At 69.2% G+C, this 110,487-nt stretch carries 115 protein-coding genes (2 of these 115 cut by a window edge); 72 read left to right on the top strand and 43 right to left on the bottom strand.

Annotated elements, in window-relative coordinates; genetic code table 11:
* Window positions 1–8, bottom strand: partial view of a MarR family winged helix-turn-helix transcriptional regulator gene (locus tag ACFVDO_RS11770; protein ID WP_378855581.1) — the beginning only. It extends 421 nt beyond the left edge of the window; the window shows 8 of its 429 coding nt (coding positions 1–8); its start codon is at window positions 6–8; the stop codon falls past the left edge of the window.
* A 284-nt stretch (window positions 9–292) separates the two neighbouring features.
* Between ACFVDO_RS11770 and ACFVDO_RS11775 the strand changes: the two genes are divergently transcribed.
* The 5 genes from ACFVDO_RS11775 to ACFVDO_RS11795 all read left to right on the top strand — a co-directional run bounded on the left by ACFVDO_RS11775 (window position 293) and on the right by ACFVDO_RS11795 (window position 4,236).
* Window positions 293–493 carry a hypothetical protein gene (locus tag ACFVDO_RS11775; RefSeq protein ID WP_378855583.1) on the top strand — a complete coding sequence of 67 codons (201 nt, stop codon included), beginning with the start codon at window positions 293–295 and terminating at the stop codon, window positions 491–493.
* On the top strand, window positions 490–1,752 hold the full coding sequence (locus tag ACFVDO_RS11780; RefSeq protein WP_378855585.1) for an RNA polymerase sigma factor: 1,263 nt from the start codon (window positions 490–492) through the stop codon (window positions 1,750–1,752). The genes ACFVDO_RS11775 and ACFVDO_RS11780 overlap by 4 nt, the downstream gene beginning before the upstream one ends.
* Window positions 1,749–2,105 (top strand): YciI family protein, encoded by a 357-nt coding sequence (locus ACFVDO_RS11785; protein WP_378855587.1) that lies wholly within the window; start codon window positions 1,749–1,751, stop codon window positions 2,103–2,105. The genes ACFVDO_RS11780 and ACFVDO_RS11785 overlap by 4 nt, the downstream gene beginning before the upstream one ends.
* A gap of 44 nt (window positions 2,106–2,149) precedes the next feature.
* The gene (locus ACFVDO_RS11790; RefSeq protein ID WP_378855589.1) at window positions 2,150–3,187 is read left to right on the top strand and encodes a tocopherol cyclase family protein; all 1,038 of its coding nucleotides are present in this window, start codon (window positions 2,150–2,152) and stop codon (window positions 3,185–3,187) included.
* A gap of 68 nt (window positions 3,188–3,255) precedes the next feature.
* The gene (locus ACFVDO_RS11795) at window positions 3,256–4,236 is read left to right on the top strand and encodes an NAD-dependent epimerase/dehydratase family protein (RefSeq protein WP_378855591.1); all 981 of its coding nucleotides are present in this window, start codon (window positions 3,256–3,258) and stop codon (window positions 4,234–4,236) included.
* A 21-nt stretch (window positions 4,237–4,257) separates the two neighbouring features.
* On the opposite strand, the gene ACFVDO_RS11800 is transcribed toward ACFVDO_RS11795, so the two are convergent.
* Both ACFVDO_RS11800 and ACFVDO_RS11805 read right to left on the bottom strand, forming a co-directional pair.
* A complete protein-coding gene (locus ACFVDO_RS11800) occupies window positions 4,258–4,929 on the bottom strand; it encodes an NADPH-dependent F420 reductase (protein WP_378855593.1) in 672 nt (223 codons plus the stop codon).
* The gene (locus ACFVDO_RS11805) at window positions 4,922–6,034 is read right to left on the bottom strand and encodes an LLM class flavin-dependent oxidoreductase (protein ID WP_378855595.1); all 1,113 of its coding nucleotides are present in this window, start codon (window positions 6,032–6,034) and stop codon (window positions 4,922–4,924) included. The genes ACFVDO_RS11800 and ACFVDO_RS11805 overlap by 8 nt, the downstream gene beginning before the upstream one ends.
* 98 nt (window positions 6,035–6,132) lie before the next feature.
* Between ACFVDO_RS11805 and ACFVDO_RS11810 the strand changes: the two genes are divergently transcribed.
* Genes ACFVDO_RS11810 through ACFVDO_RS11825 form a run of 4 tightly spaced genes read left to right on the top strand, consistent with a single transcriptional unit; the run spans window position 6,133 to window position 8,245 of the window.
* A complete protein-coding gene (locus ACFVDO_RS11810) occupies window positions 6,133–6,525 on the top strand; it encodes a DUF1304 domain-containing protein (RefSeq protein ID WP_378855597.1) in 393 nt (130 codons plus the stop codon).
* Between the two features lie 37 nt (window positions 6,526–6,562).
* Entirely contained in the window at window positions 6,563–7,024 is a 462-nt protein-coding gene (locus ACFVDO_RS11815) for a MarR family winged helix-turn-helix transcriptional regulator (RefSeq protein ID WP_378855599.1), read from the top strand.
* Window positions 7,025–7,045: 21 nt separating this feature from the next.
* Window positions 7,046–7,405, top strand: a complete 360-nt coding sequence (locus ACFVDO_RS11820; protein WP_378855601.1) for an MmcQ/YjbR family DNA-binding protein — start codon at window positions 7,046–7,048, stop codon at window positions 7,403–7,405.
* 30 nt (window positions 7,406–7,435) lie between these two features.
* Complete coding sequence (locus ACFVDO_RS11825; protein WP_378855603.1) at window positions 7,436–8,245, top strand: inositol monophosphatase family protein; 810 nt, start codon at window positions 7,436–7,438, stop codon at window positions 8,243–8,245.
* Here ACFVDO_RS11825 and ACFVDO_RS11830 read toward each other — a convergent pair.
* From ACFVDO_RS11830 to ACFVDO_RS11840, 3 genes are all read right to left on the bottom strand, one after another.
* Complete coding sequence (locus ACFVDO_RS11830) at window positions 8,199–8,633, bottom strand: UBP-type zinc finger domain-containing protein (protein ID WP_378855605.1); 435 nt, start codon at window positions 8,631–8,633, stop codon at window positions 8,199–8,201. The genes ACFVDO_RS11825 and ACFVDO_RS11830 overlap by 47 nt on opposite strands.
* A gap of 75 nt (window positions 8,634–8,708) precedes the next feature.
* Window positions 8,709–9,353: an ATP-binding protein gene (locus tag ACFVDO_RS11835; protein ID WP_378855607.1), complete on the bottom strand. Its 645-nt coding sequence runs from the start codon at window positions 9,351–9,353 to the stop codon at window positions 8,709–8,711.
* Between the two features lie 33 nt (window positions 9,354–9,386).
* Window positions 9,387–10,043, bottom strand: coding sequence for a hypothetical protein (locus ACFVDO_RS11840; protein ID WP_378855609.1), 657 nt, complete (start codon window positions 10,041–10,043; stop codon window positions 9,387–9,389).
* A 142-nt stretch (window positions 10,044–10,185) separates the two neighbouring features.
* On the opposite strand from ACFVDO_RS11840, the gene ACFVDO_RS11845 reads away from it, so the two are divergent.
* On the top strand, window positions 10,186–10,827 hold the full coding sequence (locus ACFVDO_RS11845) for a TetR/AcrR family transcriptional regulator (protein WP_378855611.1): 642 nt from the start codon (window positions 10,186–10,188) through the stop codon (window positions 10,825–10,827).
* A 36-nt stretch (window positions 10,828–10,863) separates the two neighbouring features.
* The gene (locus ACFVDO_RS11850) at window positions 10,864–11,538 is read left to right on the top strand and encodes a DUF998 domain-containing protein (RefSeq protein ID WP_378855613.1); all 675 of its coding nucleotides are present in this window, start codon (window positions 10,864–10,866) and stop codon (window positions 11,536–11,538) included.
* Window positions 11,539–11,559: 21 nt separating this feature from the next.
* On the opposite strand, the gene ACFVDO_RS11855 is transcribed toward ACFVDO_RS11850, so the two are convergent.
* The 3 genes from ACFVDO_RS11855 to ACFVDO_RS11865 all read right to left on the bottom strand — a co-directional run bounded on the left by ACFVDO_RS11855 (window position 11,560) and on the right by ACFVDO_RS11865 (window position 13,816).
* Window positions 11,560–12,294 carry a hypothetical protein gene (locus ACFVDO_RS11855; RefSeq protein ID WP_378855615.1) on the bottom strand — a complete coding sequence of 245 codons (735 nt, stop codon included), beginning with the start codon at window positions 12,292–12,294 and terminating at the stop codon, window positions 11,560–11,562.
* Window positions 12,295–12,340: 46 nt separating this feature from the next.
* Complete coding sequence (locus ACFVDO_RS11860) at window positions 12,341–13,087, bottom strand: GIN domain-containing protein (protein ID WP_378855617.1); 747 nt, start codon at window positions 13,085–13,087, stop codon at window positions 12,341–12,343.
* 66 nt (window positions 13,088–13,153) lie between these two features.
* Window positions 13,154–13,816 carry a TetR/AcrR family transcriptional regulator gene (locus tag ACFVDO_RS11865; protein ID WP_378855619.1) on the bottom strand — a complete coding sequence of 221 codons (663 nt, stop codon included), beginning with the start codon at window positions 13,814–13,816 and terminating at the stop codon, window positions 13,154–13,156.
* A 64-nt stretch (window positions 13,817–13,880) separates the two neighbouring features.
* Between ACFVDO_RS11865 and ACFVDO_RS11870 the strand changes: the two genes are divergently transcribed.
* Window positions 13,881–14,813, top strand: a complete 933-nt coding sequence (locus ACFVDO_RS11870; RefSeq protein WP_378855621.1) for an alpha/beta hydrolase — start codon at window positions 13,881–13,883, stop codon at window positions 14,811–14,813.
* On the opposite strand, the gene ACFVDO_RS11875 is transcribed toward ACFVDO_RS11870, so the two are convergent.
* Complete coding sequence (locus tag ACFVDO_RS11875) at window positions 14,797–17,001, bottom strand: LLM class flavin-dependent oxidoreductase (RefSeq protein WP_378855623.1); 2,205 nt, start codon at window positions 16,999–17,001, stop codon at window positions 14,797–14,799. The genes ACFVDO_RS11870 and ACFVDO_RS11875 overlap by 17 nt on opposite strands.
* A gap of 94 nt (window positions 17,002–17,095) precedes the next feature.
* Here ACFVDO_RS11875 and ACFVDO_RS11880 point away from each other — a divergent pair, with 94 nt between their 5' ends.
* From ACFVDO_RS11880 to ACFVDO_RS11895, 4 genes are read left to right on the top strand one after another with little or no spacing between them, the layout of a single operon-like run.
* Complete coding sequence (locus ACFVDO_RS11880; protein ID WP_378855625.1) at window positions 17,096–17,461, top strand: ArsR/SmtB family transcription factor; 366 nt, start codon at window positions 17,096–17,098, stop codon at window positions 17,459–17,461.
* Window positions 17,458–18,495 (top strand): cation diffusion facilitator family transporter, encoded by a 1,038-nt coding sequence (locus tag ACFVDO_RS11885; RefSeq protein ID WP_378855627.1) that lies wholly within the window; start codon window positions 17,458–17,460, stop codon window positions 18,493–18,495. The genes ACFVDO_RS11880 and ACFVDO_RS11885 overlap by 4 nt, the downstream gene beginning before the upstream one ends.
* 46 nt (window positions 18,496–18,541) lie before the next feature.
* On the top strand, window positions 18,542–19,291 hold the full coding sequence (locus ACFVDO_RS11890) for an AAA family ATPase (protein WP_378855629.1): 750 nt from the start codon (window positions 18,542–18,544) through the stop codon (window positions 19,289–19,291).
* Between the two features lie 37 nt (window positions 19,292–19,328).
* Complete coding sequence (locus ACFVDO_RS11895; protein ID WP_378855631.1) at window positions 19,329–19,814, top strand: methylated-DNA--[protein]-cysteine S-methyltransferase; 486 nt, start codon at window positions 19,329–19,331, stop codon at window positions 19,812–19,814.
* 3 nt (window positions 19,815–19,817) lie between these two features.
* Here the strand turns inward: ACFVDO_RS11895 and ACFVDO_RS11900 are convergent, their stop codons facing one another.
* Together ACFVDO_RS11900 and ACFVDO_RS11905 are read right to left on the bottom strand one after the other, a co-directional pair.
* Entirely contained in the window at window positions 19,818–20,270 is a 453-nt protein-coding gene (locus ACFVDO_RS11900; RefSeq protein ID WP_378855633.1) for a DUF1801 domain-containing protein, read from the bottom strand.
* Between the two features lie 65 nt (window positions 20,271–20,335).
* Window positions 20,336–21,085 carry an SDR family oxidoreductase gene (locus tag ACFVDO_RS11905; RefSeq protein WP_378855635.1) on the bottom strand — a complete coding sequence of 250 codons (750 nt, stop codon included), beginning with the start codon at window positions 21,083–21,085 and terminating at the stop codon, window positions 20,336–20,338.
* Window positions 21,086–21,179: 94 nt separating this feature from the next.
* On the opposite strand from ACFVDO_RS11905, the gene ACFVDO_RS11910 reads away from it, so the two are divergent.
* A complete protein-coding gene (locus ACFVDO_RS11910; protein ID WP_378855637.1) occupies window positions 21,180–21,974 on the top strand; it encodes a hypothetical protein in 795 nt (264 codons plus the stop codon).
* Between the two features lie 3 nt (window positions 21,975–21,977).
* On the opposite strand, the gene ACFVDO_RS11915 is transcribed toward ACFVDO_RS11910, so the two are convergent.
* A complete protein-coding gene (locus ACFVDO_RS11915; protein ID WP_378855639.1) occupies window positions 21,978–22,874 on the bottom strand; it encodes a sigma-70 family RNA polymerase sigma factor in 897 nt (298 codons plus the stop codon).
* Window positions 22,875–22,896: 22 nt separating this feature from the next.
* Window positions 22,897–23,355 (bottom strand): carboxymuconolactone decarboxylase family protein, encoded by a 459-nt coding sequence (locus ACFVDO_RS11920; protein ID WP_378855641.1) that lies wholly within the window; start codon window positions 23,353–23,355, stop codon window positions 22,897–22,899.
* 116 nt (window positions 23,356–23,471) lie between these two features.
* Here ACFVDO_RS11920 and ACFVDO_RS11925 point away from each other — a divergent pair, with 116 nt between their 5' ends.
* The 3 genes from ACFVDO_RS11925 to ACFVDO_RS11935 are packed head-to-tail and all read left to right on the top strand — an operon-like array spanning window position 23,472 to window position 26,857.
* Window positions 23,472–24,494: a permease gene (locus tag ACFVDO_RS11925; RefSeq protein WP_378855643.1), complete on the top strand. Its 1,023-nt coding sequence runs from the start codon at window positions 23,472–23,474 to the stop codon at window positions 24,492–24,494.
* Entirely contained in the window at window positions 24,487–25,272 is a 786-nt protein-coding gene (locus tag ACFVDO_RS11930; protein ID WP_378855645.1) for a TIGR03943 family putative permease subunit, read from the top strand. Before ACFVDO_RS11925 ends, ACFVDO_RS11930 begins: the two co-directional genes overlap by 8 nt.
* A complete protein-coding gene (locus ACFVDO_RS11935) occupies window positions 25,262–26,857 on the top strand; it encodes an Ig-like domain-containing protein (RefSeq protein ID WP_378855647.1) in 1,596 nt (531 codons plus the stop codon). The genes ACFVDO_RS11930 and ACFVDO_RS11935 overlap by 11 nt, the downstream gene beginning before the upstream one ends.
* 31 nt (window positions 26,858–26,888) lie before the next feature.
* Here ACFVDO_RS11935 and ACFVDO_RS11940 read toward each other — a convergent pair whose 3' ends face one another.
* On the bottom strand, window positions 26,889–29,003 hold the full coding sequence (locus tag ACFVDO_RS11940) for an MMPL family transporter (RefSeq protein WP_378855649.1): 2,115 nt from the start codon (window positions 29,001–29,003) through the stop codon (window positions 26,889–26,891).
* A gap of 153 nt (window positions 29,004–29,156) precedes the next feature.
* Here ACFVDO_RS11940 and folE point away from each other — a divergent pair, with 153 nt between their 5' ends.
* The 9 genes from folE (at window position 29,157) to ACFVDO_RS11985 (ending at window position 39,626) form a co-directional block, all read left to right on the top strand.
* The gene (gene folE, locus ACFVDO_RS11945; RefSeq protein ID WP_378855651.1) at window positions 29,157–29,807 is read left to right on the top strand and encodes a GTP cyclohydrolase I FolE; all 651 of its coding nucleotides are present in this window, start codon (window positions 29,157–29,159) and stop codon (window positions 29,805–29,807) included.
* Window positions 29,807–30,928, top strand: a complete 1,122-nt coding sequence (locus ACFVDO_RS11950; protein ID WP_378855653.1) for an NAD(P)/FAD-dependent oxidoreductase — start codon at window positions 29,807–29,809, stop codon at window positions 30,926–30,928. The genes folE and ACFVDO_RS11950 overlap by 1 nt, the downstream gene beginning before the upstream one ends.
* 86 nt (window positions 30,929–31,014) lie before the next feature.
* On the top strand, window positions 31,015–31,839 hold the full coding sequence (folP, locus tag ACFVDO_RS11955; protein ID WP_378855790.1) for a dihydropteroate synthase: 825 nt from the start codon (window positions 31,015–31,017) through the stop codon (window positions 31,837–31,839).
* Window positions 31,840–31,877: 38 nt separating this feature from the next.
* Window positions 31,878–32,618: a pyrimidine reductase family protein gene (locus ACFVDO_RS11960; protein WP_378855655.1), complete on the top strand. Its 741-nt coding sequence runs from the start codon at window positions 31,878–31,880 to the stop codon at window positions 32,616–32,618.
* Window positions 32,619–32,742: 124 nt separating this feature from the next.
* The gene (gene thrC / locus ACFVDO_RS11965) at window positions 32,743–34,146 is read left to right on the top strand and encodes a threonine synthase (protein ID WP_378855657.1); all 1,404 of its coding nucleotides are present in this window, start codon (window positions 32,743–32,745) and stop codon (window positions 34,144–34,146) included.
* Between the two features lie 515 nt (window positions 34,147–34,661).
* Window positions 34,662–36,335: an FAD-dependent oxidoreductase gene (locus tag ACFVDO_RS11970; RefSeq protein WP_378855659.1), complete on the top strand. Its 1,674-nt coding sequence runs from the start codon at window positions 34,662–34,664 to the stop codon at window positions 36,333–36,335.
* Complete coding sequence (locus ACFVDO_RS11975; RefSeq protein WP_378855661.1) at window positions 36,332–36,610, top strand: metal-sensitive transcriptional regulator; 279 nt, start codon at window positions 36,332–36,334, stop codon at window positions 36,608–36,610. Before ACFVDO_RS11970 ends, ACFVDO_RS11975 begins: the two co-directional genes overlap by 4 nt.
* A gap of 176 nt (window positions 36,611–36,786) precedes the next feature.
* Complete coding sequence (locus tag ACFVDO_RS11980; RefSeq protein ID WP_378855663.1) at window positions 36,787–38,127, top strand: M20/M25/M40 family metallo-hydrolase; 1,341 nt, start codon at window positions 36,787–36,789, stop codon at window positions 38,125–38,127.
* A gap of 41 nt (window positions 38,128–38,168) precedes the next feature.
* Window positions 38,169–39,626: an MFS transporter gene (locus ACFVDO_RS11985; protein WP_378855665.1), complete on the top strand. Its 1,458-nt coding sequence runs from the start codon at window positions 38,169–38,171 to the stop codon at window positions 39,624–39,626.
* 16 nt (window positions 39,627–39,642) lie between these two features.
* Here ACFVDO_RS11985 and ACFVDO_RS11990 read toward each other — a convergent pair whose 3' ends face one another.
* The 3 genes from ACFVDO_RS11990 to ACFVDO_RS12000 form a co-directional block, all read right to left on the bottom strand.
* Window positions 39,643–40,812, bottom strand: coding sequence for an RtcB family protein (locus ACFVDO_RS11990; RefSeq protein WP_378855667.1), 1,170 nt, complete (start codon window positions 40,810–40,812; stop codon window positions 39,643–39,645).
* Between the two features lie 265 nt (window positions 40,813–41,077).
* Entirely contained in the window at window positions 41,078–41,485 is a 408-nt protein-coding gene (locus tag ACFVDO_RS11995) for a VOC family protein (RefSeq protein WP_378855669.1), read from the bottom strand.
* A gap of 25 nt (window positions 41,486–41,510) precedes the next feature.
* Window positions 41,511–41,918, bottom strand: a complete 408-nt coding sequence (locus tag ACFVDO_RS12000) for a VOC family protein (RefSeq protein ID WP_378855671.1) — start codon at window positions 41,916–41,918, stop codon at window positions 41,511–41,513.
* 50 nt (window positions 41,919–41,968) lie between these two features.
* Between ACFVDO_RS12000 and ACFVDO_RS12005 the strand changes: the two genes are divergently transcribed.
* Both ACFVDO_RS12005 and ACFVDO_RS12010 read left to right on the top strand, forming a co-directional pair.
* Window positions 41,969–42,382, top strand: a complete 414-nt coding sequence (locus ACFVDO_RS12005) for a RidA family protein (protein ID WP_378855792.1) — start codon at window positions 41,969–41,971, stop codon at window positions 42,380–42,382.
* A 3-nt stretch (window positions 42,383–42,385) separates the two neighbouring features.
* A complete protein-coding gene (locus ACFVDO_RS12010) occupies window positions 42,386–43,063 on the top strand; it encodes an HAD family hydrolase (RefSeq protein WP_378855673.1) in 678 nt (225 codons plus the stop codon).
* Window positions 43,064–43,081: 18 nt separating this feature from the next.
* Here ACFVDO_RS12010 and ACFVDO_RS12015 read toward each other — a convergent pair whose 3' ends face one another.
* Together ACFVDO_RS12015 and ACFVDO_RS12020 are read right to left on the bottom strand one after the other, a co-directional pair.
* On the bottom strand, window positions 43,082–44,113 hold the full coding sequence (locus ACFVDO_RS12015) for an ABC transporter ATP-binding protein (RefSeq protein ID WP_378855675.1): 1,032 nt from the start codon (window positions 44,111–44,113) through the stop codon (window positions 43,082–43,084).
* Window positions 44,100–45,122: an ABC transporter ATP-binding protein gene (locus ACFVDO_RS12020; protein ID WP_378855794.1), complete on the bottom strand. Its 1,023-nt coding sequence runs from the start codon at window positions 45,120–45,122 to the stop codon at window positions 44,100–44,102. Before ACFVDO_RS12020 ends, ACFVDO_RS12015 begins: the two co-directional genes overlap by 14 nt.
* 154 nt (window positions 45,123–45,276) lie before the next feature.
* On the opposite strand from ACFVDO_RS12020, the gene ACFVDO_RS12025 reads away from it, so the two are divergent.
* The 7 genes from ACFVDO_RS12025 to ACFVDO_RS12055 are packed head-to-tail and all read left to right on the top strand — an operon-like array spanning window position 45,277 to window position 53,137.
* Window positions 45,277–46,485 (top strand): dipeptidase, encoded by a 1,209-nt coding sequence (locus tag ACFVDO_RS12025; RefSeq protein WP_378855677.1) that lies wholly within the window; start codon window positions 45,277–45,279, stop codon window positions 46,483–46,485.
* A complete protein-coding gene (locus ACFVDO_RS12030; RefSeq protein ID WP_378855679.1) occupies window positions 46,485–48,095 on the top strand; it encodes an ABC transporter substrate-binding protein in 1,611 nt (536 codons plus the stop codon). Before ACFVDO_RS12025 ends, ACFVDO_RS12030 begins: the two co-directional genes overlap by 1 nt.
* Before the next feature lie 27 nt (window positions 48,096–48,122).
* Entirely contained in the window at window positions 48,123–49,085 is a 963-nt protein-coding gene (locus tag ACFVDO_RS12035; protein ID WP_378855681.1) for an ABC transporter permease, read from the top strand.
* Entirely contained in the window at window positions 49,082–49,975 is an 894-nt protein-coding gene (locus ACFVDO_RS12040) for an ABC transporter permease (RefSeq protein WP_378855683.1), read from the top strand. The genes ACFVDO_RS12035 and ACFVDO_RS12040 overlap by 4 nt, the downstream gene beginning before the upstream one ends.
* Before the next feature lie 22 nt (window positions 49,976–49,997).
* Window positions 49,998–51,179 carry a M24 family metallopeptidase gene (locus ACFVDO_RS12045; protein WP_378855685.1) on the top strand — a complete coding sequence of 394 codons (1,182 nt, stop codon included), beginning with the start codon at window positions 49,998–50,000 and terminating at the stop codon, window positions 51,177–51,179.
* A gap of 42 nt (window positions 51,180–51,221) precedes the next feature.
* On the top strand, window positions 51,222–52,121 hold the full coding sequence (locus tag ACFVDO_RS12050; protein WP_378855687.1) for an alpha/beta fold hydrolase: 900 nt from the start codon (window positions 51,222–51,224) through the stop codon (window positions 52,119–52,121).
* Window positions 52,118–53,137 carry an Lrp/AsnC family transcriptional regulator gene (locus ACFVDO_RS12055; RefSeq protein WP_378855689.1) on the top strand — a complete coding sequence of 340 codons (1,020 nt, stop codon included), beginning with the start codon at window positions 52,118–52,120 and terminating at the stop codon, window positions 53,135–53,137. The genes ACFVDO_RS12050 and ACFVDO_RS12055 overlap by 4 nt, the downstream gene beginning before the upstream one ends.
* 10 nt (window positions 53,138–53,147) lie before the next feature.
* Here ACFVDO_RS12055 and ACFVDO_RS12060 read toward each other — a convergent pair whose 3' ends face one another.
* The 4 genes from ACFVDO_RS12060 to ACFVDO_RS12075 form a co-directional block, all read right to left on the bottom strand.
* Window positions 53,148–53,561 (bottom strand): VOC family protein, encoded by a 414-nt coding sequence (locus tag ACFVDO_RS12060; RefSeq protein WP_378855691.1) that lies wholly within the window; start codon window positions 53,559–53,561, stop codon window positions 53,148–53,150.
* Between the two features lie 83 nt (window positions 53,562–53,644).
* Window positions 53,645–54,391 (bottom strand): 23S ribosomal RNA methyltransferase Erm, encoded by a 747-nt coding sequence (gene erm / locus ACFVDO_RS12065; RefSeq protein WP_378855693.1) that lies wholly within the window; start codon window positions 54,389–54,391, stop codon window positions 53,645–53,647.
* Between the two features lie 214 nt (window positions 54,392–54,605).
* Window positions 54,606–55,415: an alpha/beta fold hydrolase gene (locus tag ACFVDO_RS12070; RefSeq protein ID WP_378855695.1), complete on the bottom strand. Its 810-nt coding sequence runs from the start codon at window positions 55,413–55,415 to the stop codon at window positions 54,606–54,608.
* A 24-nt stretch (window positions 55,416–55,439) separates the two neighbouring features.
* A complete protein-coding gene (locus tag ACFVDO_RS12075; RefSeq protein WP_378855697.1) occupies window positions 55,440–56,216 on the bottom strand; it encodes a siderophore-interacting protein in 777 nt (258 codons plus the stop codon).
* A gap of 111 nt (window positions 56,217–56,327) precedes the next feature.
* Here ACFVDO_RS12075 and ACFVDO_RS12080 point away from each other — a divergent pair, with 111 nt between their 5' ends.
* The 4 genes from ACFVDO_RS12080 (at window position 56,328) to ACFVDO_RS12095 (ending at window position 60,216) form a co-directional block, all read left to right on the top strand.
* Window positions 56,328–57,320 carry a siderophore ABC transporter substrate-binding protein gene (locus ACFVDO_RS12080; RefSeq protein WP_378855699.1) on the top strand — a complete coding sequence of 331 codons (993 nt, stop codon included), beginning with the start codon at window positions 56,328–56,330 and terminating at the stop codon, window positions 57,318–57,320.
* A 100-nt stretch (window positions 57,321–57,420) separates the two neighbouring features.
* Window positions 57,421–58,407 carry an ABC transporter permease gene (locus ACFVDO_RS12085; protein WP_378855701.1) on the top strand — a complete coding sequence of 329 codons (987 nt, stop codon included), beginning with the start codon at window positions 57,421–57,423 and terminating at the stop codon, window positions 58,405–58,407.
* Window positions 58,408–58,447: 40 nt separating this feature from the next.
* Window positions 58,448–59,458 carry an iron chelate uptake ABC transporter family permease subunit gene (locus tag ACFVDO_RS12090; protein WP_378855796.1) on the top strand — a complete coding sequence of 337 codons (1,011 nt, stop codon included), beginning with the start codon at window positions 58,448–58,450 and terminating at the stop codon, window positions 59,456–59,458.
* The gene (locus ACFVDO_RS12095; RefSeq protein WP_378855703.1) at window positions 59,455–60,216 is read left to right on the top strand and encodes an ABC transporter ATP-binding protein; all 762 of its coding nucleotides are present in this window, start codon (window positions 59,455–59,457) and stop codon (window positions 60,214–60,216) included. The genes ACFVDO_RS12090 and ACFVDO_RS12095 overlap by 4 nt, the downstream gene beginning before the upstream one ends.
* 49 nt (window positions 60,217–60,265) lie before the next feature.
* Here ACFVDO_RS12095 and ACFVDO_RS12100 read toward each other — a convergent pair whose 3' ends face one another.
* The 4 genes from ACFVDO_RS12100 to ACFVDO_RS12115 form a co-directional block, all read right to left on the bottom strand.
* Window positions 60,266–60,643, bottom strand: a complete 378-nt coding sequence (locus ACFVDO_RS12100) for a YciI family protein (RefSeq protein ID WP_378855705.1) — start codon at window positions 60,641–60,643, stop codon at window positions 60,266–60,268.
* A 96-nt stretch (window positions 60,644–60,739) separates the two neighbouring features.
* On the bottom strand, window positions 60,740–60,949 hold the full coding sequence (locus ACFVDO_RS12105; protein ID WP_378855707.1) for a hypothetical protein: 210 nt from the start codon (window positions 60,947–60,949) through the stop codon (window positions 60,740–60,742).
* 283 nt (window positions 60,950–61,232) lie between these two features.
* Window positions 61,233–62,177: a DNA-3-methyladenine glycosylase family protein gene (locus tag ACFVDO_RS12110; protein ID WP_378855709.1), complete on the bottom strand. Its 945-nt coding sequence runs from the start codon at window positions 62,175–62,177 to the stop codon at window positions 61,233–61,235.
* Window positions 62,178–62,224: 47 nt separating this feature from the next.
* Entirely contained in the window at window positions 62,225–62,914 is a 690-nt protein-coding gene (locus ACFVDO_RS12115; RefSeq protein WP_378855711.1) for a winged helix-turn-helix domain-containing protein, read from the bottom strand.
* A 419-nt stretch (window positions 62,915–63,333) separates the two neighbouring features.
* On the opposite strand from ACFVDO_RS12115, the gene ACFVDO_RS12120 reads away from it, so the two are divergent.
* The 9 genes from ACFVDO_RS12120 to ACFVDO_RS12160 all read left to right on the top strand — a co-directional run bounded on the left by ACFVDO_RS12120 (window position 63,334) and on the right by ACFVDO_RS12160 (window position 74,395).
* Window positions 63,334–65,049, top strand: coding sequence for an ABC transporter substrate-binding protein (locus ACFVDO_RS12120; RefSeq protein ID WP_378855713.1), 1,716 nt, complete (start codon window positions 63,334–63,336; stop codon window positions 65,047–65,049).
* 82 nt (window positions 65,050–65,131) lie between these two features.
* Window positions 65,132–66,106, top strand: coding sequence for an ABC transporter permease (locus tag ACFVDO_RS12125; protein ID WP_378855715.1), 975 nt, complete (start codon window positions 65,132–65,134; stop codon window positions 66,104–66,106).
* Window positions 66,103–67,074, top strand: coding sequence for an ABC transporter permease (locus ACFVDO_RS12130; protein WP_378855717.1), 972 nt, complete (start codon window positions 66,103–66,105; stop codon window positions 67,072–67,074). Before ACFVDO_RS12125 ends, ACFVDO_RS12130 begins: the two co-directional genes overlap by 4 nt.
* Window positions 67,075–67,079: 5 nt before the next feature.
* Window positions 67,080–67,946: an ABC transporter ATP-binding protein gene (locus ACFVDO_RS12135; protein ID WP_378855798.1), complete on the top strand. Its 867-nt coding sequence runs from the start codon at window positions 67,080–67,082 to the stop codon at window positions 67,944–67,946.
* An 8-nt stretch (window positions 67,947–67,954) separates the two neighbouring features.
* Entirely contained in the window at window positions 67,955–68,881 is a 927-nt protein-coding gene (locus ACFVDO_RS12140; protein ID WP_378855719.1) for an ABC transporter ATP-binding protein, read from the top strand.
* A 154-nt stretch (window positions 68,882–69,035) separates the two neighbouring features.
* Complete coding sequence (locus tag ACFVDO_RS12145) at window positions 69,036–69,275, top strand: GNAT family N-acetyltransferase (protein WP_378855800.1); 240 nt, start codon at window positions 69,036–69,038, stop codon at window positions 69,273–69,275.
* Between the two features lie 39 nt (window positions 69,276–69,314).
* Window positions 69,315–69,779 (top strand): DIP1984 family protein, encoded by a 465-nt coding sequence (locus ACFVDO_RS12150; RefSeq protein ID WP_378855721.1) that lies wholly within the window; start codon window positions 69,315–69,317, stop codon window positions 69,777–69,779.
* A gap of 249 nt (window positions 69,780–70,028) precedes the next feature.
* Entirely contained in the window at window positions 70,029–71,183 is a 1,155-nt protein-coding gene (locus ACFVDO_RS12155) for an exonuclease SbcCD subunit D (protein WP_378855723.1), read from the top strand.
* Window positions 71,180–74,395 carry an AAA family ATPase gene (locus ACFVDO_RS12160; RefSeq protein WP_378855725.1) on the top strand — a complete coding sequence of 1,072 codons (3,216 nt, stop codon included), beginning with the start codon at window positions 71,180–71,182 and terminating at the stop codon, window positions 74,393–74,395. The genes ACFVDO_RS12155 and ACFVDO_RS12160 overlap by 4 nt, the downstream gene beginning before the upstream one ends.
* On the opposite strand, the gene ACFVDO_RS12165 is transcribed toward ACFVDO_RS12160, so the two are convergent.
* Window positions 74,392–74,949 carry a nucleoside phosphorylase gene (locus ACFVDO_RS12165; protein ID WP_378855727.1) on the bottom strand — a complete coding sequence of 186 codons (558 nt, stop codon included), beginning with the start codon at window positions 74,947–74,949 and terminating at the stop codon, window positions 74,392–74,394. The genes ACFVDO_RS12160 and ACFVDO_RS12165 overlap by 4 nt on opposite strands.
* Window positions 74,950–75,007: 58 nt before the next feature.
* Between ACFVDO_RS12165 and nadE the strand changes: the two genes are divergently transcribed.
* Window positions 75,008–75,820 carry an ammonia-dependent NAD(+) synthetase gene (gene nadE, locus ACFVDO_RS12170; RefSeq protein WP_378855802.1) on the top strand — a complete coding sequence of 271 codons (813 nt, stop codon included), beginning with the start codon at window positions 75,008–75,010 and terminating at the stop codon, window positions 75,818–75,820.
* Window positions 75,821–75,845: 25 nt separating this feature from the next.
* Here nadE and ACFVDO_RS12175 read toward each other — a convergent pair whose 3' ends face one another.
* A complete protein-coding gene (locus tag ACFVDO_RS12175) occupies window positions 75,846–76,844 on the bottom strand; it encodes a hypothetical protein (protein ID WP_378855729.1) in 999 nt (332 codons plus the stop codon).
* A gap of 131 nt (window positions 76,845–76,975) precedes the next feature.
* Between ACFVDO_RS12175 and ACFVDO_RS12180 the strand changes: the two genes are divergently transcribed.
* The 3 genes from ACFVDO_RS12180 (at window position 76,976) to ACFVDO_RS12190 (ending at window position 86,853) form a co-directional block, all read left to right on the top strand.
* Window positions 76,976–81,451, top strand: coding sequence for a S8 family serine peptidase (locus ACFVDO_RS12180; protein WP_378855731.1), 4,476 nt, complete (start codon window positions 76,976–76,978; stop codon window positions 81,449–81,451).
* Between the two features lie 53 nt (window positions 81,452–81,504).
* Window positions 81,505–83,217, top strand: coding sequence for a Kelch repeat-containing protein (locus tag ACFVDO_RS12185; RefSeq protein ID WP_378855733.1), 1,713 nt, complete (start codon window positions 81,505–81,507; stop codon window positions 83,215–83,217).
* 117 nt (window positions 83,218–83,334) lie between these two features.
* Window positions 83,335–86,853, top strand: a complete 3,519-nt coding sequence (locus ACFVDO_RS12190; protein WP_378855735.1) for a TM0106 family RecB-like putative nuclease — start codon at window positions 83,335–83,337, stop codon at window positions 86,851–86,853.
* 6 nt (window positions 86,854–86,859) lie between these two features.
* On the opposite strand, the gene ACFVDO_RS12195 is transcribed toward ACFVDO_RS12190, so the two are convergent.
* Window positions 86,860–87,297: an AAA family ATPase gene (locus ACFVDO_RS12195; protein ID WP_378855737.1), complete on the bottom strand. Its 438-nt coding sequence runs from the start codon at window positions 87,295–87,297 to the stop codon at window positions 86,860–86,862.
* 18 nt (window positions 87,298–87,315) lie between these two features.
* On the opposite strand from ACFVDO_RS12195, the gene ACFVDO_RS12200 reads away from it, so the two are divergent.
* Entirely contained in the window at window positions 87,316–88,083 is a 768-nt protein-coding gene (locus tag ACFVDO_RS12200) for a GNAT family N-acetyltransferase (RefSeq protein ID WP_378855739.1), read from the top strand.
* Window positions 88,084–88,274: 191 nt separating this feature from the next.
* Here ACFVDO_RS12200 and ACFVDO_RS12205 read toward each other — a convergent pair whose 3' ends face one another.
* The 3 genes from ACFVDO_RS12205 to ACFVDO_RS12215 all read right to left on the bottom strand — a co-directional run bounded on the left by ACFVDO_RS12205 (window position 88,275) and on the right by ACFVDO_RS12215 (window position 89,900).
* On the bottom strand, window positions 88,275–88,796 hold the full coding sequence (locus ACFVDO_RS12205) for an NUDIX domain-containing protein (protein WP_378855741.1): 522 nt from the start codon (window positions 88,794–88,796) through the stop codon (window positions 88,275–88,277).
* A 315-nt stretch (window positions 88,797–89,111) separates the two neighbouring features.
* On the bottom strand, window positions 89,112–89,744 hold the full coding sequence (upp, locus tag ACFVDO_RS12210) for a uracil phosphoribosyltransferase (RefSeq protein WP_378855743.1): 633 nt from the start codon (window positions 89,742–89,744) through the stop codon (window positions 89,112–89,114).
* A gap of 9 nt (window positions 89,745–89,753) precedes the next feature.
* Window positions 89,754–89,900, bottom strand: a complete 147-nt coding sequence (locus tag ACFVDO_RS12215) for a hypothetical protein (RefSeq protein WP_378855745.1) — start codon at window positions 89,898–89,900, stop codon at window positions 89,754–89,756.
* 123 nt (window positions 89,901–90,023) lie between these two features.
* Between ACFVDO_RS12215 and tadA the strand changes: the two genes are divergently transcribed.
* The gene (gene tadA, locus ACFVDO_RS12220) at window positions 90,024–90,455 is read left to right on the top strand and encodes a tRNA adenosine(34) deaminase TadA (protein WP_378855804.1); all 432 of its coding nucleotides are present in this window, start codon (window positions 90,024–90,026) and stop codon (window positions 90,453–90,455) included.
* A gap of 14 nt (window positions 90,456–90,469) precedes the next feature.
* On the opposite strand, the gene ACFVDO_RS12225 is transcribed toward tadA, so the two are convergent.
* Both ACFVDO_RS12225 and ACFVDO_RS12230 read right to left on the bottom strand, forming a co-directional pair.
* Complete coding sequence (locus ACFVDO_RS12225) at window positions 90,470–91,591, bottom strand: alpha/beta hydrolase (RefSeq protein WP_378855747.1); 1,122 nt, start codon at window positions 91,589–91,591, stop codon at window positions 90,470–90,472.
* 4 nt (window positions 91,592–91,595) lie between these two features.
* Window positions 91,596–92,567, bottom strand: a complete 972-nt coding sequence (locus ACFVDO_RS12230; RefSeq protein ID WP_378855749.1) for a cation diffusion facilitator family transporter — start codon at window positions 92,565–92,567, stop codon at window positions 91,596–91,598.
* A gap of 40 nt (window positions 92,568–92,607) precedes the next feature.
* Between ACFVDO_RS12230 and proC the strand changes: the two genes are divergently transcribed.
* Window positions 92,608–93,444: a pyrroline-5-carboxylate reductase gene (gene proC / locus ACFVDO_RS12235; protein ID WP_378855751.1), complete on the top strand. Its 837-nt coding sequence runs from the start codon at window positions 92,608–92,610 to the stop codon at window positions 93,442–93,444.
* Window positions 93,445–93,627: 183 nt separating this feature from the next.
* Here the strand turns inward: proC and ACFVDO_RS12240 are convergent, their stop codons facing one another.
* Together ACFVDO_RS12240 and ACFVDO_RS12245 are read right to left on the bottom strand one after the other, a co-directional pair.
* Window positions 93,628–94,290, bottom strand: coding sequence for a potassium channel family protein (locus ACFVDO_RS12240; RefSeq protein WP_378855806.1), 663 nt, complete (start codon window positions 94,288–94,290; stop codon window positions 93,628–93,630).
* 1 nt (window position 94,291) lies between these two features.
* On the bottom strand, window positions 94,292–95,722 hold the full coding sequence (locus tag ACFVDO_RS12245) for a TrkH family potassium uptake protein (protein WP_378855753.1): 1,431 nt from the start codon (window positions 95,720–95,722) through the stop codon (window positions 94,292–94,294).
* Window positions 95,723–95,845: 123 nt separating this feature from the next.
* On the opposite strand from ACFVDO_RS12245, the gene ACFVDO_RS12250 reads away from it, so the two are divergent.
* Window positions 95,846–96,256: an ArsR/SmtB family transcription factor gene (locus ACFVDO_RS12250; RefSeq protein WP_378855755.1), complete on the top strand. Its 411-nt coding sequence runs from the start codon at window positions 95,846–95,848 to the stop codon at window positions 96,254–96,256.
* Window positions 96,257–96,259: 3 nt separating this feature from the next.
* Here ACFVDO_RS12250 and ACFVDO_RS12255 read toward each other — a convergent pair whose 3' ends face one another.
* Window positions 96,260–97,063 (bottom strand): ABC transporter permease, encoded by an 804-nt coding sequence (locus ACFVDO_RS12255; RefSeq protein WP_378855757.1) that lies wholly within the window; start codon window positions 97,061–97,063, stop codon window positions 96,260–96,262.
* Complete coding sequence (locus tag ACFVDO_RS12260) at window positions 97,060–97,956, bottom strand: ATP-binding cassette domain-containing protein (protein WP_378855759.1); 897 nt, start codon at window positions 97,954–97,956, stop codon at window positions 97,060–97,062. The genes ACFVDO_RS12255 and ACFVDO_RS12260 overlap by 4 nt, the downstream gene beginning before the upstream one ends.
* An 84-nt stretch (window positions 97,957–98,040) precedes the next feature.
* Between ACFVDO_RS12260 and ACFVDO_RS12265 the strand changes: the two genes are divergently transcribed.
* From ACFVDO_RS12265 to ACFVDO_RS12325, 13 genes are all read left to right on the top strand, one after another.
* Complete coding sequence (locus tag ACFVDO_RS12265) at window positions 98,041–98,970, top strand: TetR/AcrR family transcriptional regulator (RefSeq protein WP_378855761.1); 930 nt, start codon at window positions 98,041–98,043, stop codon at window positions 98,968–98,970.
* Window positions 98,971–99,256: 286 nt separating this feature from the next.
* The gene (locus ACFVDO_RS12270; protein WP_378855763.1) at window positions 99,257–99,448 is read left to right on the top strand and encodes a helix-turn-helix domain-containing protein; all 192 of its coding nucleotides are present in this window, start codon (window positions 99,257–99,259) and stop codon (window positions 99,446–99,448) included.
* A gap of 113 nt (window positions 99,449–99,561) precedes the next feature.
* Complete coding sequence (locus ACFVDO_RS12275; RefSeq protein ID WP_003792170.1) at window positions 99,562–99,660, top strand: 30S ribosomal protein bS22; 99 nt, start codon at window positions 99,562–99,564, stop codon at window positions 99,658–99,660.
* 72 nt (window positions 99,661–99,732) lie between these two features.
* Window positions 99,733–100,029, top strand: coding sequence for a rhodanese-like domain-containing protein (locus ACFVDO_RS12280; protein ID WP_378855765.1), 297 nt, complete (start codon window positions 99,733–99,735; stop codon window positions 100,027–100,029).
* Window positions 100,026–100,292 (top strand): glutaredoxin family protein, encoded by a 267-nt coding sequence (locus ACFVDO_RS12285; RefSeq protein ID WP_378855767.1) that lies wholly within the window; start codon window positions 100,026–100,028, stop codon window positions 100,290–100,292. Before ACFVDO_RS12280 ends, ACFVDO_RS12285 begins: the two co-directional genes overlap by 4 nt.
* 25 nt (window positions 100,293–100,317) lie before the next feature.
* Window positions 100,318–100,617: a Dabb family protein gene (locus ACFVDO_RS12290; RefSeq protein WP_378855769.1), complete on the top strand. Its 300-nt coding sequence runs from the start codon at window positions 100,318–100,320 to the stop codon at window positions 100,615–100,617.
* A gap of 112 nt (window positions 100,618–100,729) precedes the next feature.
* Entirely contained in the window at window positions 100,730–101,545 is an 816-nt protein-coding gene (locus tag ACFVDO_RS12295; RefSeq protein ID WP_378855771.1) for a basic amino acid ABC transporter substrate-binding protein, read from the top strand.
* 20 nt (window positions 101,546–101,565) lie between these two features.
* Window positions 101,566–102,360 (top strand): amino acid ABC transporter permease, encoded by a 795-nt coding sequence (locus tag ACFVDO_RS12300; protein WP_378855774.1) that lies wholly within the window; start codon window positions 101,566–101,568, stop codon window positions 102,358–102,360.
* Window positions 102,357–103,112 (top strand): amino acid ABC transporter ATP-binding protein, encoded by a 756-nt coding sequence (locus tag ACFVDO_RS12305; RefSeq protein WP_378855776.1) that lies wholly within the window; start codon window positions 102,357–102,359, stop codon window positions 103,110–103,112. The genes ACFVDO_RS12300 and ACFVDO_RS12305 overlap by 4 nt, the downstream gene beginning before the upstream one ends.
* Before the next feature lie 74 nt (window positions 103,113–103,186).
* Complete coding sequence (locus ACFVDO_RS12310; RefSeq protein WP_378855778.1) at window positions 103,187–104,512, top strand: alpha/beta hydrolase; 1,326 nt, start codon at window positions 103,187–103,189, stop codon at window positions 104,510–104,512.
* On the top strand, window positions 104,509–106,911 hold the full coding sequence (locus ACFVDO_RS12315; protein WP_378855780.1) for a bifunctional lysylphosphatidylglycerol flippase/synthetase MprF: 2,403 nt from the start codon (window positions 104,509–104,511) through the stop codon (window positions 106,909–106,911). Before ACFVDO_RS12310 ends, ACFVDO_RS12315 begins: the two co-directional genes overlap by 4 nt.
* 148 nt (window positions 106,912–107,059) lie before the next feature.
* The gene (locus ACFVDO_RS12320) at window positions 107,060–107,707 is read left to right on the top strand and encodes a sigma factor-like helix-turn-helix DNA-binding protein (RefSeq protein WP_378855782.1); all 648 of its coding nucleotides are present in this window, start codon (window positions 107,060–107,062) and stop codon (window positions 107,705–107,707) included.
* Between the two features lie 238 nt (window positions 107,708–107,945).
* Complete coding sequence (locus ACFVDO_RS12325; RefSeq protein ID WP_378855784.1) at window positions 107,946–108,395, top strand: hypothetical protein; 450 nt, start codon at window positions 107,946–107,948, stop codon at window positions 108,393–108,395.
* A gap of 69 nt (window positions 108,396–108,464) precedes the next feature.
* On the opposite strand, the gene ACFVDO_RS12330 is transcribed toward ACFVDO_RS12325, so the two are convergent.
* The 3 genes from ACFVDO_RS12330 to aspS all read right to left on the bottom strand — a co-directional run.
* Complete coding sequence (locus ACFVDO_RS12330; protein ID WP_378886860.1) at window positions 108,465–108,647, bottom strand: YegP family protein; 183 nt, start codon at window positions 108,645–108,647, stop codon at window positions 108,465–108,467.
* Window positions 108,648–108,738: 91 nt separating this feature from the next.
* Window positions 108,739–109,251: a GNAT family N-acetyltransferase gene (locus ACFVDO_RS12335; RefSeq protein ID WP_378886861.1), complete on the bottom strand. Its 513-nt coding sequence runs from the start codon at window positions 109,249–109,251 to the stop codon at window positions 108,739–108,741.
* A 71-nt stretch (window positions 109,252–109,322) separates the two neighbouring features.
* Window positions 109,323–110,487, bottom strand: the 3' portion of a protein-coding gene (aspS, locus tag ACFVDO_RS12340; protein ID WP_378859290.1) for an aspartate--tRNA ligase. The gene runs 635 nt beyond the window's last position; 1,165 of the gene's 1,800 nt are visible here — the last part of the coding sequence; its start codon lies off the right edge, out of view — the gene reads right to left on this strand; it ends in the stop codon at window positions 109,323–109,325.

A 110,487-nucleotide genomic window follows, 5' to 3' on the forward strand; every position in this document is an offset into this window, starting at 1 on the left:
TCGGTCATCATCACAGATTAGCGCGGACAAGATTGAGGGCCGGTCGGAGAGGCTCCCGACCGGCCCTTGTCCCTTGCACCAAGAGGTCCTGCAATCACATGCGGTGGATGCCACAGCAAACATTCACCGTGCGATCACTCTATAACGGCGAGGTAACGAAAAGCAACGGTTTGATCACGGAAATGTCGGGCTCGGTCCGATCCGGCGGTTCGGTGTCGAAACGGCCCCAGGTCGTTCGTGGTCTTGATGACCGGATGAGACGCGTCCGGTCAGATCGGGAAGGACCTGTCACATGTACATCGACCCGATGGGGGCGATCCTCATTCACCGTCTCGAGACGGAGCAGAACCTGGTCAGGGCTGAGCGACGCCGTCTGATCGCCGAGCGCGACGCCGAGCGGCGTAGTACAGATGAAGAGATGCAGCACGAGGCCGCATCCGTCGAAGGAGACAAGCGCATGACGAAGTTCCGACTCTTCCACCTCGCGTCATGACCCTGTCCCAGGGCAGTGAGTCCGATGTCGCGGCGGCGATCACGCGCGTGCACCGGGACGAGTGGGCGCGGATCGTCGCGGGACTCACGCGGCGATTCGGCGACCTCGATCTGGCGGAGGAGATGGCCGCGGATGCGTTCGCGGCGGCGGTCGAGAACTGGCCGGATCACGGCATCCCGCCCAACCCGGCCGGGTGGGTGACCACCACCGCGAACCGCAGGACGATCGACCGGCTGCGGCGCGAGGCGCACCGGGAGGACAAGCATCGGGAGGCGATCATGCTGCACGACCCGGACCTTGCACCTCCGGTCGGCATCATCGAGGATGATCGCCTGCGGCTGCTGTTCATCTGCTGTCACCCGGAGCTGTCCCTGGAGGCGCGTGTGGCGCTGACGCTGAGGATCCTCGGCGGGCTCACCGTCGCCGAGATCGCCCACGCGTTCCTCGTCCAGGACACGACCATGGGGCAGCGGATCAGCCGGGCGAAGGCGAGGATCAAGTCCGCCGGCATCCCGTTCACGATCCCCGCGGCGGAGGATCTCCCGGCCCGTGTCGACGGAGTCCTCACCGTGCTGTACCTGATCTTCAACGAGGGGTACCTCGCCACCGGACCCGATACGCCGCCGATCCGGCGGGAGCTCACGGCCGAAGCAATCCGCCTCACCCGGCTCACTCGGGTGCTGCTGCCGGAGGATCCCGAAGTGGCGGGGCTTCTTGCGCTGATGCTGCTCACCGAGGCACGGTCCGCAGCGCGCATCTCGGCCGATGGAGAGCTGGTGCGGCTGGACGAGCAGGACCGCGGCGCCTGGGACAGGGCGCTCATCGCCGAAGGGCTGCAGCTGCTCGATGCGGCGCCGAGCGCCCGCCCCGGCCGGTACTCGCTGCTCGCGGGGATCAACGCCGTCCACGTCACGGCTCCGCACGCGCGCGACACCGACTGGGCACGCATCGTCACCCTCTACTCCCGACTCGAGGAGGTCGATCCGAGCCCGATCGTCACCCTCAACAAGGCCATCGCCATCTCCGAGCACGACTCACCGGATGTCGCACTCGCCATCGTCGACCGCCTTGCCGACAGGCTCGACGGCCTCCACGCCTTCCACGCAACCCGGGCGGAGCTGCTGCGCGCGACCGGCCGATCCGCAGACGCGCGAATCGCCTACGACCGCGCGATCGAGCTGGCCGGGAACACCGCCGAGACCGCACACCTCATCCGCCGACGCAATCAACTCGCAGCACCGAATGGAGCACGATCATGAGCAGCAGGTACCTCGTCATCCACATGTCCGACTCGACCGGCACCGAACTGCCGCAGCACGAGGACCAGGCGATCCTCGAGCGCTGGGCGGCCGAGGGCAACGCCGACGGCCGTCTCGGTGAGGGAGACCCGGTCGCCGGCCCCGAACAGGCGAAGTCCGTCGCTGTCCGAGACGGCCAGACCCTCATCACGGACGGGCCGTTCCCGGAGTTCAAGGAGTGGTTCGCCGGCTACGACCTCATCACCGCCGACTCGATCGACGAGGCCGCGGAGTTCATGGCGAAGCATCCGAGCGCCGTCCTCGGCCGCATCTACATCCTGCCGCTGGTCAAGCTGCCGTGGGAGCGCGACTGAACCGACGTCTTCCCCGCCGCATCGCGCCGTGCTAGACAACGCACATGGGCCTGCGCGGGTGGTACCGATCGACGGGGGCGGATCTGCCGTTCCAGAGTCCGCTGCCGGCGCATCCGGGCGTCGCGATGGAGGGCTACTTCTGGCGCATCACCGATCCCTCGAACGGCCGGGTGATCATCGCGCTGAACGGCGTCAACCGCGGCCTGCACGGTCCGTGGGCGACTCTCGGGTTCGCCGCGCACCCCGGCGGGTTCCTGCGCGTGGCCGAGCATCCGACGGCATCCGCGGATCGTGTCGGCGTCGGGGCGCACGCCGGCGAGGCGTTCCACGGCAGCGACCGACGCCTGCAGGTCGACCTCGGGCCCGACGCCCGCCTCGACGTGACGATCGACGATCCGCTGCTGTGGCCGCATCGCGCGTTCGGCGGGTCGAGCATCTTCCAGTCCGTGCCGGCGCTGAACCAGTACTGGCATCCGTGGCTGCTCGGCGGGCGGGTGAACGGCACCGCGACCCTGGGCGACGAGACATGGGAACTGCGCGACGCGCAGATCTACGCCGAGAAGAACTGGGGTCGCGAGGGGTTCCCCGACTCCTGGTGGTGGGGGCAGGCGCAGGGCTTCGCCGAGCGGGGCGCCTGCGTGGCGTTCGCCGGCGGGCAGGTCCATTCCGGTCCGATCCGCACCGAGGTCACGGGTCTTGTCGTGCGGCTGCCCGGCGGCGGCAGGGTCATCCGGCTCGGCAATCCCGGCATCAGCCCGGTGCGCGCGACGGTCGACGACGAGCAGTGGATGCTGCGGGGCCGGGGCTACGGGTGGGCGATCGACGTTGCAGGCACAGCGCCGCGTGGCGCATCGTGCGTGCTGCCGGTGCCGCTGCCCTCTCAGGAGCGCAACACGGCCGGCGCGCTGGAGCACCTGGCGGGCACGCTCGAGGTGACCGTTCGGCGCAGGGGAGCGGTCGTGTGGTCGGGCAGGTCGACGCTGGCCGGTCTGGAGCACGGCGGTCTGGAACGGGCGCGCGCGGAACTCGTCCGCCGCGGCACGGACGCCTCGGCGACCCACGCTCCGCCTGTCGAGGGCTGACTCAGCCGACCGTCTGCCTTGAGCGGAATCGCTGGACACCGCACTGCGGATCATGGTCGCATCGAGCCATGGAGATCCTGATACTCGGCGGCACCGCCTTCCTCGGCAGGGCGATCGCGAACGAGGCGGTCGCCCGCGAGCACGCGGTCACCTGCCTTGCGCGCGGCACCGCGCCCGCGCCTGAAGGCGTCGATTTCATCGCCGCCGACCGAGACGAGGAGGACGGGCTCGCCGGCGTGGCCGGACGGGAATGGGATGCCATCATCGACGTATCGCGACACCCCGGCCAGGTCCGCCGTGCCGTTCGAGACCTCGACGCCCGCCACCGGGTCTTCGTGTCCACCGGGAACGTCTACGCTGCGTTCGATCGGCCCGAGCAGTCCGAGGATGCCGCGCTGCTGACCCCTCTCGACGGCGAGGTGATGGAGTCGATGGAGGAGTACGGACCCGCGAAAGTCGCGTGCGAGCAGGCGGTCCTGGAAGCCGCGTCCTCGGCGACGATCGTGCGCTCCGGGCTCATCGGCGGGCCGGGCGATGTCTCGGGACGCACCGGCTACTGGCCGTGGCGCTTCGCATCGCCGACCGGCGATGACGTGATCGCCCCGGACGACCTCGACTTCCCCGTTGCGCTGATCGACGTCCGCGATCTGGCGAGCTGGCTGATCACCGCCGCCGAGCAGCGGATCGACGGCGTGTTCAACGCGACCGGACCGACGACGACGCTCGGCGACGTTCTCGAGACTTCGAAGCAGGTCGCACGCAGTTCCGCCCCACTGAGACTCGTCCCGCTCGACCGGGTGACGGAGCTCGGCATCGGAGAATGGATGGGTCCGAAATCGATGCCGCTGTGGATCGAAGATCCGGGGTGGCGCTGGTTCGCGACGATGGACACCAGTCGCGCTCGTGCTGCCGGGCTGGTGACGCGCCCGCTCGCCGACACTCTCGCCGACGCGCTCGAGTACGAGCGCACGCGCGACGTGGCCCGGCGGGCCGGCCTCACCGACGAGGAGGAGAGCGAGGTGCGCAGCGCGCTCGACGTCGAAGTCTGAGGCGGATCCACTCCGTGCCGGTCAGCTCACGGGCACCGGATGCGGCTGAGGCGCGGCATCCATCAGCTCGCGCAGCTCGTCGGCCGGCAGGTTCGCGCCGAAGGCCGGGTTCCCGGGCTGCAGCACGGCTCCCGCAGCAAGCGGGCCCGCGAGCACCGGGTCGAAGCCGAGAGAGTCGACGAAGGCGGCCACCTCGGCGACATCCGCCTGGTCGTCGCCGGCGATCGCGATCGCCTTGCGGCCTGCGGCATCCGCCGGCCTGGCCTCCTCGTCGAGGTCGTGATAGCCCATGTGGTTCAGGGCCTTCACGACGCGGGAGCCGGCGAGGAACTCCTGCACGATCTCGCTCGTGGAGGTGCGCGGGTCGCTGAGGTCGTCGCGGATGCCGTCGGTCTCCCACCAGTAGTTCATGGTGTCGATGACGAGCTTGCCCTCGAGCCGGTCCGCGGGCAGGTTCTGGTGCTTGCCGAGCGGCAGCGCGAGCACGACGACGTCGGCCTCCCGGACCGCGTCATCGGTGTGCGCGGCGGTCGCGCCGGGCACGAGCACCTCGATCGTCAGCGCGATGCGCTCGGGGTCGCGCGAGCCGGCGATCAGCACGCGATAGCCGGCCGCGACGGCCAGCCTTGCGAGCACCGTGCCGACCTTGCCGGCACCGAGGATGCCGACGGTGCGGATGCTGCTCTCAGACATGGACTGCCTTTCCGTCCTTGGTGATGCGGGCGAGCGGGCGCCGGGTCAGGTACCAGTCTCCGGGGTCCTCGTTGAGGAGTTCCTTGACACGCGGCGCGACCTTCTCGCCGAACAGCCGGATGCTGCTCTCGCGCACCTCGCGGGGGAGGTGGCGCAGGTCGTACTTCAGGTCGAAGCGGGACAGGTGGTTCGCCCTGGCCGCAGCGGCGATCTTCTGCGCGACGGTCTCGGGGGAGCCGACGTAGAGGGCCCCGAACTCGATCTCCTCGGCGTAGCGCTTCGGCGTCGGTGGGTAGAAGCCGCGCTCCTTGCTGATCTCGGTGACGACCGGCTGCCAGTGCTTCCAGTGCACGTTCTTCGCCTCGTCGTCGGTCTCGGCGATCAGGCCGAGCGAGTGCTGTGCGATCGGCAGCTCCTGGTGACCGTACTTCGCGAGCGCCCGCAGGTACAGTTCCACGTGACCGGCGAAGCGCTCCGGGCGGCCGCCGATTATCGCCATCATCAGGGGCAGTCCGTGCTTGGCGGCTCGGACGACGGAGTCGGGGCTGCCACCGATGCCGATCCACGCGGGGATGCCGCCCTCCGGCATCCGTGGGTGCAGGCGCACGTCGTCCAGCCGCGCGCGGTACCTGCCTGACCAGGTGACGCGGTCCTCGCGCATGAGACGCAGGAACAGGTCGAGCTTCTCCTCGAAGATCGCCTCGTACTCGGCGATGTCGTAGCCGAACAGGGGAAACGACTCGATCGCCGAGGCACGGCCGAGCACGAGGTGCGTGCGGCCCTGTGAGAGGGCGTCGACGGTCGCGAACTCCTGGTAGAGCCGCACCGGATCCTGGGTGGAGAGCACCGTCACGGATGTGCCGAGACCGATCGTCGAGGTCGTCTGGGCGGCAGCCGCGAGGACGACGGGTGTCGCCGAGTCGACCTGGTCCTCCTTGTAGTGCTCGCCGACGCTGAACACGTCGAGGCCGACGGACTCGGCCAGCTGGGCCTCCTCGACGAGCAGGCGCACCGCCTCGGCGTCGGTCTGCACGCGACCGCCGTCGGTGGCCACGTCGCCGAAGGAGTTCAGCCCGAACTCGAATCCTGACGCGTCGATGGACATCGCCTCACGACCTTCCCTGGGCCGGTGTGTCCGGCCATCAGAGGGATGCAACGCAATGGTTGACGTGTCAATTCCCGGGGAGGAGACTGTGTCCCATCATGTTTCTCATCATCGGGGTCGTGCTCGCCGCTCTCGCCGCTCTCCTGCACGTGTACATCTTCGTGCTCGAATCGATGCGCTGGACGCATCCGTCCACTCGCCGCGTCTTCGGAGTGCCGTCCGAGGCGGATGCGCAGACAATGAAGGCTCTCGCCTTCAACCAGGGGTTCTACAACCTGTTCCTCGCCGTGATCACGGCGATCGGGATCATCTTCGCGCTGTCCGGCGGGGCTGAGATCGGGATCACACTGATGCTCGCCGGAACGGGCACGATGCTCGCGGCCGCGCTCGTGCTCGTGCTCTCGGACGCATCCAAGCTGCGGGCGGCCGCAGTGCAGGGCACGATCCCGCTGCTCGCCGTGATCAGCCTGATCATCGCGGCCTCGAGCTGAGCGCGTCCATGACGCTCGGATCCCACGAGGGAGAGCGATGAGCGATAAGCGCCGGACGATGCCGACGTCTGAGCAGGTGCGGGTCTGGCGCGACTACCTCGAGACCTCCGAGGAGCTGCGGGCGCGGCTGGGCGGCCGGATGCTGGCGGAGTCGGAGCTGTCGTCCGGCGACTATCGGGTGCTGCTCGCGCTGACCGAGGCGCCGGATTCCACGCTGCGCTCGTCGGAGCTGGCGTCGCTGATCGGCTGGGAGCGCAGCAGGCTCTCGCATCACCTGGGCAGGATGGAGAAGCGCGGCCTGATCGCGCGCAACCCCTGCATCGAGGCCGCGCACGGTGTCGACGTGATCGCCACCGATGCCGGGCGTGAGGCGTTCCGCGCCGGGTCCGTTCCGCACCTGCGTGCGGTGCGGGAGCTGTTCATCGACGCGCTCAGCGCCGAGCAGCTGGAGCAGCTGGACGGCATCTCCACGGCGCTGCGCCGGCACCTCGGTGTCTGAGGTCGGTCGTATCCTGGGGCGGTGGCGACCATCGCTGATGTGCGCGCTCTCGGCTCGACCCTGGAGCGGTCGTACGAGGTGCTCGTCCGCGGGCGGGTGAAGTTCCGGGTGGGCCAGCTGGTCTACGTCGCGTTCTCAGTGGACGAGCGCACCATGGAGTTCGGCTTCCCGAAGGAGATGCGCGAGGGCCTCGTCGGCGGGCAGCCGGAGAAGTTCTCCATGCCGTCGCCCTCGGACATGCGGTTCCACTGGGTGCGTTCCGACCTCGCGGCGCTGGATCCTGCGGAGGCCAGGGAGTTCGTCGTGGACGCCTGGCGCATGGTCGTGCCGCAGAAGCTGTCGCGTGCGTACGACCTCGCGCATCCGGGAGGGCCGGGCTAGCCGCGGCGCCGGCGTTGTTATCCTCGCAGCATGGCGCTCAGCGATGTCGAGGTGGCGATCACGGCCGCCGAAGCCGGTGCCGACGTCGTCGCGCGTGGCTACGGTGTCGATCATGAGCGCTTCGCGAAGTCCGGCACTGATTTCGCGACGCAGATCGATCTGGATGCGGAGCGTGCGATCTTCGCCGTGCTGGACGAGCACCGTGCCGCTGACGCACGCGTCGGCGAGGAATCGGGAGCCTTCGCGGGTGACGGCGGCGGGCGCCGCTGGTTCATCGACCCGCTGTGCGGCACGATCAACTATGCAGCGGCGACTCCGCTCGTCGCGGTGAACGTCGCGCTGCGGGACGAGGGAGCCGACGTCGCCGCGGCCGTGGCCGATCCGATCGCGCGGGAGATCTTCTGGACTGACGGAACCAGGGCGGCTCTCCGTGCGGGCGGGCGTGACCTGGAACTCTCGCCTTCGGCGCGTTCGCGACTCGTCGAGGTGAATTGCGATGGACCCCTGGATCAGTGCTTCGTCGGTGGATCGCTCGTCGGCGATCCGCGGCTGCGTGCACGATACGGACCTCGGGTGATCTCCACGACCCTGGGGGTCGTGTGGGTTGCGGCCGGGCGGCGCGCGGCTTACGTCTCCGACGGGCAGGTGAGCGACAGCCTGCATTTCGCCGCCGGAGTCGCCTTGTGCGCGTCAGCCGGCTGCGTCGTCACCGACCTGGCCGGCGGGCCCGTGAGCGGCGGTCGCGGGCTGCTCATCGCTGCGGACATCTCGACGCATGCGGACATGCTCGAGATCATCTCCCCGCACCTCGAGGCGACCGGGGCGCCGCCGGCCGGGTGAGCGGCTGGTCACGCGCCGCCCGCGCGGCCGCGAGCTGCCGCTGCCAGTCCGCCGGCACGCGGGCGGCCGGACCGGGCACCGACTGGTCTGCGGGGTGAGCGAGCGGCGGCGTCAGGTCCCCGCCGATGAGGATGCGCGCGTCTGCGTAGTCCCAGAACCAGTCCTCGCCGGGCTCGTAACTGCGGATCCAGCGATGGCCGGCGGCCTCGAAGTGCGCGGTCGCGTGCTGGCCGAGGGAGTCGTCGCAGCATCCGACGTGCCCGCACACCACGCACCGGCGCAGGTGGAACCACCAGCCTCCGGCCGACTCGCACTCCTGACAGCCGTCGCCGGACGGACCGGGCGCGGTGTCGAGCACGTCCTGAGGAACTCTCGCTTCGTCGCTCATGCGTGGACTCTACGCGCGCTCTCGAACAGTGTCGTCAGAACAGGAGCAGTCCGTCGCGTGCCGCGAGCACCCCGTTCAAGATATGGGGACCCATGATCCAGGATGAGAGTGCCCCATCTCATCCGCGTACTGGATCTCCAGCCAGGGGAATCCCTGCAGATCGTCGGCTGTCAGTCCTGCCGGCGTGCCCAGCTCCGAGATGAACCTGACCGTGGTCCCGGTCGGTGTGTCGGAAGGGATCTCGTGCAGATTCTCGCTCGGGACGCCGCGGCGATACTCCTGGCTCCAGGCTCCGTCCGCGCGGTGATTCTCGTGCGACAACCAGGAACTCAGCGCGGCCACGGTCGATATCCCGCGCCTGGGTAAGCCGTCGGGCAGCAGTGGGGGAGCGTCGGCTTCGAAGAAGCGCTGATCGGCGGTCGCCATCACCGGTTTGCGCACGGGGCGGCCGAGGGAGTCGCGTCGAGTGTCGGTGCCGCGCCCGTCGTCGGTCACCGCCACCATTCCGTCGCTCATGATCCGCACGACGACGTTTCCGATCCGGCCCTGATCCGCGGCCTCTTCATCGGCGTACGCGAGCACCTCAAGGATCTGATGGCGCCGGCCGCCACGCTCGTATTCGGCGCGAGCGCGTCTGACCCCCTCGAGGTGGGCGACATCGACGTCGTGCGTCCAGTCGTGCGTCGTCACGGTCCAGGTGCTGCGGTCGTCTGCGGTCATGTGAGCGCCCATCTGCTGCGGTGGGCCGAGCCCTCAGCTCTCGACAGCCCGGCTCACCCCGACGAGCAGCGCGGGCAGGGTCTGCCGCACGAACGGCGAACCGGCGAACGACTTCTCGTCGCCGCCCGACATGATCCACGACTCGAAGGAGCGCTCGTAGGTCAGGATGACGACGCGCACGCCGAGCGCCGGCTGCCATTCGAACTCGCGGCCGATCCGCGAGAGCAGCAGCTCGAAGGCATCCAGCAGGGCAGGCAGGAACGCGCGCTCCGACTCGATGACATCCTCGCTGCGGGCGCCGGTGGATGCCGCGAGCTGCCGCTCCCGCAGGCGGATCGTGAGCGAGCTCCAGTCCAGCGGACGCGCCTCCGCCAGTGCGATCGACAGGGCGAGCACCAGGTCTTCGCCATCGTGCTCGCGGGGGTCGAAGGTCTCCGCCGCCGATCGCACGCGCTGTGCGCACTCCTCGATCAGCTCCAGGTCGACGGCGTGCAGCAGGGCGCTGTCGGTGGGGAAGAGAGTGCGGAACGCGCCATCCGTCAGTCCGGCCTCGGCGCGAAGCTCGGCGGTCAGCGCGGCCAGTGACCCGTCCCAGGTCGGCAGCAGGATGCGGGCGAGCGTGATGACCCGCGATCGGCTCAGCCGGCGGGGCAGGTCGTGGCGTCGCGACGGCGTGGCATCCGTGGTCATCCGTTGGGCATCCTCTTCACGAACGGCGGGCCGTTTGCCGGCCCGGGAAACGCCCCTGCGCTGCCGGGGCCCTCACAGAAGCGTAGTCGCGCCGTCCGGAAAGGGGCTGGTGGAGTACTGGACGGTCCAGTACTATCACGTCATGGCGACGGATGAGGACGGACGCACGGCGCTCAAGCGTCGACAGATCACCGAGGCCGCACTCGCGCTGTTCCTGCGACAGGGGTACGCGAAGACGAGCATGGATCAGATCGCGGCCGATGCGCAGGTGTCGAAGCAGACCGTGTACAAGCAGTACTCCGACAAGGAGACGCTGTTCCGCGAGCTGGCACTGGGCATCATCGGCGCCTCGGACCGCATCCTTCAGGTTCTCTCGGCGGTGCTGGAACCGGCGCCCGAGACCACCCCTCAACTGCACGACACGCTGCAGCGGCTCACTCGCACCTACCTGGACTCCGTGATGCAGCCGCAGGTTCTCGCATTGCGGCGTCTGCTCATCGCCGAGGCGGATCAGTTCGCCGACCTCGCACACGAGTACTACACGTGGGGGCCGCAGCGGGCGATCGGAGTGCTCGCCGATGCGGTGCAGGACTGGGGCGAGAAGGGGCTCATCGACGTGACGGACGCCTCTGCCGCGGCATCCCGGCTCGCCTTCCTCACCCTGGGGCCATCGCTGGATCGCGCGATGTTCCACCCGGGCTGGATCCCTTCTGCGCGGGAGCGGAAGCAACAGGCGGCGCAGGCCGCCGAGGCGTTCCTCGCCGCGCACATGAAGCGCACCTGACCCATCGATCAGGGCACGGAGGACAAGGAGTTCGACATGGCTGTTGCATCGCAGGCGGACGGGTTCGACCGCGCCGCCGCCGTCACCCGCTCGATGCTCGGATGGGGCGTTGTCGCGGGACCTTTCTATCTGATCTTCGGGCTGATCCTGGCACTCACCCGCCCCGGCTTCGCGCTGAACCGCGACGCGCTCAGCATGCTGCTGCTCGGGAACCTCGGCTGGCTGCAGGCGACCAACCTCGTGCTGGCCGGTCTGATGACGCTGGTCGCCGCCGTCGGGATGCTCCGCACTCCGGCCTGGCCGCGCACGGCCGCCGTGCTCGTCGCGGTCTACGGCGTCTGCCTCTTCATGAGTGCGGTCTTCCCGCCCGATGCGACGGCAGACTTCCCTCCCGGCGCGGGCGGCGGCGTGTTCACCATATCCGGGATGCTGCACCTCGTCTTCGGCGGGATCGGCTTCCTCTCCCTCGGAGCAGCGGCCTTCGTGGCCGCGTCCTGGCTGGCGAGGAACACGACGGCGCAGGCCGCGCTGTGGTCCCGGATCGCCGGCGCCGTGATCATCGTCGCGTTCGTCGCGGGCGGGGCGCTGGCACGATCACCGTTCGGCGTCGGGCTGCTCTGGCTGGCGGTGCTGGCGGGGTGGGCGTGGCTCGCGCTGGCGTCGGTCGCCGCGTACCGCGCGGTGCCTCATCCGGTTCTCGCCCGGCGCTGACGTCGCCGGTGTCCTCGCCGCTCAGCCGGCGATCAGCTTCTGCTTCGCCAGGTCGAACTGCTCGTCGGTCAGATCACCCGAGCGGTGCAGGCGTGCGAGCCGCTCGAGCTGCGCGGGCAGCGCGTCGTCGCCGGCATCCGGGTTCGTGGCCCTGGCGCCGCCGCGGGCGGTCTGGATCAGCGTCCACCCCTCGGGGAATCGCCACAGGTGCACGGCCTCGCCCGGCTGCGGGGCTTCGAAGGGCGCGAACGCCGTTCCGACCGCTAGCCGGTTCACGATGAACTCGCCGTCCGCATCGGCGACGGATGCCACGTATTCGGCGACCCCGCCGGAGTCGGTCTGCGCGAGCTTCGTGTTCACGACCCTGCCGACCGTCGCGGTCGCGTTCCCGCGCGCCGCGGCGTACTCCTTGCGGAACCGGTCGTTCGCGGGCTTGCGCGAGAGGGAGCGGAAGAACGCGGCCCACAGCGGCCCCAGGAACACCCAGGGGAAGATCGTCCAGATCACGTTCCAGTACCAGGGGAAGAAGTTGTCGTGATCCCAGGCGTTGACCGTCACGACCCAGACGCCACCGACGGTGATCGCGATGACCAGCACTGTCTTCAGGATCATCTTCGGAACCGACGTGCTGCGCCCCACCCACGCCGCCGCGTCCTGCGGCAGGCGGTCGCTGGGTTCGCCCTGCGTGACCACGCGCAGCACGGCGCGGGGATCGGCGAGTCGCTTGGCCTCGAAGATGGAGTCAGGCAGCGCCATGTGTTGTCCCCTCAGATCGCAAAGACAGCGCCTTCCAGCGTACCTTTCAGTCTGCGACGACCTCGCCGGAGCCGGAGACGTCCTTGGTCACATGCGCACCACCGGAGTGGCGGATGTCGCCGCTGCCGTCGATCGTGGCCACGAGGTCGCCCGTGACGTGCACATGCGCGCCGCCCGCCCCGCGGACCACGACCTTCGCATCCGTGCTGCGCAGGTCGGACCCGTGGTAGTCGCCGGAGCCGCGGATATCGACGGACTGGGACGCCGCGCCGCCGTTCGCGGTGATCTCCCCGGAACCGTCGATCCGCACTGTGAGGCGCTGCACCTGGATCTCGCCGGCCTCGACAGAACCCGAGCCGTCCACGGTGATCGATGCGGTGTCGGCCGTCAGGCCCGTCGCCGTGACCTCGCCCGAGCCCTTGACCGTGATCACGGGAGCCGTCGCGCCGGAGAGGTCGACGTCGGCATCGCCGGAGCCCTGCACGACGATCGACTCCAGCGAGGGAACGGTGAGCTCGTATCGGATCTCGCCGCCGAAGCTCAGGGTCTGGCCGCTGACGCCCAGGCGCAGGGTGCCGTCCTCGACCGTGCTCGTGAGCCTGTTGATCACCTTCTCGCCCGCCGTCACCGACAGGGACGTCGCCTCGCCGAGGGTGACGGTCAGATCGCCGCTGGTGTCCAGTTCGACGGCCGTGATGCCCTCGACGTCGCGCTGCTGCGTGGTCGACGGGCCGGAGTCCTGGATGAGGGAGCAGCCGCTGAGGGCGACGGCGGAGAGCGGGCGTCTGAGCATGCGTGCCAGCGTATCGGCGGCCCGGATCGGTGCGGAAGGTACTCCGGTATGAGATCCGGCTGCCGCTCAGCCCCTCGGTCGGGGTCCCAGTTCGATGTCGAGCGAGGCATCCTTCGCGCCGAGGGCCTGCAGACGCTCGACGATCGCGCGCTCGGCCCGGTCGTAGGGCATGACGCCGCCGTGCATCAGGGAGGTGCGGTTCGCCTGCGAGAGCAGCGCCTCGAATTCGAAGCTCAACTGCACGGCATCCTGCAGGTGCGGCAGGTCGCCGTCGTCCATCGCCTGCGCGACGGAGATCTCGAGGTACGACCGCCACAGGTGCATGGCGTCGGAGATCGCGTCGTGCACGGGGCCGGGACGCGAGGCGAATTCGGCGGCGACGGCGAGGAAGAAGCATCCGCCGGGGAACGTGCGGCCAGAGGAGTAGTCGATCCAGGCGCGCACCAGCGCGCGCAGGCGCAGCAGGCCGCGCGGGTGGATGCGGGCGGGCTCGACGACCACGTCCGTGAAGACGCGCTTGGCGTCGGCGACGATGGCCAGCTGTAGCTGCTCCTTGGAGCCGAACAGCGCGGCGACGCCGCTCTTGCTGGTACCGGTCTCGGTGGCGAGCTGGGCGATCGAGACGCCGTTCAGCCCGTCGGTCGAGGCGCGCCGCACGGCGACCGCCAGCACGGCCTGACGGGAGCGATCGCCTCGGGCCCGGCGACCGTCGATCACGGGGGTTGTCATGTCTCGAATATACCAGTACGATCGTCCACATAACTAAGTGCACGCCCGTACGTATTGTTTGGAGATGCTGGAGATGAACGCCATGATCCGCTCGATCGACAAGCTGGCCCCCGCGCTCGCCGCTGGTCTCACCTACCCCGCCTACCTCGGGCTGGGACGCAGGCGCCCGGTGCATGAGCGCGAGCAGGCGACGCACGATGCGGCCCGCCGCGAGAGCATCATCGTCGCCGGGCGTCGCGTCGTCGTCTACGAATGGGGCAGCGGGGAGCGCACCGTGCTCGTCGTGCACGGCTGGCGCGGCCGCGCCGCGCAGTTCGCCGCGATCGTGCGCGAGTTGCGCTCCGAGGGTTACCGCGTGATCGGCTTCGATGCTCCGGCCAGCGGCGACTCGCCGGGTCGCCGCACGCACGTCGGCGAGTTCCGTGCGGTCGTCGACGCGCTCGCCCGTCGTGAGGGCGGCTTCCATGCGATCGTCACGCACTCCGCCGGCACGCTCGCCGTCGCGGCCGCGGTGGCGGATGCCGGGATCACCAGCCGCATCGTCGCCATCGCTCCGATCGTGCGTGTGGACTACCTCAGTGAGCAGTTCGCCCGGATGGCAGGCATCGGCGGTCGTGCGATGCGACTGCAGCAGGCCTGGTTCGCGAACGGGCTGCGCCGCCGCGGCTACGTGCTCGACGGGCGGTACGACCTGCTCGGCGAGCCGCTCTCGCCCGCGCTGTCGATCACGGTCGTGCACGACCGCGGCGATCGGATGGCCGACATCGGCGAGAGTCGCCGGCTGGCGCAGCGCAGCCCGGCTCGGGTCACGCTGATCGAGACCGAGGGGGAAGGCCACAGCCGGGTGCTGGAGTCGGATGCCGCCCTCGACGCAGTGCTCGATGTCGTCGGCCGTGAGATCCCAGCGGCCTCCCGAGTTCCGCGCGAGACCCCTGTGCAGAGCACGGGTCTCCCGCAGGAATCGAGGTCTCGCGCGGAATTCAGTCCCGCACGCTGAAGTTGTCTCGGAACAGGCCGTCCGGGTCGTAGCGGCGCTTGACCTCGCGCAGACGGTCGAGCGTCGCGGCCGGATAGGCCCGGCCCAGCAGGGCGGCATCCGTCCGCGACTCGAAGCTGATGTAGAGCCCCTTGAAGTGCGCGGCGAGGTCGTTCCAGGCGCGGTCGAACGCGGTGCCCGCACCGGAGGCCGTGATCGAGAAGTTCGCGGAGCGGTGCGCATAGGCCGTGGCGTCCGACGGCACGTCGGCCACCGCGCCGCCGATCGAGCGGATCTGGAACCAGTGCGTTCCCGGCGTCCGCACCAGCACGGCGGCGGCTGCCGCGACGGCGTCGTCGATGTGGTTCACCAGGCCGGATCGGAACAGCGGTTCGCCCTGGCCGTCGTGCGCGGCATCCGACGCGTTGGCCATGATGTACGCGTAGGGCGCCAGGTTCACCTGCTGCCCGACCAGCGGCGCCACGTCGGCGAAGGGCTGCAGGCGCTCGACGATCGTGTCGGGCACATCGGAGTCGACGACTCCGTACATCCGCCCGATCACCTGGCCGCCCTGACTGTGCAGGATCACGAAGATCGTCGTGTCACGCGGAGCGGCCTCCTGTGCGTGGCCGAAGCCGGTCAGGAACCCGGCGACATCGGAGGCGTCGAACGCCAGCTGTGCCCAGCCCACTTCGGCGACCGCGTCGACCTCGAAGTCGAAGGAGGTCACGACGCCCATGTTCGCGCCGGCGCCACGCAGCGCCCAGAACAGGTCCGGATGCTCGTCGGCGGATGCCCGCACGCGCGAGCCGTCAGCGAGCGCGACTTCCGCCCCGACGAGGTGGTCGATCGTCAACCCGTGCTCGCGGGCGAGGAAGCCGATCCCGCCGGCTGTGGCGAGCCCGCCCACGCCGACCCCGCCGTAGTCACCGCTGGACAGTGCCCAGCCGTGCGGGGCGAGTGCCTGCGCGACATCCGTCCAGCGCGCGCCTGCGCCGACGCGCACGCGGCGCGCATCCTCATCGAGCACCTCGATGCCGTTCAGAGCCTTGAGATCGATCACGATTCCGCCGTCATTGGTGCTGCGGCCGCTGATGCCGTGCCCGCCGCTGCGGATGCCGAGCGGCACGTCGCGATGGTCCCGGGCGAAGCCGATCGCGTCGGCCACTGCGTCGGCCGTCTGCGGGCGCAGCACGATTCCGGGCGACCCGGCACGCAGGTAGGTGGACTTCACGGTGCGGTACTCGAAGTCGCCCGGCTCGACGGCGCGGTCGCGCAGCGAGGCGGGGATGGCGTCGTAGTCGATGCGCGGGCTCCGAAGGGCGAGCGCGGCAGCGCTGCGTGCCGACGCCGGGGCGGTGCCGCGCCGGGCGCGCTCGGCGGCGACCGCCTCGCGCACCGCGGGGATGACCTCCTCGGCATTGCGCTGCATGGCTGTCACGTCGTCGCCGACCAGGATGAAGGTGCTCACGCCGTCGTCGAGGGCGAGCTCGATGAGCCGCTCGGCAGGCAGATCGCCGCCGACGTTCAGCATCCGCCGGATCTCGCCCGGGGCGCGGCCGGCGTCGGAGGCGGCGTCGTCGATGCGTGCGTTGCCCGCGGCCAGGTCGCCCGGCTTCAGATAGCCGAGCGAGGGCAGCCAGCCGTCCGCCTTGCGGCCCAGCAGGCGCAGCATCCGTGGCTTCAGTGCGCCCAGCCAGATCGGGATGTCGTGTGCGGGCGACGGCCCGCGCTTCGCGCCATTGACCGGGTAGTACTCGCCGCCGCGGAAGTGCTCGCGACCTGCGGCATCCCAGATCCCGCGTATCACGTCGATGCCCTCGTCGAGCTGGTCCACCGCCTGGCCCGGCGTCAGCCGGCGTCCCCCCATCGCCTCGATCGCGTCCCAGAACCCGCCCGCACCGAGGCCGAGATCGAAGCGGCCGCCGGAGAGCAGGTCGAGGGATGCCGCGGCTCTGGCAGTGACCGGTGCCGGTCGCAGGGGGAGGTTCAGCACGTTGGGCGCGATGTGGATGCGCGAGGTCGCGGCCGCGACGAACGACATCAGCGTCCAGGTGTCGAGGAACGCCGGCTGGTACGGATGATCCTGGAAGGTCACCACGTCGTAGCCGAGCTCCTCGCTCGCCTGCGCGAGCCGCACCGGCTGCTGCGCATCACCGTTCACCGGCGTGATGAAGGTGCCGAACCGGAGCTCGTGGCCGTAGTCCATGTCGCTGTCCTCCTCGGATGTGTCCCCTCATTCTGCAACTCGCTCTGTTACGCCACTATTTCCCACGGCCCTCTCCTTGTTTTAGTATCTGCGTATGAGTGCAGATAAGCGGCAATGCGGATACAGCCCGGACAGCTCCTTCGTCGAGCTTGCCGTCGAGGTGTTCGGGATGCTGGCGGACGCGACGCGGGTGCGCATCATCCTCGCCCTGCAGGACGCAGGCGAGCTGTCGGTGAACAACCTCGCCGAGATCGTCGACAAGTCCCCGGCCGCGGTCTCGCAGCACCTCGCCAAGCTGCGCCTCGCTCGCATCGTCGCCACCCGCCAGGACGGCCAGCGGGTGTACTACCGGCTCGAGAACGAGCACGCCTCCGAACTCGTCGCGTCGGCGATCTTCCAGGCCGAGCACTCCCTCGGCGGCGTGCCTCGGCACCACCACCAGGAGAGGGCCGGCGAATGACCGGGACGCACACGCACACGCACGCGGAGCACGACCACACGCACGGGCATGATCACGACCACGACCACGGGCACTCGCACTCCCATGGCGACCACGATCACGGCCACGAGCACCCGACGGGATTCAAGGGCTTCCTCTACGGCCTGTTCGTGCCGCACACGCACGACGCTGCGGACTCGATCGACGACGCGATGGAGGCCAGCAGCGCCGGCATCCGTGCGCTGAAGATCAGCCTCGTGCTCCTGCTGCTCACCACCGTGCTGCAGGGAGCCGTCGTCGCGTTCAGCGGATCGGTCGCACTGCTCGCCGACACGATCCACAACTTCTCGGACGCACTCACCGCCGTGCCGCTCTGGATCGCGTTCGTGCTCGGCCGCCGTGCGGCATCCCGTCGCTACACATACGGATTCGGCAGAGCGGAGGACCTCGCGGGCCTGTTCATCGTCTTCGTCGTCGCGCTCTCTGCCGTGGTCGCCGCCTGGCAGTCGATCGACCGCATCCTGCATCCGCAGCCGCTGGACAACATCGGCTGGGTGATCGCCGCCGGCGTGATCGGCTTCCTCGGCAACGAGGCCGTCGCGATCTACCGCATCCGCGTCGGGCGGCGCATCGGGTCGGCGGCGCTCGTCGCCGACGGCGTGCACGCCCGCACCGACGGGTTCACCTCGCTTGCGGTGGTCATCGGCGGGATCGGCGTGCTGCTCGGCTTCCCGCTCGCCGACCCGATCATCGGACTCGTCATCTCGGCGGCGATCTTCGTGCTGCTCATCGGCACGGTGCGCAGCGTGGGGCGACGGCTGCTCGACGGCGTGGAGCCCGAGCTGGTCGACCGCGCCGAACACGCCATCGAGCACGTCGACGGCGTCGAGCGCATCGAGCGGGTGCGGCTGCGCTGGGTCGGACACCGCCTGCAGGGCGACGCCGTCGTGGTCGCCGCCGCCGGGCATCCGGATGTCGCGGCGGATGCCGAGCGCAGCGTGCGCGCGCACCTGCCCAACGTCGACGACTTCATCGTCGGGGTGCGCGCCGCCTGATCGCGGACCGGATGCCGGCGTCTGCCGCCCCGGGTAGCCTCAGCGTGTGACCTCGTTCTGGGAGCCCGGTGGGCGGCGAAGGCAGCAGCCGGTGGTCGCGGTGCGTCCGAACGACGACGCTCCGCCGCCGAGCGGAGAGTGGCCCACCAGCATCCCGGCGGTCGCGCAGGTGTTGCGGGACGGGATCGACCTCGACCCGGGTGTGACGTTCCTGGTCGGCGAGAACGGCAGCGGAAAGTCGACGATCGTCGAGGGGATCGCTATCGCCTACGGGCTCTCGCCCGAGGGCGGTTCGCGGCAGGCGCGGCACAGCACGCGCCCGACCGAATCGCCGCTGTCGGACTGGCTGCGCATCCAGCGCGGGGTGGGTGCCGATCGCTGGGGCTTCTTCCTGCGTGCGGAGACGATGCACTCGTTTTACACGTATCTCGAGGACAACCCGTCTCCCCGCGGTGACGTCGCATTCCACGAGATGAGCCATGGCGAATCGTTCCTCGCGCTGCTCGACGACCGCTTCCAGAGCCCCGGCTTCTACTGCCTCGACGAGCCCGAGGCCGCATTGTCGTTCGGGTCGACGCTGAGCCTCATCTCCGTGCTGCAGCGCATCGTCGACGACGGCGGCCAGGTGCTCTGCGCCACGCATTCGCCGGTGCTGGCCGCGCTGCCAGGTGCCCGCATCCTCGAGGTCGGGGAGTGGGGCCTGCGCGAGGCCGAGTGGAGCGACCTCGAACTGGTGCGCCACTGGCGCTCGTATCTCGACGAGCCGGGCCGCTACCTGCGGCACCTGCTCGGCTGAACGCCGGCATGTCGGATGCCGCGACTAGCCTCGACGCATGACCTCGTTCGGCCTGCTCGACAGCCCCGTCGGAGTGATCGGCGTCGAGAGCGACGGCACCGCGATCACCCGCGTCACCTGGACCACGAGCATCCCCGCATCCGGCGGCGACCCGGTGCTCGGCGCTGCGCTCGAGCAGCTCGACGCCTACTTCGCCGGCGAGCTGACGGCGTTCGACCTGCCGATCGATCTGGGCAGGCAGACGCCGGTGACGCGGGCGGTGCTCGAGACGCTGTACGACACCGTAGGTCACGGCGAGTCCGTCACCTACGGCGAGCTCGCCGCGCGCAGTGGCACCGAGGTGCCCGCCCGTGCGATCGGTTCGATCATGGGCGCGAACCCGATCCCGCTGATTGTGCCGTGTCACAGGGTCGTCGCCGGCGACGGGCTGGGCGGCTACTCCGGCGGCGCGCCGGGTGAGGGCCTCGCCACCAAGCGCTGGCTGCTCGAGCACGAGGGCGTACTGCCGCGATCGTTGTTCTGAGCGTCAGGCCTCGGCGGCTCTGCGGACCAGTGCCGTCACCGCGTTCCATGCCTTCTCGGTCGGATCCTGCAGTGCGAGCGCCGTCGGCCACAGCCCGTGCTCGTCGTCCAGCGCGGCGCGTGAACTGAATCCGATCGTCGAGTACCGGTCCTTGTCCATCTGGCCGCTGCGGAAGAACACCACGACCTTGCCGTCCTTCGCCCAGCCGGGCTGTCCGTAGTAGAGCCGCGGCGCGAGCTCGGGCGCCGCGGCGGCCACGATCTCGCTCAACCGCTCCGCGGTCTGCCGGTCGCCGTCGGGCATCTCGGCGATCTTCGCGAGCTGGTCTGCCTTCTCGGCCGCGGCCCTGCCGGCCTCCTTCTCGCGCTTCGCCTGCAGCTTCAGCTCCTGAGCGCGCTGCTTGACCGCCGCGCGCTCCTGCGCGGACAGCCCGTCGTTCGTCGTCTTCCCCACCATGGCGTCCTCCGTTCCCTGCGAAGCACGCTACGGGAACGGCGCGTCGGCGTGTTCTCGATTCCTGATCAGCTCCGGTGGTCCTCGCTCTGCAGCCACTCCTCGAACGTGACGTGCCCTTCGACCCGGGCATCCGAGCCGCGCAGCGCTCCCGACGCCAGCCCTGTGCCGTAGCGTCCCGGCAGGCGCACCTCGAGCGCACGGCGGCGGATGCCGTCGTGTGCGAGCTGGCGTCTGGCGAGGTCGGCGAGCACCTCGTCGCGCGGGCCGACGAGATCGGTGGCCCGTCCTGCGGGGGCGGCCTCGGCGACCGAGACCAGGTGCGCCCCGACCTCGCGCGCGGCGACGGGTCGCATCAGCGTCTTCGGCATCAGCGCGACCGGTCCGCGCATCGCGGCGAGCAGCTGCCCGGCGAACTCGTGGAACTGCGCAGCCCTGGCGATCGTGTGCGGCACAGCACCTGCGGCGATGGTGCGCTCCTGGGCGAGCTTTCCCGCATAGTACGAAGCGTCGATGTCATCGATGCCGACGATCGACAGCGCCACGTGGTGGCCGACGCCGGCACGCCGCTCGGCAGCGAGCAGGTTCCTGGTGGCGGTCTCGAAGAACGACCGCGCCTTCGACGCCGACAGCGTCGTCGTGTTGCTCGTGTCGATCACGACGTCGACTCCGGTGAGCGCGTCGTCCAGCCCGATGCCGGTGATCACGTCGGCGCCTGTCGAGCGCGCCAGCACCACGATCTCGTGCCCTCGATCCTGCGCAGCGGCCACGACGTGCCGCCCCACGGTTCCCGTACCTCCCGCGATCGCGATCCGCATCGCGCACCTCCTCGTCCGGCCGCCTTGCACGGCCTCACCAGGATGTCGTGGCGGAGCATCGGAATGTGACAGGTGCCGCCGTTACGCTCGGGGGATGCCCGTGACCCGCCCCTCCGACGACATCCTCACCGCCTTCGGCGCGGACCCCGCAGCGGCGCGGCTTCTGCCCGGAGGGCGAGGGACGACCTGGCTCGCGGGCGACATCGTGCTGCGCCCGATGGGCGATCCGGTGGAGGGCGACTGGCACTCGGAGGTGCTCGAGCACCTGCCGCACGATGCGGACTTCCGCACCGCCCGGCCGATCCGCTCGACGAGCGGCGCCTGGAGCATCGATGGCTGGGAGGCCTGGACCCGGATGCCCGGTGCGGCAGACGAGACTCGCGTGCTCGACGTGATCGCCGCGGGCGACGCGTTCCACCGCGCGATCGCGCACCTGCCCCGCCCCGACTTCATCGACGCCGCGGACGATCCGTGGTCGCGGTCGGATCGGATGGCCTGGCAGGAGGAGCCGCTCGTCGACGACCCCATGCTGAACAGGATCAGCATGGCACTGCGCCCCGTGGCATCCGCTTCTCAACTCATCCACGGTGACCTGCTCGGCAACGTGCTGTTCGCCGATCCGGAGCCGCCGACCATCATCGACTGGGCGCCGTACTGGCGGCCGGTGCGCTGGGCGGCGGCGATCGCCGTCGCCGACGCCGTGTGCTGGCACGAGGTACCGCTGGACCTGCTGAAGACGGCCGACGATGACCCGGACTGGCCGCAGCTCGTACTGCGAGCCCTTGCCTTCCGTATCGCGACCCTGCACCTGGCCGGCTGGTGGGACGAGGCGATGCGAGAGCGGCACGAACCCGTGGTCGCCTCGGCGCTCGCGCTCGCCGCTCGATAGCCGTCAGAGCACGAAGTGCAGCTTGTCGGGGTTGCACACCTGGCGGATGCCGCGGATGCGGCCCGCCGAGTCGAACTCGAGTGCGAGCACATCGGTGCGGCCGGAGTGGGTGAGCGCGATGGCCGGCTCGCCGTTCGCGTCGAGCATCGCGACCGCGAAGGGATGATCGGGGTCGTGCGCGATCGCCTTCTGGATGACGCCGAGGAAGAAACGCCGCACCTTGTCGGCGCCGAAGATCGGGTTCAGAGCCGCGCGCACGCGACCGCCGCCGTCGCTCCACAGGATCGCGTCGTCGGTGAGCAGGTCCAGCACCGCGGAGACGTCGCCGCCCTCGATCGCCGTCACCAGAGACGCGAGCGCGGCAGGGTCGGCGGGCGGCACATCCGCAGCATCCGCGTCGTCCGATGAGATCCGCAGCCGGCGCTCGCCGCGCGAGATCAACTGCCGCACGGCGGCGGGGGAGCGCTCAAGGATCTCGCCGATCTCGACCGCCGACATCCCGAACGCGCGGTGCAGCACGACCGCCGCGCGGGCATCGGGACTGAGCTGCTCGGCCAGGTGCAGCAGGGCGATCGAGAGCAGTTCGCGGTCGGCCACCGCGTCCTCCGGCAGCCGCGAGGTCGCGACCGGTTCAGGCAGCCAGTGCCCGGTGTACTCCTCGCGGGATGCGGCCAGCGAGCGCACCCTGTCGATCGTGCGGCGCACGCACACCGTGGTCAGCCAGGCAGGCCAGGAGCGCACCCGCTCTCCGGCGCGCTCCTCGTTCAGCGCCGCGATCGCCACCTCGGAGACGACGTCCTCGGCATGGCCGAAGTCGCCCAGCATCCGGTATGCGATGCCGATCAGCCGCCCCCGCTCCGCTTCCCAGGCGCGGGTGGCGGGGGTGGCTGCGAGGGTCATGACCCCCAACGTAGTGGCGCCCTCAGACGATCGGGTGCTTGTCGTCGATCGGCGGCGCCATCTCGGTCGCGATCGCGATGCGGTTCCAGACGTTGATGGTGCTGATGGCCATGACGATCCCGCCCAGCTCGCCCTCGTCGAAGTGTGCGGCTGCGGCATCCCAGATCTCGTCGGTGACCGTGTCGGGTCCGAGCTTGGTGATCGCATCGGTCAGCGCGAGCGCCGCCAGCTCCGCCTCGGAGAAGAAGCCGCGCGCGTGCTGCCACGCGCCGACGGCGTGCAGCGTGCGCTGCGGGATGCCTCGATTCGCACCGTCGGTCGCATGCATGTCCACGCAGTAACCGCATCCGTTCAGCAGCGAGGCGCGCAGCTTGATCAGCTCGTACAGGCGCGGCTCGACCGCCTTGCGCGAGTACGCCTCCATGCCGAGCACGGCCGCGTAGCCGAGCTTGTTGGTCCTGGACATGTCGATCCTGGTCATCGTCGTTCCTTCCGGAGCCGTTCGTTACGGCTCTCACTGAGGGTGTCGGATGCCGGGGGCCAAGTGTGACAGGGGCTTCAGGGTTTCGGGAGTTCGCACCCGCGATAATGATTCTCATGCCCGGAAGCGTCGCCCTCGCGCACAAGCACGACACCCTGCGCCGCTCCCCGTGGATCGGTGTCGGCGTGGGTGCCGGGATTCTCGTGATCCTGCTGCTGATCGACCGCTTCGCGCCGGCGCTGTTCGCCGACGCGCTTCCCACGAGGATGCAGGACGGCCTGACCCTCACGCTCAGCGTGCTGATCGAGGCGCTGCCCTGGGTGTTCATCGGCGTGGTGCTGTCGATCGTCGTGCAGGTGTGGCTGCCGTCCGACGCGCTGCAGCGCTGGCTGCCGCGCAATGCCTGGGCCCGACGCGGAGTGCTCTCCCTGCTGGGCATGGTGGTGCCGGTGTGCGAGTGCGGCAACGTGCCGTTCGCGCGGGGCCTGATGATGCGCGGGCTGGCTCCGGCCGAGGCGCTGACCTTCCTGATCGCGGCGCCGATCGTGAACCCGATCGTCATCCTCACCACGCACGCCGCCTTCGGCTGGGATGCCGGGATCCTCGTCGCCCGTCTGGTCGGCGGCTTTCTCATCGCGAACCTGATCGGCTGGATCTACAGCCTGCACCCCGACCAGGACGGCCTGCTGACCGAACGCTTCATCGCGACCTGCGAGCTGATCGACCACGAGCCGGGCAGCCCGGTGCGGCGCAGTCTCGCGCAGTTCCTCGTCGAGCTGCGCGCCGTCATGCCCGCGCTGGTCATCGGCTCCGCGATCGCCGGCGCCGTGCAGGTGCTCGTCCCGCGCGAGGTTCTCATCGCGGTCGGGTCGAACCCGGCGCTGTCGATCGTGGCGATGATGGCGCTTGCGATGACCGTGGCGATCTGCTCGAACGTGGACGCGTTCTTCGCGCTCTCGTTCGCGTCCACCTTCTCGCCCGGCGCGATCGTCGCCTTCCTGCTGGTCGGGCCGCTGGTCGACGTCAAGATGCTCGCGCTGCTGCGCACGACCTTCCGCTGGCGGGTGCTCGGCGTGATCGTCGCCGTCGTGCTGCTCTCGGCCTTCACGATCGGGATGGCGGTGAACGTCCTTGTCTGATCTCGAACGGTCTGCCCGACTGCGCGCCCTCGGCTCGCGGTGGCTCGGCGTCGGCCTCGCCGCCGTGATCGCCGTCGTCACCCTGGGGCTCGCCGTCACCGGACGGCTGACGCTCTACATCAGCCCCGACACGGTGTGGTTCGCCGCAGCTGCGGCCGTGCTCCTTCTCATCGGCGCGGTGTGGACGTGCTTCCTCCCGCTGGGGGCCGAGAGCGATCACGGGCACGACCACGACCACGGCCATGAGGCGGAAACGGCATCCGCCGGTCGCCGCGCCCTGTCGCGGGTCGGCGGCTGGACCGCCGGCATCCTCGCCTCCGCCGTCGTGCTGACGGCGCTGTTCCTTCCGCCGGCATCGCTGTCCGCCGAGATCGCCATGCAGCGCGCGGGCGAGAGCACCGTGCTCTTCGCCGGTGCCGACGACGTCGCCCTCGGCGTCGCCGACACCACGACCTTCGGCGTCGGCGACTGGGCGAACGTGTTCGCCAGCGCCACCCGGCCGGAGAATTACGATGGCGCGACGGTGACCCTGACGGGGTTCGTCACTCCCTCGGACGGCGAGAAGGGTGCACTCGGACTGACCCGCATGGTGATCACGCACTGCGTGATCGACGCGCGCCCGGCATCCGTGCCCGTCGACGCGAAGAGCGGCTCGTACAAGACGGGAGACTGGATCGAGGTCACCGGCACGGTGAAGGCGGGCGCCGGCGGCGCCCTGCGCATCGAGCCGACTTCGGTGAAGCGCGTCGCCGAGCCGAAGGACCCGTATGAGTACTGACGGATCCGGGTCGGGGGACCAGCCGCTCACGCGCGCGCAGCTGCGCGCCATGCGCGAAGCCGCGGTGCACGAGGAGACGGTTCGCGGGGCTGCCGCGGGCGAAGCGGGGGCTGCTTCCTCGGTTGCCGACCGTCCGTCGGCTCCGGTCTCAACGGATGCGGGTGCAGGTCTGCCGCAACCCGCAAGGGGTGAGACCGGAGCAGGGGAAGCGCCGACAACCGCGGCGCGCCGGTTCGGGATCGTGCTCGCCGTGGTGCTCGGCATCCTGCTGGTCGTCGGCGGAGGCCTCTCCGCCGCGAGCCTGCTGCAAGGACCGCGAGTCGCGGCTGTGGAGGTCGACCCGAAGCAGGCGATCGAGTCCTCCGGGAGCCGCGTGATCCTGACCGCGAACCAGCCGCTCGCCGCGATCGACGAGTCGCAGGTCACCGTCGAGCCGGCGGTGCCGTTCACGATCGACGCGGCCGGTCGCAGCGTCGGCATCCGCTTCACGGTGCCGCTCGACGACTCCACCCGGTACTCCGTGCGGGTCGCCGGTGCTCAGCGCGCCGGCGGCGGCCCGTCCTCAGATCTCGCGACGGCATTCACGACCCCCGACTCCCAGGCCTTCCTGCTGCAGCGCAGCGACAAGGACGACACGATCTTCCGTACCGACCTCACCGGCGAGAAGGGCGTCGCCGTGTTCAGCGCTCCGCGCATCGACGACTTCCGTGCCACGGCGACGAGACTGGTCGTCGCGGTCGAGGAGGACGACCGGTCTCGGCTCCTCGTGATGAATCGCGACGGCTCCGGGCAGCGCGAGCTGAAGCTCCCCGGGAAGGGGTACGTCGCGACCCTGCAGGTCTCGGAACGAGGCGACCTGGTCGGGTACACCTATTCCGATGCCGAGCTCACCGAGACCTCCGGCCGCGCGAGCCTGCTGGTCACCCAGCCGCTGTCGGGCAAGGGCGATCCGCGGATCGTGCAGGTCGCCGGCAAGGAGGTCGGCATCGATGACTGGCAGTTCGTCCCCGACACCTCGTCGCTCGTGTTCCTCGACTTCGACGGCGCGCTGTCGGTGGAGGATCCCACCGGCGATGCCGGGGTGCAACCGATGGGCACAGCAGCGCAGCTCCTCGGGGTCACGCGGGGCACGTTCACGGCCATCGTCGAGCGCGCGACCGGCGAGATCGTCGAGCTGAACCTCACCGACGGGTCGGAGCAGCCGATGCCGAGCACGGACCCGGACTACGGTCCGCCCGCAGACGTCGTGCCCTACCCCGGGGGCGCACTGCAGCTGGTCGTGCAGCGCGACGAGGTCGGCATGCCGATCGGGCAGAAGGTGATCACGGTCGCTCCGGACGGTGCCGCGAAGCCGATCCTCGAGCTAGGGGACGACGACGCGGTCCTGCAGACGTGCGTCTCGCCGAGCGGTCAGTACGCAGCGGTGACGGTGACGCCCGACCTCACCGACAACCCCTACGACGAGCTGCTCCTGCCCCTGCCGAAGAAGGTGCACACCGAGCTGATCGACCTGCGCGCGGGCAAGCCGCTCACCACCCTCTCGGGATTCGACCTGTCCTGGTGCCACGTGGGGCCGCAGGCCTGAGCGCGGGTGCGCCCAGGCCTGCAACCCAGCGTCAGGCCACCGGGACGGGCGACTCGTCCGCGGCATCCGGCACGGCGTCGTCGTCCGAGGCCTCCGGCGCGGACGACACGCGGTGCACACGACCGGGCCACCACATCCGATCCCCGATGACCGAGAACAGCGCGGGGACGACGAGAGTGCGGACCACGAGGGTGTCCACGAGCACGCCGATGCCCACGATCAGACCGATCTGCCCGAGCGTGACCAGCGGCAGCATCCCGAGCGCGGCGAACACTCCGGCGAGCACGACTCCGGCGCTGGTGATCACGCCGCCGGTCGCGGCGAGGGCGTTCACCATCCCCTTTCTGGTTCCCGAGGTCGCGGCCTCGGTGCGAGCGCGGTGCACGAGGAAGATCGTGTAGTCGACGCCGAGGGCGACCAGGAACAGGAATGCCAGCAGCGGCACCTGCAGATCGAGGGCATCCCAGCCGAACAGCACACGGCTGAGCCAGGCGCCGGCGCCGATCGCCGCGACCGCCGTCACCGCGTTCACCAGCAGCAGCACGATCGGGGCGACCAGGGCCCGGAGCAGCAGCACGAGGACGACGAGCGAGACGAGCAGCACCAGCGGCGCGATCACCAGGAAGTCGCGCAGGTTCCCGGCGCGGGCGTCCAGCTCGGCCGCGCCCTGCCCGCCGATCAGTGCATCGGCGCCGGACACGTCGTGGGCGGCGGTGCGGACCTCCTCGATCAGCTCCCGGCTCTCGGCCGTGCCGGGCGCGGCGTCTCCGGTGACGACGAGCTTCACGAGCTCGCCATCGCTGCTCTCGCCGCCGGGCGTCACCCGTTCGACGCCGTCGACGTCCTCGATCGCCGAGGTCACGTCATCGGATGCCGCGGCATCGGCGACCACGATCATCGGCTGCGCCAGGCCTGGCGGGAAGTGCTCACCGAGCACCTCGAGCCCGGCTGCGGACTCCGAGGGCACCCGGAACTTCTCCACCTGGCTGAGTCCGACCGAGGCGCCCAGCAGTCCGGAAGCCATCACCGCGAGCAGGGCCACTCCGCCGATGAGCGGCAGCCACGGCTTCCGCACGACGCCACTGGCGACCGCACGCCAGGCGCGGCCCTCGCGCGTGGCCCGACCGGGCCGAGGAACGAACGGCCAGAACAGTCCACGACCGCAGACCGCCAGCGCCGGCGGAAGCACCAGCAGCACGGCGGCGAGAGCGATCAGCAGGCCGACGGCCGAGGCGACCCCGAGCCCCCGGGTGCCGGGGATCACCGCGAGCACGAGCGTGAGGAGTGAGAGCACGACCGTCGCGTTCGAGGCGAGGATGGCCGGCGCGGTGGCTCGGTAGGCGGTGGCCAGCGCAGACCGGTGATCGTCGTCGCGCTGCAGTTCCTCTCGGTAGCGCGAGACCAGGAGCAGGGCGTAGTTCGTGCCGGCGCCGAAGACCAGCACGCTGACGATGCCGGTGTCGAACTGCAGCTCCAGCGCGTTGCCGATCGCCGCGGTGACCTTGCTCGCCAGTTGGTCGGCGAACGCGACGACGGCGAGCGGCACGAGCCAGAGCACCGGGGATCGGTACGTGATGATCAGCAGCAGCGCGACGATGAGGATGGTCACGAGCAGCAGCGTGAAGTCGGCGCCATCGAAGGCGGCGGCGACGTCTGCGCCGAATGCGGGGCCACCGGTGACCTGCATGGTCACTCCGTCGATCGGGTGGTCCGCGACGACCGCGCGCACGTCGCGCACGGCGGCCTTCGCCTGATCGTCGTCACTGGCGGACACGGTGGCCTGCAGTGCCGCGGCCTCACCGTCATCGCTCGGGATGGGGCCAAACGCGTCCTCGCTGGTCTCCGCCTTGATCGGTTCGGCGAGGTCCGCGAGCGACTGCAGATCGGTCTGGGTGAGGTCTCCGCCGTCGTCGCGGCTTGCGACCACCAGAAGCGCCTGCTGATCGGCATCCGGGAACCGCTGCTCGAGCGCGGTGACCTGAGCCGATTCGGAGTCAGCCGGGGCGATGCCGCTGCGGGCATCGAGCGTCACTCGACCGAAGGCGCCCATCAGCGCGATCAGCACCAGGACACCGGCGATGAGGGAGACCCACGCGCCGCGGCGCGAGGTGAGGACATGGGGGAGGGAACGGAGGAATCTCGGCACCAGTCCAGCACACCGGAGTCCGGCCCCGAGCGAATCGGGATTCCGATGGAGATCCTTCTCGATCGAAAGGTGGACAAGATTCTAAAAAACAGATGCATTGACTTTAGAGCGTCGGCGGGTCTTCAATGGAAGGAGCAACCGAGGAGGGCCGTCATGACGTTGTCGCTGGCGTACGCCGAAGATGAGGATGCGGCCGTCTCGGCCGAGGACAGGGTGCGGATCCACGCGGTTCCACGGGCGATCGATCCGGATGCCGCCGAGGTCGCCGCGCTCGCGCTGCTGCGGGCGCTGGGCATCGACCCCGACGACCCTGGCAACCCCGATCTGGCCCGCACGCCGAAGCGCTTCGCAGCGGCGTATGCCGAGCTGCTCAGCCCGCAGCCGTTCGACTTCACCACCTTCGCGAACACCGATGGCTACGACGAGCTGGTCCTCGTCCGCGACATCCCGGTGCACTCGGTCTGCGAGCATCATCTGCTGCCGTTCAGCGGCGTCGCGCACGTCGCGTACCTGCCGGCGGACCGGGTCGTCGGACTGTCGAAGATCCCGCGCATGGTCGACCACTTCTCCCGCCGGCCGCAGACCCAGGAGCGACTGACCGTGCAGGTCGCCGACGCGCTGGCGCTGCGCCTGCAGCCGCGCGGTGTCGGCGTGGTGATCGAGGCCACGCACAGCTGCATGACTCTGCGCGGCGCACGCGCCGGGGGAGCGGCGACCAAGACCTCCGCACTGCGCGGCGTACTGCGCGACGACGCCCGCTCGCGTGCGGAGTTCCTGGCGCTCGTCACCGAGAGGAGAGCATGATGAGCATCGTGATCATCGGCGGCGGCCTCGCCGCCGGCACCGCCGTCACCGAACTGCGTGAGAAGGGGTACGACGGAGAGGTGGTGGTCTTCGCCGCGGAGCAGCATCCGCCCTACGAGCGACCGCCGCTGTCGAAGGACGTGCTGCTCGGTAAGAAGGGCGTCGAGGCCGCGCTCGTGCACGACGCGGACTGGTACGCAGCGCACGATGTGCAGTTGCACATCGGCACCCGTGTGACCGGGATCGATCCCGCCGCGCACACCGTCACCGCGGGTGACGAGACCGTGCGCTACGACAGGCTGCTGATCGCCACCGGCGCGCAGCCCCGGCACTTCGCCCTCGCCGACCGCGTCGCCTCACCGGTGTACCTGCGCACAATGGAGGACAGCGCCGGTCTCAAGGAGCGCCTGGTCGCCGGCGCGAAGGTCGTCATCGTCGGCGCCGGCTGGATCGGACTCGAGGTCGCCGCGGCCGCCCGCAACGCGGATGCCCAGGTCACCGTCTACGAGGTGGCCGAGCTTCCCCTGGTGCGGGTGCTCGGGCCGGAGATCGCGCAGGTGTTCGCCGACCTGCACCGTGCCCACGGCGTCGACCTGCGCCTGAACACCTCCGTGACCGAGGAGGAGATGGCCGCCGCCGACGTGCTCGTCGTCGGGGTCGGCGCCGCGCCGGACACCGCGCTGGCCGAGGCCGCCGGACTTCCCGTGGACAACGGCATCCTCGTCGATGCGACCCTGTGCACCTCCGATCCCGACATCTTCGCGATCGGCGACGTCGCGAACCACGACCACCCGGTGCTCGGCCGGCGTCTCCGCGTCGAGCACTGGGACACCGCGATCGAGCAGGGCAAGGTCGCCGCACACAACCTGCTCGGCGCCGGCGAGCCGTACACGCACCTGCCGTACTTCTTCACCGATCAGTACGACCTCGGCATGGAGTACTTCGGCAGCGTCGGCCCCGAGGGGTACGACCGCGTCGACGTCGAGGGCGATACGGATGCGGCGAACGGCGGCGCCTTCCGCGCCTACTGGGTCGCAGGCGGCACGGTGGTCGCCGCGATGCAGGCGAACGACTGGGATGCCTCAGAGGCCGTGCGCGACAGCGTGGGGACTGCACGTTGACCGTGAAAGCAGGGACGGCCACGGTCTCCGCCGGGGTGCGCCGCATCGGCGGGCGCACCTTCGACTTCGACCGTCAGGTCGCGGTGATGGCGGTCGTGAACCGCACGCCGGACTCGTTCTCGGACCACGGCATGAACTTCGCCCTCGATCATGCGGTCGCCAGTGCACTGCGCGCTGCCGAGCTGGGTGCCGACTGGGTCGACGTCGGGGGCGTGCCGTTCGGCCGCGGACCGGCAGTGCCGGTCGCGGACGAGATTGACCGGGTCGTGCCGGTCGTCGAGGCGATCGCGGCATCGGATGCCGGTGTTGTGATCTCCGTCGACACGAACTCCGCCGCCGTCGCCGAGGCGGCGATCGACGCCGGCGCCGCGGTGATCAACGACACCAGCGGGTTGGGCGAACCGCGCATGGCCGAGATCATCGCCGGAAGTGACGCGCACATCGTGATCACGCACAGCGTGGGCCCGCCGAGGGTCGAGAAACCCGCCGCGCACTTCGACGACGTGGTCGGCGAGGTGCGCGACTTCCTGCTCGAACGGGTGACGCGGGCTCTCGACGCCGGGGTTCCGCGCGACCGGATCATCATCGACCCGGGCCACGATCTCGACAAGAACACGCTGCACTCGCTGGAGATCACCCGTCGGCTGCCCGAGCTCGCGGCTCTCGGATACCCGCTGCTGGTGGCGGTGTCGAACAAGGACTTCATCGGCGAGTCGATCGACCGGCCGCAGGGCGAGCGGCAGGCTGGCTCGCTCGCGGCGATGGTCGCGTGCATCCTCGGCGGGGCGCGGATCGTGCGGATGCACGACATCGCCGAGACCGTCGACGCGGTGCGGATGGCCGAGGCGATCCTGGGCTGGCGTCAGCCCGTGCGGCTGGAGCACAACACGCATCCGACCCACAATGTCTGACATGACCGCTTTCGATTCGAAACGCTGGAGGGGCTGACGTGAACGTGGATCTGCTCTGGCCCGATGCGGCTGCAGACCTCGACGACGAGGCGCTGCTCGCGCTGACCACGATGCCAGCGGATCGCGACTGGCTGCGGATGAACTTCATCGCGAGCATCGACGGCGCGGCGACCCGCGACGGTCGATCCGGCGGGCTGGGGGATGCCGCGGACCGGCGGCTGTTCGACCTGCTCCGGCGGCCGGCGGACGCCGTGCTGCTCGGCGCGGGCACCGCGCGGGATGAGGGCTATGGCGGGATGCGGCTCGACGACGCCTCGGTCGCGTGGCGCGAGGAACGGGGGATGCCCCCGCATCCGACATTCGTGCTGGTCTCGCGCAGCCTGCGGCTCGACCCGGCGTCACCGATGTTCACGGATGCACCGATGCGGCCGATCGTCTGCACGGTCGCGGGGGTGCAGCCCGGGGAACTCGCGGATGTCGCCGACGTGATCGAGTGCGGAGAGGGCGATGTCGACCCGCTCCGGGTGCGCGCAGAGCTGGCCGCCCGCGGCATCCGGCACGTGCACGGCGAGGGCGGTCCGCGGGTGTTCGCGTCGTTCCTCGCGGCCGGTGCCGTCGACGCCCTGCACCTCACGCTCGCACCGACGCTCGAGGTGGGCGATGCGGGCCGCATCACGGTGGGGCGCCCGGGTGCGCCGACCGGCCTGCGCCTGGCATCCGTCCTCCGCTCCGCCGACGAGCTGTTCCTGCACTACGTCCGTACCGCCTCCGGATCCTGAGCGCCCTTCGTCTCGCTCCGCTCGCTCAGGACCCGGGACGAGACGAAGTGACGAAGGATGTCACGCGGCCTCGCCGCGCCCGGGATCCTGAGAGAATGGGGTTCCGCGACCCCGAGGAGTCCCCGTGCAGTTCATCTCCACCCGCGGCGGCATGGCGCCGCTGCCGTACTCCGAGACGCTGCTCGAGGGCCTCGCCACCGACGGCGGCCTCGCCGTCCCTGAGGAACTGCCGCATGTGGATGCCGGCACGCTGGCCTCCTGGCGTCGGCTCTCATATCCGCAACTCGCGACCGAGGTGCTCGGTCTGTTCGCCACCGACATCCCGCGCGAGGATCTGGCGCGCATGACCGCGGCCGCCTATACCGATTTCCCGACCGACGTCGTGCCGCTGCGCGCGATCGACGGCGGCCTCACTCTCGTCGGCCTCAGCGAGGGCCCTACGCTGGCGTTCAAGGACATGGCCATGCAGTTCCTCGGCCAGGTCATGGAGTACGTGCTCGAGCGCAACGACGGCGTGCTGAACATCGTCGGCGCGACTTCGGGCGACACCGGTTCCGCCGCCGAGCACGCGCTGCGCGGCAAGGAGCGCGTGTCGGTGTTCATGCTCTCGCCGCAGGGCCGGATGAGCGCGTTCCAGCGCGCGCAGATGTACTCGCTCGCCGACGAGAACGTGCACAACATCGCGATCGAGGGCGTCTTCGACGACTGCCAGAACCTGGTCAAGGCGCTCGCCGGCGACGTGCCGTTCAAGCGCACCTGGAGCCTGGGCGCGGTCAATTCGATCAACCTCGCGCGCATCACCGCGCAGGTCGTCTACTACTTCTGGGCCTGGCTGCGCGCGACCGACGCCATGGGGCCGACCGAGGTCTCGTTCACGGTGCCGTCCGGCAACTTCGGCAACATCCTCTCCGGTTTCTGGGCGAAGCGGATGGGGCTGCCGGTGCGCCGCCTGGTGCTCGCGGCCAACGAGAACAACGTGCTGGACGAGTTCTTCCGCACCGGGGTCTACCGCCCGCGCTCAGCGGCCGACACCCTCGCCACTTCGAGCCCGTCGATGGACATCTCCAAGGCGTCCAACCTTGAGCGGTTCATCTACGCCGTCGTCGGACGGGACGCCGAGCGCGTGCGGGAGCTGTGGGCCGATCTCGACCGCCAGGGCTACTTCGACCTCTCCGCCGAGCAGCCGCGCTTCGAGGCCGAGTTCGGCATCGTCAGCGGCACGTCCACGCACGCGGACAGGCTCGCGACCATCAAGGCCGTGCACGAGGCGACCGGCGAGATCATCGATCCGCACACCGCCGACGGCGTGAGGGTCGCCCGCGAGCACGTCGAGGACGGCGTGCCGATGCTGGTGCTCGAGACCGCGAAGCCGCAGAAGTTCGCCGAGACCATCGCCGAGGCGATCGGCGTGGAGCTGGACTACTCGCCGGAGCTGCGGGAGATGCTCGCCGCCCCGCAGCACGTCACCGAGCTTCCCGATGACGAGCAGGCGCTGCGCGCCTTCGTCGAGGCCAACGCGCTGCGCTGAGTATCCCGCCCTTCGTCTCGCTCCTTCGTCGCTCGCTCAGGGTCTGGTTCCGGCTCTTTCGCGGCTCGCTCAGGGTCCGGGGTCTTCGTCGCTCGCTCAGGGTTCGGTTCCGGCTCCTTCGTGGCTCGCTCAGGGTTCGGTTCCGGCTCTTTCGTGGCTCGCTCAGGGTTCGGTTCCGGCTCCTTCGTCGCTCGCTCAGGGTTCGGTTCCGGCTCCTTCGTCGCTCGCTCAGAGTCTGGTTCCGGCTCCTGAGCGAGGAGCGTCAGCGACGAGACGAAGGACGTTCAGCATACCCCCAGGGGTATGCCTGATACCCTCGGGGGTATCGTAGAGAAGGGCGGCGGACATGTGCCGAGCAGTCACGTGCAAGACGTGTGGAAAGACGACGTGGGCCGGATGCGGTCAGCACGTCGACAACGTGAAGAAGTCCGTGCCGGCATCGCAGTGGTGCTCGGGACACGACGATGAGCCGGCACCGGTCGGCTTCTTCGGGAAGTTCTTCGGAAAGGCCTGACATGCGGGTGATCATCGTGGGCGGAGTCGCGGGCGGGATGTCTGCGGCCACGCGACTGCGGCGACTCGACGAGAGCGCCGAGATCGTCGTCATCGAGCAGGGCGACTACGTCAGCTTCGCCAACTGCGGGCTGCCGTACTACGTCGGCGGCGTCATCCCCGACAGGCAGTCCCTGCTGCTGCAGACGCCGGAGTCGCTTCGCGCGCGCTTCGACCTGGACGTGCGCACCGGGACCGAGGTCGTATCGATCGACCGCGACGCTCAGACGATCGAGGTGCGCGACGTGCGCACCGGTGCGGTCTCGAGCGAGGCCTACGACCACCTGATCATCGCCACCGGCGCTGCGCCGGCGAGCACCTTCGAGGCGGCGGCCGGTGGCCCCGCTGTCGCGACCCTGCGCACGATCGACGACGTCGATCGGATCACGGCGGTGCTCGACGCGCTGCCCGCTGGAGCATCCGGTTCGGCCGTCGTCGCCGGTGGCGGATTCATCGGCCTCGAGGCGGTCGACAACCTGGTGCGCCGAGGACTCGACGTGACGCTGGTGCAGCACGGCGCGCACCCGCTCAGCCCGCTCGACCCCGAGATGGCCGCGGTCGTCGTCGACGAGCTGCGCGCGCACGGCGTCGACCTTCGCACCCGCACCACGGTGCAGAGCATCGACGCCGACGGTGTTCATCTCGACGACGGCAGCACGATCGCCGCCGATCTCGTCATCGACGCCAGGGGCGTCCGCCCCGCGGCATCCCTGCTCGCGGCCGCCGGACTCGCGCCGGGCGCCACCGGCGGCATCCCCGTGGACGGGCACCAGCGCACCGCCGACGCGCGGATCCTCGCCGTCGGCGACGCCGCCGAGAAACTCGACGCCGTCTCCGGCGAGCCGACGCTCGTCACTATGGCGGGTCTCGCCAACAGGCACGGCCGCATCGCGGCCGACGTGATCGCCGCCGAGGAGGGACTCTTCGACCGGATGCCGGACGAGAGCGAGTCCGCAGCCGGCGTCGCCATCATCGGCGTCTTCGACCTCGCCGTCGCGATGGTGGGCTGGAGCGAGCGCCGCCTGATCGACGCAGGGCGCTCGCACCGCGTCATCCACGCGCACCCGACCGACCACGCGGGGTACTACCCGGGTGCGGAGCGCCTGACCATGAAGCTGCTCGTTGACCCGTGCACCGACCTCATCCTCGGTGCGCAGGTGATCGGACGCCGTGGTGCCGACCGCCGCATCGACGTGATCGCCACCGCCATGCAGGCGGGGCTGACCGCCTCGCAGCTGAGCCGCCTCGAGCTCGCCTACGCTCCGCAGTACGGCTCGGCGAAGGACCCGGTGAACATGCTCGGCTACATCGCCGACAACAACGCCACGGGGCTGACTCACTCGATCCAGTGGCACGAGCTGTACGAGGCGCTGGCATCCGGCGCGACCCTGATCGACGTGCGCTCCGCGTCCGAGAACGAGGCCGGCTCGATCCCCGGCAGCGTGCACATCCCGGTCGACGAGCTGCGCACCGCCGACCTGCCGGAGGGCGACCTGATCGTGCACTGCCAGGTCGGCCAGCGCGGCCACACCGCGGCCCGGCTGCTCGCGCAGCGCGGCCGCCACGTGCGCAACCTCGACGGCGGCTACCTCACGTGGCGCGCCGGCGTGCAGATGACGACGAAGGAGTTCGCATGACCGCCATGGACCCCACCGACGCCGACCTGAAGTCGGCCCTGAACCGGCTCAAGCGGGCGCGAGGACAGCTGACGGGCGTCATCGACGCGATGGAATCCGGGGCCGAGTGCCGCGACGTCGTCATCCAGCTCGCCGCGGTCGGCAAAGCGATCGACCGCGCCGGCTTCGCCGTCATCAGCACCGCCCTGCGCACCTGCGTGACGGACGCCGCGGACGCCGGCGAGGATGCCCCGGACCTGGCCGAACTGGAGAAGCTCTTCCTGACTCTGGCGTGAGGCGCGCCCTTCGTCACTTCGTCTCGCTCCGCTCGCTCAGTACGGCGCTCGCTTCGCTCGCTCAGGACCCGGGTGCGAACCCACCCCGGTTCCCACCCCGGCTCCCACCCCGGCTCCTGAGCGAGGAGCGCCAGCGACGAGACGAAGGACGCCTGCCTCAGAAGTACGATGGCCAGATGCCCGAAGTCCCGCCCCGTCCCGGCATCGCCGAGCGTCTCTCCCGGATGATCCAGCTGCCGACCGTGTCGGCCGAGCTCGACCGCCGCGGTGCTGAGCCCTTCGAGGCCTTCGTCGCCCTGCTGGCCGAGCTGTACCCGCTCACGCACGAGCACCTGACCCTGGAGCGCCACACCGAGTTCGGCCTGCTGTTCCACTGGAAAGGTCGCGCCGAGGCATCCGATGGTCCGCTGGTGCTGATGGCGCATTACGACGTCGTACCCGTCGACGAGAGCGATCCGTGGACGTACCCGCCCTTCGAGGGACGGATCTCGGGCGGCTCGGTGTACGGACGTGGTGCGCTCGACGACAAGGGCCCGCTGATCGTCGTGATCGAGGCCGTCGAGAATCTGCTCGCCTCAGGCTTCGCGCCTGCCCGCGACGTGTATCTGTCCTTCGGCGGCAACGAGGAGACCTACGGAACCGCGGCGCAGGCCATCGCCGCCGCCTTCCAGGAGCGGGGGATCGTGCCGTGGCTGGTGGTCGACGAGGGCGGCGCCGTCGTCGACGCGCCGCTGCCGTTCGTGCCGGGCAGCGCCGCGATGATCGGCGTCGGCGAGAAGGGCATCGCCACGATCGAGCTGTCCGCCCGCGGCGATGGCGGACACGCCTCCACCCCGCCGCCGGTCACGGCCGTGCGCCGGGTCGCCCGCGCCGTCGACAGGCTGGGCCCGTCGACCTTCCGAGCGCGCACGCCGAAGGCGGTGAGCCGGATGCTGGGCCAGCTGTCCGGCTCCGCGAAGGGCCCGGCCCGGCTCCTGCTGCGCGCCCTCGCCGCCGCACCGTGGCTCAACGCCCGGGTCTTCGCCGCGCTCGGCGGTGAGCCCGCCGCTCTGGTGCGCACCACGGTCGCCGCCACCATGCAGTCCGGAGGCACCGCGGCCAACGTGATCCCCTCGCAGGCATCCGCCATCCTCAACCTGCGCATCGCGCTCGGCGAGACCACCACGCCGGCGGCAGAGCGCGTGCGCCGGCGGGTGGGCGACAAGCTGGTCTCGGTGCGCCTCGTCGACGCGAGCGAGCCGTCGCCCGAGTCGCGCACCGACACCCCGGCATTCGGCCTGCTCGAGCAGGCGCTCGCGGTCTCGCATCCGGGCATCCCTGCCGTCCCGTACGTGATGATGGCGGCGACCGACTCGCGGCACTTCCACCGGTTCTCGCCCTCCGTGTTCCGGTTCGCGCCACTGGAGATGTCGAGTGCGCAGCGCGCGGCGATCCACGGCGTCGACGAGAGCGTCGAGGTCGCGGCGCTCGAGCGCGGGGAGCGATTCCACCGTGCGCTCATCGAGGGGTTACAGTAGAGCGCCCTACCCGAGGGCACGTACCTTTTCGAGGAGGCGCGATGTCGCGCACCAAGACTCTCGGCGCGCTTGCGACCGTGGTCGGCTTCCTGGCTTTCGTCGAGTTCACCAGCGGTGTCATCCAGGGCTATTACACGCCGATGCTGTCGGACATCGCCCGGCACCTGGGCATCCACGACGCCGACGTGAACTGGCTCGAGGGCGCGCAGCTGATGCTGTCCGCCCTCGTCGTCCCCGCGTTCGCGAAGCTCGGCGACATGGTGGGCCACAAGCGGATGCTGCTGATCTCAACCGCCCTCACCGCCGCGGCCGCCCTCGTGCTGCCCTTCACCGACTCTTTCGTCGTGTTCCTCGCGGGCTGGGCGCTGATGGGGTTCTACACGGTGTGGCTGCCTCTCGAGATCGCGCTGATCTGGTCGCGCTCGCGGCGGATGGATGCCCGTTCCGGGATCACCGCCCGCGCCGCGGGCCTGCTCGTCGCGGCGCTGGAGACCGGCGCGATCATCGGCGCCCTGGTCGGCGGTGCGCTCGTCGACGCACTGCCCCTCATGGTGGTGCTGCTCGTGCCGGCACTGATGGTGGTGCTGTGCTTCTTCGTGATCCTGTTCGGGGTGAAGGAATCGCCCGAGCCGACCGGCGGAATCTTCGACACCGTCGGCCTGGTGCTGATCTCGCTCGCGCTGGTGGCGTTCACCGGCGGACTCGGCCTGCTGCGCCTCGAGGGCGGTCTGGTGAACCCGTGGTCGTGGGCCGTCGTGCTGCTCGGTCTGATGCTGGTGGTGCCGTTCGTGCTCTGGGAGCTGCGGCATGACGACCCGATCATCGACGTGCGGATGTTCCGCTCCCCGGCGCTCGGGCCGGTCTTCCTCACCGCCGGCCTGTTCGGAGTCAGCGTGCTCGGCGCACAGGCGCCGCTGTCGACCTTCGCCCGCACCGACCCGTCGGTGTACGGCTACGGGCTGGGCACGACCGGCTTCGCGACCTCGCTGCTGATCGGGGTGTACCTGATCGCGATGATCGTCGGTGCACTGCTGTTCCCGGTGATCGCGCGACGGCTGACGCCGCGCGTCACGCTGATCGGCGCCTCGGTGCTGGTGGGCGTCGGATTTCTGCTGTTCCTGCCGCTGCACGCGACCTACATGCAGGTGGTCACGAACATGGTCGTGGTGGGCCTCGGGTCCGGTGCCCTCGTCGCCGCGCTGCCCGCCGCCGCGGCATCCGCGGCTCCGGCGACCCAGACCGGCGTCGCGACGGGCCTGACGAACTCGGTGAAGACCGTCGGCGGCGCGATCGCGTCGTGCGTGTTCGGCATCGCGCTGCTGCACGGGGTATCCGGCGCGGCGGTGGAGGGCACCGCCGGATCCTTCGCCGGCTACGTGACGGTGTGGGTGGTGTGCGGTGCGACGGCGCTCGCCGCGGCGGTGATCCTCTGCTTCGTGCCGAAGCAGGCCTTCACCGACCGCGCCGAGGCCGAGGCATCCGAGCCCGTCCTGAACTGACGGGCCCGGATGCCGCTCAGTCGCCCTTCACGTTGACGAGCTGCCGCAGCGTGTGCCGGATCCGCACCAGGCTCGCGGCATCCGCCATCACCGTGTCGATCGGCTTGTAGGCCTGCGGGATCTCATCGATGAAGGCGTCCGTGTCGCGGAACTCGATGCCGGTCATCGCCTCTCTGAGCTGCTCGTGCGTGAACGTGCGCCGCGCCGCCGACCGGGAGTACTCCCGGCCCGCGCCGTGCGGTGAGGAGTTCAGCGACTGCGGGTCGCCGAGCCCCTCCACCACGTACGAGGCGGTGCCCATGGAGCCGGGGATCAGGCCCGGCCGCCCGGCGTCGGCCTGGATGGCGCCCTTCCGGGACACCCAGACCTGCTTGCCGTAGTGCTTCTCCGACTCGGTGAAGTTGTGGTGGCAGTTGATCCGCTCCTGCTCGTCCACCGAGGCGCCGATGAACTCCGACACCTGCCGAACGACCCGATCCATCATCTCCTCCCGGTTCAGCAGCGCGAACCGCTGCGCCCACCGCAGCTCCCGGATGTACCGGGTGAACTCGGGCGTGCCCTCGACCAGGTAGGCCAGGTCGGGGTCGGGCAGGTCGATCCACCACTGCTTCGCCAGCCGCTGAGCGACGGCGATGTGATGGGCGGCGATCCTGTTTCCGACGCCCCGCGAGCCGGAGTGCAGGAACAGCCAGATCCGGCCGAGCTCGTCGGTCGAGACCTCGATGAAGTGGTTGCCCGAGCCGAGCGTGCCCAGCTGCAGCCGCCAGTTGCCCGCGTAGGACTCGGGGTCGAAGCCGTTCTTCTCGGCGAGGCTCTCCAGCTCCGCGATCCGCGGCTCGGCGGTGGCGACGACCTTGCCGTTGTACCGGCCTGCCGAGAGCGGGATGGCGCGCTCGATGGCCTCCCGCAGCGGGGCGAGGTCGCGCTGGGTGAGCTCGCTCTCTGTGAACTGCGTGCGGACGGCGATCATGCCGCAGCCGATGTCGACGCCGACGGCGGCGGGGATGATCGCGCCGAGGGTCGGGATCACCGATCCGACGGTCGCCCCCTTGCCGAGGTGCGCATCCGGCATCAGCGCCAGGTGCGGGTGGATGAACGGCATGCGCGCCGTGGTCTTCGCCTGCTCGAGCGTCTTCTCGTCGATCAGCGAAGCCCACGACAGCAGCCGTGCGGAGAGCCTCTCCATGATTCCTTTCTTTCTGTGCGGTGTTCAGCCACAGGTCACGGGAAGGTCATGAAAAAGCCCCGGACCTGACGGTGCGGGGCGGGGAACAGCGGATGCTGTCACACGGCGCGCGCCGGAGGGTACGACTCGTAGCGGTCATTGCGCTTCTGCGGGAAGGCAGGGACCGTGGGAAGGGCGCGCAGTGCGTTCATTCCGTCGTCTCCTCGGCTGGATGCTGCGCCGGTCGGCACAGCTTTGCAACAGTAGGGGATCGGATGCCGGGTGGTCAAGACTCGCGCGGCGGGTTGTGCATGAACTCGATGCGGATGCCGCTGTCGTCCTCGACGAACGACGCGTAATAGCGGTCGTTGAACCGGGGGAAGAGCTTCGGCTCCCGCACGACGCTCCAGCCGGCGTCGACGGCGACCCGGTGCATCCGCTCGACCTCCTCGCGGGAGTCGACGGCGAAGGCGAGATGCTGCCAGCCCGGTCGCCCGTGCAGATGCGGGTCGGCGTCGTCGGCATCACGAGGTCCGAACACGATGATCTCGGTCTCGTCGTCCTTGCACCAGGCGGCGGACTGCTTGATCTGCCCCTCGTACTCGAAGCCGAGGGCGGTGAGGACGGCATCGAACTGGGCGATGCCGCGGGGGAGGTCGACGACGGTCACGCCGAGGTGATCGAGAACAGGCATGCGCGACAGTCTGCCGTAGCGCCGGTCAGCCCTCAGGCGTGTCGCGCGGCGGGTTGTGCATGAACTCGAAGCGGATGCCGTTGTCGTCCTCGACGAACGACGCGTAGTACCGCTCGGTGAACCGGGGGTACTCCTTGGGGTCGCGCACCGCCGTCCACCCGGCATCCGTCGCAACCCGGTGCAGCCGGTCGACCTCGTCGCGCGAGCCGACCTCGAACGCCATGTGCTGCCAGCCGACGCGGCCGTGCACGTGCTGCCCCTCTTCGCGCGCCGGGTACAGCAGGATCTCGGGCTCATCCGTCTGCCGCCAGTAGGCGTGGTCGGGTGCGTTGTAGGCCCGCGTGTAGCCGAGCGCGGTCAGCACCGGGTCGAGCTGGTCGGATGCCTGCGGCACGTCCGCCACGGACAGGCCGAGATGATCGAAGGTCGCCATGCCCCCAGTCTTGCGGATGCCGCCGACATCGTCGAGCACGGCAGACTGGGATCATGACCGCCGTCTCGCTCATCCGCGCCGCCGCGCTGTCCGACGTCGCCCAGTACGCCTACGCCGCGACAGCGCCGAAGGACGCGCGACTGATCTTCCTCGCCGGCGCCTGCCCGCTGAACGTTGATGGGACCACTGCCGCGGTCGGCGACTACGCGGGGCAGGCCACCGCATGCATCGACACGATGAAAGGGGCTCTGGCGGCTGCCGGCGCCGGCATCACCGATGTGATCAGCACTCGGGTGCTCGTCGCCTCGACGCGCCGGGAGGATCTCGGTGCGGTCTGGGAGGTGGTCCGCGACGTCTTCGGCGACCACGACGTGCCGAGCACACTGCTGGGCGTCACCGTACTCGGCTACGAGGATCAGCTCGTCGAGATCGAAGCCGTCGCCGCCGTCATGGACGAGAGCTGACGGATGCTCTCCCATCTCGCGCTGCGCGCGGCGATCTTCGACCTCGACGGCACCCTGCTCGACCATCGCACGGCGCAGAACGCCGCCGTCGTCGCGTTCGCCGCCGAACTCGGCATCGTCGACGCCCGCGTCGTCGCGCGCTGGGAGGAGATCGCCGACCGGCACTACCGGCGATATCAACTTCGGGAGATCGGCTTCGAGGACCAGCGGCGCGAACGGGTGCGAGAGTTCCTCGACAGAGATCTGACGGACGGTGAGGCGTCCGAGATCTTCGCCGCGTACGGCACCAGATATGTGGCCGGACTGCAGCGGTTCGACGATGCCGTGCCCTCCCTGATCCGCGCGAGAGAGGCGGGGCTGATCGTGGCGCTGCTCACCAACGGCGACCATGCGCAGCAGCATGGGAAGATCGATCGCTTCGGGCTCCGTCCGCACCTCGATGTGATCGTGTGCTCCTCCGAGCTGCCGGCAGGCAAACCCGACCGGCGCGCCTACGACGCAGCACTGGAACGGATCGGTGTCGTGGCATCCGAGGCCGTGATGATCGGCGACTCCCTCGAGGCCGACGTCCGCGGCGCGCTCGCCGCGGGGCCGCACGCCGTGCACCTCGCACGCGACGGAGAGCGGATGCCCGATGTCACCGGCATCCGCTCCCTCGACGAACTCGTGTTCGCGGGCTGATACGCTCCCTCGAACCCGTCAGGCCCGCGCGCCGGAGAGGGCGATCTCTTCGGCGAGATGACAGGCCACCTCTCGCGCGGTGATCGGCTCACCCGGTACGCGCAGTTCGGGCAGCTTCGTGGCGCACTCGTCACGCGCGAACGCGCAGCGCGGATGGAAACGGCAGCCGGAGGGCGGGTTCAGCGGCGACGGCGGTTCGCCGGTGAGGAGATCTCGCCTGGAGAGTTTGCCTCGCTCTGCACGCGTGTGCGGCGGCACAGCCGAGAGCAGCGCGCGCGTATAGGGGTGCGACGGGTACTCGTAGATGTCCTCGGTGGCGCCGGTCTCGGCGATACGCCCGAGGTACATCACCGCGACCCGATCGGCGAGATGCTGCACGACCGACAGATCATGGGCGATGAAGACCATCGCTACGCCGAGACGGTCGCGGATGCCGGCGAGGAGGTTAACCACCTGTGCCTGCACTGACACGTCGAGCGCCGACACGGGTTCATCGCAGATCAGCACGTCCGGATCGAGCACGAGGGACCGGGCGATACCGATGCGCTGACGCTGGCCGCCGGAGAACTGGTGGGGGTAACGGCCCATCATCGATGCTGACAGCCCGACCAGGTCGAGCATCTCGGCAGTGCGGTCGCGACGCGACACGGACGAACCCCGATGAGTCGAAGCCATCGGCTCGGCGATGATCTCTCCGACGGTCATTCGCGGGTTCAGCGAGGTGTAGGGGTCCTGGAAGATCATCTGCACACCACGGCGCAGGTGGCGGCGGTCACGGTGTCGGCCTCGCGTGACGTCCTGGCCGCGATAGACCAGGGTGCCGCCGTCAGGCGTCTCCAGCCCGACCAGCATCCGGGCGAGCGTCGACTTGCCGCAGCCCGATTCTCCGACGACGCCTAGCACTTCGCCCGAGCGCAGACTGAGATCGACGCCGGCGACTGCCGACACCTTCGTCGGACGCAACCGGCTGCCGGTGCTGAAGGTGCGGGTCAGGCTCCGGGCTTCGAGCACGATCTCGGCGGGATCGCGAGTGAATTCAGACGACGGCATGGAGCAGCTCCTCACTGCGGAAGCAGGCCGCGACCCGACCGGAGCCGACGTCGACGAGCGGGGGACGAGCATCGCGGCAATCGTCGATCGCCATGTGACAACGCGGCGCGAAGGGGCATCCGGCGGGGATCGACGCAGGGGTGGGCGGGGAACCGGGGATTGCGAACAGCGGCTCGCCCCGATTGCCCCCTTGGGGGATCGAGCGCAACAGTGCCTGGGTGTATGGGTGAGCGGGCTCGGTGAGCACGGCGTCGGCATCACCCGCCTCCACGACGCGGCCGGAGTACATCACGGCGACGCGGTCGGCGACTTCCATCACGACGCCGAGGTCGTGCGTGATCAGCAGCAATCCCATGCCCAGTTCACGGCGCAGCCCGTCGAGAAGATCGAGGATCTGCGCCTGCACGGTGACATCCAGTGCCGTGGTGGGCTCGTCCGCGATCAGCAGTTTCGGATCGAGGGCGATCGCCATGGCGATGAGGATGCGCTGCCGCATCCCCCCGGAGAACTGATGAGGGTAGTCATCGACACGCTTCGAGGCTGAGGGGATGCCGACCAGGGCGAGGAGCTCGACGGCGCGGGCCCGGGTGGCTGATCGCGACATGCTGCGGTGGGCACGAATCAGATCACCGATCTGGTCTCCGATGCTGAGCACCGGATTGAGCGCCGAGAGCGCGTCCTGCAGGACGAGGCTCATCGACTCGCCGCGAAGGCGCCGACGCTGTTCCGGCGTGCATGCGAGAAGATCGTCTGAGGCCAGAGTGAGGCGGTCCGCCCCGACCACGGCATCCTCCTGCAGGCCCATGATGGCCCTCGCCGTGACGGACTTACCCGAGCCCGATTCGCCGAGCAGTGCGACGACCTCGCCGCTGCGCACCTGAAGATCAACGCGATGCACGATCTGCATCGCGTCCTTACCCGCACCGATCGCCACATGCAGATTCTCGACGTCGAGAACGATCTCGGCGGGATCTGCCGCGGGCGCAGGTTTGTGTGCATCACTGCTCATAGGCCAACTCTGCATCAACCACCCACAGAACGCAAGATTTATGCCGAATCTTCTCATCAGAGTTGACAAATGCGCCGAATTGCTCGAGATTCGTTGTGTCCACGGCCGACGATGCGGGACGGACCCCATCAGCGCGGACGGCAAGGAGTGTTACGTGATCGAACCAGCAGAGCGGTACACCGGCTACACCGCCTACGACTACCTCGAAGCCGGCAAGGACTTCCGCGAGTTCCGCTACGCGAAGCAGCTCGGTCGGGTCCCCGCATACCAGGGACTGCAACTCACCGGGGAGCAGACCGAGCGCACCGAGCGCCTGCTCCGTGAGGAGACCGTGATCTCGCTGCACGAGCACGTGCAGGTGTTCCCCGAGGACATGGGCGAGCTTCGTGACCACATCCGGCAGGGCCGCGAACCCACCGCATACGAGGGCCTCTCGCGCTCTGGACTGACCGCCGTCTTCGACAACGGCATGGACGGCACCTGCTGCATCTCGTCCGACGCCGGATGGAAGTACCAGGACGTGCTCTTCGACCTCGGCGTCCGAATGGCCGACATGGCCCACCAGGACTTCGTCGTCAAGGCGGAGTCGATCAAGGACATCCGGCACGCCGCGGAGACCGGGCGCATCGCGCACATCTTCGCGCTCGAGGCGGCGACCATGATCGAGAACGAAGTCGACAGGCTCGACGTCCTGTACGGCTTCGGCGTTCGCCAGATGGGCATCGCCTACTCCGAGGCGAACACGCTCGGCAGCGGACTGAAGGAGCGCGGCGACGGCGGCCTCACCTACTTCGGCGAGCGGGCCGTCGAGCGGATGAACAAGCTCGGTATCGCGATCGACATCTCGCACTCCGGCGACCGCACCTGCGTCGATGTCATCAAGCACTCGAAGGTCCCGGTGTTCATCACACACGCCGGCGCCCGCGGGCTCTGGCCCACGAATCGGATGAAGACCGACGAGACGATCATCGAGTGCGCCAAGCGCGGAGGCGTCATCGGCATCGAGGCGGCCCCGCACACCACGCTGTCGCCGGCGCACCCGCAGCACTCGCTGGACTCGGTCATGGACCACTTCCAGTACTGCGTCGACCTGGTCGGCATCGACCACGTGAGCTTCGGCCCCGACACGTTGTTCGGAGACCACGTGGGCCTGCACGACGCGTTCGCGTCCAACCTGTCCATCGGGCAGGCGCACGGACACGTCGACTACGAGAAGCAGCCGTACGTCGACGGGGTGGAGAACCCCGCCGAGGCCTTCTACAACATCATCGGCTGGCTGGTGAAGAACGACTACTCCGACGACGAGATCCGCAAGGTCGTCGGGGGCAACACGATGCGGGTCCTCGAGGAGGTATGGGTCTGATGAAGAGAAGCGCAGTGGCGGCCGCCCTGGTCGCGGCCGCCCTGGCGCTGTCGGCGTGTGCGCCTTCAGCGCCGCCCGAGCCGAGCGGCACGGGCACGGGTCCGACGGACAAGACTCTGTCCATCGGGACGACGAGCGACGTCGTCAACTTCAACCCGGTGCTCGGCAACAGTCGCACCGATTCGTGGGTCACCAATCTGATGTACCCGCACCTGTTGTCGATCGCCGACGACGGCTCGAAGGAGCCGTTCCTCGCGGAGAAGTGGGGCTACGTCGACGACACGACCGGCTACTACGAGATCAAGTCCGGTCTGAAGTGGAGTGACGGCAAGCCGCTCACTGCAGAGGACGTCGCCTGGACGCTCAACGAGGTCAAGAAGGATCAGGCGCCCGGCACCTTCTACGGCCAACTCGGCAACCTCGACGTCGCGACCGCCGTGTCCGACACCAGGGTCGAGATGAAGCTGCTGAAGCCCGACGCCTCCATCGTGGAGGAGATCGGCTTCTGGGGCGTCGTCGTGCCGAAGCATGTGTTCGAGCCGCAGGGTTCGATCGCCACCTTCGCCAATGACGGCAAGGACGGCGGATGGGTGGGCCTGGGCCCGTTCGTCATGACCGACTTCCAGGTCGGCCAGCACTACACACTCAAGCGCGTCGACGACTATCCGTTCGTCAAGGGCGGTGTGCCGGGCCCGGCCAAGGTCGTCTACCGCGTATACCCCGACGTCAACACCGAGATCCTCGCGCTGCAGAGCGGAGAGATCGACGTCATCGCCAATGCGCTGCCCCCGGCCCAGGTCGACAAGCTGAAGTCCACTGATGGGCTGCAGGTCATCGAGGCGGCGGGGCTCGGCTACGCCCACATGGTCTACAACATGGACAACGCCGATCTGAAGAAGACCGAGGTGCGACAGGCTCTCGCGCACGCGGTGGACTACGACGCCATCCGCAGCGTGGTGCTGCAGGGCCAGGCGGTCTCGACCCAGTCGAGCGCGCTCATGCCGGTGCTCAAGGACTACTTCGACAAGAGCATCAAGGAATACGCCTACGACCCCGAGAAGGCGCGCACGCTGATGGAGAAGGCGGGCTACACCGCCGACGCATCGGGGAAGTTCCCGGTGAAGTTCACCCTCATCTACTCGCTGCAGGACGCTGTGACCAGCCAATGGGCGCAGATGGTGAAGGACGGCGCAGCCAAGGCCGGCATCACCGTCGATCTCAAGGGCGCCGAACGCAACACGTACCTGTCCATGACCAACGAGGGGGCCTACGACATCTACGCCGGCAACTTCGCGATCATGGACGACCCCGCGACGAACTTCTCGCTGTCGTACCTCCCCGGAGGCGCGATCAATTACACGCACGTCGACGATCCTAAACTCAACGCCCTCATCGAGAAGGGCATGGTCACCTTCGACAAGAAGGAGCGGATCGACGTCATGCAGGAGGCGAACAGGATCGTGCACGACGACGTCTACGACAACGTCATGTACACGCAGAACCTGTTCTTCGCCGCCAGCGACAAGTGGACGGGCTTCGTCTCGAAGCCCAGCGAGCTGCTGTCGATCGTCAACCCGGTCTCCATCGCGTCGGCCACGCCGGCCGGCTGACCGGAACAACACAGGAAGGTCGCCCGGGTGTCCCGCTTCTCCTTCATCCTCGGCAGGCTCGCACGAGGAGTGCTGACGATCTGGTTCGCCGTGACCGTCACGTTCCTCCTGCTGCGCATCCTGCCGGGCGATCCCGCGACGGCTCTCGCGAGCCCGAACATGACGCCGGAGATCCGGGCGACCATCCTCGATCAGTACGGGCTGGATCAGCCGTTGATCGTCCAGTACGGGCTGTACATGTGGCAGCTCCTGCAGGGCAATCTCGGCATCTCGTTCACTCAGTCCATCCCAGTGACCGACGTGCTGATGCAGCGGCTCCCGTGGACGCTGCTGCTCACGCTTACCGCACTGGCGATGACCATCATCATCGGCATCCCCCTCGGCGTCGCCGCCGCGGCGCGCAAGGGGACGATCGTGGACAGGTCGGTGCAGATCATCGGCGTCACCGGCCAGTCGCTGTTCGTGCCCAGCGTCGCGGTGTTCCTGTTGTTCGTTTTCGGCCTGATGCTCGGCTGGTTCCCGATCGGCGGCGCCTACGACAACGACGCCTACGGCTGGGACTGGTACGCCAGCGTCGCCAGGCACCTCGTGCTGCCGGCCGCATCGCTGATGCTCGTGCAGGTCGGCTCCTACGTGCTCACCATGCGCTCGACCCTCATCGACGCGCTCGGTGAGGACTACGTCACTCTCGCACAGGCGAACGGCCTGCCGTACCGCCGCATCCTGTGGAAGCACTCGTTGCGAAACGCTCTCCTGCCCACGACCACCCTGATCGGCCTGCAGTTAGGCTTCCTGGTCGGCGGCGCCGTGCTCACCGAGACGGTGTTCGCGTATCCGGGCATCGGGCGCGGCATCTACGACGCGGTCACCCAGCTCGACTTCCCTGTGCTGCAGGGCGCCTTCCTCATGCTCGCCCTGACAGTGGTCGTGGCGAACACCGCCACCGACATCGTGTACGGATACCTCGACCCCCGGGTGAAGACCTCATGACCGAAGCACTGGTGAACTCGATCGCGACGGCCGAACCGGTCGCCACCGAGAAGTCCCGCGCCTCCGCGCAGACTTGGCGCGCGTTCCGCAGAGATCCCCTGGGGATGATCTCCCTCGTCTGCCTGCTCCTGCTCGTGGTCATCTCGGTGGCGGCGCCCCTGATCGCCCCGTATCCGGCCAGTTACGGGCCGGACGTGCTCAAGCCGCCGAGTTCCGACCACTGGTTCGGGACGGACAGCCTGGGGCGCGACGTGTTCGACGAAGTCATCTGGGGTACGCAGCAGAGCGTGCTCGTCGCCGTCGCCGCATCGGTGATCGCTATCGCCTTCGGAACGCTCGTCGCCGTGCTGGGCGCCTACTTCCGCAGGTTCGACGGCTTCATCAGCGTGATCGTCGACATGACCCTGTCGCTGCCGGTGCTGCCGCTGATGATCCTCATCGCGGCGCTGGCCGGGCCCAGCACGTCCACCATCATCCTTGTCGTCGCTGCATTCTCGTGGCCCGAGGTCACCCGTCTGGTGCGCTCACAGGCCCTCACCGTCGTGAACCTGCCCTACGTCGACGCCTCCCGTCTGATGACGACCTCCCCGTGGTGGATCGTCAGCAGGCACGTGCTGCCCGCGGTGACCCCGGTCGTGGTCGTCTCGGTGGTGGTCACCGCCTCACGCGCCGTGCTCTCCGCCGCGGGGCTGGCCTTCCTCGGGCTGGGAGACCCGACCACCTGGTCCTGGGGACGCATCCTCTACGAAGCCCAGCAGGCGGGTGCGATGTCCAGCGCGTGGTGGCTCACCCTCTTCCCATCGATCGCGATCCTCGTCCTGGTGCTCTCGGCGACGCTGCTCTCGATCGCGTACAACGACGCGAGGAATCCTCGCAGCCGCAAGCGATGACGACCAGGAACGGAGTGACAGGATGACCGCATTCTCGCAGCGCCTCCAGGAGGCCTTCTTCGACGGCCCGCAGAAGCGGGTGACGGAGCGGATGATCGAAGCCGGGTTCGACGCGATCCTCACCGATCACCCCGAGGACATCGCCTATCTGACCGGCTTCTTCCACCATCCCTCGGAGCGCCCCGTGGCCGTGTGGATCGACGGCGAGGGGCGCACGATCATGCTGCTGCCCGAGCTGGAGCGCGAGTATGCGACCGCCCAGAACGCGCGCGCCGAGCTTGTCGCCTTCCCGGAGTTCCCCGGTGTGGTCGCCCCCTTTTCCTTCCTCGCCGATGTGGTCGGGCGCGGTCCCCGCAGGATCGGCTTCACGACGATGATGACCGCCGAGCGGCTCCTCGCCGCGCAGGCCGTGTTCGGCGACGCCTCGTGGGAGCCGACCGAACTGGTCACCCGGGCGCGATACGTGAAGTTCCCCGAGGAAGTCGAGCTGCACCGCGAAGCCGCCCGGATCACCGATCGAATGCTGGGGTCGGCAGTCGCGTTGATCCGCCAAGCGGTCTCCTCCGGCGGCAAGCTTCCTTCGGAGGCCGAGTTGGCCTCGCATGTCGCGGCGGTCGGTACCGGGATGATGTATGCCGAGCACCGCAATGTGGTGGTCTCGTCCTTCCAGGCGGGAGGTCTGGTGTACACCGGAGACAACTCCTCCTATCCGCATGGGCTGCCTTCCGAACGGCGACTCGCACCGGGGGACACGTTCATGCTGTCGTTGGGCTGCGCGGTCGGCGGCCGGTTCGTCGAGGGGGAACGCACCTTCGTGCTCGGGGAGCCGAGCGGAATGCAGCGCGCCTTCCACGACGCGGTCCGGCGAGCGCAGGAGGTCGGTGGTCGCGCGATCCGCGCGGGCGCGGAATGCCGCGAGTCGAATCGGATCTGCCTGGACGTGATCAGGGCCGCCGGATTCGGCGAGCACCTCCGGCATCGCCAGGGTCACGGGATCGGCCTCGGAATGCATGAGCCGCCGTGGCTGGAGGACGGCGATACGACCGTGCTGGAAGCCGGGATGATCGTCTCCAACGAGCCGGGCATCTACATCCCCGGGCACGCCGGCTACCGCATCAGCGACAGCATGCTCGTGACGGCGAACGGTGCGGAGGCCCTCACGTCGTATCCGCGAGGGCTCGATGACTGCACGATCGCGCTCTGACGCGAGCGACTCAGCACCAGGAAACAGAAGGGAACACAGAGGATGAGCGGCAACGAGGTGTCACCGGAGTTCGCGGCGGCGACGACGGATGCGCAGTGGGTGGAGATCAACGGCAACCATCTTGCGGTGGAGGTTCTCGGGCCGGAGGGCGCCCCGGTGATCATCACCCATCACGGAGCGCCCGGCCTCGGATCGAGGGCCGAGCCTCGGGCCAGCTTCGGCCGGCTTGCCGACGAGTATCGGGTGGTCGTCTTCGACGCCCGCGGCAGCGGCCAGAGCGAGGGCAGAGGCACGTTCGGCCACGAGCAGTGGGCCGCGGACATCGATGCGCTGCGGGAGTGGATCGGCGCCGAGAAGGTCGCGATCGCCGGTGGTTCCTACGGCGGCTTCATGGCGATGGAGTACGCGCTGCGGTACCCGGATCGGGTCGCCGCCGTCGTTCTTCGCGACACCTCGCCGGACAACGAGAACGCGGGCGCCGCGCGGAAGAACGCTCTGGCCACCGACCGCGTGACGATCGACATGGAGAAGTTCGACCGCATCGACTACGGGCGAGTTCGCGACGACGCGGACCTGAAGGACTGTTGGCGGGAGATCCTGCCGCTCTATGACTTCGTCTACGACCCTGAGGCCGTCGAGCGCAAGGTCGAGGCGACCCCGTACCGCTACGAGGCGCACAACTATGCCTTCTCGGTGAACATGCCGAACTACGACATCAAGGCCCAGCTGCCGTCTCTCGCCGTGCCGACGCTGGTCACGGTGGGCAGGACCGATTGGATCACACCGGTATCGTGTAGCGAGACAATCGCCGAGCTGGTGCCGGATTCCGAACTCGTCGTGTTCGAGCGTTCGGGCCACTCTCCGCAGATCGAAGAGGCAGAGGTGTGGACAAGGACCGTCCGGGAATTCCTGCACAGGGTGTACCCGTCTCCGGTGCGATGACCGCATCCGTTACGGGGCGGGTCGTCGACGAGCTCGACCGCCGGATCATCATCGGCCTGCAGCAGGACGGACGGGCGAGTTGGACCGCGCTGGCCGAGTTCGCCGACGCCTCGGTGTCGACGGTCGCTCGTCGCGGACAGCAGTTGCTCAACGACGGCATCGTGAGGGTCGATGTGCTGCCGACTCTCGGCTACGACGGGTACGTCGAGACCTATCTGATCCGCATCAACTGCACGCCCGGCCGACAGGTCGAGGTCGCCGAGCGGCTCGTGGATTCGCCGCATGTGCGGTTCGTCGCGCTCGTGACCGGCAAGTTCGACATCTTCGCCGAGGTGATCATCTCTGGCGAGTCGGCCGACTACACCCGCGTGCTCACCGGTCTGCAGTCGATCCCCGGCGTCGAGCGTTGGCGGAGCGACCTGCTGCTGCACACGCACAAGGTCAGTTTCGACTGGGGGCGGCAGCTGCTGCCGAAGGAAGAGCGCGATCGCAATGAGCGGGTGCGGATGCCCGCGCCGAACACGTGCGACCCCAGTCATTTCGACGAGACTGATCGGCGCATCATCGCGATCCTCGCGGAGGACGGGCGTGCGTCGTTCTCATCGATCGCGACCTCTCTCGACGTCAACGAATCGAGCGTGCGACGCCGGTACGACCGGATGCGGACGAACGGTTGCCTCACTCCGGGAACGGTGGTCTCGGCTGCTGCGCTCGGAATGAGTGCCGAGACCCTGCTCCTACTGCGGATCCAGCCGTCCCGTCTGACCGCCGTCGCTGAGGAACTCGCCGAGCATGATGCGGTCCGTTTCCTCGCTGCCCCGCTGGATGAGAGCGCGCTCTACTGCGAACTGATCCTGCCGGGCACCGAAGCGCTCCACGAGTACCTCACTCACACCATCGGGCAGCTCGACGGCGTAAAGGGGTGGGCCGCGCATCAGGAGCTGGTGTTCCTCAAGCGCGGCTTCATCGAGACCTCCTGGTGGCGCGGCCAGATGGGCGAGCCGAAACCGGACTGATGCGGGCTGATCACTCCATGGCGTCGACCGAGAGCATCCAGGAGATGCCGTATCGGTCGGTGACCATGCCGAACCGGCCGCCCCACGGCGCGGCCTCGAAGGGTAGATCGACGGTGCCCTCGCCGGTGAGCCCGTCCCAGATCGCCTGTGCCCGGTCGTCGTCCTGGGTGCTGACCGAGACGGAGATGCCCCGCGGCTCCTGGTACTCCATGCCCGTCGGTGTGTCGGAGCCCGCGAGGATCATGCCGTCCTCGGTCGCGAGCCAGGAGTGCATGATCTTGTTCGCGTCGGCCGGGTCCTGCGGCATCTGCGGGAACGACGAGAACTCGACCAGGTCGAGCTTGCCGCCGAGCACAGACTGGTAGAACGTCATCGCTTCGCGGGCGTTGTCGCGGAACGAGAGATACGGATTGAGAACGGCCATGGGATCGCCTTCCGGAAGGGGATGCCGGATGCCCGGCGCCGACCAGTATTCGCCGCCGCCGGGGCATCCGCAAGAGGCATCGCTCAACGTTCACCGAGAACCTGCCACAGCGCCGCCCACTGCTCGGGGGAGAGGTCGCGCGGCAGCGCATCCGGGGCGATCCCCGCGCGACGCACGGCGCCGGCACGACCGCCGCGGGCGCGCACGATCCGCTCCAGGCCGTGCCCGCGCCCGGTGAACACGTCGCGGACGAAGTGCTCGTATCCGCGCTGATCGGATGCCGGTAGCAGCGGTGAGCCGCGACGGGTGATCGACAGGATGCCGCCGTCGACCGAGGGCACGGGGCGGAACCGATGCGCCGGCACCCGGCCGTGCAGCTGAAACGAGTACCACGGCGCGGACTGCGCCGTCATCATGGTCGCCCCGCCGACACCGGCGCGCTTGCGCGCGACCTCCCACTGCGTGAGCAGGACGGCGTGCTGCCAGTCGCGCTGCGACAGCAGCCGACGAAGCAGAGGCGTCGTGATGTGGAACGGGATGTTGCCCACCACGACCGGGCGGTCGAACCTCACACGCAGCGCATCCGCATGCTGCACGTCGAGTTCGGGATGCCGACGGCGCAGCCGGTGCACGCGGTGCTCGTCGATCTCGATCGCGCGCAGGTCGCGGCGGAGCGAGATCAATTCGGTGGTGAGGGCGCCGTCACCGGGTCCGAGCTCGAGGATCGGACCGCGGGTCGCGGCGACGAGGTCGCGGATGCTGCGGAGGGTGGGCGTGTGGACGAGGAAGTTCTGGCCGAGTTCGTGCCGGCCGCCGTGAACGGAACGCATGGATTGCTCCTGAAGAGTCGGAGCACCCGGAAGAGACGCCGATCGGTGACCGGCCCGCGGGATGCGAGAGACCGCGCTTCCGGGTGCGGGAAGGCATCCGGAGACGGCGCGCGATGAATGAGCGTCAGCGCGCCGTCAGGCGCGGCGCTCGCGAATCATCTGCTGGGGCGCGCCGAACTGCGCGCTGATGATCAAAGCTCCCATGCCGACGAGTCTAGGGGGTCGCCAGCATCCGGAGCACCTCGGGCCATGCCGCGGCGCCGAGAGCGGCATCGGCCTCTGGCGTTCCGCCTCGGGCCATGCGGACGCCGCCGGCGGCGGGTGCCTCGCCCGGCAGCAGCAGCCGGTGCCCGGCATCCGGATGCGTCACGACGGTCGTGCGCAGCCGGGCAGCCGCTCGATCGCGTTCGATGCTGCGGGCGAAGTCGACCGACGGCCAGACCTGGTCGTCGCCGCCGGCGATCAGCAGCACGTCGCCGGCGATGTCCTCCACGCGGATACGGGCGGCAGCTGCGTCGTCGGGGAAGCGGAGCAGACTCGAGGCGTACAGCGAACGGAACGACGGCGGCTCGGAGTCCGGCGTCCAGTCCGGATCGAAACCGACGCAGGGCAGGGGAGATCTGTCGTGCGTCCAGTGCGAGGACCATGCACCGTCGGCAGCACCGGCCCAGACGACCGATGAGGGCGCGACGGCGATCACACCATCGACCGAGATCAGGCTCGCCGTCGTCAGCGCGGCTTCGGCTCCGAACGACGTGCCGAAGATCACGACACGATCCGCCTCGGTTCTCAGCAGATCGAGCTGTTCGGCGAACAGCTCGATCGGCACCTCATGCGGAGCCGGTCGCTGACCCTCACCACCGAACCAGCGGATGGCCCTGACGCGTGCGCCGCGCGCGGCGAGCAGCTCGGCGCGCTCGGCCTCGACGCGTCCGCTCGACCCGGCGACGAGCAGCACCGCGGTGCCGGTGGGCACTGCGGGGAAGGCGTCGTGTCTGTCCTGCGGGGCGATCGGATGCGGCACGCCTCCAGCCTAGGCAGGCGAGACTCAGTGCGGTGCGTGGTACTCGGCCTCGCCGCGCTTCCAGTAGCCCTTCACGATCGCCTGCGCGGCCGGGATGTCCCACCGCTCCAGCAGCGCGCGGCCCGGCTTGACGATCGCCTGCTCGGCGGCGACGAACACGAAGGCGTCGGCGCCGGGGCGATCGGCGGCGCCCAGTCCTTCGAGGAAGGCGATCAGCGCCGAACCCGCCTGCGCGCCGCCGCGGTGCAGCCACTCGACCGCGACCGGAGCGTCGATCCAGACCTCATCGGCCTCCGACTTCACCTCGATGACGATGCGTGCAGGGGCCTCGGCGGGCAGGGTACGGGCGAACCGGCGGATCGCCGGGATCGCCGTCTCGTCGCCGGCCAGCATCCAGGCATCCGCGGTGCCCTCGATCACCTGCGATCCGCGCGGGCCGCCGACGCCGATCGTCGATCCGAGCGGTGCGGTAGCGGCCCAGGGGGCGGCGACGCCCTCGTCTCCGTGAACGGCGAACTCGACCTCGAGCCAGTCCTCGCCCCAGTTCAGCGGCGTGTACTCGCGGCTCGGAGCGGCGCGCATCTCCTCGATCGACGACACGGGCCCTGCCGGGAAGAACAGCCGCATGTGGTCGTCGCAACCGGGGGAATCGAACCCCTCCAGGTCGCTGCCCGAGAGGCGCACCCGCACGTAATCGGGAGCGATCCGCTCGCGGGCGGTGAGAGTGACGGAGCGGAACCGCAGGTCGAGTGCGCGGCGCTCGAGCCGGAATCCGGGCGATTTGACGATCGGGGAGGTCATGCTGCTACCTTAGCCGAGTCAGGTAAGGCTTACCTATCTTTGTCGGCCGCCCGGCCCTTGCCGGACCGTACGACGGTCTGCAACTCATCGCACCAGAACAGGAGTACCTCCATGCCCGTGCCCCGAATTCTCGCCGTCACCGGACTGACCGCCGCCGCTCTGCTCGCGGTCACCGGCTGCGCCTCCGAGAAGCCCGCCGCCGAACAGGAGACTCCCGCAGCCGCGGCATCCGTCACCATCGAGGACAACACCGGAAGCCACGAGATCGCCACGCCGCCGGCATCCGTCGTCGCCACCGACAATCGCACGTTCCAGACGCTCGACGAGTGGGGCATCGAACTCTCCGCCGCCGCGGTCTCGCTCATGCCCGAGACCGTCTCGTACAAGACCCAGGACGGACTCGTCGACCTCGGCACGCACCGCGAGCCGAACCTCGAACTCGTCGTCGCGGCCGAGCCCGATCTGATCATCAACGGTCAGCGCTTCACCCAGCACGGCGAGGCGATGGCGTCGCTCGTTCCGGATGCCGCGATCATCGACCTCGAGCCGCGCGAGGGTGAGCCCTTCGATGCCGAGCTCAAGCGTCAGACCACCGCGCTCGGTGAGATCTTCGCCAAGCAGGCCGAGGCGAAGAAGCTGAACGACAAGCTCGACACGTCGATCGAGAAGGCGAAGAAGGCCTACGACGAGGGCGACACGGTGATGGCCGTGACAACCTCGGGTGGGCAGATCGGCTATGTCGCCCCCAAGGTCGGCCGCACGCTCGGTCCGGTGTTCGACATCCTCGGTCTGACCCCCGCGCTCGAGGTCGAGGGCGCCACCGATGACCACCAGGGCGACGACATCTCGGTCGAGGCGATCGCGAAGGCGAACCCCGACTGGATCCTCGTCATGGATCGCGACGCGGTCTTCGCCGCCGAGGAGCCCGACTACGTGCAGGCTGCCCAGATCCTGGAGAACTCCGAGGCGCTGAAGGGCGTCACCGCGGTGAAGGACGCGCAGATCGTCTACATGCCCGTCGACACGTACCTGAACGAGGGCATCCAGACCTACACGACCTTCTTCAACGACTTCGCGAAGGCGCTGGAGAAGGCGAAGGCCTGACCCGCGTTTCATCACTTCGTCTCGCTGGCGTTCGCTCAGGGTCCGGACATCCGGATCCTGAGCGAGCGGAGCGAGACGAAGGACGTCGCCAACCCTCACCATGACGACCCTCACCGCACCACCGCCCGCGCGCACCACCCGCGGGCGGCTCTTCGACCCTGCACTACTGATCGGCATCCTCGTCGTCGCCGTGCTGCTCGCGCTTTCGCTGTTCACAGGCGTCTACGACCTCGGCGCCGAGGACGGCTCCGAGATGTTCGCGATCACCCGCATCCCGCGCACGATCGCGCTCGTGCTGGCCGGCGCCGCGATGGCGATGTGCGGTCTGGTGATGCAGCTGCTCACGCAGAACCGCTTCGTCGAGCCGACCACCACCGGCACCACAGAATGGGCGGGGCTCGGCCTGCTCGCCGTGATGATCCTCTGGCCGGGCGCTCCGATCCCGGTGCGGATGGCCGGGGCGGTGCTCGCCGCCTTCGTCGGCACGATGGTGTTCTTCCTCTTCCTGCGCCGGGTGTCGCTGCGCTCCTCGCTGATCGTGCCGATCGTCGGCATCATGCTCGGCGCCGTGGTGGGTGCCCTCTCGACGTTCATCGCCCTGCAGACCAACACGCTGCAGAGTCTCGGCGTCTGGTTCGCCGGCAGCTTCACCTCGGTGCTGCGCGGCCAGTACGAGCTGCTCTGGATCGTCGCCCTGGTCGGCGCCGCGGTGTTCGTCGCCGCAGACCGGTTCACGGTCGCCGGGCTCGGGCAGGAGGTCGCGACCTCGGTCGGGCTGAACCACGGCCGCATCGTGCTGCTCGGCACCGTGCTCATCGCGATCGCCACTGGCGTGGTCACGGTGGTCGTCGGCAACCTGCCGTTCCTCGGCCTGATCGTGCCGAACATCGTCTCGATGATCCGCGGCGACGACCTCCGCAGCAACCTGCCCTGGGTGTGCGTGCTGGGCATCGGCATCGTCACGCTGTGCGACCTGATCGGACGCACCGTGATCCGGCCCTTCGAGGTGCCGGTGTCGCTGATCCTCGGCGTCGTCGGCGCTGCCGTCTTCGTCGTCCTGCTCCTGAGGCAGCGTCGCCGTGCTTGAGCCCTTGAACAAGCAGAGGCCGTTCGTTCCCGAAAGACGGATGCCCGGCATCCGTGTCTCCGGCCCGCTGTCGGCTCCCGGGGCGAAGCGCCGCATGATCATCGTGCTCGCCGTCCTCGGCATCCTGTCGCTGCTGTTCTCCTTCGGGCTGCTCGCCTACGGCAACCCCATGCCGGTCGGCACCGAGGGCTTCTGGCGCATCGCCCGCCTGCGGGTGATGACGGTGGTGGTGCTGGCGATCGTCGCCGTCGCGCAGGCCACCGCGACCGTCGCGTTCCAGACCGTGACCGCGAATCGCATCATCACGCCGTCGATCATGGGCTTCGACGCGCTCTACGTCGCCGTGCAGACCACCGCCGTCTACGTGCTCGGCGTGGCCGGGGTCACCGCGCTGCGCGGCCCCTGGCAGTTCGTGCTGCAGGTGTCGATCATGGTCGGCCTGGCCGTCGCGCTCTACGGATGGCTGCTCTCGGGGCGCTACGCGAACCTGCAGATCATGCTGCTGATCGGCATCGTGATCGGGGGAGGGCTGGGTGCCGTCTCCACCTTCATGCAGCGGCTGCTCACGCCCAGCGAGTTCGACGTGCTCACTGCGCGACTCTTCGGCAGCGTCGCGAACGCCGACCCCGCGACGCTCCCGATCGCGATCCCGCTCGTGCTGCTGGCGGCATCCGGTCTCTGGGCGTCGTCGCGTCGGCTCAACGTCATGGCGCTGGGCGCGGATGCCGCGACCTCACTCGGCCTGAACCACCGGCGGATGCTGATGATCGTGCTCGCGCTCGTCGCCGTGCTCATCGCGACCTCGACCGCGCTGATCGGTCCGATGGTCTTCCTCGGCTTCCTGGTCGCGACGCTCGCGTACCAGTTCGCCGACACCTACGACCACCGCTTCGTGTTCCCTGTCGCCGTGCTCACCGCGTTCACGATCCTCACCGGCGCGTACTTCGTGATGCGCCACGTGTTCGAGGCAGCGGGCGTCGTCTCGATCATCATCGAGCTGGTCGGCGGTTCGATCTTCCTGTTCGTCATCCTCAGAAAGGGGCGCCTGTGACCGCGCTCGCCATCGCCGGGGTCCGCAAGGACTACTCCGACTCGGTCGGCATCGGACCCATCGATCTGCGCATCCCGTCCGGCGGGATCACCGCGCTGATCGGACCCAACGGCGCCGGCAAGTCGACGCTGCTCACGATGGCAGGGCGGCTGCTGGGGATGGATGCCGGAACGATCGAGGTCGCCGGGTTCGACGTCACCCGCAGCAGGTCGAAGGACCTCGCCAAGGTCGTCTCGGTGCTGCGCCAGGAGAACCACTTCATCACCCGGCTCACGGTGCGGCAGCTGGTCGGGTTCGGGCGGTTCCCGCACTCCCGCGGGCGGCTGACCGTGACGGACGAGGAAGCGATCAGCCGGGCGATCGAATTCCTCGACCTCACCGAGCTGGAGACCCGCTATCTCGACGAGCTGTCTGGCGGGCAGCGCCAGCGCGCGTACGTGGCGATGGTGCTCGCGCAGGACACCGACGTGGTGCTGCTGGATGAGCCGCTGAACAACCTCGACATGAGGCACGCGGTGCGGATGATGGCGCAGCTGCGCCGCGCCGCGGACGAGCTCGGGCGCACGATCGTGATCGTGCTGCACGACATCAACTTCGCCGGGCACTACGCCGACCGCATCTGCGCGATGCGCGACGGGCGGGTGGTCGAGTTCGGGACTCCGGCCGAGATCATGACCGACGAGGTGCTCACGCGGGTCTTCGACACCCCGGTGCAGGTGATCGAGGGGCCGCACGGGCCGCTCGCGGTCTACTACTGACGCGGAGGACGGGGCCGCGCGATCGCCCGACCCCGTCTCCCGACCCCGCTCATCCCTCGGGGATCTCCTGCACGGACCGCACCTCGATGCGGCCCTGCAGCGCCGCGGACGCCTTCGCCGTCCAGGCCAGAGCGGCCTCGTCGTCGGGCGCCTCGATCACCCAGAAGCCGCCGACGTACGAATCGGCGACGGTGAACGGCTCATCGAGCACCCGCACCTCGCCCGAGGTCGCGTCGACCGTCTTCGCCGTCGACGGCGGGTTCAGTCCGGCGGCGAACACGAGCGCGCCGGCATCCTTGAGCTCGGAGTTGAACGCGTCGACGGCGGCGAGCACCGCCTCGAGCTCGGCAGGGTCGAACTCCTGCATCGATTCCATCGTCGGTTCAGTGGCCGTGTCGTGCGGCACGGTCAGGAAGTACTGCGTCATGATCGATCCTCTCGTCGGCGGCGACCCGATGTCACCCTCTGCTCAGACGTCGAACGAGAACACCGGGGATCGACACGACCGCGAGAAAAGTTCTGATCAGACCTCTTGGCCGTGGGACTCGTCGTTCACGCCCTGGTTCCCGCCGCGGCGGGATTCCACGGCGATCAGCCAGATCAGCGAGACGAACACGGCGATCGCGATCCCGAGCCATACGTTCTGCAGGATCAGTCCGAAGATCACTCCCAGTACGAGCAGCACGACGGTGCCGCCGAGCCAGGCGAACCGGCCTCGTCGCTTGTTGTCCATGGGAGTCACCCTATCGGCGTCGACGCCTCGGCGCGGTCAGGTTCCCGTCGCATTCGGGCACGGAGCTGGACGTGGTGACTGTGCTGGATTGCAACGGGAGCGGGTGGTGTGTGCGTGCTGACGGTTCCGGTCGCATTCGGGCACAGTGTCGGGCGTGGTGACTGTGCCGGATTGCAACGGGAGTGGGTGGTGTGCGCGTGCTGGCGGTTCCGGTCGCATTCGGCACGGTATCGGGCGTGGTAACTGTGCTGGATCGCGACGGGAGCGGGGCGGATCGCGACGCTCAGCGCCGGCGGTGGTCCTCGGGGGCGAGACGCGGACCCCGGCGTGGTTCGACGATGCCGCTCGCGAGGATGAGCCGCACGGCACGCTGTCGCTGGCCAGCCCATGGGGAAAGCAGCTCGAGCATCCCGTCGTCGTCGGTGCGTGAACCGGTGAGCGCGAAGCCGACGTGATGGGCGAGGTGGTAGTCGCCGACGCTCACCGCGTCGGGGTCGCCGAGCGCGCGCTGGCGCGTCTCGGCCGAGGTCCACGCGCCGACGCCGGGCAGGCTGGTCAGCACCCGGTCGCGGGCAGGACCGTCGGATGCCCGGAGCACGGCGCGCTCGATGCTGTCGCCGCGCTCCGCGGCGCGCACGAGCGTGCGCGAGAGCGGCGGCTGCACGCCGGCGCGATGCCAGGCCCAGGAAGGGATGCCTCGCCAGCCGGCCGCGGTAGGCGGGACGAACAGCGGTCGGGGGGTCGGTCCGGGGACGCGCTCGCCGAAGTGCGAGACGAGCTGTCGCCAGGCGCCGTATGCCTGCAGGCCGGTGACCTTCTGCTCGAGGATCGAGCCCGCGAGCGCCTCGAACACGCGGTCGGTGCGGGACAGCCGCAGTCCGGGATGACGCCTGGCCGTCGCGTCGATGAGCGGATGCTGCGATGCGTCGAACCCGGTGGAGTCGTCGTCCGCCCCGCACAGTCGGGGCACGGCATCCAGAGCCTCCGCCGCGCCCGGTCCCCAGGCGGAGGCGTGCACCTCTCCGCGCATCGCGCGCAGCGCGAGGGTGGCGAGACCGGCATCCGTCCGCAGCGCGAACCAGATGACGGGACCGTCGACAGCGATCGTCGGATCCTTGTCGCCCCGCCGCAGCACGCCGACCGTGCTCATCAGGTCGAGCGGATGCCCAGGCGTGTAGACGGCTTGCACCGGCGCGCTCGCGCGCGCAGCATCCGCCGTCAGGGTCATGCGCTCACTCTACGTCCGGCACCTGACAGCGCCGGAGGTGAATGCGATCAGAAGCGGTCGGGCGAGGGGGTGCCGTGGCCGTAGCGGATCACGACGTCGGCGTGGCGGTCGAAGCGGTAGCCGACGCCGCGCACGGTGCGGACGATGTCCTCGTAGCGGCCGAGCTTGGCGCGCAGCCGGCGCACGTGCACGTCGATCGTGCGCTCACCGGGGGCGGCCTCCTCGTCGCTGGCCTGCCAGAGCGCGCCGACCAGCTCGGACCGCTCGATCGTGCGGCCCTCGCGCAGCACCAGGTACTGCAGCAGCTCGAACTCCTTGTAGGTGAACGCGGCGGACTCGCCGTCGATCAGTACGCGCTTGCGCGAGATGTCGACGACGACGCCGAGCTCCTCGTCCTTCTCCTCCTCGACGGCGGACTTGGAGCGGGCGATCGCGCCGGGCTCCTGCAGGGCGAGGCGCACGACGTCGAGGTCGCGACCTCCGGAGCCGTGCGGGGCGAGGGCGACGGTGGCGTGGGTCTCGGCGCCGGGGGCGAGCTCGGCGAGCGTGCGGCGCAGTGCGTCGACGAGCACCGGCAGGCTCACTCCGGCCTCGGCGGCCTTGATCTCATCGAGGCCGACGTAGAGCGCGAAGCCGCGCGGCGAACGGACGGAGGGCAGATCGGCAGCGGCATCCGCGGGGGAGACGATGCGGACGGGGGCGGTGACGGGACGCTCGAGAAGGGCGGTGTTCGACATGATGATGGATCCTCAAAGGGGATACGAGCCGATGGCTCTGATGCGTTGCAGAAAGACCGGGCGGAGCCGGAAAGAAAGGCACACGGGTGCGGTGCCCTGGCTCACGCTCCGCAGATGGCGGAAGAGGTGAGCGAGAGGGGTTGGTTGCGCCTTAGCAACACATTCGGCAACACATGCCAACGCGACCGGGCATCATCATCCCGGCAGTCCTGTTCGCCTCCTGGGCGGACAAAGAACTTGCGATGGTGGTCATGGGGGGATTATTGCCGATCATGACCGGTCATGTCAAAACGTGACCCGGGAACAGATTTGGTATCCCGAATCTGTAACACCCCGTCACGACTTTGCCCGTGCGGGCTTCTGCAGGATTACGGTCAAGAACACCCACTCCCCCACACCGTGTTCGAAAAGGACCGCTCATGAGACTGACGAAGAGAACCATCCTCGCCCCCGCGGCACTGCTGGTGGGCGTGCTCGCCCTCGGCGGATGCGCCGCCACCGCCGACCCCGGGCCGGATGCCGGCAAGAACGACCTCAGCTCCATGAAGGACGAGTTCTACAAGGCCACCGACCCGAGCAAGAGCCCGGCAGCGGCGAACGCCCGCACCGACACCTTCGTCAGCACCATCAGCGCGCCCGGCGGCGTCTTCCTGCCCGGCTTCTACGACAACGGCTGGGACGGCAACGCCGTGCAGCCGATCTTCGCCTCCCTGGTCGTCACCGACAAGTCCGGCGAGGCGGTCGCCGACCTCGCCGACAAGTGGGAGGTCTCGGACGACGGACTCACCTACACGTTCCACATCCGTGACGGTGCGAAGTTCAGCGACGGATCGCCGGTCACCGCCGACGACGTCGCGTTCACCCTCACCCTGCTGAACGACCCGCAGTACGCCGGAGGCACCGACTTCAGCGACATCGTGATCAAGGGCACCGAGGAGTACAAGAAGGGCTCGGCCACCTCGCTCTCGGGCCTCGATGTCGTCGACAAGCAGACCATCAAGATCACCACCGAGAAGCAGAACCCCCTCGCGCTGCGCACGCTCGGCGGCCAGGTGATCTCGAAGGCGTACTACGGCAAGGGCTATGTCAAGGGTCAGCTCGACTACCTGAAGGCGCTCTACGCCAAGCCCCTCGGCGCCGGCCCCTACGCGTTCGACAAGTACGTCGAGGGCCAGGAGATCCGCTACACCGCGAACCCGAACTACTACTCGGGCAAGCCGGCCATCGAGCACCTCATCTTCAAGGTGGTCTCGAGCGACGCCGCGCTGCAGAACTTCGAGAACGGCGACATCGACCAGGGCGGCTTCGGCAGTGACCCGGCCGTGCTGAAGGAGCTGCAGGGCCTCGGGTTCGCCAACATCCGCGCCGCCGTCGTGCCCGACATGGGCGAGATCTGGGTGAACAACAAGAAGCCCGCGCTCGCATCCACCGAAGTCCGCAAGGCGCTGTACTACGGCCTGGATCGTCAGCAGATCATCGACGCCAAGTACAAGGGCCTCGGCCAGGTCGCCGATGTGTACGCGGCGCCCACGCAGTGGTCCTTCACCGACAAGGGCGTCACGAAGTACGAGTACGACCCGAAGAAGGCGGGCAAGCTGCTCGACGAGGCGGGCTGGAAGAAGGGCTCGGACGGCGTCCGCGAGAAGGACGGCGTCAAGCTGAAGCTGTCGTACATCACCACGAAGGACGACGACCCGGTCATCCCGATCGCGGAGAGCACGTACACCAAGCTCGGCATCGACTTCGTGCCCGAGGTGCTCGACTCGAACACCGCCTTCGACCGCCTCTACAACGGCGACTACGACCTGGCCGGCTTCCGCACCAGCGGCCTGTCCGACCCCAACGACGCCGTGAGCGAGTTCGGCACCGACGACCCGGACATCAACGTCTCCGGGTATTCGAACCCCGAGGTCACCAAGCTCATCAAGGAGGGCACGTCGACCTTCGACCAGGAGAAGCGGCAGAAGATCTACGCCGAGCTCTACAAGGTGCTCAGCGAGGACCCGCCCACGATCCTGCTCGACTACCGCAAGTCGATCTCGGCGTGGAACGCCCGGATCGAGGGCGGCGCGAAGTACTCCACCGGCGCCGATGACGCCGCGCTGGCGCTCGCGCAGCTGAAGATCGCGAAGTAAAACGTAGGATGCTTCCGGGTGGGGCGTGGACCCCCGCCCGGAAGCATTCCGTGCGTCCACGCCCCCCGACACTCTGCGTGCAATGACCCGATACATACTCAAGAGATTCGCCGTGATGGCAGCGCTGCTGCTCGGCGTCTCGGTCCTCGTCTTCTGGCTCTTCACCCTCATGCCAGGCGACTACTACAGCTCGAACCGCAGCCTCACCCCGGAGAAGAAGGCCGAGCTCCGCGCCCTCGCAGGCCTCGACAAGCCCGTGATCGTGAGGTACTTCCTCTGGCTCGGCAACATGCTGCACGGCAACTTCGGCTTCTCCCTGGTCTACAAGCGACCGGTCGCCGACGTGCTCGGCCCGCTGATGTGGAACTCGTTCATCATCGCGTTCACCGCGTTCGTGCTCACCTGGATCATCGCGATCATCGCCGGCGTGCTGGCGGCGACCAGGCAGTACTCCTGGTTCGACAAGATGGTCACGATCCTGCTGTTCGCCTCGCTCTCGATCCCGTCGTTCTTCATCGGCCTGATGATGATCAAGATCTTCGCGATCGACCTGCACTGGCTGCCGGCCGGCGGGATGACGGACACCGGGAGCAATTCGACGGGGATGGCCCACGTCTTCGAGGTCATGCGGCACATGGTGCTTCCGGTGGCGATCCTCACCTTCCTCGGCGCCGGCTCCCTGACCCGCTACTTCCGCACCGGGATGCTCGAGGTGCTGCGTGCGGACTACATCCGAACCGCGCGGGCGAAGGGCCTGAAGGAGCGCTCGGTGGTGTTCTCGCACGGCCTGCGCAACGCGCTGCTGCCGGCGATCACGCTGCTCGCCTTCGAGCTGCCCGGCCTCTTCGCCGGAGCGATCATCACCGAGACGATCTTCGGCTGGCCCGGGGTCGGAAAGCTCCAGCTCGACTCCGTGTTCTCCCGGGACTACGACGTGCTGATGACCATCACCATGCTGCTCGCCCTCCTCACCGTGCTGGGCAGCTTCCTCGCGGACATCATGTACGCGGTCGCCGACCCCAGGGTCCGGCTCATCGATTCGGGGAGGGCCTCATGAGCGGCGGCGGAGAGCTCATCGTCACGCAGATCGCCGATCCCGGGATCGGCCCGGCGGCCGAGGCACCCGCGCCCGCGCCGCGGAAGAGGAACGGCAAACGCCGCGGGCTGTGGGGCGATTCCTTCGCCCGCCTGCTGCGGATGCCTGCGGCCAGCATCAGCCTCGCGGCACTGGTGTTCATGCTGCTGTTCAGCTTCGTCGGCCCGCTTCTGACCGGATACAGCGGCGACGAGATCAACCTGCGCATCGCGGACCACGAGCCGACGATGGACCACTGGCTCGGCACCGACAGCTACGGCCGCGACGTGCTGACCCGGCTCATGCTCGCGGGGCGCCTCTCGCTGACCATCGGCATCGCGTCGATGCTGCTCTCGCTGCTGATCGGCGCCGTGCTCGGCATCATCGCCGGATACTACGGCGGCCTGGTCGACTCGATCATCATGCGCGCGGCCGACCTGCTGATGGCCATTCCCGGTCTGCCCCTGCTGATCGTGATCGCGGCGGTGCTGTCCGCCAACAGCGTCGATCCCTCCACCCGGATCTACTACGTGATGCTGCTGCTCAGTCTGATCGGGTGGCCGTCCTTGGCCCGCCTCATCCGAGGGCAGGTGCTCTCGCTGCGCGAGGCGCCGTACATGCGGGCCGCCGAGGTGCTCGGCCTGAGCTCCCGATCGCGCCAGTTCCGGCACCTGCTGCCGAACGTCATGCCGCTGCTGATCGTCGTGGCCACGCTGAGTACGGCATCCGGCATCCTCAGCGAGTCCGCGCTCAGCTTCCTCGGTCTCGGCGTCATGCCGCCGAACGCGTCCTGGGGAAACATGATCAGCGCCGCGAACAACCTGATCGACTTCCAGCAGCACTGGTGGCTGTGGGTGCCGCCCGGCGTCGCCCTGCTGATCACGATCGCCGCGATCAACGTGTTCGGCGACCGGATGCGCGACGTGTTCGACCCGAGGATGAAGAAGTGAGTGACATGGGAGACCTGCTGGTCCAGGTGGAGGACCTCTCGGTCCGGTTCCCGACCGAGAACGGCCCCCGCACCGTCGTCGACGGCGTGAGCTTCGACCTGCACGCCGGAGAGGTGCTCGGCATCGTCGGTGAGTCCGGCTCGGGCAAGAGCATCACGTCGCTCTCGCTGCTGAACCTCGTCGACGAGCCCGGCGAGATCTTCTCCGGCCGGGTGCTGCTCGACGGGGAAGACGTGCTGAAGATGAAGGGCACCGCGCTGCAGAAGGTGCGGGGCTCGGAGATCGGCATGATCTTCCAGGAGCCGATGCGCTCGCTGAACCCGGTGTTCACGGTCGGCAAGCAGATGATCGAGACGATCAGGGCGCACGAGAGCGTGAGCGTGGGCGACGCGCACGACCAGTCCGTGGAGTGGCTGCGCCGTGTGGGACTGCCGAATCCGGACCGGATCATGCGTGCGTACCCGCATGAGATGTCGGGCGGGATGCTGCAGCGCGCCATGATCGCGGTGGCGCTGTGCTGCCACCCGAGAGTGCTGATCGCCGACGAGCCGACCACGGCGCTGGACGTCACCATCCAGGCGCAGATCATCGACCTGCTGCTCGATCTGCGCGACGAGACCGGCATGGCGATGCTGTTCATCACCCACGACCTGGGCGTGATCGCCGAGGTCGCCGACTCGGTGCTGGTCATGTACGGCGGCCACGTCGTCGAGCGCGGCGACGTGTTCTCGGTGTTCGAGAACCCGCAGCATCCGTACACCGACGCGCTGCTGAAGGCGCGCCCGATGCCGGGCCAGCGACTGGACCGGCTGCCCACGATCTCCGACGAGGTGCGCCGGCTGGCGCTCGCCGGAGCGGAGGTCTCGGCATGAGTGCGCCCGTGACCGACGCGCCTCTCGTCGAGGCGACCGACATCGTCAAGCACTTCGTGTCGCGCGGCGAGGGCCGGGGCGCGAAGAAGCGCACGGTCAAGGCTGTCGACGGCGTGACCCTGCGCATCCGCGAGGGCGAGATGTTCGGCCTGGTGGGGGAGTCCGGCAGCGGCAAGACCACCTTCGGACAGTCCCTGCTGCGCATGCACGAGCCGACCTCGGGGTCGGTGCGGTTCCGCGGCGAGGAGATCCTCGGCCTCGGCAAGAAGGAGCTGCGCAGGCTGCGGCCGAAGATGCAGTACGTCTTCCAGGACCCGTTCAGCGCGCTGAATCCCCGTCTGTCGATCGCCGCCGCGATCGGCGAGCCGATGCGCACGCACGGCCTGGCGACGAAGCACGACGAGCGCGACCGCGTCATCGAGGTGCTCGAGCAGTGCGGCATGGAGGAGGACGCCCTCGACCGGTATCCGCACGAGTTCTCCGGGGGCCAGCGGCAGCGCATCGTGATCGCGCGGGCGATGGCGCTGCAGCCCGAATTCGTCGTCGCCGACGAGCCCGTCTCCGCACTGGACGTCTCGGTGCAGGGGCAGATCGTGAACCTGCTGACCGACCTTCGCGACCACCAGCGCACCTCGTTCCTGTTCATCTCGCACGACCTCAGCGTGGTCGAGCACATGTGCACCAGCGTGGCGATCATGTACCGAGGGCAGATCGTCGAGCAGGGCACCCGCGACCAGATCTTCGGCGCCGCGCAGCATCCGTACACGCAGGAGCTGCTCGCGGCGGTGCCGATCGCCGATCCGCGGCAGCGCGGCAAGCGCCGTGGCCGCCGGGTGAACCGCGAGTGGGACGATCCGGATGCTCCGCGGCCGGCGCTGCGGGATGTCGGGGACGGGCACCTGGTCGCGCTCCCCGAATCCGCCTCCGGTCGTTGAGCGAGCGACGAAGGAGCGAGACGAAACGCCTTCAGCTGCCAGGGCGTCCGGCCCCGGCATCCGTTTTCGGACGTACCGTGGAACGGTGACGATCGACGCGCAGACCCAGGGCTTCCAGCTGACCGATGAGAAGGATGCCTCGCGCTATGCGCTGATGCATGACGGCACGCTGGTGAGCGTGCTGGACTACCGCGATGACGGCCGTACAGTGGCGCTGACCAGGGCCTTCACGATCCCGGCCTTCAGAGGCCGCGGGTACGCGGCGGTGGTGACCGAGGGGGCGGTGGCCGACATCGAGTCGCGCGGCGACCGCGTGATCGACCCCGTGTGCTGGTACGTCGCGGACTGGTTCGAGCTGCACCCCGAGAAGCAGGGGCTGCTGCGCCGGCGCTGACAGCTGTCGGCGAAACCCCGCTTGTGTGAGTATGGCGGGATGAGACTCGCCGAGGCACTGGCCGTCCGCTCCGATCTGCAGCGGCGCATCGAACAGCTGCGCACGCGCATCGCGGACAATGCCCGATACCAGGAGGGCGAGGAGCCGGCCGAGGACGCGGCGGCGCTGCTCGTCGAGGCGGATGCCGCCCTCGACCAGCTTCGCGACCTGATCCGGCGCATCAACGCGACGAACATTCGTGTCGTGGTCGGAGAAGGCACCATGACCGAGGCGCTCGCGGCCCGGGATGTGCTGAGGCTGCGGCATTCCCTGCTCACGGATGCCGCCGCCGCGGCATCCGGAACCGGCCAGGGGTATCTCCGGCAGATGCGCTCCGAGCTGCGGCAGTTCTCCGCTCTGCCGGTGGGGGAGCTGCGCTCTCGCGCGGACGACGTCGCGCGAGAGCTGCGCGAACTCGACAGCAGCATCCAGCAGGCGAACTGGGGGAACGACCTGGACGAGTAGAGCGGAAGTCGGTAGTCACGACGAAGCGGGCACACCCCCTTGACCGGCGGGGCAAGCCGGTCGACTCCGGGCGGAGGGCAGCCCATCGATTGCACGATGCAGCCCCGCACACCGCACCGGTGACAGCGCACAGCGCATGTCGCATCACCCCGTGCCGGTCGTCGTGACGAGGGTGGGTCAGGGGATCTTCCGCTCCTGTGCCCGGCACGCCTCGAGGGCGATGTCGGAGGCTCTCCGTACCTTGGAAGTATGCGAATCCTGCACACCTCCGACTGGCACATCGGGCGCACCTTCCACGGTCACTCCACGCTCGATGCGCTCGCCGCTGTGCTCGATGCGCTGGTGGTGCAGGTGCGCGAGAACGACGTCGATGTCGTGATCGTCGCGGGTGATGTCTTCGACTCGGCGACGCCCGCCGCTTCGGCGTACACCCTGCTCGACGACGCGCTGGTCGCTCTGCACGAGACGGGCGCGACGGTCATCGTCACGAGCGGCAACCACGACTCCGCGGCGCGGCTGGGTTTCCACTCCCGGCTGCTGCGCGAGGGCATCCACGTGCTGACCGACCCGACCGCGCTCCAGGCGCCGGTGACGGTCGCCGACGATCACGGGCCGGTCCGGTTCTTCGGCATCCCGTACCTCGAGCCGGCGATCGTGCGGCAACACTGGCCGGAGGCATCGCTGAAGAATCAGGCGCAGACCATGGCGCACGCGATGGAGCTCGTGCGTGAGGGAATCGCGCAGCATCCAGGGCGCTCGGTCGCGATCGCGCACTGCTTCGCCGCCGGCGTCGACGCCACCGCCGGGCTCGAGCGCGAGGTGCGCCAGGGCGGTCTCGACGTCGTGCCGCTGACCGTGTTCGACGGCCCCGACTACGTCGCCCTCGGCCACATCCACGGGCGCCAGCAGCTCAGCGACCGGGTGCGGTACTCGGGCGCGCCGCTGCACTACAGCTTCGGCGAACAGCACAAGGAGCGCGGCTCCTGGCTGGTCGAGCTGGATGCCGAGGGGCTGGCGTCGACGGAATGGCTGGCGCTGCCGGTGCCGCGCCGCCTGGTCACGCTGACCGGCCCGCTCGCCGAGATCCTTTCCGCCGAGAACGTCGCCGCACACGCCGACGACTGGGTGTGCGCGGTCTACACCGATCCGGTGCCGCAGCTCGAGCCCATGCGGCGGCTCCGCGAGCGGTTCCCGTTCTGCGCGCTCGTGCAGCACGCGCCGATCGGTGCCGACTTCGCCGAGGAGCGGTCCTACGCACAGCGGCTGCACGGCGCCGTCACCGACACCGAGCGCATCGAGGCCTTCCTCGAGCACGTCCGCGCCGGAGCGGGGGCGAGCGAGCGCGAGGCCGAGCTCATCCGCGAGGTGCTCGACGACCGCGTGCGTGCGGAGGCACTCGTTTGAGGCTGCATCGCCTGGAGGTCGAGGGGTTCGGCCCGTTCCGGGCACGACAGACCGTCGACTTCGACGCGTTCTCCGACGACGGCATCTTCCTGATCGGCGGGCGCACGGGGGCGGGCAAGTCATCGATCCTCGATGCCGTCTGCTTCGGTCTCTACGGTGGCGTCCCTCGGTACGGCAAGGACGGCGAGAAGCGGCTGCGCAGCGATCACAGCCAACCCGATGAACCCACCGAGGTCGTCGTCGAGTTCAGCACCGTCGCCGGGCGGTTCCGGGTCACCCGCTCGCCCGAGTACCTGCGCCCGGCGAAGCGCGGCGGCGGCCTCACGAAGCAGGCTGCCGCGGTCTCGCTCGAGGAGCGGACGGACGCCGGATGGGTGGGCCGCGCGGCCCGCGCGGTCGACGTCGGGAACGAGCTCGCCGACATCCTGCAGCTCACCCAGGAGCAGTTCCTGCAGGTGATCCTGCTCGCGCAGAACCGGTTCGCCGACTTCCTGCTCTCCGACAGCAGCAAGCGCCAGGTGCTGCTGCGCCGGCTGTTCGGCACGGAGCGCTTCGAGGACTACCAGACGCGGTTCGACGAGCGCCGCCGGGCCGCCGAGAAGGCGCTCGGCACCCGGCGCGCGACGGTCGAGGCGAGACTCGAACAGGCCGAGGGCATCGTCGTCGCGGCAGAGCTCGGCGGCGACGACGCCGAATCCGCGCAGGGCGCCGACGCCGACATGCGCATCGAGACTCTTCGCCGAGCGCTCGCACGCGGGGAGTACCGGGCCGAGCGGCTGGACGCGGAGCGCGACGACGCCGAGAATCGGCTGACCGCGGCGGATGCCGGCCTTGCCGAGACCAAGGAACTTCGTCAGGCGCAGACCGAACGCGACCGGGCACGCAAGGCGCTCGATGCGCTGGACGCGCAGAAGCCCGAGATCGCCGAGGCGGAGCAGCGCCGTGACCGGGCGCGGGCGGCAGAGGTGCTGCGCGGCGTGATCCAGGCCGCGTCGCGGGCCGAGAGGGCACATGCCGTCGCCGCCGAGGCCGAGGCCGAGGCTCGGGAGATCTGGAATGCCCACGGCGTAGACCTCATCGACGAGGGGCGTGACTCTGTTCCGGGTGCTGGGCAAGTGTCTGAGGGGCGTGACTCTGCTCAGGAACCTGGGCAAGTGTCTGAGGGGCGTGACTCTGCTCAGGAACCTGGGCGAGTGTCCGAGGGGCGTGACTCTGCTCCGGGTGCTGGGCGAGTGTCCGAGGGGCGTGACTCTGCTCCGGAGCCTGAGCGAGGAGCGCAGCGACGAGACGAAGGGCGCGACACCGATACGGACGAGTCCGCCGCGCTCCGCGCCTGGTCTTCCGCGCGCACCCGCGAGATCGGGGCGTGGCAGCGCGCTGCGGAGCTCGAACAGCAGACCCTCGAGCGCGCCGCGTCCATGGCTTCCGCCCGTCTGTCCGTCGCAGAAGCATCGGACGCCCTCGCCGCCGTCGAGCGCGAGCGCCAGGAGCTTCCCTCGCAGCTCGCCGATCTCACGGAGCGACGCGACGCGGCCCGCCGCCAGGCCGACCGCGTCGATGACCTGGCCCGAGCGAACGACGATGCGCGGCGACGTCGCACAGCTGCAGCCGATGTCGAGAAGCAGTCCGCGGCGCAGGCCGCTGCGGAACGCGCTGTTCTCGACACGAGCGCCGCGCACAGCGCCGCGCAGAACGCCCTCACCGCGCTGCGCAGGCGCCGGCTGGACGGGTACGCGGGCGAGCTGGCCACGGCACTCGTCCCCGGCGAGGAATGCGCGGTGTGCGGGTCCACCGAGCATCCGAGCCCGGCCGAGCACGCCGACCCGGTCTCCGCCGACGACATCGCCACGGCCGAGGCCGCTCGCGACGCCGCGGCCGCCGCCGAGCGAACGGCATCGGGTCAGGAGTCGACTGCGCGCGCCGCCCTCGCGGCCGTCCGCGAGCGAGCCGACGGCCGCACCGTCGAGCAGGCGGCCGCCGAGCTCGAGACCGCGACGACGGCGCTCGCCACGGCGACTGCCGCCGTCGAGCAGGCCGCTGCGCTCGAGATCGAGCTGCAGGCCGTGACGACCCGGCGCGATCAGAACGATCAGCGCCGCACTGAGGCCGAGCAGACACTCTCCGGGGCGCGGGAGCAGCTCGCCCTCGCCGAACAGGCATCGAGTCAGGCCGACACCCTCATCGCGGTGGCCAGAGGCGAGCATCCCTCGGTGGCCGCACGCATCGCCCTGGTGACCGCGCAGTCGTCCGACGCGGTCGACCTCGCCGACGCGATCGATGAGCGGGAGACCCGGGCGACCGCGGCATCCGAGGCTCTGGCCGAGCGCAGCGCGGCTCTGCAGCACTCACCGTTCGATGAGTCGACCGCGGCCGAGACCGCGCTGCTGGCACCGGCCGAACTCTCAGCCCTCGAGGAGCGGATTGCCGCGCACGCCATCGCGCTCGGCACCGAGCGACAGATCCTGCTCGACCTCGAACTGCGCATGCTGCCGGAAGATCCGCTCGACGTCGCGCCGGCCCAGCAGGCCGCGGCCGATGCCCGAGTCGCCTGGACGGCCGCAGTGGATGCCGCGAACCGCACCCGAGGCACGGTGGATCAGCTGCGCGGGCTGACCGACACTGCGGCATCCGAGCACGCGGCCGGTGCCGAGCAGCAGGCCGAGTACGACGTGCTGCGCGGCCTCGCCGACACGCTCGCCGGACGCGGCGCGAACACGCACAAGATGAATCTCGAGACGTTCGTGCTCGCGGCCGAGCTGGAGGAGATCGTCGAGGCCGCGAATCTTCGCCTGCACGACATGTCCGCCGGGCGCTACCAGCTGCGGCACTCCGACGCGCTCGCCACGCACGGCAAGGCCTCAGGACTGGGCATCGTCGTCTTCGACGCCTTCACGGGTCAGAGCAGGCCGGCGCGATCGCTGTCCGGCGGCGAGACGTTCCTGTCCTCGCTGGCACTCGCGCTCGGGCTCGCCGAGGTCGTCACGGCCAGGGCCGGCGGCATCCGGCTCGACACACTGTTCATCGACGAGGGCTTCGGTTCGCTCGACGCCGACACCCTCGAGGTCGCGATGCGCACGCTCGACGAACTGCGTCAGGGCGGCCGCACCGTCGGCGTGATCAGTCACGTCGAGGCGATGCAGGAGCAGATCCCCGCACAGCTCACGGTGCGCACTCTGCCCGACGGGCCCAGTGTGATCGACGTGCCGGTCTAGAGCGCGTACTCGTCCTTCACTCGCTCCCAGAGCTGGCTGCTGCACGCCGCGACGACCTCGTCCCAGAGCTGGGTTGCGCCGTCCTGCGCGCGGTCCGAGACCGCACGGAGCACACGGATAGGCACGCCGAACTGCTGCGCGACCCAGATGAACGAGAACGTCTCCATGTCGACGAGCACTCCGCCGAGCGAGCGGATGCGCGCCACGGCATCGGGGTCATCGACGAAGATGTCGCCCGTCGCGATCGTGTGCCCGTCATGCCCGGTCTCGACGTGCGAGGGCAGCGACACGTGCTGTCCGACGACGCCGTCGAGGTCCTGCACGTCGTGCTGGATCGCCGCGCTGACCTCGTAGACCCCCGATTCCAGGTCGTCGTCCACGGCGCCGGCGGTGCCGACCACGAGGATCTCCTCGTAGGTCGCCGCATCGAGCGCGCGGGTCAGGCCGTAGGCCGCCTTGAGCTTGCCCGGCCCGGTGACGAGACGGTCGAAACCGGGGAGTTCTGCCGGGAAGGCCTGCAGTTCGGAGGCGAGTGCGGCGACGAGGAGTTTCACGCATCCATCCTCTCAGGTACAGACTGGATGCACCCATCGGAGGAGGACGCCCGTGACCATGCAGCAGCAGATCGCCGAGGCTCTCGGAGTGAAGCCCGAGATCGACCCGCGCATCGAGATCGACGCGAGGATCGCCTTCCTCGCCGACTACCTGGCAGCGACGGGGGCGAAAGGCTTCGTGCTCGGCATCTCGGGTGGGCAGGACTCGACGCTCGCCGGCCGGCTCGCGCAGCTCGCCGTCGAAAAGGTGCGGGCGGGTGGTGGTGAGGCGTCGTTCCTCGCCGTGCGGCTGCCGTACCGTGTGCAGCACGATGCCGCCGATGCGGAGGCCGCGCTGGCGTTCATCGCAGCCGATCGCAGCGTGGAGGTCAACATCCAGAACGGCGTGGACGGTGTCGAGAAGGACATCGAGAACGCCCTCGACGCGGATATCACCGACTTCAACCGGGGCAACATCAAGGCCCGCATCCGCATGGTCACGCAGTTCGCGCTCGCCGGCCACGATCGGATGCTGGTCATCGGCACCGACCACGCTGCCGAGGCCGTCACCGGCTTCTACACGAAGTTCGGCGACGGCGCAGCAGACCTGCTGCCGCTGTCGGGTCTGACCAAGCGCCAGGGACGGGCGGTTCTCCGTGAGCTCGGCGCTCCGGAACGGCTGTACCTGAAGGTGCCGACGGCAGACCTGCTCGACGGGCAGCCCGGCCGCGCCGACGAGGACGAGCTCGGCCTGACCTACGACGAGATCGACGACTACCTCGAGCAGCGTCCGGTCTCCGACGACGTGGCGAGCCGCATCGAGGGCAAGTACCTCTCGACCCAGCACAAGCGCCACCTGCCGGTGACGCCGGACGACGAGTGGTGGCGCTGACGGTTTCCGCAGGGCGCTCCGCCGATCACGCGGACGGCAACGCGCCCGGTGTGATCCACCCGCGACGGGATGCCTCGAAACCGAGCTGGATGCGCGTGTCGACACCGGCCAGCTCCATCAGCTCGTGCACTCGGCGCTGAACCGTGCGCATCGACATGCCGAGCTGGCCGGCGACCGCCTTGTCAGTGAGGCCGTTCAGCAGCAGCCAGAGCAGTCCCGTGTCGCTCTCGTCCAGGGCCGCACCGGGGACGGCCTGCAGGGCGGGCGCCACATCGGTTCCCGACTCGTACACGGCGTCGAACAGCGCCAGCAATGCGTCCAGCAGGCCGCTCGGATGGATCAGCAGCGCGCCGATCTCGCCCGCGCGTTCCTCCGTGCCGCTCAGAGGGAGCAGCGCGAGTTCCCGGTCGGCGATCAGCATGCGTGTGGGAACGCGCTCGACGATGCGGAGGTGCTCGCCGCGGCCGACCGACTCGGCGATGTCCGCGTACACGCCTGGCCGTTGCAGCACTTCGCGTTCCAGGACGGCCTTGTACTCGACGCCCCGCCGGGCCGCGGTCGCTTCGGCCTCGGCGTTCTGCTCCGACGAGACCAGGATCACCTCGGCGCGAACGAACGCCAGCACCTGTTCGGTCGCTCCGCGCTGCAGCTGAGCGAAGCGCTGCGCGACCGCTGCGGGGCCGCTCACGACATCCAGCACATCCGTCACGGTGCGTCCGACCGAGCCGCGGTAGAGGTCGTTGAGACGGTCGAGCTCCTGCTCCGCGCGCCTCAGCTGCTCACGATGCTCGACGATCAGCGAGCCCAGCGCGAGTCCGGGGGGAGAAGCGGCGAGCTGTTCGGGAAAGGCGCTGGAGCGTGCGATCAGCCCCTTGCGCTCGAGCGTCTCCAGAGCGGCCATCACCTGGCGCGTCGACTCTTCGCCGAGGGCGGCACTGAGCTGCGCGGCATCCGCTGACGGCACCTGCACGAGTTGCCGGTAGACACGCTCGGCGAGGTCGTCAAGCCCTATCAGTTCCCACACATCGGCTCCCCTCGCGCCGCGTCAGAGCGGAGATGGCACGAATACGACGTGGCGCTAAATCGTCATTGCCATCGTCGGGTCAGTATGACATGTTTGCGACGATCACCATTTCCCCAGCTGGAGGTCCTCCCGTGCAACGTAGCCCGGCATTCCCCACCCGGCGTCGCCTGTTCGCGCTCGCCACGACTGCAGCCGTCGTCCTCGGCGTCCTGATCGCCACGCCGGCTGTGCAGGCCGCGCCCACGAACTCGGACTCCGGGGCGGTGACGAAGGAACTGGAGAAGCAACTGGCAGAAGAGGGCACGGCGCCGCTCTGGGTCGACCTTCGCGCCGAAGCGGACCTGTCCGACGCCGCGAAGACGCGCAATTGGCGCGACCGCGGCGCGACCGTCGTCGAGAAGCTCGAGAAGACCGCGGCAGACAGCCAGAGGGGCGTCATCGACGTGCTCGACGATGCCGGCGTCGATTACCGCAGCTTCTACATCTCGAACGCGGTGTACGTGCCGCGCGGCAGCGCGTCGCTGGCGGCGAAGCTCGCCGAGGTCGACGGGGTCAAGGCCGTACGAGCGGACCACGCTTTCGCAGCCCCCGAGATCGAGCCCGCTGCTCAGGCGGCTGCGGTCGCGAACGTGGAGTGGGGCATCGCCGCGATCAAGGCGGACAAGGTCTGGTCCGACTTCGGGGTGCAGGGCGAGGGCATCGTGATCGGCAGCATCGACAGCGGCGCCCAGTTCGACCACCCCGCGCTCGTCGCGCAGTACCGCGGAAACCGCGGCGACGGCACGTTCGATCACAACTACAACTGGTTCAACCCGACCAGCGCATGTTCGACCGGGGTGCCGTGCGACGACAACGGCCACGGCACGCACACGATCGGCACGATGGTCGGCGACGGCGCACCGGGCAAGAAGATCGGAGTGGCACCCGCCGCGCAGTGGATCGCCGCCAAGGGCTGCGAGGCCCGCACCTGCCCGGAGGCAGCGCTTCTCGCTTCGGCCGAGTTCATGCTCGCGCCGACCGACCTCACCGGGCACAACCCGCGTCCGGAGCTGCGCCCGCACATCGTCAACAACTCGTGGGGCGGCGACAACGGCACGGCGGTCGACTTGTGGTTCAGCGACATGATCGATGCCTGGACCGCCGCCGGCATCTTCCCGATGTTCGCCAACGGAAACGCCGGGCCTGGATGCGGCACCGCAGGCAGCCCGGGCGACAACCCGAACGGCTACAGTGCCGGCGCCTTCGACAGCACCGGGAAGATCGCCGCGTTCTCCTCACGCGGCAGCACGGAGGAGCCGGACATCAAGCCGAACATCGCGGCCCCCGGCGTCGCCATCCGCAGTGCGATCCCCGGCAGTGCGTATGGATCGATGAACGGCACCTCGATGGCATCGCCGCACGTGGCGGCGGCTGTCGCACTGATGTGGTCCGCGTCGCCTGAACTCGCGCGCAACGTGGCGGAGACGAAGAAGATCCTGGACAGCACGGCCGTCAACGTGGACGACACCAGCTGCGGCGGCACCGTCGAGGACAACTACACCTGGGGCGAGGGCAAGCTCGACGCCCTCGCCGCCGTGACCGCCTCGCCGATTCGCAACACCGGCACCATCTCCGGGGCCGTCACGAACGCCGCCGACGGCACCCCGGTTCCCGGCGCGCGCATCGTCATCGACGGACCGCTCGACCGCGACCTCGGCGTGGCGGCCGACGGCAGTTACTCGGTGCGCCTGACGGCAGGCGACTACACGGTGACCGCATCGGCCTTCGGCTACACACCGACCACCGTGAAGGTCACCGTCGCCGACGGCAAGGCTGCCGACGGGAACGTCAAGCTGGTTGCGGCGCCGATCAGCACCGTCAGCGGCACGGTCGCGGACGACTCCGGTCACGGCTGGCCGCTGTACGCGCGCATCGACATCCCCGGCATCCCCGCGGGCCCCTGGTTCACCGATCCGAAGACCGGGAAGTACTCCATCGACCTTCCCGCGGCGGAGTCGTACCGGCTCACGGTGAAACCGATCTACGCCGGCTACACCGCACCGTCGAAGGACGTGAATTTCTCCGAGACCAGGACGCAGGACCTCGGCGTGCCCATCAACGAGAGCCGGTGCGTGGCACCGGGCTACTCGGTGAACGGCCTGTTCGAGCCGTTCTCCCGCTGGGAGAAGCCGTTCGGATGGACCACGACCGATGAGACCGGCGAAGGCGGATGGTCCTTCGACGATCCCGAGCCCACGGGGAACAGGACGCCGGGCGGTGAGGGCGGATTCGCCATCCTGAACAGCCAGTTCTATCAGGCGGGCAAGCACCAGGACGCGTACCTGGTGAGCCCCGTCGTTGACCTGTCGAAGACGACGGAGCCCGAGATCGCGCTGCAGACGCAGTACATGGCGCCGTCGTTCGTGCGCTCGACTGCCACGATCCAGCTGTCGCTGGACCGTGGGAAGACCTGGGAGGACGTCTGGAGCAAGGGCAAGGGCACCGTGACTTCGGCGCTGCGCCTGCCGATCCCGCAGGCGGCGGGCCACGACGAGGTGCAGGTCCGCTTCCACTACACCGGAACTTTCGACATGTGGTGGGAGATCGACGACGTGCTGATCGGCGAGCCCGCCTGCACGACGATCGACGGCGGACTGGTCATCGGCCAGGTGTCGGACCGCAACACGGAGCGCAGCATCGGAAACGCCAGCGTGACCGTCGGGAAGAAGGCGCCTTCGTATTCATTCACCACGCCGGCTGACCCGGATGCCGGAGACGGACTCTACACGGCCTTCGTGCCCGGGAGCGGTGAGAAGTCGATCGACTACGGACACGGCGGTTACGCCGACCAGTCCGTGACCGTCGACGTCGAGAAGGACGAGGTCGCATACCGCGATGTCTCGCTGGCGGCCGGTCGGCTCGTGATCACCCCCGACCCCCTTCGGGTGAGTCAGGGCATGAACACGAAGACGGTGCAGGCGGTGACGCTCACGAACGACGGCACGGCGCCGCTGACCGTGCGTCTCGGAGCGCCGGTCGCGAAGGCGGATGCCGGGACGGCACCGTCGCGCGGCTCCGCAGCATCCGGCACGCCGAAGCCCCTCGACTTCGAGTCGCTGTCGATCGCCGGGAGATTCACCGGCGGACCGATGACGGCGAAGAGCCCGAAGGAACTCGGCATCCGCGGCGTCGCCGACGGCGACGCGCTCGCAGGTCTCGCCACAGCGGGCGAATCCGGAACCGATGCCGATGTCGCTCCCGGCGACTGGCAGACGCTCGATCGGTATCCCCTGAACATCATGGATCCCGCGCTCGGGTCGAATGACGGGACCCTGTACTCGGCGGGTGGTTTCGACGGTGCCGGCACGACGAACGCGGCCTATCGCTATGACGCGATCGACGACCACTGGTCGGCGATGCCGAGCATGGCGGTGCCGCGGCAGGCCGCGGCCGGCGGGTTCGCCGACGGGAAGTTCATCGTCGCGGCCGGGTGGGGCAAGACGCTGGAACTGGTCACCACCACCGAGCTCTTCGACCCGAAGACGGGTGCCTGGTCGACGGGCGCTCCGCTGCCCAAGCCGCTGGGCGCCCCAGGGCACGCCGTGCTGGACGGCAAGCTCTACCTGGTGGGCGGATGCTCGGTGGGCAACGGCACCCTCGGCGGAGACTGCGGTCGCGACACCGTCATGGTGTACGACCCGCAGACGGATGCCTGGGACGAGATCGCCCCTTACCCGGTCGAGGTCTCGCACGCGGTGTGCGGCGCAGTCGCCGACAAGCTGTACTGCGCGGGCGGCATGAACTCGATCTCGGGCGAGATCTTCGACGACGTCTACGCCTACGACCCGGTGTACGACCACTGGTCGGCGAGGGCGCCACTGCCGCAGGCGAAGTGGGGTGGTGAGGGCGCCGGCGCGAATGGCGAGTTCATCTATGCCGCAGGCCTCCGCGACGGCATCGACAGCGGTAAGACCACCAACGAGACGTACCACTACAACCCGGTGACGGACACCTGGCGCAGCGGAGCGAACCTCGAGTACCCGTTGTACCGCGGCGGCAGCACCTGCGGCACCTACATCGTCGGCGGCGCGGGCGTGGGCTGGCCGGGCATGGCGCGGACACAGCAGCTGCCGCGCTACCAGGACTGCGGTGCGGGTGTGCCGTCCTGGGTGACGTTGAAGGACGTCGACAAGACGCTGCAGCCGGGGGAGAGCATCTCGGTGCCGTTCACCGTCGACAGCACGGTGCTCGACCAGCCCGGACGATTCACGGCCGACCTGCCGGTGGCGCACGACACCCCGTACCGTCCCGGCGCGGTCTCGGTCGACCTCGCGGTCGTGCCTCCGAAGGATTGGGGATCGATCGCCGTCACGACGGTGCTCAAGCAGTGCACCGGCGACGTCGTCCCCGTCAAGGGCGCCTATGTCGAGGTGATCGGCAAGGATCAGCAGTTCAGTCGCAAGTCCAGTTCGACCGGGCAGGTGAGTGTCGCCATCGCTGCTCAGCCGAACGTGAAGGTCATCGCCAGCAAGGACGGTCTGGCATCTGCGGTCTCATCGGTGAAGGTGAGCCGTGGGGCCACCACGACGGTGACGGCGACCCTCACCCCGGCGGGAGGGTGCCGCTGATGACCGAGCAAAGAATCATGATCGACGACGCGAAGCGACAGGAGAAGAGAACCATGAGCGCACGTTCCGTGTCCACGGCCGTCGGAGTGGGACTGCTGACCGCGGCGCTCGCCGTGGGGGCAGGTGCCATCGCGGCACCAGCTTCCGGCGCCGGACAGGTGCTGACCGTCACCCCGTCGAAGGTCGAGGTCACTCAGACCCTCGGCGGGAGCAGCACGGTGAAGGTCACCGTGACCAACACCTCCGACAACACGAAGGAGGTCACGGTCGCCGAGGTGCCGGGTGAGCTCACGACGCAGCCGTCGGAAGCCGGGGCGAAGCCGATGACGAGGGCCACGAAGTCGCTTGCCGGGGAGAAGCCGGGACACAGGCTGTCCGCGAGCCCTGAGGCGAGGGCCTCGGCCCAGCCTCAGGAGGTGCTGCCCGCGGCAGCGCCGTGGACGACGGTCGCCGACTACCCGGTGCCGATCATGGACAATCTGGTCGACGTGTTCGAGGGGGCGGTCTACTCCGTCGCGGGCGTCTCGAACCAGGCGATGATCTCCGATGCGTACCGGATGCTGTCGGGCGAAGCGTGGGAGAAGGTCGCTCCGCTGCCGCAGGCTGTCGAGATGCCTTCGGGGGCGTTCATCGACGGCAAGCTGTATGTCACCGGTGGCTGGACGCCCGCGGGCGGGCTGAACGACAAGGTCGAGGCCTATGACCCGGTCGACGACAGCTGGAGCACCCGCGAGAGCAGCAACCCCGATCCGCTCGCGGCCGCGGCATCCGCCGTCCTCGACGGCAAGCTGTATCTGGTCGGCGGCTGCGACAACAGGCAGTGCGGTGACAACAGCGTGCAGGTATACGACCCGGCCGCGGACAGCTGGAAGGATGCGGCGGACTATCCCGAGCCGATCGCCTGGTCCTCCTGCGGTGCCATCGACGGCAAGCTGTACTGCGCCGGCGGTATGACGGACGCCGAAGGGACGCGCTCCTCGGCGTACGCCTACACGCCGGGCACGGACAGCTGGGCGAAGATCGCGGATATGCCCGCGGGGCTGTGGGCGGCGGGTTACACCGCTGCGAACGGCGAGCTGCTCATCTCGGGTGGTGAGGGCGTCGACGGCCTCACCAACGTCGGATACTCGCTCAACGCCCGCTCCGGCGTCTGGGACGCACTGCCGCCCTCGGGGTTGGTGACCCGTCGCGGGGGCAGTGCGTGCGGCTTCTACCGTGTCGGCGGATCGGTCGGGGACTTCGGCGGCGTCACGCAGGCGGAGCTGCTGCCCGGATACGACGCGTGCGGCCTGGATGTGCCGTGGATGAGCGTCGAGCCCGCGGAGTTCACCCTGCAGCCCGGTGCGAGCGCCGACCTGCAGGTCACCCTCACCTCGGAGTCGTTCGCGCAGCCCGGCACGTACACGGCGGCGCTGCGCCTGGGCACCGCCGACGGCGACGCGATCGACCCTGTGCCCGTGACCCTCACGGTCGTCGCCCCGAAGCACTGGGGTGCGCTGACCGGCAGGGTGACCAGCGCCTGTGATGCGAAGGCGACGCCGATCGGCGATGCGACGGTCGTGCTCAAGGGTGCGACGTCGACCAGGGTGCTGCGTACGGACGCCGACGGGCGGTTCACTTGGGAGCTCGCGAAGGACGAGAGTCCCGTGACCGTCGTCGTCAGCAAGGACGACTGGCGGGCGCAGTCGACCGAGGTGCGAGTGAAGCAGAACAAGTCGGTCGCCGCCGACTTCTCCCTGACCGCTTATCCCGTGTGCGCACCGTGATCGCGTGACGGGGATCCAGACCGGGGCCGGGCGGCGACGTCGTCCGGCCCCGACCATGTGCGGACCGGTGTCCGACCCTGCCGATAGCCTCGGAGCAGGCAGCAGAGAGGGGCATCCGTGCGGGTCATCAGGTCGGAGCAGAACGTCGCGACGAGGGTCGTCTGGAGTGCCAGCGACCTGAAGGCGGCCGCCGAGTGCGAGTTCGCCTGGGCGCGCGCGCTCGATGCGAAGCTCGGCCGCGTCCCGGCGGTCGAAGAGCCGGAGGACGCCACGCTGCTGCGTGCCGCGCAGCTCGGCGATGTGCACGAGCGTCGCACACTCGAGCGGTACATCTCCGATCTCGGGTTCTCCGTCGACGGCGGTTCCGGCGTGGTCGAGCTGCCCAAGGTCTCTTCCACCGATGCCGACGCGCTCGGAGCGGTCGTGGCCGACACCGAACGGACGCTGCGTTCGGAGGCATCCGTCGTGTTCCAGGCCGCGTTCGCGACCGACGAGTTCGTCGGTTTCGCCGACTTCCTGCTCCGCGACACCGATCGCCGTTGGCGAGTTCAGGACACCAAGCTCGCCCGCACCGCCAGGGTGACGGCGCTGATGCAGCTCGCGGCATACGTCGACCAGCTCGACCGCCTCGGCATCCCGCGCGCCGATGAGGTCGACCTGCTGCTCGGCGACGGCACCACGAGCATCCACCAGGTGGACGATCTGCTGCCGCTGTTCCACGTGCGCCGTGCACGGCTGCGCGCGCTCATCGCCGATCGGCGCATCGAAGAGGGCACCGAGGGAGCGCCGCTCGCATGGGGCGACGACCGCGGCGACCTGCAGATCACCGCCTGCGGCCGCTGCGCGACGTGCGAGGAGCAGGTGCTCGCGCACCGGGATCTGCTGATGGTCGCTCGGATGCGGCCGGTGCAGCGCCAGAGGCTGCGCGCCGCCGGAGTCCGCACCATCGAAGACCTCGCGAACGCGTCGGATGCCCCGGACGGAATGAACACCGACACGTTCCAGGCGCTGCGCGCCCAGGCGCGGCTGCAGCTCGATGTCGGGGACGACCCCGCCGTGCCGCCGCCGTTCGAACTGGTGTCCTCGAACGCGATCGGCCTGCTGCCGCGCCCCAGCAGAGGGGACATCTTCTTCGACTTCGAGGGCGACCCGCTCTACACCGAGCCCGTCCTCGAAGAGGGTGAGAAACCGGCGTGGGGCATCGACTACCTGTTCGGCTGGGTCGACAACGCCGAGCAGTACTCCGCGCTGTGGGCGCACACCTTCGACGACGAGCGGCATGCTCTGCTCGACTTCCTCGAGTTCGTGAAGCTGCGCAGGCAGACGCATCCCGACATGCACATCTACCACTACGCGCCCTATGAGACCTCGCACCTCTCCGCGATGGCGGCGCGGTACGGCGTCGGGGAGGCCGATGTCGACAGGCTGCTGCGCGAGGGGGTGTTCGTCGATCTCTACCCGCTCGTGCTGCGGTCGGTGCGCATCGGGTCGCGCTCGTACTCGATCAAGAAGCTCGAGCCGCTCTACATGGGCGACGAGGTGCGCACCAGCGACGTGCAGAAGGGCGACGACTCGATCGTCAAGTACGTGCAGGCGCGCGCACTGCTCGCCGACGGACAGGATGCGGAGGCTCGCGGCATCCTCGACGACCTGGCCGACTACAACCGCTACGACTGCGTCTCGACCCGGCGCCTGCGGGACTGGCTGATCGGCCTCGCGAAGCAGGAGGGCGTGCTGCCGGCCCCGCCGGATGAGCCCGAGACGCGTGCGTACGAGCCCTCGCCGCTGTCCGTCGCGCTGATGGCCGACGCGGCGGATGCTGCGGACGAGACCGAGGCGGAGGTGTATCGGGTCGCTGCGGCGGCGATCGACTACCACCCGCGCGAGACGAAGAGCTTCTGGCAGTCGCACTTCCAGCGGCTGCGCGAGCCGGTGTCGATGTGGGAGAGCACCCGCGACGTGCTGCGGGTGGATGCTGCCCGCAGCATCGTGCGCGAGGACTGGGGGCTGGGGGAGAGTGGGCGTTCACTCACCCGCCTGGTCGAACTGCGGGGCGAGGTCGCACCGGGCAGCACGATCAGTGTCGGCGGACGGCCGTTCGCGCTGTACCCGATGCCCGCGCCGTTCTTCCTCGAGGCGCCCTCGCGGGTGATCCAGGTGCCGCACGAGGTGGAGGTCGTCGAGGTGCTCGATGACGGCTACGTCATTCGCGAACGCGCCGTGCAGGGGGAGACCTGGTCCGAACTGCCGATCGCGCTCACGCCGGCGTCGCCACCGAACGTCGGCAACCAGCAGAAGGCGATCGAGGAATGGGCCGATGCCGTGCACCGCACCGCCCCGTCGTTCCCGCGCGACGCCGCGAGCGACATCCTGCGCCGGACCGTGCCCCGCACGCTCTCCGGAGCGCCGCTGCCCGCGGTCGCCGGCGACGCCGACGACCGTACGATCGACGCGATCGTACGTGGCGTCCTCGATCTCGACCGCAGTTACATCGCCGTGCAGGGCCCGCCAGGAACGGGCAAGACGTTCACCGGGTCGCAGGTGATCGCCCGGCTGGTGCGCGATCACGGCTTCAAGGTCGGCGTCGTCGCGCAGTCGCACGCGATCGTCGAGACGCTGCTCGAGCGCGTCGTGGCCGACGGGGTGCCGGCTGTGCAGGTGGCGAAGAAGCCGAAGGACGACGAGGCTGATCCGTCCTACACGGTCATCCCGAAGGACGGGATGGCTGCGTTCATCGCCGAGCATCCGGAGGGCTTCGTCGTCGGAGGCACCGCGTGGGACTTCGCCAACACCCGCCGTGTCGACCGCGGCGGGCTCGACCTGCTCGTCATCGACGAGGCCGGTCAATTCTCGCTCGCGTCGACCATCGCCGTCGCGGCCGGCGCCCAGCGCCTTCTGTTGCTCGGCGACCCTCAGCAGCTGCCGCAGGTCAGCCAGGGCACGCACCCCGAGCCGGTCGACACCTCGGCGCTGGGCTGGGTGATGGCCGGCAGGCAGGTCATCGACCCTGCGCACGGCTACTTCCTCGCGACGTCGTGGCGGATGCATCCGGCCGTCGCCGAACCGGTGTCGCGGCTGTCCTACGCCGGACAGCTCGCCTCGGCGCCCGGCACCGAGGGGCGCGTGGTCGAGGGAGTGAAGCCCGGTCTGCACATCGTGCCGGTGCGGCACCGCGGCAATGCCACGCAGTCGCCGGAGGAGGCCGACGAGGTCGTCCGCATCGTGCGCGACCTGCTCGGGCGCGCCTACACCGACGGCATGACGGACGCGGCGCCGCGGCCTCTCGAGCAGGAGGACGTCATCGTCGTCGCACCGTACAACGCGCAGAAGCAGCTGATCCACGAGTCGCTGTCCGCCGCAGGACTGGGACGCGTGGCCGTCGGCACCGTCGACAACTTCCAGGGCAAGGAGGCAGTCGTCTCGATCACCTCACTCGCCGCCTCGAGCGGAAGGGATGCGCCGCGCGGGCCGGAGTTCCTGCTGCTGCAGAACCGCCTGAACGTCGCGATCTCCCGTGCGAAGAGCGTCGCCTACCTGGTGCACTCGCCGGCCCTGCTCGACGACCTGCCCTGGACCCCCGAGGGCGTCGCCCGCCTCAGCGCCTTCGCACGCCTGGTCGGCGCCGACCACGGCTGACGCGTCTCACGACAGCTGTTCCAGCTCGTCGGCGAGATCGGGGATCGTCCGACGGGCGTCCAGCTCGATCGTCGCGCCCCGGCGCAGCAGCGGTTCCACGTCACGCGCGTTCCGCCGGATCTCGTCCTGGTCCTCAGCCGAGTGGCCGTACGGGTTGTTCGCGCGTCGAGACACCCGCTCGAGGAGCACGTCGATCGGGGCGCTCAGCAGCACGACGTGCGCGAACCGATCGTAGAACCGGCCCTGATTCTCGACCGTGCCCTGCACGATGAGGTCGTCGTGGTCTTGCAGCAGCGCGTGCATCCGCTCCTCGTCCCACAGGCCGTCGGCCGTCGTCCACCCTTCGTAGTCGGTGTCGACCGTGTGATGTCCACGGCGGGCCAGTTCGGCGAGCAGTGTCGACTTGCCGGTTCCGGACATGCCTGTGACGAGGATGCGGGCCATGGACAGTAGATTACTGAGGTGCACAGCGACGACGAGATCCTCCACGCCTCCGCCGTGTGGGTGTGGTTCCCGCGAGGGAGCGAGCAGGAGAACACCGAGCTGCAGCTCGTGCGGTACCCCGCACGGTTCGGCGGCGGCGTGCGCGCCTCGCAGGTGCGGTCCGCGTCGGATGCCGCGGCCGTCGTCGACCACGCGATCGAACGCACCCGCGCCTGGGGCGAGACGCGCCTGACGTTCTGGACGAGCCCGGCGGATCGCCCCGATCTCGAGGAGCAGCTCCGTCGTCGGGGCGCCGTCCACGACGACACCGTCACGGTGTTCGCGCGGCCGATTCCCGGCGATCCGATCGAGACACCGGCGGATGCCGCGGTCGAGGTCGTCCGCACGCTCGACCAGGTCCGTGACGTCGACCTGGTGAACGTCCCCGTCTGGGGGCAGCAGCCGCTCGATGACGACGGGCTGCAGCGGGAGCTCGCCGAGGTGACCACAGCCCTCGAAGCAGGTGAGGGCGCCCGAGTGCTGGCCCGTCTCGACGGACGGCCCGTGAGCACGGGCGGCTGCACCATCGTGGACGGCTTCGTCCGTCTGTGGGGTGCGGCGACGCGGGCCGAGTACCGCGGCCGCGGCGCCTATCGCGCCGTCCTCGCCGAGCGCCTCCGCGTCGGTGCGGAACTCGGTGCGACCACGGCGCTCGTGAAGGGGCGGGTCTCGACCTCGGCCCCGATTCTCTCCCGCGCCGGATTCACGCAGTACGGCGATGAGCGCAGCTACGTCCTGACCGTCTGATTCTCCTAGACCGGACAGGCGCGCGATGCGCGTCCCGCCTGTTGCGGATGCCGGTGTGCGGGCACCGCTCACGCTGGGACCGGGACACACCATTGCGACGCCGAGAACAGGACATTCGCTCAGGACAGGACAGATGCTCGAGAATCATCCTGTCCTCGCCGCATCCCCTGTTCCTGATGCGGACGGAACGGTCAGCGGCCGTCGAGCACCGCGCGCAACGGCGCCCACAGCGCCGCGAGTCGCGGTTCCCACGGCGGCGCCATGAGGCCGTCGCGCCAGCGGGCCTCGACCGCGTCGATCGTCAGCCACTCCGCGGCGGCGACCTCGACAGGATCCACCTCGACCGCGACATCCGAGTCCGCCGTCGCGACGTACAGGTCGATCAGCGCGTTCTCCTCGGCGAAGCGCCCGACGAACTCCAGCGATGCCGCAGGCACGGCGATACCGGTCTCCTCGTGCAGCTCGCGCGCGGCACCCTCGACACTCGTCTCGCCGGCGAGCACGCTGCCGCCCGGAAACTCCCAGTCCAGAGGGCAGTCCTTCGTCGCCGAGCGCTGGGTCAGCAGCAGCATCCCATCAGCGCGACGAACGCAGACGCTGGCGACGATGTGGAATCCGCCCGGCGGCGGCCAGCCGGGTGCCCCGCGCTCGAACGTCGCGCCGGTAGGCACTCCGTCCGCGTCGGTGACATCCCACCACTCGCCTGCAACCATGGCATCCTCCTCGCTCGCGAGACCCTGAACTCTGCACGAGACCGCGGTGTCGGACGCGGGTCTCGTGCAGAATTCAAAGTCTCGCGCGGATCTCGCGCAGATGTCGGGACCTCGCGGTGATCGTGCCACCCCGTGGTTGCGGCATCGCATCGTTCTCGAGACCCTGAACTCTGCGCGAGACCCGCGCGCGCGACGTGGGTCTCGCACCGGAATGCGGGTCTCACGTGGGGCTCACGCCGGAACGCGGACCTCGCGCCCGAACCGCGCCGCGGCCGGCCACCGCGGTGCCGGGCGCCAGCCGCCGGGGGAGCCGCGTCAGACCGTGCCGTACAGCCGGTCGCCGGCATCGCCGAGGCCGGGCACGATGTAGCCCTTCTCGTTGAGACGCTCGTCGAGCGCGCCCAGCACCAGCGTCACGTCGCGGTCGCCGACGAGCTTCTCGATCGCGGCGACGCCCTCCGGTGTGCCGAGCAGGCAGATCGCGGTGACATCCTTCGCGCCGCGGTCGAAGAGGAACTGGATCGCGGCGCCCAGCGAGCCACCTGTGGCGAGCATGGGGTCGATCGCGAAGCACTGCCGGTCGCTGAGGTCGTCAGGCAGGCGCTCGGCGTAGGTGGTCGGCTCGAAGGTCTCCTCGTCGCGCACCATGCCGAGGAATCCGACCTCGGCGGTGGGGATGAGCTTGACCAGGCCCTCGAGCATGCCGAGTCCGGCGCGCAGGATCGGCACCACGATCGGACGCGGCTCCGCGATCCGAACGCCCATGGTCTTCGTCACAGGGGTCTGGATCTCGACCGGGGTGACGTGCACGTTGCGGGTCGCCTCGTAGGCGAGCAGCGTGACGAGCTCCTCGGTCAGCTGGCGGAACACCGGCGACGGCGTGCGCGCGTCGCGCAGCACCGTGAGCTTGTGGGTGATGAGAGGGTGGTCGGCCACGTGAACGCGCATGGATACAGATTACTTTGCGGATGCCGCCGCGCGCTTCGCAGCTTTCCGCTCCCGCCACTCGGCATTGATCTTCTGCGCGTTCGCGGCGACGATCGCCGAGCCGATGAGGGCCGGCAGCGTCATCATCATGATCACGAGGGCCTGTGCGCTGTCCATGTCTCCGACGCTACGCGTCAGCCGTGAACGGCGGATCCACCCGTGGTCTGAACCCGGCGCCTCCGGCATCCTCCTGTGGACGGATGCCAGACTTGACCCGTGACCGCAGCCGACCTCCCCGCGATGGACCGCGCACTCGCGCTCGCCGCAGAGGCCGGCGCGGCCGGCGATGTGCCGGTCGGAGCCGTCGTGCTCGACAGCACGGGTGCGATCATCGGCGAGGGGCGCAATCTGCGCGAGCAGACCCACGACCCGACAGCGCACGCGGAGGTCGTGGCGCTGCGCGCCGCAGCATCCGCCACCGGCGACTGGAACCTCGAGGACTGCACGCTCGTCGTCACCCTCGAACCGTGCATCATGTGCGCGGGCGCGATCCTGCAGGCGCGCATCGGGCGCGTGGTCTTCGGCGCATGGGACGACAAGGCCGGAGCATCCGGCTCGATGTACGATCTGCTGCGCGACCGGCGCCTGCCGTATCGCGCCGAGGTCGTCGGCGGGGTGCGGGCGGATGCCGCCACCGCGCTGCTCCGAGACTTCTTCGAAGCCCGCCGCTGACAGCCGCTCCCGGGTCAGAGAGCCTCCGTCAGGGTCCGCACCAGGAAAAGGAACGACTCGGTGCGCGGGTCGAAATACCCGGGCTCATCGGGCTTGTCCGCAGGCGTGTGCGAAGCGTGCCCGACGGTCGCGATCCCCTCGCGGGCACCCACCGGGCCGCCGTCCGACTCGTAGAGGATGGCCCCGGGAACCGAGCGCGGATCGATCGGATGCTGCGACATCCGCCCGAGCGGTGCGACGCCGTCGTCCAACGACTCGGTCGCGTAGAACCGGAACACCTTCGCGTACAGGTCCGCCTCGATCGCGTCGGCGGCCTCGGCAGTGATCCCGGCCGAGGCGATCGAGAACAGGTCGTCGAGGAGGCGTCCGCCACCGCCCTCGACCAGCTCACCGGCCATCGTCGACGAGTACGAGTAGGCGACCAGGGAGATGCGCGCACCCGGCGCACGGTGCCGGATGCCGGAGAGCAGACCGGCCAGTCGCGCGGCGCCGACCGTGGCATGACCAGTGCCGAGAGCGGTCAGATGCGTGCCGGAGTCGTAGCCGAACCAGGCGATGACCGCGACCGAGTCATGCGGGAGCCCCGCGCCGTCGGCCACCTGCGACCGGATGCGGCGCGCCGTGCGCGCCCACGCCGGCAGGCTGTCCAGGTCGGTGACGATCCCGTGCGCGAGCACGACGACCAGCCGCGCGTCATCCGGGTCGCCGAAGGACACCGCGGCGCGCGGGACGGCACCGTCCAGGAACAGCGACAGCAGATGCGCGCGCGCCGCCCGGCGGAGCTCGGCCGCGACATGTCCGAGCTGTTCGCGCGCGGCGGGCGTCAGATGCTCGACGTCCGCCAGCATCCGATCGAGAAGGATGCGGCAGGCGGCATCCTTGTCCTCGGCGGGGATGCCGTTGAGGTTTCCGTACACCTCCGGTGCGGTCTCGAGCGCGACGCGCGCGGGACCTGCGTTCCAGTGTCCGGCCCTGCCGGCCGACGCGGCGCACAGTTGCGCCCAGTGCTCGGCTGCGGTCACCGGATCGATCAGGCCGACGGTCTGCGCGAGATCGGGCTGCTCGGCGAGCCGGACGGGCACGCGTGACGGGTCCTCCCGGATCAGCCGATCCAGGTCGTCGAGCAGGGGCTGCACGCCGTCAGTCCGCCGACTTCAGGACGAACGCGTCCGTGGACGGCTCAGGATCGAGCGCCGGACGGTAGATGTCCGGCTCGATGTAGATCACCCGGGCGACCGGCACGGCGGCGCGGATGCGCTTCTCGATCTCGTCGATGTCGTCGGCCGCCTCACGCACCGTCTTGTTCTGCGTGAGAGCGATCTTCGCGGCGACCATCAGCTCGTCCGGACCCAGGTAGAGGGTCTTCATGTGGATGAGCTTCTCGATCTCGGGGCCATCATTGATGGCATCCACGATCTTGTCGTAGTCGGCGTCGGTGGCGCCCTCGCCGACCAGCAGGCTCTTCGTCTCGATGCCGAGGATCAGCGCGATCAGCACCAGCAGCGTGCCGATCATGAGCGTGCCGATCGCGTCGAACACGGAGTTGCCGGTGATGACGGTGAGGCCCACGCCGAGCAGAGCGAATGTCAGACCGGTCAGCGCGCCGATGTCCTCGAGCAGTACGACCGGCAGTTCGGGCGCCTTCGCGCGACGGATGAACGAGAACCAGGACTGGCCCTTCTCGCGCACCTGATTGCTCTCGCGCATGGCGGTGCGCAGCGAGAACGACTCGAGACCGATCGAGATCACCAGCACGACGATCGGCAGCCACCACCACACCGGATCCAGGGCGTGCGGGTGGGTGATCTTGTTGACGCCCTCGTAGATCGCGAACAGGCCGCCGAGGGAGAACAGGATGATCGACACGACGAACGCGTACACGTACCGCTCTCGCCCGTAGCCGAACGGATGCGAGCGGTCGGCGGTCTTCCTGGCCTTGCGTCCGCCGAGCATGAGCAGCAGCTGGTTTCCGGAGTCGGCGATCGAGTGGATGCCCTCCGCGAGCATGGACGCCGAGCCCGAAAGCGCCCAGGCGATGAGCTTCGCGGCGGCGATGCCCATGTTCGCCAGGAACGCCGCGATGATCGCCTTGCTGCCGCCGGATGCACTCATGGCACGAGTCTACGGCGGCCGAATGCGGGAGGATGGAGGCATGACCGACTCGCTCCCATCCCTCGCATTCCTCGGCGCCGGTTCGATGGGAGGCGCGATCCTGCAGGGGGTCGTCGCCTCCGGCATCCCGACGGACGGGATCACCGCGACCAACCGCACCGCCGAGAAGGCGGAGGCGCTGGCCGCCCTGCCTGGCGTCACGAGCATCGCTCTCGCGGATCGTCCCGAGGGCAATGCGGATGCCGCGGCATCCGCCCGCATCCTGCTGGTCGGGGTGAAGCCGGCCATGGTGCCCGACCTGCTTAGCGAGATCGCGTCCTCGCTGCGCCCGGACGCGATCGTCGTGAGCCTCGCCGCCGGCGTGACGCTCGACACCTTCGCGAGCGTGCTCGGTGCCGACGCGCACGTGATCCGCTCGATGCCGAACACCCCCGCCACGGTCGGCAAGGCCGTGACCGGGCTCGCCGCGGGAGCCTCGGCGACGGACGACGATATGGCGCTCGTGCGAGCCCTGTTCGAGACCGTCGGCGCCGTGATCGAGGTGCCGGAGTCGCAGATCGACGCGCTTTCGACGATCTCGGGTTCGGGCCCCGCCTACGTCTTCCTGCTCATCGAGGAGCTCACCAGGGCCGCGATCGGCAAGGGCTTCTCCGAGGCGGACGCCCGCTTGATGGCCGAGCAGACCTTCATCGGCGCGACCGCGCTGCTCGACGCATCCGGTGAGGATCCCGCCGAGCTGCGCCGCCGCGTCACCAGCCCCAAGGGCACCACCGAGCGCGCGGTCGCCGTGCTGCAGGGCGCGCACCTCGACGAGGTGTTCGCCGCCGCGACGGATGCCGCGCTCGCGCGTGCCCGCGAGCTCGCCGCCGGCGCCTGACGCCCTTCGTCTCGCTTCGTCTCGCTTCGCTCGCTCAGGAGCCGGGGGGGCGACGCCCTTGGTCTCGCTTCGCTCGCTCAGGAGCCGGGGGGCGACGCCCTTCGTCTCGCTTCGCTCGCTCAGGAGCCGGAGGGGTGGCCGGGGACCATCTGGCGGCGCTCGCTCAGGCGCAGGGGGCAGGTATCAGCGGTCGAGGCCCGCGAAGCGCTCGATGTCGCTGTTCGTGCCCGAGACGATGATCAGGTCGTGGTTGGTCACCACGGTGTCGGCCTCCGCGTAGCGGAACGGCTTCCCGGGACTCTTCACTCCCACCACGGTGACGCTGTACTTGGTGCGCACACCGGACTCCTTCAGCTGCACGCCGCGGATGAACTTCGGCGGGTACATCTTCGCCAGGACGAAGTCGTCATCGAAGCGGATGAAGTCGAGCATGCGCCCGGAGACCAGGTGCGCGACGCGCTCGCCGGCCTCGCGCTCCGGGTAGATGACGTGGTTCGCGCCGACGCGGGCGAGGATCTTGCCGTGCGACTGCGAGACCGCCTTCGCCCAGATCTGCGGGATCTTCAGGTCGACGAGGTTCGCAGTGATGAGGACGGATGCCTCGATCAGCGAGCCCACGGCGACGACGGCGACCTGGAAGTCCTGTGCGCCGATCTGCCGCAGCGCGTCGATGTTGCGGGCGTCCGCCTGCACGGTGTGCGTGACCCGCTCCGACCACTTCTGCACCAGTTCGAGGTCGCCGTCGATCGCCAGCACCTCGCGGTCGAGCCGGTCGAGCTCGCCTGCGCAGGCCGCGCCGAAGCGTCCGAGTCCGATCACGAGCACCGGGGCGTCGCCCCGCACCATCTCAACCAACGATCGGCCTTTCGACGGGCAGCGCGTAGAGCTGCGAGCGGGATGTCGCGGCGACAGCCGCGGCGAGAGTCACTGTACCAACGCGCCCCATGAAGATGGTCGCCGCGAGGATGTACGAACCCGAGTCCGGCAGCGTCGCGGTGACGCCGGAGCTGAGCCCCACCGTGCCGAACGCGGAGATCACGTCGAAGAGCACATCGATCACGTCGTCGCCGGTGATCTGGGTGATCGCGACGGTCGACATCGCGACGATCGTCGCGCCCCAGGCGACGACGCTCAGCGCCACGCGCTGCACGTCGCTGGGGATGCGGCGGCCGAACACCTGCACCGACTGACGGCCCTTCGCCTCCGACCACACCGCGATCGCGAGCACGGCGAGCGTGGTGACCTTGATGCCGCCCGCGGTCGACGCCGATCCGCCGCCGACGAACATCAGCATGCAGGCGACCAGCATCGACGAGCCGTAGAGGTCGTTCATGTCGATGACGTTGAAGCCGCCGGATCTGGTCATGGCGGACAGGAAGAACGCCTGGACCGTCGTGTCGGCGGCATCCATCGATCCGAACGTCTTCGGGTTGCTGTGCTCCAGCAGCAGGAAGACGGCGGCGCCGACGAAGAACAGCAACACGGTGGTGACGATGGTCAGCTTCGCGTGCAGCGACCAGCGCTTGAAATGCCAGTGGTGCTTGGCGAGGGAGTAGATCACGGGGAAGCCGATGCTGCCGAGGAACACACCGGCCATCAGCAGGATCAGCACCAGGTAGTCATCCGAGAACACCGCCACGCCGCCGTCATTCGGCGCGAAGCCGGTGTTCGTGAACGACATGGCCGCGAAGTAGGGCGCCTCCCACAGCGCGGAGACGGGGTCGACCCCGGCCAGCACCAGCGCCGGATAGAGCAGCACGGCGAGGCCGATCTCGATGATGAGAGCCGAGATCGCGACGGTGGTGAGCAGCTGACCGACCTCACCGAGGCGCACGGTCTGACTCTCATTGACCGCGCCGCCGTGCGCACGGAGCGGGTTGGTGTCGCCGGCGGCCATCAGCTTGGCGCTCAGGCCCAGCTTCTTCGAGATGACCATGCCCATGAGGGATGCGAGGGTCAGCACGCCCAGCCCGCCGATGTTGACGCCGATGAAGATCACGGCGTGCCCGAACGGTGACCAGTGCGCGCTCATGTCGACCGTGGACAGGCCGGTCACGCAGATCGTCGAGACAGCCGTGAAGAGGGCGTCGCTGAGCTTGGTGACCGTGCCGTCCGCCGAGGCGATCGGCAGCGACAGCAGCGTTGTCCAGAGCAGGATCAGCAGAGCGAAGACGACGATCGCGAAGCGCGAGGGCGATGAGGTGACGAAGTGGCGGAGCTGCGATCCCAGCCAGCGCAGGGAGACACGAGAAGCGGATGCCGGCGCGCTGCTCGACATCGGACCCCCTCTCCGTCTGCGACCCGGGCGGCGATGCCCGCCGGACCTCCGTCATGGTACTCCGTGGGGCGCACCGGCCCCGGCAGGCTAGGCGAGGCCCACCCTGCGGGCTACCCTGAACACATGACGGACATCTTCGACGTGATCGCGGACGGCACGAGGCGCGACATCCTCCAGCTCCTGCTGCGCCGTGAGAACGAGGATGACGGCGGCACCAGCGTCACCGAGATCGTGAGCGAACTCGGCGTGAGCCAGCCCACGGTCTCGAAGCACCTGAAGGTCCTGCGCGACGCCGACCTGGTCACGGTCCGTGAAGACGGCCAGCGCCGGTTCTACAGCATCTCCGTCGCGCCTCTCGAGCAGGTCGATGACTGGCTGGTCCCGTTCCTGGTCGACGCGTTCGGCGATCAGGCACCGGACATCGACCTGTTGCCGCTGCCCGACGGCGCCGCGCACGCGGCCGAGGTCGTCGGCCGCGCCGCGGCATCCGCCAAGTACGCGGTCACCACCGCGCTCAAGCGGCTCGGCGCCTGACGCTCATCCGCGCCGCCGCCGGCCGAACAGCCAGGCGCCCCAGAGTGCGGCGATGGCGATGATGATGAGGCACCAGCCCACCGCCCAGACCGGCTGAGAGCCGAGCTCGGTGCCCATCAGCAGTCCGCGGATCGTCTCGATGATCGGTGTGACCGGCTGGTAGGTGGCGATCCACTGCAGCCACGACGGCATGGTGTCGACGGGCACGAACGCGCTGGACAGGTAGGGCACGAACATCAGGATGAAGCCGTATCCGCTGGCAGCCTCCGGGCTGCCGGCTGCGAGGCCGATCGCCGCATAGAGATAGGTGATCGCGAGGATGTACAGCGCGATCACTGCGGTTGCGGCGATCCACCCCGCGGCATTCGCCGTGGGGCGGAAGCCCAGCAGCAGCGCGACGCCGATGACGACCGCGGTGGCGACGAGGTTGCGCACCAGGCTGGCCACGACATGCCCGGTGAGCACGGCTCCGGCGCGCAGCGGCATGGTGCGGAACCGGTCGATGATGCCGGTGGTCATGTCGCGCGAGACGTAGGTCGCCGTGGTCGCGGCCCCGAACCCCGCGCACAGCAGGATGATGCCTGGCACGACGTAGTCGACGTAGTTCCCGTCGGACTGCAGCGCGCCTCCGAACACGAAGGTGAACAGCAGCATGAGCGTGACCGGCAGCATGATCGACATGCTCAGCGACTCTCCATCACGCAGCGATTGGGTCAGGCTGCGACGCACGAAGACGCGTTCGGCGGCGAACCCGCGGATGCGGGGACGGGGAGCTGGAAGGGCGAAGGGAGTGACGATGGCGGTCATGAGATCTCCTGGGGGATGCGGGCGTCGCTCCGCGGCGCTCCGGTCATGCTGAGGAACACGTCGTCCAGAGTCGGGCGGCGCAGGGAGACGGATGCCGCGGCATCCGCCTGGCCGAGTTGATCGAGCGCTCGCCGCAGGCCGGCGACGCTGCCGTCGGTGGGGATCTCGCGGAGCACTTCGCCATCGGCTCCGTGCAGCACGACGGTGTCGCTGCCGACCAAGCCCTTCAACTGCGCCGGCGTGCCGGTCTCGACGATGCGCCCGCCGTCCAGGATTGCGACGCGGTCGGCGAGAAGATCGGCCTCTTCGAGGTACTGCGTGGTGAGGAAGACGGTGGTGCCCGCATCCGCGAGCGTGCGGATCACGTCCCACAGCTCCAGCCTGCTGCGCGGGTCGACGCCGGTGGTGGGCTCGTCGAGGAACAGCACCTCCGGGGTGACGACGAAGCTGAGCGCGAGGTCGAGCCGCCGGCGCATGCCTCCCGAGAACGTCTTCACCGGCTTCATCGAAGCATCCGTCAGCGAGAAGCGATCGAGCAGCTCGGCCGCGCGTTCGCGCGCGGCCCGCGGGGGCAGGCCGGAGAGCCGCCCGAGCATGACGAGGTTCTCGGTGGCGGTGAGCATGTCGTCGACGGCGGCGCTCTGACCGGTGAGCGCGATGCGCCTGCGCACCTCCACCGGCTCGGATGCCACGTCATGGCCGGCCACGCGCACGCTGCCTGCCGTCGCGTCGAGCAGCGTGGTGAGCACGGAGATCGCGGTGGTCTTCCCGGCCCCGTTGGGGCCGAGGAGGGCGAACACCTCGCCCGGCGCGACTTCGAGGTCGAGGCCGTCGAGCACGGTGTGGGTTCCGAACGAGACCCGCAGGCCTCGGACGTCGATGGCGGGGTTCATCTCGGCATCCTTTCTGTATATGTCGAAAACTGTGTATGACCGTAACATACCGTTTATGACGTACACAACCATAGGATTGCGAGCATGACCGACGTCGAACCCGAAGAGCTTCCACGCGGGATCGCCCTCGCCTGGGGCGTCGCCGCGAACCCCCAGCGCGGGCCCAAACGCGAGATGAGCGTGGAGCGGATCGTCGACGCCGCGGTCGAGCTCGCCGATGCCGAGGGAATCGGCGCGGTGTCGATGGCGGCTGTCGCCGCGAAGCTCGGCTTCACGCCGATGTCGCTGTACCGCTACGTCAGTGCGAAGGACGACCTGCTGCTGCTCATGCAGGAGCAGGCGATCGGGCTTCCGCCCGAGGAGATCCGCGAGCGCGAGGGGTGGCGGGCTCGGATGCGCGCACAGTTCGAGGCCGAAGTGCTCATCTACCTGCGGCATCCGTGGATCCTGTCGCTGCCCCTCACCGGATCCCCGATCACCCCGAACAGCTCAGCGTGGCTGGACTCCGCGCTCGCCTCGCTCGGCGAGACGCCGCTGAACGGGCCTGAGCGTCTCGCCGTCGCGCTCGCCGTCACCGGGCAGGCGCGGTGGTACGGCACCGTGCTCGCGGGGTACACCGAACAGGCCCGCAGCACCGGCCTCTCGCCCGAGCAGATCACGGTTCGCGAGGCGGCGCTCTTCGACAGGGTGATCACCGATGCCGAGTTCCCCGCCCTTCGCTCCGCCATCGATGCCGGTGTGTTCATGGCCGAGGACGACCCGTTCCGATTCTCGATCGAGCGCTTCCTCGAGGGTGTCGAGGGATACGTCGCTGCACTCGACCGCGGCGAGGCGCACGCGGATGCCTTGGACTGGTTGCGCGACGACAGTCCGGAGATCGCCGGCGACAAGCGCGTCCGTGCGGCGGCCAAGAGCGTGCGCGAGGCGGAGAAGGCTCTGCGCATCGCGCGCAAGGAGGAGCGTCTGGCCCGGCGCGATGCGGCCGCGCGCATCGCGTCCAGAGCGGAGAAGTGACGCCTCCGCCGCAGCGCAAGGGGGAGGTGGCCGCTGACGGAGGCGTTCGGCGGACCGGGATCCGCCTCTGGGGGAGTGGCCGCCGGGGGGAGCGGCCTTGCTGACAAGCCTGCAGCAGTGGCCTATGCGCGCCGTGCACTGGCGGTGCGAGCGGCCTGGGAACAGGCTTGACGATCCGTGTGAACGGGTGGCGTGCCCGGTGGTCACAGCGATCACACGGGTCACAGAGGTTTACATTCGTCGCAGCGCGCCTCTAGAGTGTGCTCAACAGAGAGGGGTATGTGGGATGCCCGATGTTCCTGACGTGCGATTCCTCACAGTGGCCGAGGTGGCCGAGCTGATGAGGGTTTCGAAGATGACCGTGTACCGCATGGTGCACTCCGGTGAGCTGCCCGCGATCCGGTTCGGCCGCAGCTTCCGTGTGCCCGAGTCTGCTGTGGCCGAGGCGCTGCAGCGCCCCATCGCCGATGCCGGCTGAGGGGCGTCACAGGCATGCCTGTCGGTTTGCTAGACTCGATCGGGGCATTTTTCCATGCCCGTTCCCGGGTGTCCGCAGAGTCGACGCCCAGCCCCTGACGTAAAGAGGTTCCCGTGGGTTCTGTCATCAAGAAGCGCCGCAAGCGCATGGCGAAGAAGAAGCACCGCAAGCTGCTTCGCAAGACTCGCCACCAGCGCCGCAACAAGAAGTAAGCGGCACGACACCGAGCGCTCCTCGACCTCCGGTCGGTGGGGCGCTTCGTGTCTGCCCCGGGAAGGAAAGCCATGAAGTCGATCACCGTCGAACAGCTCGCCGCCGCAGGCGACATCCCGCTCATCGATGTGCGCGAGCCCGACGAGTTCGCCCGCGGTCACGTCCCCGGTGCTGTGAACCTGCCGATGTCCGACCTGGGAAATCGTCTGGACGAGCTTCCCGCCGAGGCGTTCCACGTCATCTGCGAGATGGGTGGCCGTTCGGCCAGCGTCGTGCAGGCGCTCGAGGCGCGCGGCTACGACGCGACGAACGTCGACGGCGGCACGGCCGAGTGGCGGGCGCAGGGCCGTCCGGTCGACCTGCCGTGACCACGCTCACGCTGATCGGCAAGCCGGACTGCCATCTCTGCGACGTCGCATCGGAGGTCGTCGACCAGGTGATCGCGGAGATGCCGGATGCCGCGGCCGAGAGCATCGAGATCATCGAGGCATCGATCCAGGACGATCCCGCCCTGTACGAGCTGTGGTGGGAGAAGATCCCCGTCGTGCTGATCGACGGCGAGTTCCATGCGCACTGGCGGGTCTCGCCCGACCGGCTGCGCACCGCACTGGAGGAGAAGATCAAGTGCTAGTACTGAGCGAACGGAGTGAGTCGAAGTGATCCGTCACGTCGTCATGTGGAAGCTCGCGAGCGAGGATGCCTCGGAGCGCGCCGAGCAGGCCGCCGAGGTGGCGCGCCGCCTGAACGTGCTGGATGGCGTCGTGCCGCAGCTTCGGGCCGTGAACGCCGGCGCGAACGCCGTGCCGATCGACTCGAACTGGGACGTGGCGCTGGTCGCCGACGTCGAGAGCACCGAGGACCTGGAGGCGTACCAGGTGCACCCGGCGCACGTGGAGGCGGCAGGCTACATCCGCTCGGTCGTGGCATCCCGCGTCGCCGTCGACTTCGAGGTCTGAAACCCAACCGTGATCGTGACTGGTCATCAGCGCTCCGAGGGCGTGGCAAGATAGGACGACCCGAAAACAGGTCCTTCTTGCGAAGAGGTCCTTCTTTACCCTTGGAGTGGACATGCAACGACGTCGTTCCGTCCTGATCGCGGCCACGGTCGCGGCCGCCGCACTCGCCCTCGCGGGCTGCGCGAGCAACCCCGGTTCCGACGGGGGCTCCGACAAGCCCGCCGCCGGCGCCGACTACGGCCTGGTGACCGCCGGCACGCTCACGGTGTGCTCGGACATCCCCTACAAGCCCTTCGAATACCCGGATGAGTCCGGCTCGGGCTACACCGGCTTCGACGTCGACATCCTCACCGCGGTCGCGAAGAAGCTCGACCTGAAGGCCGAGTTCGTCGTCACCAACTTCGACGCCCTGCAGTCCGGCACCGCGCTGCTCGCGGGCAACTGCGACATGGGCGGCTCGGCGATGACCATCACCGACGAGCGCAAGAAGAACATCGACTTCTCCGCGCCGTACTACGACTCGCTGCAGTCGCTGCTGGTGAAGACCGACTCCGGCATCAAGGGCATCGACGACCTCTCCGGCAAGAACGTTGGCGTGCAGCAGGGCACGACAGGCGAGAACTACGCGAAGGAGCACGCCAAGGGCGCCACGCTCACCCAGTTCTCCGACGACGGCGTGCTGTGGCCGGCACTGCAGGCCGGTCAGATCGACGCGATCCTGCAGGACCTGCCGGTGAACATCGAGCACGAGAAGGCCGACAAGTCCTACAAGGTGGTCGAGACCTACAACACCGACGAGCAGTACGGATTCGCCTTCGCGAAGGGACAGAAGGATGCCCTGCGCAAGGCCGTCGACGAGCAGCTGAAGGCGCTCAAGGACGACGGCGAGTACGACAAGATCTACGACAAGTACTTCAGCGCGAAGTGACGGTGGAATGATCCGCTGACATGGCACTGAAGAAGCGCACCCGTACGCGGCTGTACCACTACACGGTCTACGCGATCCTCGCCGCGATCGTCATCTGGGTGGCCTTCGCCACGGACTGGCCGACGGTCGCGAAGCAGTTCGCGAACCCCGAGGTGGCGGCGAAGCTGCTGCCCGGCATCATCACCGTCGGGCTGAAGAACACCCTGCTCTTCACGATCGAATCGTTCACCGGTGGGCTCATCCTCGCGGTGGTGCTGGCGTTGATGAAGCTCAGCAGCATCCCGCCGTTCCGGTGGATGGCCACCGTCTGGATCGAGTTCTTCCGCGGCATCCCGGCGCTGATGACGATCTTCGCCTTCGCACTCATGCTGCCGATCGCTCTGCAGGGGGTGAGGATCCCCGGCGGCTCGGTCGGCGCGGCGACGTTCGCCCTGATCGTGGTGTCCTCGGCGTACATGGCAGAGACGATCCGCGCCGGTATCCAGGCGGTGCCGAAGGGGCAGACCGAAGCGGCGCGGTCGCTGGGCATGTCGTCGATGCGGACGATGTTCTTCATCGTGCTGCCGCAGGGCTTCCGCATCATCATCCCGCCGCTGACGAACGAGTTCGTGCTGCTGCTGAAGGACACCTCGCTGTTCTTCGTCGCGGGTGCGACCCCGCTCACTTACGAGCTGACGACGTATGCCCGCAACGGCCTGTCCACCTACGCGAACGCCACGCCGCTGGTGATGGCAGCGCTGCTGTACCTGGTCGTGACGATCCCGCTCACGCGATTGACCGCATGGCTCGAGCGCCGGTTGGCGAGGGAGAGATGAGTACAGAAGCGATCGACATCCATGCCCCGGCGATCGACGTGCAGGGGCTGGTCAAGACGTTCGGCGAGAACGAGGTGCTCAAGGGCATCGACCTCACCGTGCAGGCGGGCGAGGTGGTGTGCATCATCGGCCCGTCGGGGTCGGGGAAGTCCACGCTGCTGCGCTCGGTGAACGTGCTCGAGGAGCCCACCGACGGCAAGGTCCTCATCGAGGGCATCGACATCACCGACGAGGACACCGACATCGACCGTGTGCGCCAGCGCATCGGCATGGTGTTCCAGAACTTCAACCTGTTCCCGCACATGAGTGTGCTGGGCAATCTGATGATCGCCCAGCGGCAGGTGAAGAAGCGCTCCAAGGGCGAGGCCGAGAGGATCGCGAAGGAGATGCTCGGCCGGGTCGGGCTGTCCGAGAAGGTCGACGCCTACCCGAGCCATCTCTCCGGCGGACAGCAGCAGCGCGTCGCGATCGCCCGTGCGCTGTGCATGAACCCCGACATGATGCTCTTCGATGAGCCGACCTCGGCGCTGGACCCAGAGCTGGTCGGCGACGTGCTGCAGGTGATGCGGCAGCTCGCCGACGAGGGCATGACCATGCTGGTCGTCACGCACGAGATGGGCTTCGCCCGTGAGGTCGGCTCCCGGCTGATCTTCATGGCCGACGGCCGCATCGTCGAGCAGGGCGACCCGCGCGAGGTGCTCGCGAACCCGCAGGAGCAGCGCACGAAGGACTTCCTCTCGCGCGTTCTGTGAGGCTTCTCATGAATGACGGCCGCTTTCCGAGCGGACGCCTCGGAATGCCGTCCTAGCCTGGGCCGAGCGCGAACGTGCGCGGGATCGGGGGCGGGTTCATGCTGCACTGGCTGCTCGCACTCGACATCTCCGGCGGTGCCGCGCCCTGGGCCGTGTGGGCTGTCACCGCCGCCCTGCTGGTCGGGCTGCTGGCGCGCGGGTATACCCCGCGCCGGTCGCTCCGGCTGCTCATCGCCGCAATGGCCGGCGGCAACCTCGGATTCGTGGCCTGTGCTCTCGTCGACCTGACCGACGTGCTCGGCACACCGCTCCCACCGGGGGTGAGCCTCTGGGTGGCGGGGGCGTTCGCCGCAGTCGGGCTCGGCATCGTCTCGCTTTGGGACAGCGGCGTGTGGCGCAAGACCGTCGCCGTACTCGCCATCCTCGCGGCCCTGCTCTCGGCCGCTCTCGGCGTCAATGCGGCGTTCGGGCTGGATCGCACGGCGGGTGACCTGTTCGGCCTCTCCACGCTGCAGAATGCCCGGCACTTCGCGAAGCCGCTGAGGACGGCGGTGGACAGCAGCCCACTGTACGAGTGGTGGCGCCCGCCGGCCGGCATGCCGCACAGCGGCGAGGCGCTGCTGCTGTCCGGCAACCAGCGCATCCCGTCGACTGCCGGATTCGCACCTCGTGACGCCTCGATCTACCTGCCGCCGGCCGCACTGGTCCAGGATCCGCCCGCGCTGCCGGTGATCGTGCAGATGATGGGGCTGCCCGGCAGCCCGACGCCGACGATGGTCAAAGAGGCCGGTGATCGCTTCGCCGCGAAGCATCACGGCCTGGCGCCGATCGTCATCGTTGCCGATCAGCTCGGTGCCGAACGGCAGAATCCCGGATGCGCCGATTCGAAGGCCTATGGCGGAGTCGACACGTACGTCAACGTGGACATCCCGAACTGGATCCGTACGCACCTGCGGGTGATGACCGATCACGCCGACTGGACCATCAGCGGGTACTCGAACGGGGGCGCGTGCTCGTTCCTGTACGGTGCGCAGCATCCTGACGTGTGGGGCGCGCTGGCCGACATCTCGGGGGAGGAGTATCCAGGTCAAGAGGACCCGGGGCCGGTTCTCGACACCGTCTTCGGCGGGGACGTCGCCGCGTTCAACGCGAACAAGCCCGAGAACGCGCTGCTCACGCATCCTGGGCAGTACAAGGGGCACGTCGCCGTCTTCACCGTCGGCGCGAACGACCACGTCTACTCCCGGCCCGCGCACCGGGCGACGGCGCGCGCGCAGGCGGCCGGGTTCGAGACGCATTTCTACGCCGTGCCGGATGCCGGGCACGTGGGGCCCGCGCTGTCCGGCGGCCTCGACGAGGAACTGCGCGTGCTCGCCCCGGTCTGGGGGCTGGCTCCATGATCGAGGGCGTGCTGCGGTACCTGCGCGCGCACCCGTTCTCCACGGCGCTCGGTCTGCTCATCACTCTGACGGCGGTGGTCACCGGAACGCCGTGGGGGCGGCATCCGGCCTGGCTGGCGGCCAGCCCGGAGTCGCTCGCCGCCGGCCGATGGTGGACAGTGTTCACTGCGCTGCTCGTGCCGGACTCGCTCATCGAGCTGCTGCTCACCCTGGTGCTGATCGGCACGGTGCTCGCCTACGTCGAGCAGATGCTGGGCAGTGCGCGCTCCGCGCTGTTGTTCCTCGGCACCGGGCTGGTCGGGATGCTCGGTGGCGTCGGCGTGCAGGCGGTCGCCGAGAGCCAAGGCGCGATCTGGGCGCGGGCATCCGGGCTCGTGCTGGACCCTGCGGTCGGGGTCGCCGGAGTGATCATGGCGGGGAGCGCCCTCGCGCCCGTGCTCTTCCGCCGCCGCATTCGTCTACTGGGCTTCGCTCTGCTGCTGATGTTCGCCGTCTACGGCGGCGACGCCGACAGCACGTTCCGGCTGATCGCCGCCTGCGCGGGCCTTGGCGCGGGCGCGCTGCTGGCCCGCGGCCACACGCACGCGCCCTGGTATCGCAGCTCGTACGGCGAGGTGCGCGCACTGATCGCGGCGATCGTCGCAGTGACCGGACTCGGACCGCTGATCGTGATCCTCACCGGAGTGGGCATCGGTCCGCTGTCGCCCGAGGTGGCCGGCCTGCGCGGCACCGGTGTCGACGCGATCCTCGCCCGATGCGCGGAGGACCCCTCCAACCACTGTGTCGCGGGGATCGGATTCAGCCTGTGGGGGTTTCTGATGAGCCTGGTTCCGGTGGTGCTCAGCCTGGTCGCAGCGCTGGGGCTGGTGGCGGGCCGTCGGGCGGCGTGGCTGCTCGCCCTCGCCGTCAACCTGCTGACCGGCATGCTCATCGTCGTCAGCATCGGGGCCGACGACCTGCGGCATCCGGCCGAGATCGTGGCGATCGACCGTGCGTTCCCCGGATTCGCAGTGGTCGCGCTGGTCGTGCCGGCCGCGATGTGCGTCGTGCTGATCATCACCCGCCGTCGGTTCGACGTGCGAGTCGGACGCCGCGAGGCGGCGCGGTTCGCACTCGTCGTGCTCGCGATGCTCGTCATGCTCGCGGCTGTCTCCGCGCTGATCGTGGCGTTCTCCGGCGGTGACGCGGGGTACGCGCTTCTCGACGCGGTGCGACGGTTCCTCCCCGCCGGCTTCGTGCACGGCCGCTCGGCGGTGCGCCTCGGGCCCGCGACCGGTGTGATCCGGCACGCCGCGGGCCCGGTGTTCTGGGCGGTCTTCGTGGCGGCCATGCTGCGGATGCTGCGCGCCCCCGCCGCCGACACCGCCGCAGACGATGGCGAGCGGTATCGGGCTCTGCTGCGCGAGGGCGGTGATGACGGACCCGCCGACACGATGGGCTTCATCGGCACCTGGGCCGGTAACCGACACTGGTTCACCGCCGACGGCCGAGGCGCCGTCGCCTATCGAGTGATCTCCGGCATCGCGCTGGTGGTGGGCGATCCCGCCGGGGCGGGACGAGAGGCGACGCTGCGCGACTTCGCCGACTTCTGCGATCGTCGTGGCTGGATGCCGGTGCTGTACGGCGTGCACGATGAGACGGTGACCATCGTGCGGAGACTCGGCTGGTCGCACCTGCCGGTGGGGGAGGAGACCGTCGTGCCGCTGGAGCGCTTCGCTCTGGAGGGCAGTGCGTGGGCGAAGGTGCGGCAGCCCTACCGCCGGGGAGCCCGCGATGGGCTGCGCGCCGAGTGGGCTCGATGGCAGGATCTGTCGCCGCTGCTCACCGCCCGCCTGGATGCCCTGAGCGAGCAGTGGATCGCAGAGAAGGCGCTGCCCGAAATGGGGCTCACCCTGGGTGGGGTCGACGAGCTGAAGGATCCGGATGTCGCCCTCATGCTCGCGATCGGCCCGGACGGTGGCCTTCAGGCGGTGACCAGCTGGCTGCCGGTGTGGCAGGGCGGCGACCTGATCGGCTGGACACTGGACTTCATGCGCAGAGCGGATGCTGCGATGCCGGGCGTCATGGAGTTCGTGATCGCGTCGGCAGCGCTTCGGATGCAGGATGAGGGGCTGCGCATCATGAGCCTGTCCGGCGCGCCGCTGGCACGGGCGGGGGATGCACGGGACGACACGATGTCGCGGCTGCTGGACTGGCTGGGGCGTGTGCTCGAGCCGGCCTACGGATTCCGCTCGCTGCTGGCGTTCAAGAGCAAGTTCCACCCGGACTATCGCCGGCTGCACATGGCGTATCCAGATCCGAGCAGGCTTCCGGCAATCGGCGTGGCCGTCGCGCGGGCATATCTGCCGCACGTCACGGCTGCGGAGTATCTCGGGCTCGTTCGCACGCTTCGGCGGTGATCGGAAACCAGGATCGGGCCGAACGGCGTGACATTCCGCCGACATCGCACTCTTTACAGTTATGGGGACTCAATCGCGGGGTCGCGTTCTGGGGAGCGCGACCGGGGGATCGTCGAACTCGGCGAGAGGTGCGACGCGGCGTGCAGCCGTGGTCGAACCGCACGTCCTGCAGCGCAACGGAGCGATGGAGCTGCTCCGCGAGCGGGGAGGTCTGCACGTCGTGCACGGCGCAGACTCGCTCGCCGGGCTGCTGGCGTGGATGCGCGATCGGAGCGAGCGTCACTGGCCGCACCTGCTCGTCGCCGAACTGCTGCCGATCGATCCCGCCGGAGGCGACCTGCGCGCGCTCGCGGCACTGCGGCGAGCGGGCATGCGCGTGCTGCTGCTGTCTTCGCTCTCCTCGCGGCATGAGGCGCGCGCGGTGCGCGAGGCCGGGGTGGACGGCATCGTGTCCAAGACGGACAGCGAGGACGTGCTGATCACCGCGGCGCTGCAGGTGCTCGTCGGGAAGCAGGTCATCACCGACACAGCGGAGGCCGCGCTCAGGGACGAATCGCGCATCCCGAGGCTGTCGGCACAGGAGACGCGACTCCTGTCCCTGTATGTGGACGGATGGAGCATCTCCGCTGCCGCGGAGGAACTCGGCGTTCGACCGGACACCGCACGGAAGTACCTGTCTCGGATCAAGCAGAAGTACTCCGCGGTCGGAGTGGAGGCGCACACCAAGGTGGACCTGGTCAGGCTCGCCTGGCGTGATGGACTCGCCGACCCGGAGCCGAAATCGACAGGGCCGTAGTCCGGGTGCTCCTCGAGGCGTGACGCGGGACCGGCGGAATGACCCACGCCGTGGGTCAGGATCGCCGGCGGGCTCGGCGTGATGCTCGACGCCCGCCGATGATGGTGGCGGCTCTCACGCCATGGCGCACCCGACTGGGCGGGTACGCCGCACCATCACGATTCTGGGGAGGATCAGCATGGAGTCTTCTGCGTCTCTGGGGGACCGAGGATCAACAGCAGGAACGACACGGCGGACCGTGTTGAAAGGCGCGGCGTGGAGCATTCCGGTCATCGCCGCGGCAACGGCGGTGCCGCTCGCCGCGGCGTCCGACGTGGGCGTGGTCATCACATCCGGTGGCAACGCGTGCAAGCTGCCCGGCGGCTCGTGCAAGGACAAGGGCTGGACCAAGGGCTATCTGCAGCCGCTGACGATCGACAACCCGACCGGGCAGGCGATCGTCGTCACGATTCCGTCCACCGTGACGCTGGCGCTGAACGGTGTCGACGTGACCTTCACGGTCAGCCCGTCGACGTTCACCGTCCCCGCCGGTGGCAACCAGCGGGTGGTGCTGAACATCGTCGACCAGAAGAACAGCCCGACGGCGAGCATCAGCGGATCCATCCCGTGGTCGCACGCCGACGGCGGGTCAGGAGTCGTCGCCATCAGTACAGCCGCAACGCCACCGTGCGAGAACTGCACGGCGTGATCCTGCTGGACAGCGGACAGACGAGGGGGCGGGATGCTGAGCATCCCGCCCCCTCTGGGTACTGATCTCTCAGCCGTCGACTTCGACGACCTCGGCTTCAGCGGCGTTGCGTCGCACCGAATCGATGCCGTTCATGGCACTCGCCTTCGACGAGTAGCCCTGGCCGGTGGCGATGACCTCGCCATTGCCGGCCTTCAGACGAAAACGCCAATCGCCGCTCTTGTCCGTGTAGAGCTCGAACTTACCTGCCATAGGGCAACCCCTCTCGTTCGGGTCCGAGGGATGATCCCCTCAACGACGAACGTAGACCCGAAAGCGTCCGGAGGGAAGCACCGGGTTCCGTTCAGCGCGGGACGCGGTACTTGAACCCGACGTGCGAGCCGACGTAGCCGAGGCGTTCGTAGAACCGGTGGGCGTCGGTGCGCGCGGCATCCGAGGTGAGCTGGATCAGTGCCGCGCCGAGAGCCGGCGCTGCGGCGTCCGAGACCCAGCGCATCGCGGCGGAGCCGATGCCGGAGGAGCGCAGCGTGCTGCTCACCCGCACCGCCTCGACCAGCAGGCGCTTCGCGCCCTGCCGGGCCATCCCCGGGATCAGGGTGAGCTGCAGGGTGCCGACGAGAGCTCCATCGAGGTCGACGACGAGCAGGTCGTTCGACGGGGCGGCGAGGATCTCGACCAGTGCTGCCGCGTAGGCGGGACGGTCGGCATCGGATGCCTGATCGCCGCGTGAGGCGCTGATCGGATCATCAGCGAGCAGGGCGATGATCGCATCCGCGTCGTCCGGCGTCGCGCGCCGAAGCACGGCCGCGCCGGCGCGGGAGTCGAACGGGTGCGGCAGGGGGAGGGCGTCGAGCATGGATCCAGTCTCTCAGCCGGAGACGCCGAGACCCCGCGACGTCGGGCGTCGCGGGGTCTCGGCGAAAGGCGTCAGAGCTGGGCCGGAGCACCCTCCGACTCGTCCTCCGGGACGAAGTCGACGCCGGCCTCGGCGCGCTGCTCGGGCGTGATGGTGCCCGGCGCCTCGGTGAGCGGGTCGAAGCCGTTGCCCGACTTCGGGAACGCGATCACCTCGCGGATCGAGTCGGTCTTGGTCAGATGCTGCAGCACGCGGTCCATGCCCAGCGCGATGCCACCGTGCGGCGGGGCGCCGAACTTGAACGCGTCGAGCAAGAAGCCGAACTTCTCCTGCGCCTGCTCCTCGCTGATGCCCATGACCTTGAAGACGCGCTTCTGGATGTCCTCGCGGTGGATGCGGATCGAGCCGCCGCCGAGTTCGGAGCCGTTGCACACGATGTCGTACGCGTAGGCCAGGGCAGAGCCGGGGTCGGTGTCGAAGGTGTCCTCGAACTCCGGCTTCGGGCCGGTGAACGCGTGGTGCACAGCAGTCCAGGCGCCTGCGCCCACGGCCACATCGCCGGATGCGACGGCATCGGCGGCGGGCTCGAACATCGGGGCATCCATCACCCAGGTGAAGGCGAACACGTCGGGGTCGAGCAGGCCGAGGCGGCGGCCGATCTCGACGCGTGCGGCGCCGAGCAGCGCGCGGCTGTCCTTGGTCGAGCCAGCGGCGAAGAAGGCGCAGTCACCGGGCTTCGCGCCGACGAGCTGGGCGAGTCCCTCCTGCTCCGACTCGGACAGGTTCTTGGCGACGGGACCGCCGAGCGTGCCGTCCTCGTTGAACAGGACGTACGCGAGGCCGCGGGCGCCGCGCTGCTTCGCCCAGTCCTGCCAGGCATCGAGCTGCTTGCGGGGCTGCGAGGCGCCGCCGGGCATGAGCACAGCGCCGACGTACTCGGACTGGAACACGCGGAACGGGGTCTCCGCGAAGTAGGGCGTCGCCTCGACGATCGGCAGTCCGAAGCGCAGATCGGGCTTGTCGGAGCCGTACAGGGCCATCGCGTCGGCGTAGGTCATCCGCGGCAGCGGGGTCTGCACCTCGACGCCGATGGTCGCCCACATCGCCTTGATGACGGACTCCATCATCTCGATGACGTCCTCCTGGTCGACGAAGCTCATCTCGATGTCGAGCTGCGTGAACTCCGGCTGACGGTCGGCACGGAAGTCCTCATCGCGGTAGCAGCGCGCGATCTGG

Source organism: Microbacterium sp. NPDC057741 (assembly GCF_042798735.1).
GTDB lineage: Bacteria > Actinomycetota > Actinomycetes > Actinomycetales > Microbacteriaceae > Microbacterium.

Excerpts from the sequence above, each read along its gene's own strand:
- ACFVDO_RS11775 (WP_378855583.1), top strand. The coding sequence starts at position 293 with ATGTACATCGACCCGATGGGGGCGATCCTCATTCACCGTCTCGAGACG.
- ACFVDO_RS11780 (WP_378855585.1), top strand. The coding sequence starts at position 490 with ATGACCCTGTCCCAGGGCAGTGAGTCCGATGTCGCGGCGGCGATCACG.
- ACFVDO_RS11785 (WP_378855587.1), top strand. The coding sequence starts at position 1,749 with ATGAGCAGCAGGTACCTCGTCATCCACATGTCCGACTCGACCGGCACC.
- ACFVDO_RS11790 (WP_378855589.1), top strand. The coding sequence starts at position 2,150 with ATGGGCCTGCGCGGGTGGTACCGATCGACGGGGGCGGATCTGCCGTTC.
- ACFVDO_RS11795 (WP_378855591.1), top strand. The coding sequence starts at position 3,256 with ATGGAGATCCTGATACTCGGCGGCACCGCCTTCCTCGGCAGGGCGATC.
- ACFVDO_RS11800 (WP_378855593.1), bottom strand. The coding sequence starts at position 4,929 with ATGTCTGAGAGCAGCATCCGCACCGTCGGCATCCTCGGTGCCGGCAAG.
- ACFVDO_RS11805 (WP_378855595.1), bottom strand. The coding sequence starts at position 6,034 with ATGTCCATCGACGCGTCAGGATTCGAGTTCGGGCTGAACTCCTTCGGC.
- ACFVDO_RS11810 (WP_378855597.1), top strand. The coding sequence starts at position 6,133 with ATGTTTCTCATCATCGGGGTCGTGCTCGCCGCTCTCGCCGCTCTCCTG.
- ACFVDO_RS11815 (WP_378855599.1), top strand. The coding sequence starts at position 6,563 with ATGAGCGATAAGCGCCGGACGATGCCGACGTCTGAGCAGGTGCGGGTC.
- ACFVDO_RS11825 (WP_378855603.1), top strand. The coding sequence starts at position 7,436 with ATGGCGCTCAGCGATGTCGAGGTGGCGATCACGGCCGCCGAAGCCGGT.
- ACFVDO_RS11830 (WP_378855605.1), bottom strand. The coding sequence starts at position 8,633 with ATGAGCGACGAAGCGAGAGTTCCTCAGGACGTGCTCGACACCGCGCCC.
- ACFVDO_RS11835 (WP_378855607.1), bottom strand. The coding sequence starts at position 9,353 with ATGACCGCAGACGACCGCAGCACCTGGACCGTGACGACGCACGACTGG.
- ACFVDO_RS11840 (WP_378855609.1), bottom strand. The coding sequence starts at position 10,043 with ATGACCACGGATGCCACGCCGTCGCGACGCCACGACCTGCCCCGCCGG.
- ACFVDO_RS11845 (WP_378855611.1), top strand. The coding sequence starts at position 10,186 with ATGGCGACGGATGAGGACGGACGCACGGCGCTCAAGCGTCGACAGATC.
- ACFVDO_RS11850 (WP_378855613.1), top strand. The coding sequence starts at position 10,864 with ATGGCTGTTGCATCGCAGGCGGACGGGTTCGACCGCGCCGCCGCCGTC.
- ACFVDO_RS11855 (WP_378855615.1), bottom strand. The coding sequence starts at position 12,294 with ATGGCGCTGCCTGACTCCATCTTCGAGGCCAAGCGACTCGCCGATCCC.
- ACFVDO_RS11860 (WP_378855617.1), bottom strand. The coding sequence starts at position 13,087 with ATGCTCAGACGCCCGCTCTCCGCCGTCGCCCTCAGCGGCTGCTCCCTC.
- ACFVDO_RS11865 (WP_378855619.1), bottom strand. The coding sequence starts at position 13,816 with ATGACAACCCCCGTGATCGACGGTCGCCGGGCCCGAGGCGATCGCTCC.
- ACFVDO_RS11870 (WP_378855621.1), top strand. The coding sequence starts at position 13,881 with ATGCTGGAGATGAACGCCATGATCCGCTCGATCGACAAGCTGGCCCCC.
- ACFVDO_RS11875 (WP_378855623.1), bottom strand. The coding sequence starts at position 17,001 with ATGGACTACGGCCACGAGCTCCGGTTCGGCACCTTCATCACGCCGGTG.
- ACFVDO_RS11880 (WP_378855625.1), top strand. The coding sequence starts at position 17,096 with ATGAGTGCAGATAAGCGGCAATGCGGATACAGCCCGGACAGCTCCTTC.
- ACFVDO_RS11885 (WP_378855627.1), top strand. The coding sequence starts at position 17,458 with ATGACCGGGACGCACACGCACACGCACGCGGAGCACGACCACACGCAC.
- ACFVDO_RS11895 (WP_378855631.1), top strand. The coding sequence starts at position 19,329 with ATGACCTCGTTCGGCCTGCTCGACAGCCCCGTCGGAGTGATCGGCGTC.
- ACFVDO_RS11900 (WP_378855633.1), bottom strand. The coding sequence starts at position 20,270 with ATGGTGGGGAAGACGACGAACGACGGGCTGTCCGCGCAGGAGCGCGCG.
- ACFVDO_RS11905 (WP_378855635.1), bottom strand. The coding sequence starts at position 21,085 with ATGCGGATCGCGATCGCGGGAGGTACGGGAACCGTGGGGCGGCACGTC.
- ACFVDO_RS11910 (WP_378855637.1), top strand. The coding sequence starts at position 21,180 with ATGCCCGTGACCCGCCCCTCCGACGACATCCTCACCGCCTTCGGCGCG.
- ACFVDO_RS11915 (WP_378855639.1), bottom strand. The coding sequence starts at position 22,874 with ATGACCCTCGCAGCCACCCCCGCCACCCGCGCCTGGGAAGCGGAGCGG.
- ACFVDO_RS11920 (WP_378855641.1), bottom strand. The coding sequence starts at position 23,355 with ATGACCAGGATCGACATGTCCAGGACCAACAAGCTCGGCTACGCGGCC.
- ACFVDO_RS11925 (WP_378855643.1), top strand. The coding sequence starts at position 23,472 with ATGCCCGGAAGCGTCGCCCTCGCGCACAAGCACGACACCCTGCGCCGC.
- ACFVDO_RS11935 (WP_378855647.1), top strand. The coding sequence starts at position 25,262 with ATGAGTACTGACGGATCCGGGTCGGGGGACCAGCCGCTCACGCGCGCG.
- folE (WP_378855651.1), top strand. The coding sequence starts at position 29,157 with ATGACGTTGTCGCTGGCGTACGCCGAAGATGAGGATGCGGCCGTCTCG.
- ACFVDO_RS11950 (WP_378855653.1), top strand. The coding sequence starts at position 29,807 with ATGAGCATCGTGATCATCGGCGGCGGCCTCGCCGCCGGCACCGCCGTC.
- folP (WP_378855790.1), top strand. The coding sequence starts at position 31,015 with ATGGCGGTCGTGAACCGCACGCCGGACTCGTTCTCGGACCACGGCATG.
- ACFVDO_RS11970 (WP_378855659.1), top strand. The coding sequence starts at position 34,662 with ATGCGGGTGATCATCGTGGGCGGAGTCGCGGGCGGGATGTCTGCGGCC.
- ACFVDO_RS11975 (WP_378855661.1), top strand. The coding sequence starts at position 36,332 with ATGACCGCCATGGACCCCACCGACGCCGACCTGAAGTCGGCCCTGAAC.
- ACFVDO_RS11980 (WP_378855663.1), top strand. The coding sequence starts at position 36,787 with ATGCCCGAAGTCCCGCCCCGTCCCGGCATCGCCGAGCGTCTCTCCCGG.
- ACFVDO_RS11985 (WP_378855665.1), top strand. The coding sequence starts at position 38,169 with ATGTCGCGCACCAAGACTCTCGGCGCGCTTGCGACCGTGGTCGGCTTC.
- ACFVDO_RS11990 (WP_378855667.1), bottom strand. The coding sequence starts at position 40,812 with ATGGAGAGGCTCTCCGCACGGCTGCTGTCGTGGGCTTCGCTGATCGAC.
- ACFVDO_RS11995 (WP_378855669.1), bottom strand. The coding sequence starts at position 41,485 with ATGCCTGTTCTCGATCACCTCGGCGTGACCGTCGTCGACCTCCCCCGC.
- ACFVDO_RS12000 (WP_378855671.1), bottom strand. The coding sequence starts at position 41,918 with ATGGCGACCTTCGATCATCTCGGCCTGTCCGTGGCGGACGTGCCGCAG.
- ACFVDO_RS12010 (WP_378855673.1), top strand. The coding sequence starts at position 42,386 with ATGCTCTCCCATCTCGCGCTGCGCGCGGCGATCTTCGACCTCGACGGC.
- ACFVDO_RS12015 (WP_378855675.1), bottom strand. The coding sequence starts at position 44,113 with ATGCCGTCGTCTGAATTCACTCGCGATCCCGCCGAGATCGTGCTCGAA.
- ACFVDO_RS12020 (WP_378855794.1), bottom strand. The coding sequence starts at position 45,122 with ATGAGCAGTGATGCACACAAACCTGCGCCCGCGGCAGATCCCGCCGAG.
- ACFVDO_RS12030 (WP_378855679.1), top strand. The coding sequence starts at position 46,485 with ATGAAGAGAAGCGCAGTGGCGGCCGCCCTGGTCGCGGCCGCCCTGGCG.
- ACFVDO_RS12040 (WP_378855683.1), top strand. The coding sequence starts at position 49,082 with ATGACCGAAGCACTGGTGAACTCGATCGCGACGGCCGAACCGGTCGCC.
- ACFVDO_RS12045 (WP_378855685.1), top strand. The coding sequence starts at position 49,998 with ATGACCGCATTCTCGCAGCGCCTCCAGGAGGCCTTCTTCGACGGCCCG.
- ACFVDO_RS12050 (WP_378855687.1), top strand. The coding sequence starts at position 51,222 with ATGAGCGGCAACGAGGTGTCACCGGAGTTCGCGGCGGCGACGACGGAT.
- ACFVDO_RS12055 (WP_378855689.1), top strand. The coding sequence starts at position 52,118 with ATGACCGCATCCGTTACGGGGCGGGTCGTCGACGAGCTCGACCGCCGG.
- ACFVDO_RS12060 (WP_378855691.1), bottom strand. The coding sequence starts at position 53,561 with ATGGCCGTTCTCAATCCGTATCTCTCGTTCCGCGACAACGCCCGCGAA.
- erm (WP_378855693.1), bottom strand. The coding sequence starts at position 54,391 with ATGCGTTCCGTTCACGGCGGCCGGCACGAACTCGGCCAGAACTTCCTC.
- ACFVDO_RS12075 (WP_378855697.1), bottom strand. The coding sequence starts at position 56,216 with ATGACCTCCCCGATCGTCAAATCGCCCGGATTCCGGCTCGAGCGCCGC.
- ACFVDO_RS12080 (WP_378855699.1), top strand. The coding sequence starts at position 56,328 with ATGCCCGTGCCCCGAATTCTCGCCGTCACCGGACTGACCGCCGCCGCT.
- ACFVDO_RS12085 (WP_378855701.1), top strand. The coding sequence starts at position 57,421 with ATGACGACCCTCACCGCACCACCGCCCGCGCGCACCACCCGCGGGCGG.
- ACFVDO_RS12090 (WP_378855796.1), top strand. The coding sequence starts at position 58,448 with ATGCCCGGCATCCGTGTCTCCGGCCCGCTGTCGGCTCCCGGGGCGAAG.
- ACFVDO_RS12100 (WP_378855705.1), bottom strand. The coding sequence starts at position 60,643 with ATGACGCAGTACTTCCTGACCGTGCCGCACGACACGGCCACTGAACCG.
- ACFVDO_RS12105 (WP_378855707.1), bottom strand. The coding sequence starts at position 60,949 with ATGGACAACAAGCGACGAGGCCGGTTCGCCTGGCTCGGCGGCACCGTC.
- ACFVDO_RS12110 (WP_378855709.1), bottom strand. The coding sequence starts at position 62,177 with ATGACCCTGACGGCGGATGCTGCGCGCGCGAGCGCGCCGGTGCAAGCC.
- ACFVDO_RS12115 (WP_378855711.1), bottom strand. The coding sequence starts at position 62,914 with ATGTCGAACACCGCCCTTCTCGAGCGTCCCGTCACCGCCCCCGTCCGC.
- ACFVDO_RS12120 (WP_378855713.1), top strand. The coding sequence starts at position 63,334 with ATGAGACTGACGAAGAGAACCATCCTCGCCCCCGCGGCACTGCTGGTG.
- ACFVDO_RS12125 (WP_378855715.1), top strand. The coding sequence starts at position 65,132 with ATGACCCGATACATACTCAAGAGATTCGCCGTGATGGCAGCGCTGCTG.
- ACFVDO_RS12130 (WP_378855717.1), top strand. The coding sequence starts at position 66,103 with ATGAGCGGCGGCGGAGAGCTCATCGTCACGCAGATCGCCGATCCCGGG.
- ACFVDO_RS12135 (WP_378855798.1), top strand. The coding sequence starts at position 67,080 with ATGGGAGACCTGCTGGTCCAGGTGGAGGACCTCTCGGTCCGGTTCCCG.
- ACFVDO_RS12145 (WP_378855800.1), top strand. The coding sequence starts at position 69,036 with ATGCATGACGGCACGCTGGTGAGCGTGCTGGACTACCGCGATGACGGC.
- ACFVDO_RS12150 (WP_378855721.1), top strand. The coding sequence starts at position 69,315 with ATGAGACTCGCCGAGGCACTGGCCGTCCGCTCCGATCTGCAGCGGCGC.
- ACFVDO_RS12155 (WP_378855723.1), top strand. The coding sequence starts at position 70,029 with ATGCGAATCCTGCACACCTCCGACTGGCACATCGGGCGCACCTTCCAC.
- nadE (WP_378855802.1), top strand. The coding sequence starts at position 75,008 with ATGCAGCAGCAGATCGCCGAGGCTCTCGGAGTGAAGCCCGAGATCGAC.
- ACFVDO_RS12185 (WP_378855733.1), top strand. The coding sequence starts at position 81,505 with ATGAGCGCACGTTCCGTGTCCACGGCCGTCGGAGTGGGACTGCTGACC.
- ACFVDO_RS12195 (WP_378855737.1), bottom strand. The coding sequence starts at position 87,297 with ATGGCCCGCATCCTCGTCACAGGCATGTCCGGAACCGGCAAGTCGACA.
- ACFVDO_RS12205 (WP_378855741.1), bottom strand. The coding sequence starts at position 88,796 with ATGGTTGCAGGCGAGTGGTGGGATGTCACCGACGCGGACGGAGTGCCT.
- upp (WP_378855743.1), bottom strand. The coding sequence starts at position 89,744 with ATGCGCGTTCACGTGGCCGACCACCCTCTCATCACCCACAAGCTCACG.
- ACFVDO_RS12215 (WP_378855745.1), bottom strand. The coding sequence starts at position 89,900 with ATGGACAGCGCACAGGCCCTCGTGATCATGATGATGACGCTGCCGGCC.
- tadA (WP_378855804.1), top strand. The coding sequence starts at position 90,024 with ATGGACCGCGCACTCGCGCTCGCCGCAGAGGCCGGCGCGGCCGGCGAT.
- ACFVDO_RS12230 (WP_378855749.1), bottom strand. The coding sequence starts at position 92,567 with ATGAGTGCATCCGGCGGCAGCAAGGCGATCATCGCGGCGTTCCTGGCG.
- proC (WP_378855751.1), top strand. The coding sequence starts at position 92,608 with ATGACCGACTCGCTCCCATCCCTCGCATTCCTCGGCGCCGGTTCGATG.
- ACFVDO_RS12240 (WP_378855806.1), bottom strand. The coding sequence starts at position 94,290 with ATGGTGCGGGGCGACGCCCCGGTGCTCGTGATCGGACTCGGACGCTTC.
- ACFVDO_RS12245 (WP_378855753.1), bottom strand. The coding sequence starts at position 95,722 with ATGTCGAGCAGCGCGCCGGCATCCGCTTCTCGTGTCTCCCTGCGCTGG.
- ACFVDO_RS12250 (WP_378855755.1), top strand. The coding sequence starts at position 95,846 with ATGACGGACATCTTCGACGTGATCGCGGACGGCACGAGGCGCGACATC.
- ACFVDO_RS12255 (WP_378855757.1), bottom strand. The coding sequence starts at position 97,063 with ATGACCGCCATCGTCACTCCCTTCGCCCTTCCAGCTCCCCGTCCCCGC.
- ACFVDO_RS12260 (WP_378855759.1), bottom strand. The coding sequence starts at position 97,956 with ATGAACCCCGCCATCGACGTCCGAGGCCTGCGGGTCTCGTTCGGAACC.
- ACFVDO_RS12265 (WP_378855761.1), top strand. The coding sequence starts at position 98,041 with ATGACCGACGTCGAACCCGAAGAGCTTCCACGCGGGATCGCCCTCGCC.
- ACFVDO_RS12270 (WP_378855763.1), top strand. The coding sequence starts at position 99,257 with ATGCCCGATGTTCCTGACGTGCGATTCCTCACAGTGGCCGAGGTGGCC.
- ACFVDO_RS12280 (WP_378855765.1), top strand. The coding sequence starts at position 99,733 with ATGAAGTCGATCACCGTCGAACAGCTCGCCGCCGCAGGCGACATCCCG.
- ACFVDO_RS12295 (WP_378855771.1), top strand. The coding sequence starts at position 100,730 with ATGCAACGACGTCGTTCCGTCCTGATCGCGGCCACGGTCGCGGCCGCC.
- ACFVDO_RS12300 (WP_378855774.1), top strand. The coding sequence starts at position 101,566 with ATGGCACTGAAGAAGCGCACCCGTACGCGGCTGTACCACTACACGGTC.
- ACFVDO_RS12305 (WP_378855776.1), top strand. The coding sequence starts at position 102,357 with ATGAGTACAGAAGCGATCGACATCCATGCCCCGGCGATCGACGTGCAG.
- ACFVDO_RS12315 (WP_378855780.1), top strand. The coding sequence starts at position 104,509 with ATGATCGAGGGCGTGCTGCGGTACCTGCGCGCGCACCCGTTCTCCACG.
- ACFVDO_RS12330 (WP_378886860.1), bottom strand. The coding sequence starts at position 108,647 with ATGGCAGGTAAGTTCGAGCTCTACACGGACAAGAGCGGCGATTGGCGT.
- ACFVDO_RS12335 (WP_378886861.1), bottom strand. The coding sequence starts at position 109,251 with ATGCTCGACGCCCTCCCCCTGCCGCACCCGTTCGACTCCCGCGCCGGC.